Below are 115,343 nucleotides of genomic sequence, written 5' to 3'. Positions count from 1 at the left end.
ATAGAAACTTACGCCAAAGATTTGCCAGCAGGTGCAACCGACAAACGTTATGAATTATTTTTCTGTCGCGATCAGGCTTCTTTAGGTGCTACTATTGTAAAATTTCCAGGACGGGTTCTTTTTGCTCCCTACGTCGAATTTAGCACAGGATTTAATACGCCTGAATTGTTTTTGATTGCTGCGGAAGCAGCTGTTCGGACGGGTAATACGGCGGAGGCACTAAGCTTCTTGAATAAATTAAGAAATAGCCGAATAGAGAATAATAAAGCGTTAACCTCAACGGATCCAAAAATTGTTTTACAGACGGTACTTGACGAAAGACGTCGTGAAATGCCCTTTATGGCATCCGATAGGCTGATTGATTTGAAACGACTCGCTATAGCAGACAATTTTAAGAAGTCAATCCAACATCCATTGGCAGGGAAAGTTTTCGAAATGGAATCCACGGATGCCCGGATGATACTTCCGGTTCCCCCAAAGGTACTTTCGTTGAATCCGGGAATTCCCCAATACGAACGCTAAAAAATTAGATGTAGACCACTCATTCCTAATCAATTTCTATCAACATGGAAATTGATTAGGTTCTTAATAAAAAAATATGAAAAAGATACTATTGACAGCACTGGCTTTTACACAGTCGATGCTATTGCTCGCACAAGAACATATACAGTTTCAGAAGATCACTTTTGGCCAGGCAAAGGAATTGGCCAAGCAAGAAAATAAACTGATTTTCCTGGATGGATTTACCTCCTGGTGCGCTCCCTGTAAATGGATGGAAGGAAATGTGTTTTCACAACCTGAAGTCGCTCGTTATTTTAATAGCAGGTTTATCAATACTAAATTTGACTGCGAGATAGGAGAGGGTGTAGACATTGCTAAATTATACCAAATCAGAAGTTTTCCCACGTACTTATTTTTAGATGGGCAGGGGACATTGATCTATAGAACCCAGTCTCGCATGGAAGCTGATTTGTTCCTGAAACAGGCAGAGCAAGCTAATGATCCCAATTTTCAAATCCCCAACTTGCGTAAATCGTACGATTTGGGTATGCGGGAGTCTAATTTTCTAATCCGCTATATTAAAGTGATGGAGCAAACCGATAGTCAATCAGCAAATGCAGCGAAAAAGGCATTGGACAGCGTGGCTACCGATAAATTTTTGAGGAGCCCAAACGGATGGGAGACCATAAAAATGATGGCACAAAGCCTGGATGATCGTTACGGAAAATTTTTTGAGTCGAACAAATCTTATTTTAAAAGCATAGCAGTGCCGGCGGATTTTGCGAAAAAAGAGGCACAGCTGCTACGTTATGCCATGTATGGCTATATTAGAGATCATAAAGTAGATGAGTTTAATGCTGGCCTAGCCTATTTTGAAGGCCTAAAAGATCAAGAACAAAAAATAGAAGCTGCACTGTATAAAGTAGAATGGACCGCTGCACATGGTACCCATAAGGAGTTTGTTACCCTCACGAATGTCTTAAGAAAAGGCCTGCTCAAAAATGAGGACGAGAGATTGAGCTTTATTGCCCGCCGCAATGCCAATGCAAAAGGAAATATTGCAAATCCAGTTATCCTAAAACAATGCTATGTGCTGGCCAAACAGGCAGTCGAATTGAATCCCTCAAGTTATTCCAATCAAGGAACATTGGCCGATATTTGTATCGCATTGAAAAAAAAGAAAGAAGCTGTTCAAGCTGCAGAAGCTGCGCGTGGATTGGCGGAACTGGAAACTTCAAAAATTATTAAACTGGCCGATGCTCTTGTGGCACGTGCTAAAGCACTGTAATAGTCAATATGAAAAAAATAGCTACATCCATATTCTTGGTTTTAAGTTTTCTTGGGACAGTATCGGCTCAAGGTCAGCGTTTTCAATTAACAATAAAGGGAAAACAATTTCCCGAAAAATCTAAAGCATTTGTTCGCTACATCGTGGACAGAAAATTGACAATTGACTCTATTAATTTTGGATCCAATGATGTGATCTATAAGGGGGAAATTATGGAACCAACGCAAGTCATGTTATTTTATTCCAAAGATGGAGCTTCCTTCTTTAACCGCAAAGGTGGCCCGATGGAGCGTCTTACATTTTACGTAGACCCTATGGAACCCAATACGCAAATCACTGTTCAACGTCCTTTCGAGTCTTCCTTGGTGAAAGGCGGTAAACTGCAGGTAGCCTATAAGCAGTATCAAGATTATTTAAACTCCTATGAGAAAAAGCTTATGGTTCAGCAGTCTAAAAGAGCTGATTTGTATCAGGAAAAAAATCGTGACGAGAATGCGCTCAACCAAATTGCGCAAGAAATAGACAAGATCGAAACAGAACGTAAGAAGGCGCAGCGAAATTTTATCGTCAATAATCCAGACAATTACTTCAGTTTGTTGGCCTTGCAGGAAGTTGCCAGCTACGATGATAATGTAGTTACCACCGAACCTTTGTTTTTCAATTTGTCATCGAGATTAAGGCAAACAGCTATCGGAAAAAAATTGAATGCAGATATTCAACTCGCAAAAAAACTAGGAATTGGACAGCCGGCTTTAAATTTTGCACAGATAACTCCTGAAGGTAAGGAGTTAAAACTTTCAGATTTTAAAGGTAAATACGTGCTTTTGGATTTTTGGGCGTCATGGTGCGGTCCTTGTCGTGCAGAGAACCCTAATCTGGTGAAAGCCTATCAAAAATTTAAAGGATCAAAATTTGAGATACTGGGTGTTTCACTCGATAAACCTGGTAAAAAAGATAACTGGATAAAGGCAATTGAACAAGATGGGTTAACCTGGCCTCAGGTGTCTGATCTGAATGGTTGGCAAAATCAAGCGGCTCAATTGTACGGTATTCAGGCTATTCCGCAAAATTACCTCATCTCTCCCGAAGGTAAGATTGTTGGAATCAACTTAAAAGGAGTAAAGTTGATAGAGAAACTCGAAGAGCTCCTTAAATAAATTTTAAGGAGGGGTAAATCACCCCTCCTTAATTATGAACCTTTAACAGTTGCTATCGTTAGGGGTCTGTTTTCTATTATAGCACCGCTCTTTGGGGCGCTAGGGTAACGGCTTGCAGCTTATTCGCAATTTCTTTGGTGTTTCTCTGCTATTCCGGTGCTGTTTCTTCGGTGTTTCTTTGCTGTTTTTTCGCTTCTTCTTTGCTATTTCTTTGTCGTTTTATTGGTGTTTCTTTGCCTGAAAAACAAAGAAAAGGTAAGCAAAAGGTCAATAATATGCAAAGCAGTATGTACTCAGTACATCGGCATAAGTTATGCAGAATGCACGAAAAGGCAAATAGATTTTTAGCGGGATATCACTAGGAAGAAATCTGTTCCTTAAAGTCCGCTATTTTTTCCCTCAGACTATTGAGGTGTTCCGGACTGATTACGCCATTATCCTGATCAAAATTTTCGTAAAATTTGGGAAGCGAGAATGTTTCTTTAATGATAGCGCCAAACTGCGGAAAGAATTTCTGCGCTTCGGCCATCACATTTCCACCACCATAACCACCTGGTGAAGTTGTCATAAGCAACATGGGTTTATCTTGGAAAACTTTGACATTTATTCTAGATGCCCAGTCGAATACATTTTTAAACGCTACGCTATAGGAGCGATTATTCTCTGCGAGGGAGCAAATGATCATGTCACTCGAGGCTATATGATCTAGGAAAAGCTGCGCTTCCTGTGGGAACCCATTTTTTTCTAAGTCTACAGAAAAAACAGGCATGTTATAGTCATTCAGGTCGATCAAATTAATTTCGTGCCCCTCGAAGCTTTTAAGTACAAATTTGACCAATTGTTTGTTAATCGATGTGGAAGAATTACTCCCAGCGAATGCAAATATTTTCATGTTTTATCCTTTATGAATATCAGTTGCTTAAATTTAATCAATTTTTCACGAAAATAAATTTTCATTTTTTGGAATAGATTTTGAACAAATCGCTATATCAATTTGGCTATTTATGATACTGAAGGTTTAATCATATTGTTTACGAAAAAAATTGTTTGTGCTGTCTATTTTTAGGGGATTCTTCAAAAACCAATTTGAAAAAAGTGTCCATTTCTCTTCATTGTTTTCTAGCCATTTTTCGAAAGCATCTTCGTCGCCTTTCATTAATATCCAATGATTGTAAGACTCGCCGTAACCTAGATCGATGATCTTTTTTTGATAACTGAAGAGGACATTTGGAAATATTTTGTTGTGTTTACTGCTGAAGTAGTTGTTTATGAAGTTAGTTCTTATAGTGTCTAGTGTATTGATATCTATAGATTTTAAACCAAGTATTGACATCGCTAATGTTGTCTCATAAATTCCTACTCCAAAAGGCAGTTTTATTTGACTGGAATCTGCTGCTTTTGCATTGACAAATGCGTTTTTACTAAAGCTAACGGAAAGCGCTGTGTCACTTTTCAATTTTATCTGCGTTTTGTATTGATCATAAAGAAGCTCACTTATTTCAGCTGTTCTTTTGGTGTTTCGTTCTAAATTCATAAATATCTCACCGTAAATCATTCCCCAAACCTTTTCATCGGAAATACAAAATATCTTTGATGCCCAATAATAATTTGAAGAAAATTCCGGATCCACCTCTATGCCCTTTTCATAATAACCTAATGCATCTTCTAAATTTCCTTTGACACGTTGGATGGCTCCCATTTCCAAATAAAGATGACCTGATTTGGGAAATATTTTTAATCCACTCTCGTAAGTACCTACAGCTTTATCACTTTCGCCAAGCATATCGTATGCATTTCCCAATAATTGATATACTCTGTCATTGGTAATCTTTTCACTTTTAATACTTTCTAAGTACTTAATCGTCTTTTTATAGTCTTTTTTTAAATAATAGGCGTAGCCGAGCTCATAGGGGTACGTGATACTATTCGGATCGAGATTTTGAGCTTCTTTCAATAATAGGATACTCTCATCTACCTTTCCATCGTCCATGAGTTGGATGGCTTCCTTTCCTTTTGAAGAAGCTTTTTCCCGATTTGTTTCTTGACCATAGGTGATTTGTCCAGTGAGAAATAAAAAAACGACGGCAATATATCCAATTTTGTTTTTCATTTTTTTAGCAGATTAAATGATTGATTTTTATTAAAAAGATAGATCCGTTCTAAAAATAGCATACAATGGAATATCATAATACCGGCCATCTTTCTTTAAATGTTGTTTTAGCAGGGCTTCTTTTTTCATGCCTATTTTTTCCATGACTTTTCCCGAAGCTGGATTATGTGGGAAGTAGGTCGCAAAGATTTTATTGAAGTTTAGTTCTTTAAAACCAAACTCAATGATTGCTTTTGCGGCTTCCGTGACATAACCATTATTCCAGTAAGGAATAGCGATCCAGTATCCCAACTCGGCCTTATCCGAGCCTTCATCGTGCAGACCAATAGCTCCGATCAGCTTTTTATCTTTATTTCGAATAGCAAAAGTGAAGCCTTTACGATTGGCAAACGCTTCCTCGGCTAATTTAAGCCAATATTCAGCATCTTCTTTTCGGTATGGGTAGGGAATATTTGAGGTAAAGTCCGAATAAACCTTGTCTTGCAGATAGTCTACAATCTGTGGAATATCAGTCGTGTCAATGGCGTTGAGAATAAGTCGTTCTGTAACTAATTGTGGGAAATCTTTCATTTGATTAAGTCTTCAATATGGCTAAAATGAAATTATGGGTTACTTAGTTTTATAAATGTAGGGAAGTTTTATGGGATTCTTTTCTTTATATTTTTTCGGGTGTAATAGGTATAAATTCCGGTAACAGTGATTAAGATCAATGTTATCAATAAGGCTATATATAGATTGAAGAATATATGGACCAGTGTAAAGCCGATGAGTCCAATCAGGATTTCTAAAAAAGCTTCCTTTATGCGGGACGGAGGATTTGAATCTTCAAGGTATTTGGTATACTCGTCTACAATTGGTCGATCACTATCGGTCCAGTCAAAATGTAATAATTCTGCGGGGGAAACCCATAATGCTTGAACATATTTTTGAAAGGCAACTTCGCCAGAACAAAAGGTGCAGAGAATAGGATAGAGACAAGGTGCTGGACTTGTATAGTCTTGTTGCGTCATCTTTAACGGCCTTCCGACAAGAATATCTATATTAAGCTCTTCCCTGATTTTGAGCGACAAATTTGCTTTCATTGGTTTGTGGGACTCGGTAATGCGACCAGGAAATTCCCACTTTAAGGCATGCGTCACCGATGCCGGACGCTGACAAATGAGTATCTTATCGTCCTCCCTTATAATCGCACAAGTCAAATAATGCATAACGGTTTAAAGAATAGGTGTTAGGAGCCAGGTTCTTTACTTTCAATTTGATGACTCTCTAACAGCTCGATACGGCCTTCGATAATCAGCAAATAAAAGTTTTCAAAGCAATCCTGATAGATCTTTTGCTCCAATGATTTTATTTCCTCAAAGAGACGTTCTTTCGAGACCGCAGGGTAACAAAGCTCATTTTTTGATGATACTCTCGTTTCTTGGCAAGGCGTATCGTGAAGCTGTTTGTACAGGTCGCCTAGATCTGAAATGTCTTCACTGCGATGGTAGAAGGGGTGAAACCATACCCAAAAGTCTTCTTGATTTTTATAGGGATGAGGTAATAATTGAACCGACGTATTTCTAAATAGATCTCCCGGATGCTTCTTATAACGGAAATGAGTGGCTGTGGTCTTTAAACTATTCATAAAGCTAATTTGTCTGTAGGTTTACAAAAAACAATTCAAGAATAAAGATATCATCTTAAATATCGGTATTTTTTTTTAGTATTAAAAATTTACTACTGTTAACGCTAATTGGGTCGTGATAGGATACAGAATGACCACAATGACGAAGCTCCACCGATCTATTATGCTAAAAGAATAAATGGATTTAATATTATACTATTAGCCCCAGAGAATTCTGATGAGAACGGATATTGTGAATACAAATAATCCGATATAGAATATTTTTATCCCATGTTTTCTGTCATGATCAGAATAACAAAATATCCGTTCGCCATTCGGTAGGCTCTTTTTAGAACTAAACAACATATACCCGATTGCAATTCCTAAAAGACCACCTAGAAGGGCGGAAATATAGCCAAAAATAATCCAATACTTCTGTTGTGGTTCAGGTTCCCGTAGTTTCATGAGCCGCTCCTTCTTCAAAAGATCAAGCTTTTCCTGATCAATATCTTTCCCTCTTTTTAATAAAATTTCTCTGGCAAGCGCATAGTCCAATTTGTTCCATTCATCGGGTTTTTGCAGGATTTCGAAGAGTTCTTCGTATGAAAATTGATACAGGTAGTGGTCATCTCCAACCAGTGGGAGAGATTGCATTTCCTGCTCTTCTAAAATAGATTCTGCATTTGCGAAATTGGCGGGGTCTATTTGAATCTCATATTGGTGTCCTACCGTATTTCCAGAAAATGTAATATCCACAGGGGGTAGATTATCAGCCAACCGCGTTTTTACACCTCTATCCGAAAGTAGCTGATGACATTCCTGAGCTTCTTCTAAACTAGTAAACCTTTTTAATACGATATAGTTATCCATATGGTCAATTATTTTTTAAAACCTGTATTTATGACCATTCGACAGCCCAATGCCTTTGTGCAATCTTCGCTATTTGCCGTAACAGTTGCCGCAAAAATCGGACGTGAATGTGTGAAACAGTGGATTAATTATGTAGTGTTTTTTTGAATAAAGTTAATAAAGCTGGTTTGATACTTTTCAGCTTAAAGATAGTAAAATCAAATGCTATTTTATAAGAACAACAATAGAATCCCAGCTATAAGATGAAGAAAATTTGATTCATCACATTTTTGGTGGTATTCGTCACATTTTTCTGTCTTATGTTTTCATTTCAGTTAATATTGTCTTATCAAAACCAATAACATGAAATTGAAAGACGTAAGAAAAATAGAATTTTGGATGGCAACTGTCGTATTTGTCGCTGTTGTTTATGCTTTGCTTGTTGATACAAACAATCGGGATGATAGTGGTATGCATAACTATTTCATTGGTCAGAAAATAAACTACTCTTATTTTTTTAATTTTTTTGTACCCAAGTTTAGCTATTATCTGCTTCTATATTTGATGTTTCTCGCATTAAATTTTGTTCTTATTCCTGCGCTCATCAATAGAAAACGGGAGCTGTTGAATTATTCATTACTAGCCGCTCAGATCTTGATATCCGGACTGATTTTAGGTGTATGCCGGACTTATAGCCATACCTATGAACTTATGGATTTTGATAGTATTCAAAGAGGCTATAATAGCATGTTTTTTAAGTCCTTAACACAAGCAGTTCTATGGACAATCGTAATTTCTCTATACACCTGCATGCAATTTTTGATCAGCTATCTGCTTAAAAACAGGGTTGAAAACCCGGCTATACAAAAGCAGCTAAAAATGGATTTGGCCTTTGGAATTGGCTTTTGGTTTATCGGATTGTTTTTTTTGATCATATCTCACTCGCATTACCAACTTTCGGTGTTATGGACTTTGGTCGTGTTGTCTGCGGTTGGTATCGTAATCTATTCCTTATACTATTTGTTGCCAAAATTACATGAAAAAGAAAAGAAATTCCGCGACTTCTTTTGGATTATCGCTGCGGTGAGTTTGGTTTTAATTATACCATTAAGCATATTGGCCCTATTCTTCTTTAACCGGACCAGTGAAGTGATCTTTATTGTTGCGATGTTTCATTTACCCACGCAATTATTGGTTAGCGTTCCGCTTTCCTGGTTTCTCTTTAAAAAACGTCTAATGCGTCACAACGAAATTGCCTCCTTACGTACGGAGCTCGGTCAGTCGGACGCTAATCTGACTTTTCTGAAATCCCAAATAAACCCACACTTTTTATTTAATGCCTTAAACACATTGTATGGCACGGCATTACAGGAAAAAGCCGAACGGACAGGGGAGGGAATTCAGCGATTGGGCGATATGATGCGGTTTATGCTCCATGAAAATACGCAAGATAAAATCTCGTTGACGCGTGAAATAGAATACCTGAATAATTACATCGCTTTACAGACCCTGCGGACTTCGATGTCAGACAAAATTACCATTATAACGGAAATAGAGGAGCAGTTTGAAAATTATCAAATTACCCCTATGTTGCTGATCCCTTTCGTCGAGAACGCATTTAAGCATGGTATAAGCCTTCAGAAATCGTCTTATATTAAAATATCTTTGCAAGTGCGAGACCAGGTTTTGTTTTTCGATGTGAGTAATAGCATTAATCCGAAAAGTGATCGTGATCCCGAAAAACTAAAAAGTGGTGTCGGTTTGGAGAATGTACGCCAACGTCTTTCATTGCTATATCGAGATCGACATGAACTGATGATACGTGAAAATGCCAATGAATTTTTTATCCATTTAACTTTACATATTTAAAGATCGCTAGTGTTATTTAAATCTAACTAGTTCCACTATCTTTTAATCAATTATTCACCTGATTTATTGGTTCCTTAATTAATAGCAATGAAAAAAATACTTGTTTTTTTGCTTATGACCTTGTATTGTCTAAGCAGTCATGCTCAATTTAAATTGAGCGGTAAGATTTGGAATTATGATCCAAACAAGGCCTTGGAAATTAATATTCCTCTTGTTTTTGGTTTTTATAAAGAAAATTCGCAACAGATAACCGTTGCCAGCGATGGCACATTTGAGGTCGCACTGCCAATAACAGCTCGAAAATCCGCGACTCTAAATTACAGCAGTGTATTTCAAACCTTGTTATTAAGCCCCGGTAAAGATCTTATCCTGAATTTAACCGACACTACGATCGTATTTACAGACGGTAGTGCTTTGACAGAAAACAAAATTATACAGCAAATAAAACACGATGAAGTGCCTTTTTTTATGAAGGCCCCGAACGTAAATAATCTTGCTCAATGCTCTTTGGCTCAGTTGAGACAGCAAGTGTTAATTCCCTGTTTAGCGGATTGCAATCAAATCAATAAAGTGATCCAAACTAGTCCATTGTCTTCCTCACTAAAAAACTATATACGTACTGAGTTTTACGCGCAACGAATGAACCATCTGAACGATTTTGCCCGTGTCGCTGAATTGCCAAAGTCTACCGCAGATAGTTTGGTTCTAGAGCTGTTTGGAAAAGCACTTATTAATTTACAGGATGAATTTGGTGGCCCCTCTTTTTATTCTTTCCTTGACAATTACCTGCGTTATCTGGAAAAGAAGGCATTTGTTAAGATTCGGGCCGAGAAAATTGCGTCTAGTGAACCAATCCCTTATTTCGGGATAAGCTTAGACAGTGCAAATAGATTAATGAAGATCTATAGTAAAGATTATTGGCGGTTTATCGGTGCTTTAAATAATTTCTCCAAGCCTATCGTAGAAAAATACAATTTTCAACAATTGGTCAATCTATATCATGACAAGGACTTAACGCATTTAAAAGCATTGGCAGGGGCACATTGGAAGATATTTCCAAAAGATAAGCATAAGCCGCTTGTTGAAAGCTATATTGCCGATCTTGACGCTCTTTTGGTGGCGAATAAACACAACAAACAGATTCGGTTGATTGAAGATGATCAACCTATCTCATCGATCGACGACCTGATTGCTGAATTGAAAGGAAAAGTGGTCTATTTGGATGTTTGGGGAACCTGGTGTGGTCCCTGCAAGTTTGAATTGAAGTATACACCTGAACTGAAGAAAAGATACATGGATAAAGATATTGCCTTCGTTTATTTGGATATGGATGAAGACCATCGCGATCAGGACTGGAAAGACTTTATACGCGTCAACAATTTAACCGGAATCCATTTACGTAAAAATAGGAAACAGATTGAGCCCTTTTGGAAGGAATTACTGCTAAATGCAAAAGACAAAGCCGAATATTATCCGCAATATTTTATATTTGATAAAACAGGAAAATTAGTTGTGGAAAAGGCTCTTCGACCAAGTAATGGAAAACAACTGTATGACCAAATAGATCAGATTTTAAATCAATAATTGTTATGATAGCCATCGCGATAGATGATGAACCTGTGGCACTGCAGGTTATTGAACACCATATAGCTAAAGTCCCTTTTATTGAATTAAAAAGTACATTTACGGATGCGTTTATGGCGATTGATTATCTCCAGAAGGAGCAGGTGGACCTTATCTTTTTAGATATAAAAATGCCAGATATTTCAGGAATAGAGTTTCTGCGCAGTTTGAATACTTCGCCAATGGTGATTTTTACGACGGCTTATTCCGAGCATGCGCTATTGAGTTTCGAGCTCGACGCCATCGATTACTTGCTTAAACCATTTTCTATGAGCAGGTTTTTGAAAGCCTGCAACAAGGCGAGCGAATTGTATAGCCTTCGGGCAAAAAAGCTACAGCATAACAAAGACTATCTGTTCGTCAAAGATGGTTATGAACATGTTAAAGTTGAATTCGACCGTATCCTGTATATTGAAGCATCAGGCAATTACACCCAAATACATTTGAACGATAATAAATGCGTTAGTTCTAGAATTACCATTAGCGAGCTGCTGGAACTGCTCCCGAAGGGCGAATTTGTTCGTTGTCACAGAGCATTTATCGTCGCACGAAGTAAAATGATGAAGTTCGACAAAACCCAAATTTGGGTAGCAGACAGGGTTATTCCCATTGGAACGACATACACTGAATTGAAATTATATTAATTGACGCGTTTTTTGACTAATCAAGGCTGATTAGAAAGTAGGGAAGGCGGTGTGTTGTCCAAAAATCAAAGGGAGCGTATTTATGTTTTTAAAATAAATTGTATACTTTTGTAGCAACAGATCATTTGTGTTGTCAATTTTTAAAATTTAAAGTCATGTAATGCATTGTCGATATTTAGGAAGAAAGTAAACAACGGGATTTACCCGATTTGTTTACCCAATGCCTATGTCTTCAATTTTTTAGTATGGATTTAAATTTTAAAAATGGAATCAACAAAATATGGTCGTACCTATCATTTCCCATTTTCGCCAGGGACAAGCAGCGACGATCGTTTTAATCAATATTATTGGAAGGATATGCAATCTTTCCATCAACTGTTATTTACAGAAAAATTAGATGGCGAGAATAATTGCCTTTCACGGCGTGGAGTATTTGCACGATCTCATGCAGCTCCAACCACGTCGCCATGGACGGCCCAGCTTCGGGAGCATTGGTCCAGATTAAAAAACGATCTGGGTGATTTGGAGTTTTTTGGTGAAAATCTTTATGCTGTGCATTCGATCGAGTATATGCAACTTGAGCACTATTATTATGTTTTTGCTGCTCGAATTAAAGATCAGTGGCTTTCATGGGAAGAAGTTACTTTTTATGCCAGTTTATTTGATTTGCCTACTGTACCTGTTTTAAAACTCGACATGGTAAAGGATTTGACTGAGTTAGAACTTCGGCGTTTAGTCGAAAATTTGGCCATGCAGTCTTCTATATTTGGATCGGTTGATCCTAAAACTGAAGAAGCATGTACGATGGAGGGGTTAGTCTGCAGGAATGCTGATGCATATGCTGTCAGCGAATTTCAGCACAATGTTTTTAAATACGTTAGAAAAGGACATGTGCAGACCGACGAACATTGGACAAAATCATGGCGAAGAGCAAAAATGATTTGGGAAAGGAGGGATTATTCATGGAATGGACAATAGCAACAAATAAGGATTGGTCGGCTTTAGCGAAACAATTTTCTTGGGTCAGGGATATGGAACAGGTACAACAGGATCCTTTACATCATGCCGAAGGGAATGTCGCGATTCATACCCAAATGGTATTACAGCAGCTGGAAGCATTGCCTGAATATCGGAATCTGGATGAACAAAAGCAGGAGCTCCTCTGGGCTTCCGCTTTATTGCATGATGTCGAGAAGAGATCGACGACAGTTGTCGCTGCCGATGGTCGTATCAGTTCACCAAATCATGCCAAAAAAGGAGCACAGACCACACGGGAGATTTTATTTCGTGATGTGGAGACCCCTTTTGCATTACGGGAGGAAATTGTCGCATTGGTACGCTATCATGGGTTGCCATTATGGTTGATGGAAAAAGCCGATCCGATGAAGAGCGCCTTGGAAGCGTCACTATGTGTCAATATGAGTCAACTTAAGTTGTTGGCCGAAGCTGATGCTAAAGGAAGGTATTGTGGCGATTTGGATAATTTGCTCTATGCATTGGATATGTTCGAACTGTATAGTAAAGAGATTGGCTGCTGGGATGCCACGCGTTCTTTTTTGTCTGAAAATGCACGATTTACATATTTTAATGGAAACGATAGTTATGTTGGTTATGTGCCTTTTGATATATTCAAATCCACGGTGACTGTACTTTCAGGTTTGCCGGGAATGGGCAAAGATTATCAGATTTTAGCAATGAATACCGACCTCCCCGTTATTAGTCTGGACGACATCAGACGCAAGTATCGCATTGATCCGACCGATAAAAAGAGAAACGGATGGGTTGTACAGGAAGCAAAAGAGCAGGCAAAAAAATACTTACGCTGCGGACAGGATTTTATCTGGAATGCCACTAATATAACTTCCCAGATGCGAAAACAATTGATCGATCTTTTTGTCAGCTATCAAGCCTACGTGAAATTGTTGTACGTTGAAAAACCCTACAAGATTTGGCGCACGCAGAATAACGATCGGGAATATCCACTGCCAGATGTTGTATTGGATAAAATGCTTCATAATTTGGAAGTTCCGCAGTTGACAGAGGCGCATGAGGTTCACTACATTACGGAATAGATGGCGCTTTTTAGCAGGAGATTGCGGCTTTGTAGATTGGTTTTACGGATTAAGTAAATAAAGTACGAAAAGTTCGAATTTTACGTTAGTATAGTAAGGTTGTTTTCTGATAAACCGTATTGGATACCATAAATGCGAATCAGCCCGCCTATTTTAATGGCGGGCTGATTTTCTGTTAGAATTCTTTTTAGGAACACTAGTCACAATGTGCTGTCATTCCTTCAATTTTGGTGTTAACATGGACATGAGGTTGATATCGATGACATCCATTACTTGAATTTATTTTCCCAGCCTTGCTCTTCGAGCTTATTTGAAATGGTGCCGCGTGTATTTTTTATGATAAAATGAATGAGTAGCTTTGTCTGTACAAAAAAATGACAGACTGTTGGAAAAACTGAAAGAACATATAAAGAAATTTGTCGCTATCGATCCGGTCGAATTAGAAGAAATATTGCATTATTTTAAGACCCAAACGGTCGCGAAAAAAGAAAATATACTGGAAGAAGGGCAAGTGTGTAGATACCATTTTTTTGTATTGAAAGGTATTCTCCGTAAATTCTTCGTTAATGAAAAGGGAGTCGAACAAACGACTGAATTTGCCATAGAAAATTGGTGGATTACGGACAATATGGCTTTCGAACATAAGCTTGTTACGTCATTTTACATTCAGGCCGTAGAGAGCTCAGATTTAGTTTATATCAGTCAAGAAAATCAAGAAAAATTGGTAGCTGCATTTCCGATCATGGAGCGTTATTTTCGATTTGTCTACCAAAGGGCTTATGCTGCTGCGCAGATGCGGGTTAAATATCTATTCTCTAAATCTAAAGAAGAATTCTACCATGATATGCTCCGTAAATATCCGCAGTTTGTACAACGTGTTCCGCAATACCTGATTGCTTCGTATCTGGGATTTACGCCAGAATATTTAAGTGAAATCCGTAAAAAAATACTTCCCTGAATCTGCTGCTATAATTTCGTTGCAATTGAAGGCTAGTAGCATTGGTCTGAATCTGCAATGCGAAAAGGGCTAATTTGAAATTGAAGCTTGTGTTCTTTTGCATAGTCTTGTGCTAATTTTTCGAATTTTTCCATTGCCTTTTCCTCAGAAGCAGCAAAACAGTGCAGGTTTAATTCCAAGGGTTTCTCTGAGGTGGCCGGATCGATACGCAATTGTTCAACTTCGGAGAGGACAACAGCAAAAGAAGTTTTACAGATCTCTACTTCTAAATGCGGCCCTATTAATTGAGATGATATGCTATAATAAGAATCATTATTTTGGATTTCTTCCTGAAAGGGGTCTAAATAGGTCGTAACAATAGATCGATAACCATATTTAGCATTACCAAAGAAGTGATCAATATATTCCTGTGCTTTTTCATATGTTGAGAAGACACCTTCCAGATTGGTGAATAAATCTGGATCTTCTTTTACTTCTTTTGAAACTACTGTATATACCTTAATGGGGTTGGTTGTCATATTTTGTATGCTACTGTTTGTACATTAAGTAAAAGTAAGTTTTTCTGCAAAAAAACTAATTTAGACTTTTATCTATGAGCGATTCTAAGATAAAATCCTCGTTTTAAAATAAAAAATTTCCTTTGTTAACTTGTAGCCTGTTTAGAGCAGGTGTTTGTGCTTTAAAGTTGTATATAATTTTCGTATTCTCCAAATTTTTTACTGATTGTTTTTATTTACTTTTCTAAAATAATACGAATTGCGTACACGACCCTGTCGTTGAGCCCTTTTTATGACCATCGTATCATCAAGTTCCTCCTACAAATAACGTGAGCCTATGTTGAGGCTAACTTTTTTAGTTGTTTTCACTGTGAAGTTACCTAGATTATACGGCCTAGGTGGGGCAATGTTAAAAGTAAGCTAATGAGAAGGGCGGGCATGTAGAATTGGAGATTAATCTAATTACTTCTAATGCCCAATGATGGAGACCTGTTTTGGCTAACTCATCAACGATATGGTTTTGTCCCAAACTTCGATCCTTTCATTTGGCCTGACGTAAATAATGAATGTGACTTTTGTTTCCCTGACCATAAAAAAAATTCTAGGTCATGACGGTTTTGTATTTAGTAAAGTTTGTATTATTTATTTCGTTAAATTTAATTTATTTTAAATTTGTTTTAATTTAAAATATAGTGAAATTATAGTTTAAAAAGATGTCATTTTTTATCAAAACTATGCTCTTTTGTCTCAATTTATTTTTAAATTTTATTTGTGTTAAAGCCTATGAAGGGCTTTTTGTTTGCTATATATTGTTTTTTAGCCAGAGGGCTGAACTATCCTCTTTATTTTGTTGGGATGCCGTGATTTGATTTTTATAGGCATTCAAACGTTTTCGTAAATAAATGAATTAAAAAGGTTTGATTGTATTTTATTAATTAATACTATTGTTTTGTGTTGATTAAATAATAACCAATTGATATGAACGACTAAAAGGTCTTGTTTTTAGCCTTTTTATAGTTTTATTTATTAATAACCAATAAATCTTAATCTATGAGAAAATTTAATCATTTAATTTTCGTTAGTTTTTCTTTTTTGTGTATGCTATTGCTGTCGACAGGAACCGTTCATTCACAAGGAACTGGAAAAGAATTAACGGGCGTCGTCAAAACTAATGATGGGCGTTTTTTGGAAAAAGTCACCGTTTTGGTGAAGGGAACTTCAACAGGTACTGTAACAGATAGCTACGGTCGCTTTAGTGTAAAATTGCAGCATAATTCTGCTAAGGTTACTTTAAGTTTTACCCATACAGGGTACTTGTCCAAAGAACTTGAGGTAGAAGTGGGTAAGGAAATAGAGATCACCCTTTCTGAATCTACAGAGAATCTAGATGAAGTTGTCGTTATTGGCTACGGAACCGCCAAGCGGAAAGATGTGACCGGCGCAATCGTTTCTGTTCAGACCGAAAAGCTTGAGAAGGAGGCGCCCAGGTCAGTTCAGGATCTCCTGCGGGGAAATGCAGCTGGATTGGTGATTGGACAGGGAAATTCGGCAAAGGGGGATGCAAGCTTACAGGTAAGGGGAAAGGGAACATTGAAAGCTGGTAGTAGCCCCTTAAATGTTGTGGATGGTGTTATTTTTGACGGAACATTTGCTGATATTAATCCCAATGATATTCAGTCAATAGATATTTTAAAAGATGCCAGTGCAACTGCTGTATACGGTGCAAAAGCTGCCAACGGCGTTATCTTAATTACGACAAAAAGAGGTAAAAAGGGAAAACCGTCCATTACTTTCAATGGAAATTTTGGTATGGTGGAAAGTGCAGGTATGCCTGCAGTGATGAATGCTGGTGAGTTTTTGAAATATCGCTATGACTTTGAAGTAGGTCGTCGGACAGCCGACTATCTTAAAGCTCACCCCGAAATGTTCGTGGACCCAAGATTGCTCAATGGAACCAATCAATTGGACTGGTATAATTACGATCAAAAGACCCCCGTTACAAATGTAACAGAGGATCAGTTGATCAGGTCTTGGCTTTCTCGATTAGAGCTTAAGACGCCGGAGATTGAAAATTACATGAACAATAAGATTACGGATTGGCAGGATTTGGTTTTTCAAAAGGGGATCCAGCAGGATTATGCTGTTGCTGTATCGAATAGTAATGAGAACACTAACTACTATTTTTCCTTAAACCATGTTGATCGGGAGGGAGTAGTGGTTGGAAGTCGGTTTAAAAATTTCAGAACACGACTAAATCTCGAAACTAGAATTACATCCTATCTAAAAGTCGGGGCGAATACAAATTTCGCCGTTCGAAATGAGGGCTTTCTAAAATCCGATTGGAAACAATCAGCAGTGATTTCTCCCTTCGGATCTAATAATCTTGATGATCCTTCTAGTATTTATCAAAGACTGCCGACAGGCGATGTCACTCCCGTAAACCCATTCTTTGACAATCAATTTAGAGATCGAAAAAATAATTATAATACATTGAATTCCAGTTTGTACGGTGTGATTACTTTGCCATTTGGGATAGAATTGCAATCCAATTTTACCCCTTCATTTATCTGGCACGAGTATTATAACCATGATTCTTCAAAAAATCCCGAGTGGAAGGCAAAAGGTGGAAGTAGCGAACGCTCATTTGAAAAAACATACAATTGGCAGTTAGATAATGTATTGCGTTGGAAGCGGCGTTTTGATGTACATAATTTTGAAGTAACATTGCTTCAAAATGCAGAGAAAGGGCAGTTTTGGCGAACCAAGGCCACAGCTTCTCAGTTTGTACCTTCTGATATTCTGGGCTGGCATCGATTACAGGCCGGTACAATTCCATTGAACGAAAGCGAAGACAAATATCAAACCGGAGATGCCTTAATGGCTCGCTTGTTTTATTCGTTTAAAGATCGCTATATGCTGACTGCTTCTGTACGACGCGACGGATATTCAGCCTTTGGCGCTCAAAATCCAAGGGCAACCTTTCCAGCCCTGGCTTTTGCCTGGGATTTTACAGCGGAAGGTTTTATGAAAAATACCAAATCTTGGTTGGATTATGGTAAGCTGCGACTTTCTTGGGGAAGAAATGGTAATCGTGATATTGAGCTTTACGAAGCGCTTTCCGACATGACCTCTGGATTACATCCCTATATTGATGCGAGTGGAAACCTCTATCTTTCGTCTCAGTTATACGTAAATAGAATGGCCAATTTGGGCTTGAAATGGGAGAGTAAAAGTTCGTATAATGCCGGTTTGGACTTTTCAGTCCTCCATGGCCGTCTCAGTGGTGCACTGGATTTTTATACGGCAACAACCCAGGATTTATTGGTAGATCGCGCATTGCCAGAAATTATCGGATTTAGCAGTGTTGCTGCCAATCTTGGTGAGCTCTCCAATAAAGGTTTTGATATTACCTTAAATAGTAACATCATGAATAGGGGCGATTTTAGTTGGAATGCGACGGCGATCTTTATGTTGAATCGGAGAAAAATTGTGAAGTTGTATGGCGATATGGTGGATGTAAAAGATAGTGAAGGAAATGTCGTCGGCCAAAAGGAAGCGGACGATGTTAAAAATAGATGGTTTATTGGACAGGATCCCGACCGGATATGGGCCTACCAACGAAATGGAATCTGGCAACTAGGGGAAGAGGAAATGGCTGCAAAATATGGTAACCAACCTGGCGATTTTAAATATGTAGATCAAAATGGAGATGGGGTCTTAACGGATGCCGACCGTGTATTTCAGGGGTATACAACACCGCGTTTTAGGTGGTCGTTTCGAAATGAATTGCGTTATAAAGAGCTGAGTTTTTCATTTTTAATTTATTCCAATTGGGGGCATTATGGAGATTTTAATCAGGCTGCAAACAACAGTAATTTTGCAGATCGGAGTACCGACTATGCACTACAGCGTTGGACGCCAGAAAATCCGATCAACGATTACGCGCGTATAGGATCAAAAAATAATGGTACAAACTACGTCAACATGTCCTTTATGCGTTTGGACAACATGGTGCTTTCTTACAGTCTGCCAAAATTTATCTTGCAATCGTTAAGAATTCAGCAGCTTCGTATTTCAGCTTCGATTAGAAATGTAGCATACTTGACAAAAGATTTTAAATTTGGAGACCCCGAAAGAAGCTGGAAAAGCGATGCATTGGCAGATGTTGGCGACCCAGCCCCCCGCACATATAATTTAAGTTTAAACTTTACCCTTTAATCACTAGATCATGAAGTTGAAAAAAAATATATTATATAGTTTATGTATTGGTTCAATGGCTGTTTTTACATTTTCGTGCAGTAAGGATTGGCTTAAACCAAAACCCCTGTCTTTCTATGAACCAGATGTTGCGCTAGCCGATGCGCAAGGGATGTACTCCGCTTTAACGGCCTGTGAAAGAAATATGCGACATGAGTTTTTTGGCGATGCTGCGCCCATTCTGACCGAGATTATCCAATCTGAAGTAGCCGTAGAGGGGACAACAGATAAAGCTGGTCCACAAATGGATATGGATATTGCACTGCTCCCCGATGCAGATCTCAATCACAACGATAGAACTAAAGTGGGGTGGTATTGGTACGAAGGATTTAAGGGAATAAAATATGCCAATCTTATTATTTCAAGAATAGATGCCGGAACTTTTAAAGACGAAAATGAAAAAAACGCGATTTTAGGAGCAGCTTATTTTCAACGTGCCTACCGTTATTTCAAATTAGTGCATCAGTTTGGTGATGTGCCCTTCATTGATAAAGAAATAAATGAACCGAAATATGATTTCTATAGCTACGATCGTTGGAGTATTCTCGAGAAATTACGAAAAGACCTGGAATTTGCCTATCAATGGGTGCCCGAAAGAGTAGACCGTGGACGTACCTCCAAATCTGCCTGCGGTGTATTGTTGATGAAGGTCTGTATGGCTTTGGCAGATTTTGATCGGGCAATCGCCATCGGCAAAGAAATTGTTGCTATTCATCCACTTATGAAAAGTAGATTTACGGTGAATAAAAGTAGACCAAATACCAATCTGATGTTTGACCTTCATAGTGTTGAAGCAAAATTAGATGGTGCCAATACCGAAGGTTTAATGTATGTAGTTTCTTATCCTGGAGTTGATGGCTCTGATCGTATCAGAACAATGCGTAATGGCGTTCCTTTTTGGAACAACGGCGGTATAAAAACACCAGACGGAAAAACGGGGGCAGGATTATCATTGGCAGCGGATGAAACTGATCTTTCATTGGACTTAAATAAGAACTATGGTCGTGGTATAGGACGATTGCGTCCAACCTGGTATTTTACAAATCAGATTTGGAGGCCTGGCAAAGAGGATAATGACTTGCGGGGGATCTTTAACCGGGATAGTTGGCGAAAGATGGAAGATTTGAAGTACAATGAGCCCAACTTAAAAAAGACGGGCAATCCCTGGTATGGAAAAAATCTGGTTAAACCGGTGGGAATGAGTGTGGAGGATTCCATTCGGCTATGGTTCTCTTGGCCGCATTACAAATTATTTGTGCCGGATCCATTGCAGACACAATGGGAAGGCGGGGAGACCCCGTGGTATATTTACCGTTCTGCAGAAGTCTATTTATTGTTGGCCGAAAGTTACTATTGGAAAAATGATCTTGGTCAGGCTGCCATTGCCATTAACGAAGTCCGTCAACGCGCCGGTGCATCACAGCTAACAGCAGATGAAATCAATATCGGTGAGCTATTAGATGAGCGCGCACGTGAGTTGTATTACGAAGAAAACAGACATATTGAGCTCGTAAGGATTGCCTATACCTATGCAAAGACCCGAAAACCATGCGAAATTTTTGGTGGTCGTGTCTATGATTTAAAACAGATTAGCGGCCCAGGCGGAACGAATGCGAACATTAAACAAACTGGAGTTAATTTCTGGTACGATAGAGTGGTTGCTAAAAGTAATTTCTATAATAAAGGGGTAAAACATAAGTGGGCCGAATATAAAATTAGTGTGCACCATATCTTATGGCCTGTGCCCGCTAATGCGATTAATACCAATATTAAAGGTGTTATCAATCAAAATATAGGTTACCCAGGTGCAGAGAAAAATAAAACGCCGCTATTGGTTGAAGGTAAGTAACAAGTGTTTTCAAACGTTTTCGTAAATAAATCAGATCATTTGATTCATTTCACTTATATTAATTGATATTATTGTTTCGCTGAGTCAAATGATTAATGACTGCTTAGTAAATGATATGTATCAGGCTTGAATGTGGAGAAGCTGTGGATTGATAATTTTCAATAAATTGGCCAGACACACGTTGTAAGTTACAAACCAATGATGAATAAATAAACCGGGTCAATAGACTCAAGATTAAATTTTACAATGAAAAGAAATACACTATTTAAATCTGTTTTGATGGCTGCTATGGTCGGCAATGCTGTTATGTCGTATGCCCAGACAGATAAGAGTAATGAGAAAGGTTGGACGAACCTTTTTGATGGAAAAACGCTAAATGGCTGGAAGTCTGTCGGCGGAAAAGCACCTTATTCTATAGAGGGCGATGCTATCGTAGGTCGAATGACAAAAGGTACACCCAATTCTTTTTTGATCACTGAAAAAGAATATGGTGATTTCATATTGGAGCTGGATGTTAAACTTGAAGGCAATGAAACAAACTCAGGTATTCAGACACGGAGCCATCTTGATCCAAAGGCTAATGATGGACGCGGACGTGTATATGGAAGGCAAGTAGAAATAGACCCCTCTGCCCGTGCTTGGACAGGTGGAATCTATGATGAGGCGCGTCGTGGATGGATTTATCCACTCGATTTAAATGAAAATGCTAAAAAAGCCTATAAAGTAGAGGAATTCAATCATATTCGAATTGAAGCCATTGGTGATGAGCTGCGCACTTGGATCAATGATATTCCTGTTGCTTATGTCGTTGATACGATCGATAGATCTGGCTTTATCGGGTTGCAGGTGCATGGTATTCCACCTAAACTGGATGGAAAGAAAGTGTACTTTAAGAATATTAAAATAAAAACAACCGACCTCAAATCAAAAGGTTTTCCAAAAGATCTTTATATCGTGAACTTGAAGCCAAACGACTTGGCTGACGCTGAAAAGAAGAAAGGTGTTAAGCTTTTGTTCGACGGTAAAACCAATAAGGGCTGGCGGAGTATACATGGCGATAAATTTCCGGAACGCGGTTGGGAAGTTAAGGATGGCCAAATGACTGTGCTAAAATCTGACGGTGGTGAATCGACCAATGGTGGCGATATCGTCACAAAAGATAAATACGCGGTGTTCGATCTTTCATTTGAATTTAAGCTTAGTCCGGGAGCCAATAGTGGTGTTAAGTATTTTGTGACTTTAAAAGAAAAATCAAAAGGATCGGCTATTGGTTTGGAATATCAAGTGCTGGATGATGCTTTACATCCTGACGCGAAGTTGGGACGTGACGGAAATCGTACCTTGGCATCGCTTTACGATCTCATTACATCCAATCGTGATGATCGCGCGCGTAGACCGATCGGCGAGTGGAATAGAGGTCGAGTTGTGGTCACAGCAGATAACAAAGTTGAACACTATTTAAATGGCATTAAGATGTTGTCTTATGAGCGGGGATCCAAAGCGTTTAAAGATTTAGTTCAGATCAGTAAATACAAAGATTGGGAAAACTTTGGCGAAGCGAAGGAAGGTTTTATTCTTCTCCAGGACCATGGTGATCGTGTTTCATTTCGCAGCATAAAAATTAATACACCGAATTAAGCCTATCTCTTATGAATCATTATTTATCGCGCAGAAGCTTTGTTAAACAGTCCGTTATCGCTGCAGGAGCGGTTATGCTGTCCAATAGTGTATTGGGGAATGTCAATTTGGCCAAACCAAATGAACGTGTCAACTTAGCCTGTGTAGGCTTGGGAAACAGGGCTGCCGACATCATTAAAGAACTCTATAAAACAGGACTCTGTAATATTGTTGCGCTATGTGATGTCGATCTTGGTGCGAAACATACGCAGGAAATTTTGGGTTTGTTTCCCGATGCACCGAAGTTTAAGGATTTTAGGGTAATGTTTGACAAAATGGGAAATCAGATTGATGCTGTAAGTGTCGGAACTCCTGATTTTTCGCATTTTGCCATAACGATGCTTGCACTGGATTTAGGTAAACATGTCTACGTGGAAAAACCAATGGCGAGAACATTCCTTGAAGTCGAACTAATGGCAAATAAAGCTCGGAAAAACCCTAAGCTTGCTACCCAAATGGGAAATCAAGGGCACTCCGAAGCAAATTACTTTCAGTTTAAAGCCTGGAAGGATGCCGGCATTATTAAGGATGTGACACGCATCGATGCGCACATGAATATGCCGCGTAGATGGCATGGCTGGGATGTAAATATAAAGGGTTTTCCTGCCGCAGAAATGATCCCCGAAACATTAGATTGGGATCTTTGGCAAATGCAGACTATTGGCCATAATTATAATAAGGATTTTGTGAATGGTCAATGGCGCTGTTGGTATGATTTTGGAATGGGGGCTCTGGGCGATTGGGGGGCACATATATTGGATACAGCACATGAATTTTTAGATTTGGGGCTGCCTACAGAAGTGTCTGCTGTGAAGCTTGATGGGCATAATTCCTATTTTTTCCCCATGTCTTCAACCTTGAAATTTCATTTCCCAAAAAGGAAAAAGATGCCAGCAGTCGATATCAATTGGTATGATGGATTGGATAATTTGCCACCTATACCCGAAGGCTATGGTGTATCTGGATTGGATCCCAATATTCCTGCACCTAGTACAGGGAAATTGGAACCCGCCAAACTAAATCCTGGGAAAATTATCTACAGCAAGGATTTGATATTTAAAGGTGGCTCCCATGCCAGTACCTTGCAGATTATTCCAGCAACGAAAGCCAAGGAAATGGAGTCTCGGTTACCGGAAGTGCCAAAATCACCGTCAAACCACTTTGCTAATTTCTTGAAAGGTTGTAAAGGCGAAGAAAAAACCCGCTCGGCTTTTGAAATTGCAGGTCCTCTGAGCCAAGTATTTTGCTTGGGTGTAATTGCACAACGCTTAAACAGTAAGTTGATATTGAATACGCAGACAAAAGAAGTGACCAATGATAAGTTTGCCAACGCACTCTTAGCCGGACCTCCACCAGCAAGAGGTTGGGAGCAATATTATAAGATGTAAAGGCCATTAAATGGGTATCTAAAAGAAAGGGCAATGTGAACATTGCCCTTTTTATGTTTGAAATGAAAAGCCTTTATAACCTATCCTGCTTTTAATGGGAAGATGGACGTACTTTTTCTCGATTCGGTGATATGATAAAGGATGATGGAAGATTATATTTTTGCAGTCATTTATAAAAAAAGGTTTTCAAACGGGGAGAATGAAAACCTTAAATAACCAATTATAAACCTAAATTATGATGATACAAATGTAAGTGTATTTACTACACTATGCAAATTTATTTTAAAAAATAATTGAATCGACTTTAAACAAGCTATAGGAAGTAGCTATTTTTATAGGAGTAAACTGTATTTTTGACGAAACGGACTGCTATCTGCATTCTTTTTAAACGCTGTAGCTTTATGGATTTTAAAAAGCATCCGCGTAGACTTTTAGCTATTTTAAAAGCATGGAAAATTTAGAAGTATGGATGCGTGGACCTATTGAAGGGGTTCCCGCTCTTCTCCAACCCGTTGCGCATGCACTTTTGCAAGTTGAAGAAGATGTTTTGAAGTATACCGCACAAATATCCTCAGCGCAGCTTTGGACAAAACCGGGTGGCAACGCCAGTATAGGTTTTCACCTGCAACATATTCGTGGAGTAATCGATCGCATGTTTACTTATGCCGAAAATAAATCCTTAACGGATAAACAATTTGACGACCTCCGTCAGGAAGGTCTAGAAAATAGTGCTTTAAGCGTGATATCGCTTGTAGAAAACTTACATCGGCAGATTCAGCAATCTTTGCAAAAACTGGCGTTAATTGATCCGGACACCCTGACTGAAGTGCGTTTTTTGGGTAGAAAACGGATCCCTACGACGTTGATTGGTTTGTTGTTCCACGCTGCAGAGCATGCACAGCGTCATGTCGGCCAATTACTGGTAACAGCACGATGTATGAACTAAAAACAACCTTTCGTTCTGTCAGCTAAAGTCTAAGATTTTTGAACCTGTTGTAACTTCTCTCCCCATTTCCCTAGTTCTCGAATAATTGGTTTGAGTTCATATCCCAGTGCAGTCAGCTCATAAAGTACACGTGCCGGGACTTCTGCATATACAGTACGTTTAATAATGTTATCATCTTCTAGCTTGCGCAATTGTAAGGTGAGCATACGTTCAGTGATACCCGGTAAACATTTTTTGATTTCAGAATAACGTAGCGCGCCATTGATGAGATAGCAGCATATGGCTAGAGCCCATTGACCACCAATCACATTAGCGGCAAAAACTTCGGGGCAATTATGCTCAAGTTGCTTTTTATTTGAAAAGTTAGTGGAGCTCGTCTTGATTTTAGTCATACGCACATTTTTTATAGTACCTAACATTGGGTTACAGATAAGCCAAAATAGGAATTATGTCGCTATTTTTAAATCATAGTCCTGTCGTTTATTAAAACTGCCGCTACGAATCGGCTAAATGTGGTGACTTGTGCATATATAGATACATAATAAAATGAAAACATTAATAGTCGTTATTCACCCCAATTTTGCTGCTTCCGTCGTAAATAAAAGTTGGGTTAAGGCCTTGGAAAATCAACCTGAGTTGTATGACATCCATCAATTGTACCAAGTCTATGCTGATGGTAAAATTGATGTCTTGGCCGAGCAGCAGATGATAGAGAAATATGATAAAATTGTCTTTCAATTTCCCTTTTATTGGTTTAATTGTCCGCCGTTTTTCAAGCAATGGCTGGATGAAGTGCTTACTTATGGATGGGCTTATGGTAAGAACAGTGGCTACAAATTGGAAGGAAAGAAAATTGCATTAGCAATTTCTGCTGGGATAGACGAGCAGGAGTATAGGGAGACAGGAAAGTATAAATATAGCATGGATCAATTAACAAGTCCTTTTGAAATTACTTTTGATTATGTTAAAGCGGATTATCAAAAACCTTTCGTCTTTTATGGAATTGAAAAAGAGTCATCTACCGCATGGGTAGAAGAGGGCGTGACGCGCTATCTCCGTTTTTTGGAGCAACTCTAGTTAATAAATATCAGGGCTTGTTTATTGTTGCTTAGCTTTTGTGATATACGAATCAATCCAAAGAAATAGGCTTATCAAGAAAGCATCTTTCTCAAGATGCTTTCTCTTTGTTGTTTTACCGTGTTGTATAACCACCATTGGCAAAAATGGTCTGCCCCGTTATCCACCAACCATCGGTGACCAAGAATTCCACCAAAGGCGCAATGTCTTTTATATCGGTTAGCCCACCTAATGCTGAAGCAGATTTATGGTAAGCAACAGCGTCTTCGCTTTCCTGTCCATAGAAAAATGGCGTATCCATTGGCCCCGGGGCTACAGCAGTAACCGAAATTCCCCGTTCTCCAAATTCTTTTGAAGCAGCTCGCGTAAAATGCTCTACTGGAGCTTTCAGTCCTTCATAAGTAGAGTATAATCCCGTATAGGCCGCCAATAATGAGGTAACAATCGTACAGATTTTGCCATTCGCATTCAGTTTTTTACCCGCCTCCCGAATAAAGAAATAAGCAACTTTTGAATTGATGTCACTCATGCTGTCATATTCTTCGACCGTGGTATCCACAATTGGCTTTTTCAATACTTTACCGACCGTATTAATGGCGATATCTACGCCACCAAACTGCTCAATTGCGACATCAAAAAGTTTCGTGATATGCTCAATTTTTGTCAGGTCCGCCTGCACTAATATTGCTTCTGCCCCCGCGGATTTGACAGCTTCCAGAGTTTGTTCAGCGTCTGCTTTGGTATTTTCACTATTGTAATGGATCACCAGCTTTGCCCCTTGAGCCGCAAAATCCCGACTTAATAATCCGCCAAGGTTTTTTGCACCACCAGCGATAAGGACAACTTTTCCTTTTACATCATTTCTTGCCATAATAATTTAAATTTTGATTATAGCAAATCTCACAAATGTTAAGGAACCTCTTATGGTGAACTTTTCGCTTTTTTCAATTGACGAAATTGTGATGGCGACATGCCTTCATATTTTTTAAAAAATTTGGTGAAGTTGGACGGGTCGTATGTCAGCATCTGTGCAATTTTCGCAATGGTCAGATCGCTATTAATGAGTAGGTCTTTGATACAAGCTAATATTTTTTGTACATAAAAATAGCAGGGGTGATTTCCGGAAGTTTCCTGTATAATCTTGATAAGATGCTTTTGTGAAACACAGAGTATGTTGGCGATATCCTGAAGCTCCATCATATCTATGCTGTCTCCACGAACCAATTCCGCTAAATGACGATCTAAAAAGTTAAAATATTGAATAGTAATCTCTTCACTTCTTTTTCTATTGGAGAGCAATGCTGTGTTCATTTTAATTCCTTTCCGAATTGTTAGGTTAAATATAAACAAATAATACTGGACGTAATATTTTTTACCTGAATAATCGAGAATTCCGCATAATGGACTCGTCAACGTTATAGACAAAGATTTTTATCCTCGACACTGCTCTTGATCACCCGAACGATTAATTTGTAAATTCGTATACTTGTAGAATTCTAAGAGAAATTCGTAATTTTTATAATCCCGCATAAAAATAAACTGAGTATATGCAGATACTTTTAGTAGAAGACGATCGCCGTATTAGCAGCTTTGTTGTTAAAGGTCTAGAAGAGATGGGCCACAAGGTCATTTTGGTTGAATCTGCGGAAGCGGCACGTGAATGGATCAATGCGGATTCATTGGACATTGTCGTACTTGATATTATGTTGCCCGGAATAGATGGTATACAATTTACGAAGATGATCCGATATCGAAAAAATCATATTCCAATATTGATTTTAAGTGCCTTAGGAGAAGTTGAAGATAAAGTCGAGGCCTTGGAAAGTGGTGCTGATGATTTTCTTGTCAAACCCTTTTCCTTTAAGGAATTGGTTAGCCGTATCAAAGCCTTGGTACGCCGCGACAATTATAAAAACGTACCAAAGGATAGCTGCGTAGAAATTCATGATTTAAAAGTGGATCTTGAACGGTATGAAGTCCATAAGAATGGTAAAAATATCGATCTATCACCTAAAGAATTTAAACTGTTGAAGTATCTGATCGAAAATCGCAATAAAACCCTTTCAAGAACAGCGATCTTACAGGCCGTCTGGGGAATTGATTTTGATAATAATACCAATGTTGTCGATGTATACGTTTCTTATTTAAGAGGTAAGATTGATGCGGGGAGTGATACCTCCATTATCAAAACGGTGAAAGGGGTAGGTTATATGCTCACAACGGACTGACCATGAATTTAAAGATTCGACTCACACTCTTTTCTACCTTGGTATTCACCATCATTTTTGGGCTTGCAACGCTAGTCATCTACTGGATATTTTATAATTCTTCTGAACGACATCTGATAAGCTCGCTGGAAAAAAATGCGAAGATAGCCGGTATTTATTACCTTGAAGCGGACGAACAGAGCCCGCTAAAGCACATGGAATCCAAAAATCAATATGAAAGTCTGGTCAAGCGCGCGATGGTAGCCGTTTATAACGCAGCGGGGAAGGTGAGTTATGGTGGTATGCGGTTTGATAATCAAATTAATACAGATTTGCTGAACCAGCTGAAAACAGACAAAACGGTTTATTTTAAAACAGCCGATAGCTTTTATTTTGGTTTGTATTATCCCGATAATCAGGGCGATTTCTTTGTGTTTGTCAAAGAGTCCAGCGCAGATTTTGATCATCAGTTGAACCGTTTACTCATTACGCTTGTCTTTGTTTTTCTCATTGCATTGATTAGTATTGCCTTGTTGTCGGTCTGGCTGAGTAAGTATGCTTATCTGCCCATTCGTAAAGTGATCCAAGAAATTCAGCATAAAGATTTAAGTACCATTCAGGAGCCCTTGACCGCCATAAAAACCAAGGATGAACTCCAGGATCTGATTGAAAGTTATAATGCACTCCTACGTCGGATCAGTGAAAATATGATTATCAGAAAGAACTTTGTAAGTTATGTTTCCCACGAGTTCCGAACGCCTTTAGCGGGTATCCTGGGCTCAATGGAGGTCTTCGGCGCAAAAGTTAGAACGGAGGAAGAATACCGTGAACTGGCCGAAACCATTACCGAGCATGTGAATTTTCTGAATCAGCTTATTGGTAATTTTCTATTACTGACCGAAGATCAGGCCCTGAAACGTTCCCTGGAAACCTTTCGTATCGATGAGATCGTGTGGGACCTTGTACCTAAATTTTCGAGATCATTTGCCGTACCCTTGAAAGTCGATATAGAGGTCGACGAACCACAATACTTTAATTTTCGGGGCAACAAGATGCTCATCTCCCTTTCGATCTCTAATTTAATCGAAAACGCACTGAAATACGCAAATGGGCAAGAAGTGCTTATCCGAATGACCAGTGCAGATGGCAGACTGTCTTTGCAAATTATAGATCATGGCATCGGTATCCCAAAGGCCGAACTGGAGTCTGTGAAACAGACCTTTTATCGTGGATCAAATGTCGGTCAGGTGAAGGGCAGCGGCATAGGCCTCTCATTTGCACAGATCGTTTTTAAGGATCAGGGGGTCGACTTTGATATTCGTTCGAACGAGCTGGGAACTACCGTATCACTGCTATTCCCTAAATTCTAATCCTTTTCTAATCTCTTCTAATTAAACTTTAATTTAACCTAAAGTTGCCTGTAATCTCTGTCCGTTAGTTTTGTGGAAATTCAAAATTAAGTGAGAAAGCTACGTATTACATTATTTTTACTTCTTGGCCTGAGTAGCAAACTATTTTCGCAGGAAGCGGTTGAAAGCCGTTTACGAAAATCGGAGATTGAACAGGTGTTCCTTGCGCATAACCTGAGCTTAATGGCACAACGTTTTCATATACAACAGGCTGATGCAGCAGTACTTCAGGCAAAGCTCTGGCCCAATCCAACGATCTCAATCTCAGAGGTCAATCTTTGGAAAAATTCCAGCAGCGAATCCTTTCCTGCGCTGATCGGTCATTATGGTAAATATCAGCAGCTGGCTGTTGAGCTGGAACAGACGATCGAAATGGCCGGGAAACGGAAAAAAAGGGTGCAATTGCAGCTTTTGGAAAAAGAGAATGCCCGGCTTCAATTTGAAGAATTATTGCGGAATTTGAAATATGATCTCCGGAGCCAATGCCTCGAACTACAGATCTTACAGGAAAAAGAACAATTATACAGTAGTCAGGTCGATATTTTTCAGACCCTAGCGAAGTCCTTTCAAAATCAATGGAAAGAAGGCAATGTGAGTGAAATGGACTATCTCAGGATTGAAAGTGAGTCGATTGCATTTGGGAATAAACTCAACGAAATCCAGCAGGAAAAAATTGCAAAAATGAATACAGTTGCGAGCTATCTAGGAGATAAGGGGACTGCACTTTACATTTCGGATACGATAGGTATGCCACTTTTTCTCCTGGGGACGAAACAGGAATGGAAAATGATGGCCCTGGAAAGCCGTAGCGACTATAAAATCATCCACAATACCTGGAAGAAAAGTAATGCGCAGTTGGAAATCGAAAAAGCAGAACGTACACCAGATCTCAAAGTATCAATGAATTATGACCGGGGCGGAAATATCATGCGCGATTTTATAGGCCTGGGTGTTGCTATGGATCTTCCTTTATTTAATCGAAACCAGGGCAATATCAAAGTTGCTCAACTGGAACTTGAGAAAAACAAAGTTGAAATCGCACAATTTCGTATCGATATAGAACGAGAGATCGACTTCCTTTCGGCGCGTTTGAGCAATCTCGAATCGAGCTTGAAAACGATGGATACAGGCTTTGATCGTAAACTGGATGTCGCGCTTGAACGCTATGTCCGCAATTTTCAAGAACGACGGTTGACCATCGTTGAATTTATAGACTTTATCAATAATTACATGGAAAACAAAGAATCAATATTGGAGCGCAGGGCAAAATACCTTCAGTATAAGGAAGAATTGACGTATTTAATCGGAAAGGACATTGTCTAATGAAAGGGAACTTTTTAATGCCACTGACACTCCTGCCCATATGTTTATTGTGGAGCTGTCAATCAACGAAAAATGAAGAGCAGGTTACGCCGCCAACTAAAGGTTTTTGCCTTAGCGCAGATTTCAAAAACCAAATTAAAATTGATTCGATTCAGAAGCGGGCGGTATTTGAACAGATCGCTTTAAATGGGGTCATTCAATACGATCAGGATGAGCTTGCTGCACTAAAGAGCCCGATACCCGGTATCGTGCAGTCTGTCTCCGTCAAGATGGGTGATTATGTGGAGAAGGGACAGATTCTCGTATCGCTTAAAGGGACCTCGGTCAATGATTTAGGAAAGGAGATGCGTGAGCTGGAGAATAGCAAGCGCTTGGTGGAGAGTAAATTGGCAAGTCTTCGCAGTCTACTGAAAGATGGTATGGCTTCCCAACGGGAACTAGAAGAGATGGAAAGCGAATTGAAAGCCACACAAATCGGAATACGTCATGTAAAGGCCAATATGAACCTGCTCAATGGATCATCAGAAAATGGTCTATTTTACATCCGTGCACCCAAAGCGGGTTATATAGTTGATAAAAAGGTGAGCCCTGGTATGACAGTGGGTGATGATGCCGAATTACTTTCAGTAAGTAAACTGAATGAAGTATGGGTTTCGGTCAATATTTATGCAAATAATTTACCTTTTGTGAAAAATGGTGCGCCTGTCAAAATCACCACGTTAGCCTATAAAGGGGAATCTTTTGATGGCTATATTGATCAGGTAGCCAATTTCTTCGATCCTGAAGAACGTGTCGTCAAGGCGCGTGTAAAGTTGTTGAACAAAGACCTGAGGTTAAAGCCGGGCATGAGTGTGGATGTATTGGTGGAAAAAGCTGTTTCAGGACAAGAACAGCAGATGCTGGCTATTCCCAAAGATGCCATCATTCTGCATAATAACCAGAATTTCGTGGTGCTGTACAAAAATGACTGTGATCTGTCCGTAAAGCCTGTGGATATTGTTGCTGAGAATGAAACCTATGCTTTTGTCAAAACAGGAATAGCCGAGGGAGATCAGGTGCTGACAGAAAATGAGCTGATTGTATTTGATGAATTGATAAATAGATAGGATGAAGAAAGTTGTACAAAATATTGTTTCGTTTTCATTGAAACACTCCTTGGTCGTCCTATTTTTTACGTTGGCATTATTATTCGGCGGGGTATACGCCTACCTGCATACACCGATTGAAGCTTTCCCCGACGTCACCAATACACGGGTCAGGATTATCACACAATGGCCGGGACGTAGTGCTGAAGAAATCGAGAAGTTCGTCACATTACCGGTAACCAAAGAGATGAATACCATCCCAAAGAAAACGGATGTTCGTTCGATCTCCTTGTTTGGCTTATCCGTTGTAACGATCCAATTTGAGGATGGTGTAGAGGACTTTTATGCCCAGCAGTATGCGGGTAATAAGATGCGTTCCATCGATTTGCCGGACGGCGCGGAAAGCTCCATCGAACCACCTTCGGGTGCTACCGGAGAAATTTTTCGCTATGTGGTGAAGAGCAATCTTCCGATTAAAGAAGTCTCTGCCATTCAAGATTGGGTGATCGAAAGGGAACTTGTGGGGGTGCCAGGTGTGGCGGACGTCGTGAGTTTTGGGGGGGAGGAAAAGATCTATGAAATAAAGATCAACCCAACAGAGCTGGCGAATTATAACTTGTCGCCACTGGACGTATATGAAGCCGTATCGCGTTCGAATATCAACGTCGGTGGCGATGTGATCCAAAAAGGAAATCAAGCCTATGTCGTTCGTGGGGTAGGTTTATTGGATAAGATCGACGATATTGGTAATATTTTGATCAAGGTGGTCGGCAATACACCGATTTTAGTCAAACATGTAGCCGAAATAGAACTGGGCGCAAAGCCACGACTTGGCCAAGTGGGACTCAATCAGGAAGATGATCTTGTACAGGGAATAGTCATTATGCTGCGGGGAGAAAATCCTTCGGCTGTCGTCACAAGGCTAAAGGCAAAAATCGAAGAGCTAAACCAACGTATTTTACCCGAAAATGTCAAGATCGAACCCGTTATAGATCGTACTAAACTGGTGAATAATACCGTGCATACGGTTTCCAAAAACCTGATAGAAGGGGTTATTCTGGTTTCGATTATTGTCTTTATCTTTTTGAATAACTGGAAGACAACCTTTATCGTGGCATCAGTGATTCCATTGGCCTTCCTGTTTGCCATCATATTATTGAAAATACAAGGTTTGCCGGCCAATCTGATTTCAATGGGGGCGTTGGACTTTGGACTCTTGCTCGAAGGAACATTGGTAATCGTCGAGACTGTTTTTGTCTCTTTGGAAAAAGAGGCCCATCGGCTTGGGACGGAACGCTTTAATAAAATCTCCAAGCTAGGGATCATTAAGAAAAGTGCGGGTTCCGTAGCGGGGTATATCTTTTTTGCGCTATTGATTTTAATTGTCGCACTGACTCCTATTTTCTCTTTTCAAAAGGTGGAAGGAAAAATGTTCTCACCATTAGCCTTTACGCTCGGTTACGCCTTATTGGGATCCTTGATCCTAAGTTTGACCTATGTGCCCGCGATGTGTAAATACTTATTAAAAAAGAACATCAAAGATGATGAAAATAAGATCACTAAAGTCAGCCGTAATGCCATTTTTAAAGGTTTTAAAAAGGCTTTTGACCATCCAAAATGGACATTGTCTATTTTTATGGTTGTCTTGTTCGTCTGTATGTTCCGGTTTAGCCATTATGGTTCCGAGTTTCTTCCAAAATTGAATGAGGGTGCAATCTATGTTCGCGCAACCTTACCCAATAGTGTCAACCTGGAAGAATCGGTGAAGCTGACCAAAACAATGAAAACAAAACTGATGAATCAGTTTGACGAGATCGACTTTATAATGACACAGACAGGCCGTCCCAATGATGGCACGGATCCAACAGGCTTTTTTAATATTGAATTTAATATTGAATTGAAGCCCGAGGGGGAGTGGAAACGTAAACTTTCCAAAGAGAAATTGATCAGTCAGATGCGGGATAGCCTGCAGACTTTTCCTGGAATCAACTTTGGCTTTAGCCAGCCGATTCAGGATAATGTGGAGGAGTATGTGGCCGGGGTAAAAAGTCCACTAGTTATCAAAATCTTTGGTGAAAACTTACAAGATTTAGAGAATAAGGCCAATAAGTTTGCAGAGTCACTAAAAAAGGTCAATGGCATTACGGATGTCAATGTTTTTAAAAATATAGGTTTGCCAGAACTCCGCATTCAACTGCATGATTCAAAAATGGCTAAATATGGCGTTTCAACCAAAGATGTGCAGTCCGTGATCGAAATGACTATCGGGGGGCAATCTGTGACACATTTCTACGAAAATGAGCGGATCTTTGATGTTCGCCTGCGCTTCCAAAAATCATACCGCGACAACCCCGAGAAGATCGGAAATATCATTATTCCGACGATGAATGATCAGAAAGTACCCCTACGGGAGATCGCAACAATAGATTATCATACCGGGCCGGCATTTATTTACAGAGAAGGGAATTCCCGCTATATTGGTGTTGGCTTCAATATTGAAGGTCGAGATTTGGGAAGCACAATTGCCGATGCGAAAAAACAGATAGAAAGAGATGTGAAACTGTCCAAATCCTATAAGGTCGTCTGGGCTGGTGAATTCGAAAGCAAGGAACGGGCAACAAAACAACTGATGAATGTTGTGCCAATTTCGTTGATTTTGATCTTACTCTTGCTGTATGCCAATTTTGGTAATGGCAAAGATACGCTGATTTCTTCACTGACCCTCGCCTTTGCTTTTATTGGTGGATTCATTTCCTTGTGGATTACTGGAACGACATTTGGAATTTCGGCCGGTATCGGATTTATTATTCTCTTTGGCGTAGCCACGATTGATGGTATTGTCTTAATCGGGATTATGAAAGAAAATCTGTTGAATAAAATGCGCTTGAAACCTGCTATTTATGAAGCTGTCAAAAGCCGGATCAGACCCATCTTAATGATTGCATTAATGGGGGCGATGGGCTTATTGCCAGCTGCACTTTCAAACGGTATGGGGTCTGAAATTCAAAAACCCCTGGCGATTATGATTGTTGGTGGATTGATTATTTGTATGATTCTCTCGTTTTCAGTACTACCTATTGTTTTTTACTTCGCTTATAAGAAGGAGAACCGCGATTAGTTACCCATTTTTAATTATTATATACGATACAAAGGTTGCCTGTCCGACAGTGCAACCTTTGTTATTTTTAACATGCAGCTGTACGTTTCGTAATAGCGATCCAAAGTTGAAGCGAATAGCGATATATCGTTTACATGCTATTTTGTGTAAATCTTGTTATAAATGTTGAATTTACATTTAAGTTCCTTAAATTAAGCCTCAACATAAAAAGCACTTCGTTGAAGTTTTGCCGAGATAAGTTATAAAGCTGTATTTAAAATTAGAAAAAACATTCTTTTGAATCCTCGTGAGTTGTATTTACGAGAAAAGGTCAATATTAGGTCAGTGTTGATTAATTCATAAGAAGACTGAACGTACTATTCCAGATAGATTTGTGATAAAGAAATATTAAAATAATACGCTATGGCACAATTTAAATGGGAAGGAATATATCCTGCAATGTTATCACCATTTGATGAAAATGGAAATTTGGATTTTGATATGTTTGGTAAAAACATTGAAGCACAATTGGATGGAGGTGTTCACGGTTTGATTATCGCTGGATCATTGGGGGAAGCAAGTGTTTTGACTACAGAAGAAAAGTATGATTTATTGACCTATGCGTTGAAACTTGTTGGTGGTCGTGTACCCGTATTGCTAAATATTGCAGAAAATACAACTGCTGCTGCGATCAAAGTGGCGCAGACCAGTGAGGAATTGGGAGCCGATGGTTTGATGTTATTGCCACCAATGCGCTATAGAGCCGATGATAGAGAAGCTGTCGCTTATTTTCGTGCTGTTGCACAAAGTACCAAACTGCCAATTTTAATCTATAATAACCCTGTTGACTATAGTACTTATGTATCGTTGGATATGTTTGAGGAACTCTTATTGGAACCAAATATCCAGGCAGTGAAAGAATCTACACGAGATTTAACCAATATCACGCGTTTGAAAAATCGTTTTGGTGATCGATTAAAGATTATGGCCGGTGTAGATACCTTGGGGCTCGAGTCTTTAATGTTAGGGGCTGATGGGTTAGTCGCTGGATTGGTGGACGCATTCCCAAGAGAAACAGTGGTTATGTATAATCTTGTGAAAGCTGGTGAATATAAAAAAGCGGTAGAAATATACCGTTGGTTTATGCCTTTGTTGGAATTGGATATTCATCCTAAATTGGTCCAATACATTAAATTGGCCGCTACAGCTGAAGGAATTTCAACACCTTATACACGCGCGCCAAGATTACCGTTGATCGGTGAGGAAGAACAACGTGTGAAAAAAATTATTGCAGATTCAATCGCAACGAGACCACAATTATAGGAATGCTTCTGAACTCTCTGGATGAGAGTTCAGGAAATTTTCTTTTTAGAACCAAGTAAAAATACGCGAAAAGGACCTTCTTATTATATTGAGTAACCGCAAGGAATGAAAATATAGGGAAGGTTTTTATTGATTTTTGAAGATACTATTTACCATAAAAACAAAAGGAATGGATAGAAACGAAAATGAGATTGATTACGTCGTAAAACAGGCGGAGGCTGGATTTCAGTTTCTTCAACAAACGGATGTCATCGAACGAGCGGAATTGATGTATGCCATTGCCGCTGAAATTGAGGAATTGGGCGAAATATTGATTGAAACGGCTCATCTGGAAACGGCACTACCTTTGGGAAGACTGCAGGGTGAAAAGGCGAGAACAGTCAATCAATGGCGTCGATATGCCGATGCCGTTCGTACTGGTTTATACAGTGAAGCTCGGATAGATCGGGATCCAAATGGCCAATTTGATTTAAGGAAATATAATAAAGGACTTGGTCCAGTGGTCGTCTTTGGCGCGAGTAATTTTCCTTTCGCCTTTTCAACTGCTGGCGGAGATACTGCAAGTGCCATTGGTGCCGGCTGTTCAGTCATCGTAAAGGCTCATCCTGCGCATCTTAAAACCTCCCAATTAATGGCTGACGCCATTGATCGTGCGGTTTCAAAACAGGGCGTTCCGACTGGTGTTTTTAATCATGTGCTGTCAGATTCATTTGCTGTTGGGCAACAGTTGGTTAGCCATAAACAGGTAAAGGCTGTGGCATTCACAGGTTCATTTCGTGGCGGAAAAGCCTTGTTTGATTTAGGGCAGTCGAGACCTGAACCTATTCCGGTATTTGCTGAAATGGGAAGCGTAAATCCTGTTTTTATTTTGCAAGACTACCTCGCTAATCATCTGGAAGCATTTGCAAAGCAGTATATTGGATCATTACTCCTCGGTGTAGGGCAGTTTTGTACTAATCCGGGTGTATTGGTAGGCTTGGCGGGCGAACCGTTCGATCGGCTCAAACTGGCCCTAAAGAGCGAACTAAAATCTGCTGCTACAGGGAAAATGTTACATGCGGGTATTCTGGATAGCTACAATCGCCTAAAAGGCGAAATGGTTCAATCGGAAGGGATCAGCGTATTGGGGGAAGGCGAAGGTAATACACCACATGATTTTGCCCGGGCTGTAGTTGTCGAAACTGAAGCCAGTCAGGTTTTAAACAATCCCAACTTGCTGGAAGAGGTTTTTGGACCTTTTGGGCTGATTGTATCCTGTAACGACCAAAATGAGATGAATCTTGTCATGCAACAGCTTGATGGGCAGATTACCCTGACTTTCGCTGCCACGGCGCAGGACATGCATGAATGCCCGGCTCTTTTTGCAATGGCTCAGGACAAATGCGGAAGACTGCTGTTCCAAGGTATGCCAACAGGCGTAGAGGTTCAGTATGCCATGCAGCATGGCGGACCTTATCCAGCAACCACAGATGCTCGTTTTACTTCAGTAGGGCCAGATGCGGTAAAACGGTTCGTCCGACCTTTTAGCTTCCAGAATTGGCCGAATGAGTTTTTACCTAAAGAGCTAAAAGACGGAAACCCATTACAAATTGATCGTCTGGTCAATCAACAATGGACGAAAGCATAATATAGATAAATGACCATATAAACAACAAGGACTCAGAAATGAAGAAGACTTTTTTTTGTATTGATTCGCATACCTGTGGTTGTCCCGTACGATTGGTTGCAGGGGGAACCCCATTGCTAGCGGGTAATTCCATGATGGAGCGCAGATTGCATTTTATACGTGAGTACGACTGGATTCGCAAAGGATTGATGTTTGAACCAAGGGGACATGACATGATGAGTGGAAGTATGCTTTATCCACCATTTGATCCGCAAAACGATATCGGCGTTCTTTATATTGAGACCAGTGGTTGTCTGCCTATGTGCGGACACGGAACGATCGGTACCGTAACGATTGCCATCGAGGAGGGACTCGTTCAACCTAAAATTCCCGGAAAATTAAGGTTGGAAACTCCGGCAGGACTTGTACATATCGATTATGTTCAAGAGGGTCCTAAGGTGAAAAGCGTAAAGCTTACTAACGTCAAGTCTTTTTTATATGCTGAAGGGCTAACGGTAGACTGTCCAGATTTAGGAATTATCAGCGTCGATGTTGCCTACGGTGGCAATTTCTATGGTATTATTGATCCCCAGGCTAATTTTGACGATATCAGTTCTTATTCTGCGAGCCAATTGATCCATTATGGGAAAATAATTCGTCAACTGCTCAACGAAAAATATGCTTTTGTTCATCCCGAAGATGCGAATATTCATGGGTTGACACATATCCAATGGACAGGTAATCCAACGCTTCCCAACTCGTCCGGACGCAACGCCGTACTGGTTGGCGATAATGCCTTGGATCGTTCTCCTTGTGGTACAGGTACTTCGGCGCGTATGGCGCAGTGGTACGCGAAAGGGAAGCTTAAAAAAGGAACGGAATTTATACATGAAAGTTATATTGGTTCACAATTTACCGGCAAAATTGAAGCGGAAACAACCGTGGATGGTAAGCCTGCTATTGTGCCGTCCATCGAAGGCTGGGCACGGATAACAGGATATAATACCATTTTTTTGGATGATGAAGATCCTTATTTTGGCGGTTTTCAGGTGATTTAATACATTAATAAGAAAAGAGCAACGTGAAAGAAAATAATAGAGGTACAGTTGTTGTAATAGGTGCTGGAATTGCTGGTCTTGCTTCGGCCTATTACCTGGTGAGAGATGGTTGGGATGTGAAAATCCTGGAAAAAAATACTTTGGACAATAATTGTTCTTATGGCAATGCAGGCATGATCGTCCCCAGTCATTTTACGCCCTTGGCAGCCCCCGGGATAGTCGCGCAAGGAATAAAGTGGATGTTCAATAGTAAAAGCCCCTTTTATGTACGGCCTTCGCTCAATCCGCGGTTGATCAATTGGGGTCTGAAATTCCTAAAACATGCCAACCGCGCGCATGTGGAGCAACATGCTTCCGCCATACGTGACCTGAATCTCTATAGCAGCCGCTTGTATGACGAACTGGCCCAAGAAGATAATTTTGATTTTGAACTGAAGCAGAATGGTATCCTGATGATGTATAAATCGAAAGAAATGCAACATGAGGATATTGAGCTGGCGCATCGTGCACAGGACCTCGGACTCGATGTCGATATCCTCGAAGGAAATACCGTTCAAGAACTGGAACCTAATCTGAAGCTAGATGTATTGGGTGCTATACTTTATCGCTGCGATGGAAAACTATATCCACCCAAGTTAATGCAGCAATTGATTCAATACCTGAAAGCTGCAGGTGTTGCTTTTTTCGAAGATACTGAAGTCTATAAATTTATGACGGCCGGAAATAAGATTAAAGAGGCAGTCAGCAATAAAGGAAGTTTTCAGGCTGATGCTTTTGTGTTAACCGGTGGTGCTTATTTGCCCCAGTTGACGTCGAAGTTGCAGGTAAATACACCACTTATGCCCGGAAAGGGATATTCTTTTATGTATCAGCCCCAGGGTGAGCAGAGCTTGAATCATGCGGCATTATTACTGGAAGCTCGTGTTGCTGTAACCCCCATGAATGGCCAGATCAGATTCAGTGGTACGATGGAATTGGGACCTGCAAATGATAAAATTTATGAAAATCGTGTTCGTGGCATAGTAGAGTCTATTCCCAAATATTACCCGGAGCTACAAGTCGATTATCCAAAGGAAAAAATATGGTATGGTTATAGGCCCTGCTCGCCCGATGGATTGCCTTATTTGGGACGATTGGAAAAATTTGACAATGTCCTGGTTGCCGGTGGAGGTGGGATGATGGGCTTGAGTTTAGGTCCAGCATACGGGAAAATCATTGCAGATTTATTGGCCGGACAAAAAATACAGGCTGATATTGATGGGTTTAGGCCCGATCGTTTTGATCGATAAAATTATGATATAAACCAATACCTGAATTATGAATCGTTCTTTTTCTTTTAAAGCTCCCAAAACACTGTTTTATGGACTACTCTTTCTATTCCCGGTATCCACACATGCACAAAAGATGAAATTATACGAGCATACCACCCCCATAGAACCTTATATCGTGCAATATGGGCATGATGTTGAGGCGATCAACTATTTCTATGGTCCAATGCCCAAAGGCTGGGGCAATCAACGGGCTGCGGCTTCACCCGAACAGCTGGCACGTCTTCAACGTTTGGATAACGAATATTTGAACAAATTGGACAAATTTCCCTATGAAGAACTTGAAACATCTGGGCAGGTGGATTTTATCTTACTGAAGCGCAAACTAAAAAGTGATCTCCTTTCATTGAAAGAAGATGAGTCGAATTACAACAGGTTATCCCTGTATCTACCTTTCGCACAACGAATATTTGCACTCGAAAAGGAACGTCGTAGAGGAAAGCGTTTGGCCGGAGAAGATGTCGCGAAAGAGCTGACGCGGGTTGTCGATGAAATCGATCGATCGATAACCGCTTTGCAAGAAAAGACCAATATTCCTGATGCAGATGTGAACTTTTTGGTTGGCCTATTAAATTCTTTGGATTTAAGGATAACAAGCACCTTCGATTTCTATAATGGATACGACCCTGAATTTACCTGGTGGGTACCCGCCATATTTCAACAGGTGAAAAGTAAATTGTCGGATTATAAGGAGAAATTAGCCGCAAAAAGCGACCGGAAAGTTTTTGATGATGGTAGCCAGATTGCGGGTGTGCCGATTGGCGAAAAAGAAATAAACCGAAGACTCAAAGCTGAAATGATCAGTTATACAGCTGCCGATCTGCTAAAATTGGCTGATCAAGAGTTTAAATGGTGTGAAGCAGAGTTATTGAAAGCGAGTCGTGAAATGGGGTTTGGAGACGACTGGCGGGCAGCACAGGAGCAGGTTAAAAACTCCTACGTTCCCATTGGGAAACAGCCGGAACTCATCCTGAAATTGTATAACGATGCACAGCAGTTTATTCAAAAAAATAAACTCATGGATATTCCTGAACTGGCAGATGAAACTTGGGGAATGATCATGATGACCCCAGAACGTCAGCGTGTCAACCCTTTTTTTACGGGTGGTCGGGAAATTAGTATATCATATCCAACCAACACGATGGATCAACAGGCAAAATTGATGAGTATGCGTGGTAATAATCCTTATTTCTCCCGCGGTACTGTGCAGCATGAATTGATCCCCGGTCATCATTTGCAATATTTTATGAATAGGCGCTACAAGCCTTATCGCGAGGAAGCGTTTAATACACCCTTTTGGACAGAAGGATGGACACTTTATTGGGAATTATTATTGTATAGTAAAGGATTTGCCAAAACTCCCGAAGAGCGTATAGGAATGTTATTTTGGCGTATGCACCGCTGTGCGCGAATAACCTTTAGTATTAAATTTCATTTGGGTGAATGGACGCCGCAGCAATGCATAGATTACTTGGTAAACAGGGTGGGATTTGAGTCTGCTAATGCCCATGGTGAAGTAAAGAGGTCTTTTGAAGGTTCATATGATCCCTTATACCAGTTGGCTTATCTGGTCGGCGGATTACAACTGATGCGGATCAAAGAGGAGGTGGTTGATCAGGGTAAAATGTCATTTGCTGATTTTCATGATCGTGTGATTAAAGAAAATTACCTGCCCATGGAAATGCTAAGAGCGATTATCAAAGGCGAGCAATTAAAACCAGACCATGAGACAAATTGGAAATTCTATCATTTTAACAACTAGGTGTTTATGAGTGAGTCAAAACAAACTTTTCAAAAGTCGCTGGGATTGCTCGATGCAACGATGCTTGTTGTTGGAAGTATGATTGGTTCTGGAATTTTCATCGTTTCTGCAGATATCGCACGCAATACCGGTTCTGCGGGTTGGATGATGGTTGTCTGGCTAATCTGTGGATTTATGACTTTAACAGCAGCATTGAGTTATGGTGAACTCAGCGCGATGTTTCCCAAGGCCGGTGGCCAATATATTTATCTTCGGGAGGCTTATGGTCCCGTATTGAGTTTTGTATTTGGCTGGACATTTTTTGCTGTGATACAAACCGCGACAATCGCCGCCGTCGGCGTTGCGTTTGCTAAATTCACTGCCTACCTTTTCCCCTTTATGGACGAAGATGTCTATCTGCTTGAATGGTCAGATTACCGCGTCTCGGCAGCACAGGTGCTGGCCATTGCGGTCATTATGGTATTAACCTACATTAATTCAAGGGGTGTAAATAGCGGAAAGCGTGTGCAGACATCCATTACATTGATCAAAATTGGGAGCCTGTTGCTTTTGTTGCTCTTTGGCTTCCTGGCTTTGAAACATGAAGTTTGGGCTTTGAACTGGGACAATATTTCGCTTTGGTCCATGCGCCGCTTAAATGTGGATGGAACCTACACATCTTATGATGGGTTTTCAGCAATGGGTGCTTTTTCTGCGGCTATGGTCGGAGCCCTCTTCAGTAGCGATTCTTGGCACTCATCCTCAGCTGTAGCGGGCGAAATTAAGAATCCGCAACGCAATATCGGATTGAGTCTGGCATTAGGGACTTTGCTGGTCACCGTCATCTATCTGTTGACCAATTTAATGTATACGGGCATATTGCCTTTGGAAGCTATGGTCAACGCACCAAAGGATCGGGTAGCGATGAGTGTGGCACAAGAAGTATTCGGCCCTTTTGGGATCACGATTATAGCCATTATGATCATGATTAGTACCTTCGGTTGCAATAATGGAATTATCCTGGCCGGTGCGAGGGTGTATTATTCCATGGCTAAAGATGGTTTGTTTTTTAAAAGGGCAGGCAAGCTGAATGCACATGCGGTACCCGCCTGGGCCCTCTGGATACAGTGTCTTGCTGCGTCAATATGGTGTTTGAGCGGAAAATATGGTGACTTATTGGATATGATTACCTGTGTGGTCGTGATCTTTTATGTCCTTGCAATTGCAGGTATTATTCGCCTCCGTATCACGCGTCCAGATTTGAACAGACCCTATAAAGCATTTGGATATCCTTTTCTTCCCATTCTTTATATTCTGATGGGGCTAGCCTTTATCGGCTTGATGGTTATTTTTAAGCCAAATTATACCTGGCCAGGAATTATCATTGCACTCTTGGGTATCCCTATCTATTATTTAATTAATCCTAAGCGAAGAAAGTATGAAGCTTCTTAGTACAGTGGTTTTGTTGTTGTCTGCGCAGTTTCTGTTTGGTCAAGGAACTTTGGTAGATTATACACGTGCACAAAACTTAAAAAAACAATTGACCAACAGAATCGAAAATCTGCCGGGTCAGTTTTATTGGAATGATCGGGGGGATCTGTTTTGGTATGATCGAAATACGGCGCAGGGAAAAGAGTACATTTTGGTCAATCCCCAGGCAAAAACAAAAGAACAGCTGTTTGATCTGACGAAGGTATTTTCCTTGGTGGATGAAAAGCTGGGACGAAAAGTCGAAAATCGTGTTATTTCCAATGATCAGATAAAATTGATGGACCAGGATCAGGTTTCGCTCGATATCGCGGGATACTTTTGGATTTGGAACCGCCGTTCCGCGCAATTGAGCCAGGGCGCTGCAAGTGGAAGTAAAGAGCGCAATCCGCGATATTGGGGGCAGCGTGAACAAGGAAATACCTATCGGGAAGTTGAATCTCCAGATAAAATACATGTTGCTTTTATCCGCAACAATAATGTTTTCTTAGCAAAGAAGGGAAACTTAAATCAGGCGCGACAAATTACGTTTGATGGTAATACGTCAAACTACTATAGCAATGATATTCAATGGGCACCGGATAGCCGGAAATTGGCTACAGTAAAAACACAAAAAATAGAGATCAGACAACTGACGCTTATTGAATCTTCCCCTAAAGATCAATTACAGCCAAAGATTCAGACACGAGATTATGTCAAACCTGGTGACGAATTAGCGCAAAAACTACCCGTTTTATATGATCTCGAAAAAGATAAACTGTGGGTATTTGATGCGGAGCTTATACCGAATCAATTTTATCTTTCGGAATTATCCTGGCGAGATGACAGTAGAGCATTTACCTTCGAGTATAACAAACGCGGGCATCAGGTCTATGGTGTCATGCAAATGGATGCCAATAGCGGTATGTCCAGTTATTTGATCCGAGAACAAAATAAGACCTTTATCGATTATAGCGGTAAGAAATATCGGGAGGATCTAGCCGATGGAAAGGAAATTGTGTGGGCTTCTGAGCGTGACGGATGGAACCACCTGTATCTTTATGATGGATCTACCGGAAAAGTGAAAAATCAAATCACAAAGGGAAATTGGGTGGTTCGGAAAGTTGTACATGTCGACGCTGACAAACGAACGGTCATTTTTGAAGGCAGTGGTATGAATGCAGAGGAAGATCCCTATTTGATCCATTATTATTCAATCGGTTTAGATGGAAAGGGCTTAAAACTGCTGACGGAAGAAAATGCAAATCATCAAGCTTTTTTCAATAAAGACTATTCCTTGTTTGTGGATACCTATTCCCGAGTTGATCAGCCGCCAATTTCAGTATTGCGCGACAACCATGGTCGTCTTATCATGGAACTGGAGAAAACAAACAGCAGCTTGCTCGAAGCGGTAGGCTGGCGTGCTCCAGAAGTCTTTAAAGCCAAGGGACGGGATGGTGCAACGGATATCTGGGGTATTATTATTCGACCGACCAATTTTGATCCTGCAAAAAGTTATCCTGTCATCGAATATATTTACGCGGGACCGCATAGCTCTTTCGTGCCCAAATCATTCTACAGCAACCCGAGTGGGATGTATGAATTGGCGGAATTGGGCTTTATCGTGGTGCAGATCGATGGAATGGGGACGTCAAATCGTTCAAAGGCTTTTCATGATATCTGTTGGAAAAATCTGAAAGATGCGGGCTTTCCCGATCGGATCGCCTGGATGCGGGCCGCTTCGAAACAATACAAATACATGGATATCGGTAGAGTAGGGATCTATGGAACGTCGGCTGGCGGTCAAAGCTCGACGGGCGCGCTGTTATTCCATCCGGAGTTTTACAAAGTTGGTGTTTCCTCCTGTGGTTGCCACGATAACCGAATGGATAAAATATGGTGGAACGAGCAATGGATGGGCTGGCCTGTAGGGCCTGAATATGCGGCCAGCTCCAATATTGAAAATGCCGCTAAGCTGGAAGGAAATCTTTTGTTGATTGTTGGAGAACTGGATGATAATGTGGATCCTTCATCCACTTTCCAATTGGTTGATGCCTTGATCAAAGCGCGTAAGAACCATGATTTTATTATGGTTCCTGGGATGGGACATTCTTCTGGGGGAGATTATGGTGAACGAAAAAGGAGGGACTATTTTGTTAGACATCTACTTGGCGTAGACCCGCCTGTATGGAGTCAGTATTGATCGTTAGTAGGCTAATGATCCTATAATGAATGATCCAGTAATGTAGGTTTATTGCCTATTTTTTCTGAAAGTACCTGATCTTATTGGACAGAAGGAACCTTCAGTTTGCTTTCATTGCTTTTGGTGTTCGCGAAGTCATGAAGGGGCCAATTGGGAATACTTATGAAGCGATAAGAGTGGTTCAATAAATACAATGCCCCAGAAAGTGACTTACTTTCCGGGGCGTTGCATTTATTTTATGTCTGTAACCTTGAATCCGTTTTATTCGACCAATACGCCGATATAATAGTTGAACGTATCGATATCAATATTATCTTTCGTTAAACCGGCTATTTTAATCGGTCTGAAACGTTGATCCAACTGGATAAGTTCTCTTTTTTGACCTTTTACCCCAATATGTATAGGCATATGGAAGCCTTTGACTTCACTGATCCATCGGCCCAAGACTCTCCCCGAAGGATCTTGTTTGATTTCCAGTGTAGGAATGGCGGTATGCTGTACATACTGTTCAAATACTTTTAACAGGTCTAAACCGGATTGCTGATTTACGTAGTTGACAATATCAGTATAATCGACTTGCTGATGATAAAACCTGCTATTTAGTCCCCGGAGAATATTTCGCCATTTTTCATCGTTGTCAATCATTGTACGGATCATGTTGAGCATGACACCGCCTTTGGGATACATATCGCCAGATCCTTCTTTATTGACGTGGTAGGGACCCTGTATGGGGCTGTCATTTTGGATTCCAGTTCGGATACCATGCGCGTAAGCCTGGCTGGCTTCTTTGCCATAGAAATAGTCGATAAATAAACCTTCAGAATAATTCGTGAAGCTTTCATGGATCCACATATCGGCCAGATCGGCCGAGGTAATATTGTTGCCAAACCATTCGTGGCCAGATTCGTGGACCACAATAAAATCCCATTTATGTCCCCAGCCAGTTCCCGACGCATCGCCGCCGCGATAGCCATTTTGGTAATGGTTTCCATAAGCGATGGCACTCTGGTGTTCCATGCCTGTATGGTAGGTTTCAACGAGTTTATAGCCATCTTCATAGAACGGATATGGACCAAACCAATGTTCAAAAGCCTCTAAGGTCTGATTGGCATTTTTTTGAAGATGGGCTTTCTTTTCTGCTGTATCATTTTCGCGCAAGATATAGTAATCAACATCCAAAGGCCCTTTTTCACCCTTATATTTTTCCTTAAAATGAACATAATCGCCAATATTGATGGCGACATTGTAGTTGTTGATCGGATTGGAGACTTTCCAATGGTACTTGGTATAGCCATCCTTCATTTTTTCTACTTTGACCAGGCGGCCATTGGACACATTCATCACCTCCTTGGGAACGGCAATGGAAATGAGCATACTGTCCACTTCATCGGATTGATGATCTTTGTTTGGCCACCAGACACTCGCGCCCATACCCTGGCATGCGGTTGCTACCCACGGTTTGCCCTTGCTGTCTTTTTTCCAGTCAAAGCCACCATCCCATGGAGCTTTAACCGCCTCTGTCGGATGACCTTCATAAAACACGGTAAATTCATCCTGTGTCCCTTTCCTGATCGCAGTAGGAAATTCGACAAAGACAGCGTTGTGTTCTCTGGTAAAGGAAAGTTCTTTCCCTTTATAAATGACTTTATTGACTTTAAGATTTGCAAAAAGATCAAATTGCAGGCGGTTAAAATCAGTCGTGGCCTTGAAACGGAAAAGGTTTGAACCTGAAATATATTTATTGTCTATATCCACCTTAACATCCAGATGATAGTATTGGATGTCGTAGCAGGTGCGTAGTGGTGTTAGGTATCCGCGCAGTGAATCCGCTCTGGTGAATTCATTTTTTTCTTTCATCAGCTGCGCTGCCGATTGCTGTATACCTGCGCTCAATAGACCGCAGGTACCCAATGCATATAATAGTATTCTTTTCATTTTTTGATAAAAATTATTCAGTCTATCTTCCTCCCGGAGGGCAATGTAATTTGAGATAGTTTGTAAATAATGTCCTTAAATGCTCATGTGTGCCCTGTCCCTCGCTAATGGAATGGCTGCGGTTCGGATAAGACATCAACTGGAACTGCACGTTATTTTTGATCAGCTCATTGATCAGGACTTCTGCATTTTGATAGTGCACATTGTCGTCGCCGGTTCCATGGATGTAGAGTAGGTTGCCTTTGATATTTTTTGCATATTTCAGTGGCGAGCCGTTTTCAAAATCTGCCAGATTTTCTTGCGGGAGGCCCATATAGCGTTCCTGATATACATTGTCGTAAAGTAACTGATTGGCTACCGCTGCAATGGCAATACCGGTTTTATAGATCTGCGGATATTGCCCAAGCAGATTAAGCGTGCTTGATCCGCCACCGCTCCAGCCCCAAACGGCCACGCGTGAATTGTCGACAAACGGCCATTTCAGTATTTCTTGCGTTGCTAGAGCCTGGTCGCGAATATTGAGCTTTCCGATATTGCGGTAGATGCTTTTTCGCCAAGAACTGCCTTTAGGAGCAGGCGTTCCGCGATTATCCAACGAAATATAAATATAACCGTCCTGCGCCATATTTCCCTTATAGAGACTGTTGTAACCTGCTCCAAAATTGTCTATGACAGTTTGTGATGCGGGTTCGCCGTAGACCATAAAGACAACAGGATACTTTTTATTGGGATCAAAATCCAGGGGCTTTACCATCCAACCATCTAATTCAATACCGTCGGTAGTTTTAACTTTAAAAAACTCCGCAATGCCGTCGCTGACTTTCTTTTCACGTTTCAGTTCAAAGTCTACGCGTATTTTGTGAGTCGGTAATTCAATAACGGCATTGTGCTGTAATGTTGTCCGGTTGCTAAAGTTGAAGATGGCAATTTTACCGTCTTTTGAAATATCATAATCGCAGGTTCCCTCATAGGAGGCTGGAGTCAGTCGTTTTGGAACGCCGCCTTTTGTAGACACACTATAGAGGTATTTTTGTGTCGCATTGCTTGGAGAGGCTGTAAAATAAATAGTTTCATTTTTCGGATCGAAAAAATCAAGGTTGATCATATCATAATCGGCTTTCATGATCAGTTTTTCATTGCCCGCTAGATCGATCTGGTAAATTTTTCGCCAACCGTCTTTTTCGGATACCCAGATGAAGGCCTTTCCACCTTGAACCCAGTCCCATCCGGAAGGATCATTGTTGTTCCACCGTGCTTTGATATCAATCCACGAGTCGCTTTGCTCCTGATGTATGTTCTGCGCTTTATTATCGGAGAGTGCAATAGTGTAGATCTTGCTCTCATTCTGTTTTCTATTGAGCTGCTCCAGAATAAGTTGTTTGCTATCAAGGCACCACTCCATACGTGGGATGTAATGCTGGTTGGGATCTCCCGGGATATTGATCTGTGTGTTCTTGCTATTTGCAAGTTCATAAGTCCATATGGAGCAGGCACTCGGTGATTGTCCAACTTTAGGATACTCTACGGGAATGGTGTAGGAGTAGAGGCTATCGGTATTGTTGATCATTAGAAAATTGCGGATGTTGCGGGCGTCAAGTTTCCAATAAGCAAGGGAAGTGCCATCTGGAGACCAACGGAAACCATCTTTACAGCCAAATTCTTCCTCATACACCCAGTCGAATGTGCCATTGATTAAACGGTCTGTTCCATCGTTGGTAACGGCAACGATGCTACCATTGTTGAGATCCTCTAGGTAGATATTATGGTCAGCTTTGTTCACGTATGCTACTTTATCCGCTTGCGGATTGAACTTCGCAAACATCAGTTGTGAGGCCGGGAATTTCTTGCCCAGCTGTTGCAATTGATTGGTCTTCTTGTTGTAAACCCAATAGTCACCGCGCGTATTCTCTCGCCATACTCTTTTGCTATTGGTATAGATCAAAATAAGCTCCTTATTTTTGGAGATGGAAAAATTTTCGACTTTTAAGGCTGCCGTTGCGCCTTTCGGAATAAGTAATTGTTGCGAAAGGAAGACTGTTCGCATTCCATTTATCGGATTTACCGTTTCTATTCCCTTGTCGGAAAATTCATAATACTGGTCACCCTGATCTGTCCACAATCGCTGTGCAACAAGTAAATTTGGGGCATAAAAAACCAGTAGAAGAATAAGGAGGACTAACTGTTTAATTCTGTTCATTTGTTTATCTGTTTACGTGTATCTGTCCCTTAAATGGGATTAACGACACTTTTAGGGTTTTATCATGAGTTTATTTAGTCAATAGGGTTGTCTTTGAGCTGATAGATTTCCTGGATTTCACGTTCAAGGTATTGTCCGAGACGTCGGTAACCATTCTGCTCGATCAGGTAATTGTCTTCAATACGAACCCCACCAAAATCGAGGTGTTTATTTAAGAAATCATAGTTGACAAATTCTTTGTGTAAATTTTGTTGCTCCCAAAGCTGCGTTAATTCCGGAATAATATAGATGCCGGGTTCAATGGTTAGCACATTGCCCGCTTCCAGCTTCTTACCTAGCCGCAGCGATTTAATGCCAAAAGTTTGGGTGTCTTTCGGTTCCGCTTCGGTATATCCAACATATTGTTCACCGAGATCCTCCATATCATGCACATCAAGACCGAGCATATGGCCGAGTCCACACTGAAAGAAAAGCGCATGGGCATGATTCGCGACGGCATCTTGCGCATTACCTTTCATAAATCCTGTTTGTATAAGTCCGTCGACAAGCGCTTCACAAGCTTTTAGATGAATTTCTTTAAAGTGGATTCCGGAGGTCAGCAGCTGTTCTGCCGTCTTAAACGCATGTAAGACGATTTGGTACATTTCCTCTTGTAGCGCAGTGAAGCGTTTTCCTACGGGAAAGGTCCTGGTCAAGTCTGAAGCATAGCCCATAGCGGTCTCGACGCCCGAATCATTGAGCAGGAGGTCACCTGCATAAAGTTGGTGAAATTGCATATGATTGTGTAATATTTCACCCCGTTTTGTAACTATCGGCGGATAGGAGAAGGACGTTCCCTGATCTTGCGCAAAATGCTGCATGGCATTACTGATTTGATATTCGTAACAATCAGGTTTTGTCATACGCATAGCGATACGATGCATCTCAACGGCAATATCTACCGCTTTCTCCAGTTCGAGGATTTCTTCTGCCGATTTAATGCTTCTTTGTGCGACGACTGCTTTAATCAAAGCCACAGAGGGGGTGAGCTGATTTGCAGTACGGCCGGTTAGCTGCTCAATTAATAATTTATTATGCGACTGATAAGGAGGAAGATAGTGAATATGCTCCTGCCTTCCTTTGCTAAGATAGTCGAAAAGTTGATTGAAAGGCAGGATTTTGCTGATACCTGACAGGTCGGCTTTTTCAGCTAAAGTCTGCTGTTGACCCATCCACACAATATCGTCGATTGTCATTTCGTCGCCGAATAATATGGTCTCGTTTTTTTCAGTATCCAATACGGCCGCCAAACGTGGACTTTTGATACCGATATAATATAAAAAGCTGCTGTCTTGACGAAATGGATAGGTATTGTGCTCAAAATTGATCGGATTTTCAATGTTACCTAGCAAAAGAATTTTGCCAGTTGTGAACTTTGATAACAGATTATTTCGGCGATTAAGATATATTTCTTTTTTGAACATAAGTTATAGAAATTAAAGGACGTAATGTTTTTTGCTAAAATCATGAATTGTTCCACTTCGGCTCGAAGCAGGATTGTCTATCTAAGGGACTATTGCCCAATACGAATATCGTAAAATTTGTGCGCTTCAAAATGAATAATTTAACAGGTCTATCTTGGATCAATGGCGATTGTCATTGTTACAAAATAATGTAATCGCTTTTTTTATATTAAAAAGAATCAAAAATGAAATTTAATAAAGTTCAGTCTTTCCCTTGAATAATAATTATCACAATTTATCAATGTCTAATTGTATTTTAACCCATTTTTTTACTAATCATCTATTTTTGTTGCGAATTCTCTATTTTGTTTGGGATATAATTAAAGGATTATTAAATATTGTCGAATTCTAAACATATTTTAGTATAGTATTTTTATGTTTTATTCGAAAGTAGTGTTGTTGCTTTGGAGTTGTTATATTTATGTTAACTAAGCAGTAACATAAACTAAACAAACCTATGAAAACGCTCCAATTTAATGTGCCGACCATGCGAGGACAAAGCTTGACAATACAAGAAGATGTATTAGAAACTTTTTATCCTCATTTTCATCGACATCAAGAAGCTCAATTAATGTGGATAAAAAAAGGTAAGGGAGTTTTGATTGTGGAAGACACCTTACATCCTTTTAAGGAAAATGATATTTTCTTTTTGGGAGCGAATCAACCCCATGTATTTAAGTCTGCCTCCCAGGACGGATTCTCGAATGAATCTCGCTCCGTTTCCATTTTTTTCGATCCAAATGGAAAGCTTAAATCGCTTTTTTCCCTGGAGGAATTTGAATCGTTGAATCAGTTTATTTATAACAACTCAAGAGGGTTTAAGGTTCCCGATTCATATTTTCCCCAAATAGCAGAACGGGTCTGTTTATTAAAATCTGCGGACCAAATGGATAAGTTAATGCACTTTTTCTATTTATTAAGAGCATTGGCAAATATTTCACGCGAGGCGGAAGCACTTTGTAACGAACGGGTGGAAGTTGCCTTTGATACGATGCACGGATCAAATCGCATTAATATCATCTGCAATTATATTAAGGAGCACTATAAAGACGAAATTACGCTGGAAGATGTTGCTGACCATGCAAATCTTACTCCACAGGCATTTTGTCGATATTTTAAAAAGCATTGTGGTGTAACTTTTGTTACCTACCTCAATAGAATAAGAGTCAAGGAAGTGTGTAATCAATTAAATGAAGATCACTTAGACAGTGTTTCATTTATTGCCTATAACTGCGGATTTAATAGCATTACCAATTTTAATCGGGTTTTTAAACAAATCGTAGGCTGCAATCCAAAAGAGTATGTGCAGCAATATAAACAAACGCTTTACTCTGTGATTTAGAATACAGTACCGAAATCAAGATTTAGGCTTGCCGCTAAAGTACAACAAGGCAACTATCGATTTAAAACTCGTAAAATGAAAGAACAGGTTTGCAGTGAGGCAACTTCCGTTGCCTCGCTGTTTTTTATAGCCCTTAAATAGCATCCTTTAATTGCTATTTTACCACATTTTAAATTCCAATGTACGTGTAAGACAGTTAGAATGTCCTCTCTTTCGTACTGACTAATTGGGGATCCCGTTCTAGACACTGCAGACCTTTTGCGGATAACTTAGCGGGGGCAACTCCAAAACCAAGCATAGGAATACCAAAGGGTTCCTGTCTTTTTTCGTCTTAATTTTTTTCGAATCAACTGTGGATCAAGTAGGAATTATATTATAGTTTTAGACAGTGCTTGTTCAGTGCTCGTTCAGTGATGACTCAGTGGAAACTGAATAACGAGTGACGAATCACTGTCTAAAAATTGATTGAAAATTGTGATTAGCTATAAGTTGATATGCAGATGTAATGCTAATTCTATACCCATTCGACTCCTGGAAATAAACCTAAAGACCTTCAAACAGGAATAACGATTCAAAAAGCAGATCTATACGTGCAATTGATGAAAAAAAATAGGCGAAAAAAAAAGGTTTTCAAACGGGGAGAATGAAAACCTTAAATAACCAATTATAAACCTAAATTATGATGCTACAAAGATAGTGTGTTTATTACACTTTGTCAAGATTTATTTCAAAAAAATTAAATCTTTTTGAAGACGATACTCGAATTGTGTCCTCCAAAGCCAAAGGCATTGCTCATTGCGGTCTGAACTGTTTTTTCCAGGGGCTGATTGACGACAATATGAATTCCTTCGGGAATATCGGGATCGATATTTTCAATATTAATTGTTGCAGGAATTACATTATTGTTGATGGATTTTATGGCAATGATTGCTTCGATAGCGCCGGCAGCTCCTAGTAAGTGGCCTGTCATTGATTTGGTAGAACTGACCCAAAGATTGCCTGAGTTGCCAAAAGCCCGTTGCACGGCTTTAAGTTCGGCAATATCACCAACAGGCGTTGAAGTCGCGTGGAGATTTAAATAGTCAAGCTGGCTCGCATTGATTTTTGCTTCGTCCAAAGCTAATGACATGGCTTTGGCTGCCGCTATCCCTTCGGGATGGGGCGAGGTCATATGGTAAGCATCGGCGGTCATTGAAGCTCCAACAAGCTCCGCGTAAATTTTTGCGCCTCTTTTCTTGGCATGTTCATATTCTTCCAAGATGAGTGCTCCGGCACCTTCTCCCATGACAAAACCATCACGATCACGGTCAAAGGGTCTGCTTGCAGTCTGTGGACTATCATGTCGGCTCGACATGGCTTTCATGGCAGAAAAGCCGCCAACTGAAGCCGGGGTGATGGGGGCTTCTGAACCGCCACTGATGAAGACTTTGGCTTTGCCGAGCCTAATGTAATTAAAGGCGTCCATAAAGGCCGTATTGGATGTGGCACAAGCTGATACGGTGGTGTAATTGATTCCTTTTAAGCCATACTTCATTGAAATCATGCCTGAAGCCATATTCACAATAAGTCTAGGAACAAAGAAAGGACTGAATCTCGGTTTATAATCTCCCGTTACGTAAGCCTCAACTTCGTTTTCGAAAGTTTCCATTCCACCCTGACCAACACCCCAAATTACACCGATATCAAATGGATCCATGGTATCGAGATCTAGTCCCGAATCTTCCACCGCCTGCGCTGCACTGTACAAAGCATATTGCGTAAAGAGATCACTTCGTTTAATCTCATTTCTATCTAAGTATTTTTCGGGTTGAAAATGCTTAATTTCACTTGCAATCTGTGTTCGAAACAACGAGGCATCAAAACGGCTAATAAGCGTTGTGTGGTTCTCGCCCCGTAAAATGTTGTCCCAAAATATGTCTATATTTTCTCCCAGCGGGTTAATCGTTCCCATGCCAGTTATTACTACTCTTTTCATCTCTTTTTTTTTGATATAAATCTATTAATATACCAATTGGTATTTGTTTTTGTAAAAAAAATTACGCCTTGATCTCCCGATCCACCATATCCTTCATTTTATCCAATACAATGGCAAGATCTTTTGCTCGGCCGGAAATCTTGGAAAGCAGGATTCCGCCTTCAACCATAGCCATAAACGTAATGGCATAATTTTCGGTAGAAATATGCTGTTTAAATTCGCCGCTGGCAACTCCTTCTTCAAGGATTAGAATTAACCGCTGTTTCCAAAGGTCAAAAGAGCGTTTGACTTTAGGTGTTAGAAAAGACAGCGAGTCATCGGCCTCTACAGCCGCGTTCATCATAGGACAGCCTCCTGAAGCTGCGATATTTTTGAAATTTTCCTTGTAGAAATCTAGAAAAGACAAGAGTTTCTTTAACGCTGTTTTTTGCTGTATAATCTGCTGATTAACGGCTTCGGAGATTTTTTTGCTCTGATAGGTATACACATGAGTAGCCAGGTCATCTTTGTCCTTGAAATTACCATAGATACTTCCTTTTGTTAATCCTGTCGCTGTCGTGATGTCCGAGAGCGAAGTCGCAAAATAGCCTTTCTTATTAAAAATGGGCGCAGTTTTTTCAATGATATATTGCCGTGTCTGTTCTGCTTTTGACATGTTATTCCTGTTCTTTTAATGCAAATATAAAAAATACTTTTTGGTATATTAGTAATTTGTGCAGGAATGTCTTAGAAATTGGTTTTATTTCGCCTTTGAAATGCGATAGGTACAGCGAGGCGCGTTTTCGATGATGTATTCTGTTCTACAGATGCGATAGGCCGGACCGATGAGTTGCTGGAAATTATTCAGTTCTGACCGGCAAAATCCCTGACATTCGGTCGCTGCGGCACATATGGGGCAGTGATTTTCAATGAGAAGATAATCGTCGGCTTCTTTCCTCCATTCAGCCATATAGCCTTCCTCTGTTCTTTTTGCGGCTATAATTTCAAGTTTTTTTTCGATGGATTCAATACCTGATAGCGCTTCAGTATATTTCTGATATACCTTAGACTCCCGGTCACTAATCAGTAGATCCAGCGCATTCTCGCCAAGCACCTGTTTGATCGACTGCAACAATTGTACTGTAATGTCGGCATGACTATCTGGGAATCTTGCCATACCCTGTGGCGACAGACTGTAATAAGTCGAGGGGCGGCCTATACCTTCGCTACGGGCATTGGATACGATCAGGTTTTGATTCGCGAGGTTCAATAAATGTTTACGGGCGCCTTCTTTTGTTATCGCCAACGCTGTTGCAATCACAGCTGCTGTGGCTTCTCGGCGCATTTTTAATAACATCAATATTCGATCAGCTGGACTTTTCTGCATTTGACAATAAAAAAGTTGTTTTATGTACTACCAACAAAGATAGCATTTTTATTTTTTGTTCTAAAAAGTGTTTCAGATACAGGTTTAGTCTTTTCGAATTTAGTTTTATGACTTTAATAAAACAACCGTTTAGTTGTTTTATTAAAATTGATTCTCTAGTTTTGACTTATCATAAAAAACAATAAAACTATGCACAAATTTCAATTACCCCAGTTATCATATGCCTATGCGGCGCTTGAACCCTATTTTGATCGCGAGACCATGACGATTCATCATCAAAAGCATCATCAAGCTTATGTCGACAATCTAAATAAGGCATTGGAAGGATCGGAAAGCGAAGCTGACACGCTATTGGATATACTCACAAACATAAGTACATATAGCCCAGCAGTCCGCAATAATGGCGGCGGTCACTTTAACCATACGTTATTTTGGGAAATCTTATCGCCCAATCCAAAAACGGTACCTACAGGGAAGTTAGCAGATGAGATAAATGCAGCCTTTGGTTCTTTAGAAGAGCTCAAAGCCAATATCAAAAATGCGGGGCTTGGGCAGTTCGGTTCGGGTTGGTCCTGGCTTTATGTTAAGCATTCCGGTGCCTTAGCTGTCGTCGCAACAGCCAATCAGGATAATCCGCTGATGGATACACAATCGATCGGCAGGGGTTTTCCTATTTTGGGTGTCGATGTTTGGGAGCATGCCTATTATTTGAAATATCAGAATAAAAGGGCCGATTATTTAGATGCATTTTGGTCGCTTTTGGATTGGTCTGTTGTTGAACAAAAATACGATGCCGTGATTGCAGGCTTGGTTTGATATGTTTATAAATAAAGTTGAAAACACGGGTATATTGGCTTTAGATCTGATTGATTTTAAGTCCAATCTCGCCATCCAAAGTTTTGACATCAAAACATTGTTGTATCGGGAAGCAATCGTGAAAGAAAAGGAATTCCGAGAAGCGTTGACCGCGGTGGACTGGTCTGCTTTCCGAAATCAGGCGGTTGCTATCAACTGTTCTGTCGACGCAATTATCCCGCCTTGGGTCTATATGACCCTGGCGGAAAAACTTCATCCTGTTGCAGCGTATTACGATTTTAAGACGGTAGAGGCTTTGGAAATAGATTTGTGGATACAGGCTTTGCAAGCAATGGATCTATCGCATTTTCAGCAGCAAAAGGTTGTCATACGGGCCCGTCCGAATATCCCGGCGTCACTTTATATGTTGGCGACGGAACGTTTGATTCCTATTGTGCAGACCTTGATGTATGGTGAGGTTGGTATGCCAAAAGTTATTTTTAAAAAAGGGAAAGTATAATGAAAGCATTAATATTCAATGGTGCCTTGGAAAGAAGGCAAGAATCGACATCGGGAAAACTGTCACACTATGTTTCCGACCAACTAAACCAACGAGGTATTGAAAATACGATTTTTAACCTGGCTGATAGCGGAATACCCTTATTTGATTTGAGTCTCAATCGGGTGCCCAATGCCGTCAAGATTATGAATACTCAGTTTCTAGAAGCAGATGTACATTTTTGGTTGTCTCCGCTTTATCATGGAAGTATTCCCGGTGTGATGAAAAATTGTTTGGATTGGCTTGAAGTCAGTGCTAAAAATAAACCGGCTTATCTGACGGATAAACATATCGGACTGGTGTGTTGGGCCGATGGTGTACACGCTCTACAGGGTATTAATGCAATGGATGCTATCGCGAAGTCGCTCCGCGCCTGGACATTGCCTTTTAGTGTGCCTATGATGAAATCTATGCTTTTTGAGCCGGATAATCCACATGTGGTATCTTCAGCTTACCAATGTAAGCTTGACTTGCTGATCGATATTGCTACCAAAAAGAGCAGCGAATATCATTGATAAAAAGCCTCTCGATCGCTCGAGAGGCTTTTTTATCAACGGAAGATGTTTTAGCCTATATTTAAATAGACTGGCCAAATCCTGTATGGAAAATTAATTTCAAAAAAGTAGAAGAATATCTTTAGCAATTCATCGCGGAGATATATCTTTGTTTTTTGGATCCGCTAATTGACTATGCGGTTTTCCGACCCACGTTTTCTACTGTCGACTTTGACGAAGCCGGATCGACCGCAAATTTAGACGTAGGGAGAAGTCTTGAACCACCATCAGACTTTCTTGTTGCATATTATGAAACCATTGGCTGAAAAGGCCCCATTTAGTTTAATTGTTTAAATGATTAAGAAATTGAATTAATAATGTTTCAGTTGAAAGAGTTAACGAAGATAATTGCCTTTTTTATAGTATACTTTACTGTGCATCTTGTAACTGCACAGAGTTTTCTGCCATTGGATGAAAATAGATATCGATCTGATGCGGAAAGGTTATTGCTGTCGAGTTCGGATGACAGTGTGAAGGCAATGCAGTATTTTTATTTGGCAGATTACTATCGATTTAGGGATACGACCAAATTTTGGGATCATATGCGGGAGGGGGAGCGTTTCGCCAAACCATTCCGGAGTTTACAGGCGATGGGGGCACTCTACAAAAGCTTTTATTATGGACAATTTCTGGATAGTAAAAATGCCGGAGTTGAAGCCCAACGATGTGTAGACCTCCTTGGAAATGCGCAAAAACCTTTTCAGCAGGGCCTTTTGGCCAAAGCTTGGTATAATCTGGGCTTGATTCGATTTCCTAAAAAAGGATTTGCTGATTTTCTGGATATCCTAAACGGGAAGTGCCTGCCTTATGCCAAAGCACATGACCCCATCATGGAAGGTAGTATAAATACGATGATCGGCATGACCTTTATGTCGTCCAATCAGCTTGCAAAAGCTGATGAATATCATCAATTGGCTATAAAACAGCTCGAGCAGCAACCGCCGAGTACAGCACTTGTGGTGGCTTATCTCAATACAGTCAGCAATTATTGCTATCAGGTGAAATCTAAAGAAGCAAGAGTGCTACTGGATAAAGTCAAACAGCTCTTGAAAGATTATCCAAATTCTTCGCAATTACCCAATTACTATTACAATGAGGCGCTTTATTTTACCACAAAGCAACAGACTGATGAAGCCCTTCGCCTGCTGGATATCGGGTTGGATTGGTCGGTGAAAATGAACAATTGGAAATTATTCCAGATGATGCGGTTCAGAAAGTTTAATGTGTATCTCCTGCAGAAAAAGTATGCTGATGCTAAACTGCAGTTGGAGGAAATCGTAAAAAATGGATTATTAACGCGAGATCTTTACAACAGTAAAATTGTGTACAGTCAACTGGCGGCTGTAAATGAGCTGATGGGTAATTATCAGGATGCGCTGAAAATGTCCAATAAGGCAAATCAGCTATCCGACAGTATTCAGAAGGTCCAATTGTTGGAGAAAATGAATGAGATGGAAGCAAAATATAAAACCGTAGAAAAAGAAAAAGAGATTCTGAATCTGCGCGCAGAAAAGGAACGCAACCAATTTCGGATTTTCCTCGTTTTGGGTATTGCCGTTTTGCTTTTCTTTATTGTGCTATTTGTTACTTTTTCCTATCGAAAACAACGGAAGCTTAATACACAGATACAGTTCAATCACGAAATCGCATTGGACAAAATGGAAAAGGAAAAGCAGTTGCAAATTTCGGAATCGATGCTAAAAGGAGAGGAGCAGGAGCGTCAGCGTATTGCCCAAGATCTGCACGATAGCATAGGTGGCATGTTGACAGGTTTAAAATTTAAGATTGCTGGCGATGTGGCAAAGAGTACGCTCTTGACAGATGAAGTGCCGCAGAAGTTGAACGATATTTTAGGTGAAGTAAGACGGATATCCCATAACCTGATGCCCGAATCGCTGCGTCAGTTTGGATTGATAGCAGCATTGGAGCAAATGTGTATGGCGATGAAAAATAGTAACGTTTCGATCCAGTTTGAGAACTACGAGCCTGAATTGAATGTGGACTTTCAAAAGGGGTTGGCCCTGTATCGAATTGTTCAAGAAGCTATTTCAAATGCACTAAAGTATGCAAATGCAGATTCAATTATCGTTCAGGTAAGTAAATCGGACGAAGTACTCCATATCCTCGTTGAGGATAATGGCAAAGGCTTTGATTCTGCTGTGTTAAATTATGGATTGGGTTTAAATAATATGGTCAACAGGGTGAAATGGATCAATGGATCAATTGATATTCAGAGTAAGCTTGGATCTGGAACGCAGATCGAAATTGGTGTAACGGTTTAAATAAGCGGAGTCATGAAGATAATTGCAGTGTTAGACGATCATCCCTTATTGTTGGAAGGTGTCGCTTCTTTTCTCAATAATCAGGATGGGTATCTCGTATACCCCTTTTTGGAAGAGATTGCGTTAATTGAATTTTTAAAGGTCACGGGGGCCGATCTCATCCTGATGGATATGCAGCTGTTAAAGACAAATGGGGTGGATGTCTGTACACAGGTGAGGAAACTGTTTCCGATGATTCCCATTGTTGCATTGAGCAATTTAGCCGATGGAAACCTCATTTTTCAGTTTATGCAGGCTGGTGGAAAGGGCTATATCTTAAAGGATGTTACCAACGAAGAATTCCTGCGCTGCGTAGAGCTCGGGCTCGATGGGAAAGAGGCCGTTTGTGATCGGGCAAAAGAACTTTATCGTGGTGCAATTTCGACGATCAGCGGTCTACCTCGGCTTACACAGCGTGAAAAAGAGATTTTGACGTTGATCTCCAAGGGACTTACGACGAACCAAATTGCTGAACAGTTGTTTTTAAGTCCAGTTACGGTTGAAACGCATCGGCGCAATCTCCTGACTAAATTCAAAGTTAAAAATATGATTGAGCTCGTACAGCTGGCAATGAAACATAAGTTGTTGGGACTCGAATAGAGACCGCTCTTAATGTTCGCCGTAACCCACGTCATCTAGCTTACCTTTGAAGACCCTAAATTGGATGATAAAATAGGCAATCACCAGAATTGCGGCAAACATAAACCAGCCTAAACCTACGGAAAGACCATATTCATGCGCCGCCGCATTTTGAATCGTCAAGGAGGGGTTTACGTCATTCGTTGAAGGCAATACTATCGGGAACATGGAAGCAACGGTCGTCGCAAAGCTTCCTAGGATGAACAGCGATGAAAATAGGAAGCCAATACCATCTTTTTTAAAGGTTTTGATCCAAAATTGTCCAAGTAATCCAACGGCAGCTATCACAGGGAATATCCATAGCCAATAATGATTTTGAAGATTGTTAAGGGAGATGGGTTTCACATAATGCCATACATAGGCCGATAGTATGACGAGAATAAGCAAGACAAAGTTGAGCTTAAAAACAATGTTCTTTAGTCTCGTGTTCAATGTACTGGATGTTTTCAGAATGACCCAGCCTGCGCCGTGGATGGTTAATGTAACGACGGCAACTAAACCTAATATGATAGTGAACCAGTCTATGATGCCTTGATGTTGGGCTAATGGGTCAAATGTCGGGTTCCAAAGTGCCAAGAAGAAATAGTGCGGCTCTTGGGTAGATACACCATTCTCTACCATACCCAGGTTTACTCCGCGAACGACATTGCCCAGCGCGGCGCCAAAGAAAAGTGCCAGCAACAGGCTTGCTAGGCCGAAAGCCTTATCCCATAAAGCTTCCCAAAGACGATGATGAACCTGACCTCTGAGTTCAAGACTTATTGCTCTAAAAATAAGTAACCAAAGTACAAGCATTAGGGGAAGGTAGAAACCACTGAAGGAGGAGGCGTAGAGTGTGGGGAAAGCAAAAAATAGGACACCACCAGAAGCGATGAGCCAGACTTCATTGGCATCCCAAAACGGCCCAATTGAGTTGGTAACAGCTTTTTTCTCCTGTTCGGTTTTAGCAAAGAATAGATGGACAATTCCCGCTCCAAAATCGTACCCATCGAGTACGATATAAATTCCCAGCATAAAAGTTAATACGATAAACCAGAATATTTCCATAGCTAATTAGGTTAATGCAACTGTCGTTTCAGGACCTTTTCTAATGATCTTCAAGACTAACATCAGAAATAACAAGCCCAAAAGAATGTATAAACCGACAAAGCCGAGAAAGGTAAATAATGTATTTCCGGAAGATACGGTAGGGGATACACCGTCTACCATTCGCATGAGATTATAAACAAGCCAAGGTTGCCGCCCCAATTCAGCTGTATACCAACCTGCAGTATTCGCGATGTATGGAAATGGAATCATAAACATGATGATCCACAATAACCATTTGGTTTGATACAATTTGTTCCGCCAAAGCAGTAGCGCTCCAAGAACCATAATGCCGATGAATATGGTACCCAGCCCTACCATGATGTGATAGCTGTAATACAGTCCGGGTACGTTGGTTGGATGTAAGGACTGGTCAAATTCATTTAATCCTTTGATTTCTGCATCCCAGCGCTGGTAGGTGAGGAAGCTCAAGACATTCGGCACCGCTATTTTATTGTCCAGCTTTTTGTTTTCCATGTCGGGTTGGCCGACCAGGATAATCTCGGATCCGCCTTGCTCCGTTTTGAAAATGCCCTCCATGCCAGCAAAGGCTGCGGGCTGATATTTGACTACGTTTTTGGCGGCAAGGTCTCCCGTAGGAAATGCCAACATAACCGATGAAATGGCGCCGAGGATGACGCCACTTTTAACGAATATCTTTCCAAACTTACTATGCCGGTCACTTAGGAGATAGAAAGCTCCAATAGAGGCCACAAAAAAGGAACTGGTCACCAACGAAGCGGCTTGATTATGTAAATAAGATGGCCATAACCATGGATTATTAAATAATGCACTAAAATTGTTCAGTACAAATTTGCCATTTTCAAGAATCTCATACCCAACAGGGTGCTGCATCCAGGAATGTGTGGCGATAATTAGGAAACCACTGGCCCAAGATCCAATAAAGACCATGAGTCCGGATAAAAAATGGAGCTTATGCCCCAGCAACTTCTCTCCAAAAAGAAACATCCCCAGAAATGATGACTCCAGGAAAAAGGAAAACATACCTTCCATGGCTAAGGTCTGTCCGATAATACCACCCGTAAGTTCAGAAAATTTAGCCCAGTTGGTACCAAATTGAAACTCCATGGGGATACCTGTTACAACGCCCATGGTGAAGTTAAGCGCAAAGATTTTCATCCAAAATTTGGATGCATGGTTGTAATCTTCGTTTTGTGTCCGTAGAAATTTCCATTTGAAATAGACGATCATGAGGGATAAACCCATGGTCAATTGAGGGAATAAATAATGGAATGTAATCGTAAATGCGAACTGAAGTCGATTATAGAGAATCATATCTTCCATGTAGCCGAAGTTTTGGTTAAAAGACAGCTAAATATAACCTTTTATTTGCGTATATATCCATGAAACCGTTTTATTTTTTGATAAAATAACGGGCCTTTTATTGTTTTCTGTACGCATTGTAAAATCTGAACCTCAATAGCAGATATCAATCAGCATAATCTCTTTTTTATCTTATCTTCGCCCGAATTTAAAACGGACTTGAACGGTAGAAAAGAGCATTAGGGAAATGAAGAAAGTGCTGATTTTGATGGGTATTCTATTGATACCTATATTTTTTATTGTATTGAATAATACGGGGCGGGGTACAATAGCTAAAGATAATATTGTGTTTCGAGATAAATTATCTGATTACAATTTATTCAAAGGCAAAATTGCTGATCTTGTTCCAAACGACCAGGGAATTTCCTATGAATTAGCCTCCACCTTATTTACGGACTATACCGATAAAAAGCGCGTCATCTTTCTTCCCAGGGGAAAAAAAATGATCGCCTCAGATGATGGTTTGCCCAGCTTCCCCGACGGTACCCTAATTGCCAAAACATTTTTTTATCCGCAAAAAGATGCGGCCGGAGATGTACGACAGCAATTGCTTGAAACACGGCTGTTGATTTATAAAGACGGACAGTGGAATGCAGCAACCTATCAATGGAATGCAGCCCAAGATGAAGCTTTGTTGTTGATGGACAGTGCTTCCGTGCATGTTTCGTTTTTGGACAGCAAAGGTGACGAGCGACAAACAAATTATATTATTCCTTCACGAAACGATTGTATGGCATGCCATCGACAAGGAAATCAGCTGTTTCCGATAGGTCCAAAGATCAGAAATCTGAACCGGATAATCGGTCACGATGGTGACAGCATTCAGCAACTGGTGCAGTTGACCAAACAGGGGGCTCTCGATCTGAAGTCCTTCAAAAGCTTCACGAATTTACCGAGTTATGATGACCTTGCGCAATCAACTGCAAGTCGTGCGCGAGCTTATTTGGAAATCAACTGTGCCCATTGTCACAATCCGAAAGGGACAGCCTACATGACCATGCTGGATCTTCGTTATGAAAGCCCCATGCATGAAACTGGAATTTGGTTGAAACAAGCGAAGATTATTGGACGGATGTCTACATTGGGAGAGATGCATATGCCTCAAAAGGGAACCACCGTACTGCATGATGAAGGCATCCTGCTGATTAAAACCTATCTAAAAACTTTAAAATAAGCGTTCATTGCTTATCCTTAATCGGTAACCTTTTAGGGCTACCAGTCTGCTTATATAGTCCCTCTGCAGGTCTCGTATATTTATTTTAAGAAAATCTATAGAATTAGTAGATTATATTAAATTTACTCCTATATTTGTGAAAAGATAACAGATCGCTGTTGAAAATATGCATTACTTTTCAGCGTGGCGTATTAACACATTATTATGGAACATATCAATATTAGTAAAAGCACATTTTTCGTAAGTATTACTGCAAAGTCTCTGAAGGCTAAATCCCCTGATGTAAGAAAGATGCGAATGTGTCATATAGGATAATTTCCCTTATCTTTTCTCAAACTGACAGCAGGGGAGGCGCTCGCTTCCCCTCATGTCTTCAAAATAAAAACAAGTTTTCGATTGGCGTTGGCACTTGTTCGTATTCACCATTAATACTTTATCTATGAAAAATCTTAGGGTACTCCGGTATTCTACCTTGTCGCTATGTTTATTGTTATCTGGCGTTGGGCATCAGGTATATGCGCAAACAGATGTTAAACCGATTGTCAATGCTTCCTTATCAGGCTATGTATATGATAGTCAACGTAAGCAGCCTATTGAAGGCGTAACCATTCAACTCGAAGCTGTAACGCATGTTGTTACAACAGATCAAAAAGGTTTTTTTCAAATTGTAACGGGACAAAAATTACCATTTTCCATTACGCTCTCGCGCATTGGTTATAAGAAAAAAACCTTGTTAGTTTCCGAATCTCCCACGAAAATTGAATTGGAGCCAGTTACCCAGGATCTCGATGAAGTGGTCGTTGTTGGTTATGGAACACAAAAGAAAATCTCGTTGACCAATTCTATTTCCAGTATTGAAGGTGATAAACTGACGAAAAGGCCAGTTTCAAATACGCAGCAGGCTTTACAGGGCTTACTACCGGGGGTAACTGTTCAAGACCTTGGTGGAAAACCAGGGCAATCGGCTGCCAATATTCGAATTAGAGGATTGACGACATTTAATACCAATTCGAGCAGCACCAGTGGATATGATCTCAGCAAGAATAATGCTTTGGTCATTGTGGACGGCATTGAACAACCCTGGTCAAAGTTAAACCCCAATGATATCGCTTCAATTTCAGTCCTGAAGGATGCGGCTTCCACGGCGATATATGGATCACGTGCGACCAACGGTGTAATTATTGTAACTACCAAAAGTGCAAAATCTGGACATGTTGTGATTGATTATAATGGCTACTACGCCTTACAAAAATCAATCAACACCCCAAAGCAGATGGACGCCGTATCCTACCTCCAATTGCAACAGGACGCCTACCGTAACGCGGGGCTGGCGGTGCCGGCGCGATTTACTGACGAATCAATAACGGCTTATCGGACTGCGACCGATCGCGAAAAATATCCTTTACCGAATACATGGTTTGATACACTGTTGAAAACAGCTCCTCAACAAGACCATGCCTTGTCATTCGCTGGTGGAAATGACATTCTACGTTCTAGATTGGCGGTTCGTTATAATAAACAGGATGGTATTATTGATCATTATGGCGCTGAACTGGCGGATATTAGGCTAAACAACGATTATAAAGCAAGCTCTTGGCTTAATTTTACAGGAAGTATAAACTACCGATATAGCAAAGCTGCTGAGCCTGGACGTGATCCAATCAATAACTTTCTCCATGGCTCGATGTGGGTGGTGCCTAAATATGATGATGGTACTTACGGATTAAGTACGCAAGGCAATAATCCTTTAATGTTGATTGAGAAAAGTGGTTTTAAAAAGGTTAATGAAAACTACTTAAGCTCCATCGTTAAAACCGACATTCAATTGTGGAGAAATTTGTTATTTACGTCCCAATTTGGTGTAAGAGTGAACCTAAATAATACCAAAACCTTTTTGAACGCTTTTGACAATAAGGACCGAAATACAGGTATTGTAAAAAGTTTTCCGATCAATTCATTAAACGAAATTCGTGATAATAGCAGCGAGTATACATGGAACAATCTGTTGACCTATCAATTGGCGGCTGGGCCAAATCATATTAAGACACTTGTTGGCTATTCACAGATTCACAATTATCAAAATTACTTAACGGCTTATCGCGAAAGATTCTACAATAATGATATCACCTCTATCGGACAAGGAGCTGATGATGCGACCAAAAACAATAATGGATATGATGTGCAGTATGGCTTGCGCTCGTTTTTTGGTCGGGTAAATTACGATTGGGATGGCAAGTATCTGCTCGAAGTGAATGGGCGTTATGATGGTTCATCCCGTTTTACGGGCGACAAGCAGTATGGTTTTTTCCCTTCGGCATCAGCAGGATGGCTCTTATCCAAGGAAAACTTTTGGGAACCTATTCGAAATTCGTTGAACGAATTCAAATTGCGTGCTTCCTGGGGCAAGACAGGAAACCAATCGGTAGATTTGTATAGTTATTATTCTGCCCTCATTGCGGCAGGATATGATTTTGGGGGTAAATCTGTACAGGGGTATCGACTGGACAGTTATGCCAATCAGCAATTGGGCTGGGAGTCTACGATGCAGTATGATTTGGGCTTGGATGCCGCTTTCCTAAACAATCGCTTGACTTTTACCCTGGATTACTATAAAAAGGTAACTGACGATATTCTACTAAATCTGGATATTCCTGCCGTTTTGGGATTAAAGCCTTCACCCCAAAATGCGGGAACAGTACTGAATCGCGGTTGGGAATTCAGCGCAAATTATCAGAAAAGACCAAGTGCGCCTGGGGCTTTTGCTTACCAGCTGAATGGAAATTTAAGTATCAACCATAATGAAGTAACCGATCTAAAAGGTACTGGACCCTACATTGCCGGATCGGATATTGACCCAAGGTATATTATTGCTAAAGGACTTCCGATCAACACACTTTGGGGATATAAGACCGATGGTCTCTTTCAGTCTGCGGAGGAAATTCAAGCTTATGGCGCTACGTATGCTACAAATACGAAGCCCGGAGATGTGAAATATGTGGATTTGAACGGCGACGGGGTGATCAATGCAAATGATATGGCCGCTATTGGCAACTCTTTCCCCAAATATACCTTCGGAATAAATGGGAGTTTCACCTTTAAGAATTTTGATCTTGATCTGCTCTTTCAAGGTGCAGCAAAAGTCGATACCCGATTGTCAGGAGCATTGGCTGAGATGGGAAATCAGGAAGGCTTTACACACGAAATATTTACAAACAATTATTGGACACCAACACATACGGATGCACGCTTTCCGCGCGTGGTCAAATATGATTTGCGTAATGTCGCAACCTCGGACCGTTTAGTGGTTAACGGTTCTTACCTGCGGTTGAAAAACATACAGGTTGGATATACAGTGCCACTACATGCTATCGGAAAGACAGCAATCAACAAACTTCGGGTATACCTATCCGCGACGAATTTATGGACAATTTCAAAATTGAATGAATGGAACCTGGATCCTGAAGCGGAATCTGGACGAGCGGTATATTATCCGCAAACCGGCCTTTATACACTGGGCGTCAATTTGACGCTGTAGTGTGATTGTTAATAATATATAATTGAAAACGAATGAAATTTTACAACTATCTATATCAAAAAAGAAACCTGATTTTCAGTTTCGGACTGTTTTCGCTTATGCTGATTAGCTGTGATAAGAATCTGTTAGATGCTGTACCTACCGACCGCCTGTCGGAAAATATATTTTGGAAGAGCCAAGCCGATGCGGAGCTTGCCGTAAATGCCCTCTACAACGACCTCGATGGAGCAGAAATCTTCTATTCAGATGCATTGACGGATATAGCCCATGTCAATCAGCCTTTCGCTGTGGATGCCTATGTTGAACTTGGTACCTATGATGCTTCAAGTTCCCGCTTATATAACACCTGGAGCGGTGCCTATAAAGGAATCGGTGCGGCTAATTACTTTTTAGCGAATGTTGGTAAAATCGAGGGCAACAAAGATGAAACACTGATTGCTCGATATATTGGCGAAGCGCGCGTGTTAAGAGCCTATCAATATATCAAATTGGCCTATTTATTCGGTGCGGTTCCCCTAGTAAAGGTACCATTGACATTACAGGAAGGAAGAGAAGTACAACAAGCGACGCTATCTGAAATCTATGATTTTATCGATACCGAATTGGAACTGGCTGCTGCGAATTTACCTGATAGCTATACGAGCAACGATATCGGGCGTATAACCCGTTGGGCAGCATTGGGCCTGAAAGCTCGGTCAGATTTATATGCAGGACGTTTTGCTGCAGCAGCAAAGGCCGCAAAAACGATTATCGATGGCAAACGATTCGAGCTCTATCCTTCCTACGCAAATCTGTTTACGTATGTGGCTGAAAATAACAAAGAGGTGTTGTTGGATAAGCAATTTCTGGAGAATATATACACCCAAAGTGTCTTTAACCTCTTGGCCCCCTATAGCCAGCAAAATGGCCAGAGTACCTATGTTCCTACCAAAGCCTTGGTCGATAGTTATACCACATCCAAAGGGGATGTGATTACGGATGCCAATAGTGGTTATGATCCCAAAAATCCCTATAAAAATCGTGACCCGAGGCTTGCTTTTTCAATTTTTTTGGATGGCGATCCACTTCCAAATGGAGCAATTTTTCATCCAGCACCAAATAGTGGGACTGCCGATGCTGTGGGGAGCACCTATATTGCTTCTACAACAGGTTTCAATATAAAGAAGTATATCGATAAAAAGGATTTGGCAAACCCTTCTAAAAGTGGCTTGAATATTATACTATTACGTTATGCTGAGATATTATTGACCTATGCGGAAGCAAAAATTGAGCTCGGCGAAATTGATGGCAGTGTTTACGATGCCATCAACCAAATTAGAAATTCACGAACGGATGTAAAACTTCCAATAACAAGTAATCAAGCAAATCAGGAGCAACTTCGCCAGTTGGTTCGTCGCGAGCGTACGGTGGAACTGGCATTTGAGGGGTTGCATCTCGCGGATATAAGACGATGGAAAACTGCTGAAAAGGTTGTTCCTGGTAAAGTGTATGGCATCACCTATCAAAATAATAACGGAGAGGCAGTTGTCGTTGAAGCAGCCTCTGAAAGCCGTGTTTTTGATGCGAAAAAGCATTATCTCTGGCCCATTCCACAACGGGAAATTAACCTCAATCCGAATTTAAAACAGAATCCAAATTGGTAAAAATTGTTATCTTGTGGCACGAATCCAATTAACTCATACAACTATGATGCGATACACTAAATTTATGACCGCTATGGCTTTATTTTTACTGGTGGCTTTTGCCAATGCCCAGAAAAAAAAGCCTAATATTATCTTAATTTTGACCGATGATCTCGGATATAGCGACATTGGCTGTTATGGAAGTCCGAATATTTCAACCCCCTTTTTGGATTCGATCGCCAGTAAAGGCGTGAGAGCAACAAACTTTATGGTTTCTACGCCCTCGTGTACACCTTCAAGAGCTTCTTTATTAACCGGGAGATATGCTTCACGTTATAATCTTCCAGCACCAATCGGTCCAGGCTCAGATTTAGGCTTGCCTGATGAGGAGGAAACGATTGCCGAATTATTAAAAAAGGTAGGCTATCGGACAGCATTGGTCGGAAAATGGCATTTAGGAGATAAACAAACTTACCATCATCCTAATCAGCAAGGCTTCGATTCTTTTTATGGCATGCTGTATAGCCACGATTACCGCGATCCTTATGTAAAGACCGACTCTGTCATTAAGATCTTCCGGAATCGGAAACCTGAAGTCGTGGCACCCGACGATTCGGATCTGAGCGCACTTTATCACAAAGAAACAGTGAAGTTTATCGAAGATCAAGATAAAGATCATCCATTCTTTTTATACTATGCGCATAATTTTCCGCATCTTCCTTTGGCATTTGCCAACAAAAAGAACCGATTTGCAGATCAGCAAAATGTAGGCCCTCTGGGTGCGGTGATGCAGGAGCTGGATCATAATTTTTCGGAGCTCTGGAAAACGGTTGAGCGAAAAGGCCTGGCCGATAACACCATTTTAATTTTTTCAAGTGATAATGGTCCCTGGATAGCTTATCCATCGCGAATGTCTGATGATCACGCTACAAAGAACTGGCATGTGGGTACTGCAGGTGTCTTCAAAGGGTCGAAAGCCGAAACAACAGAAGGTGGCGTCCGTGTACCGTTCATTATTTATGGAAAAGGTTATGCCCAAGAAGGGAAAGTTCTTCGACAGGCAATTAGTAACTTGGATGTGTTGCCGACGATCGCCAAATGGACCGGTGCATCATTGCCGAAGAAATCCATCGATGGCCAAGCGATCGATTCTTTGTTGAATGGCAAATCGGAAGATTTAAAAACAGCACACAGACCAATATTTTTGGTGAATTATGGACATGTTGAGGCGGTTCGGTCAGGTGACTGGAAGTATCGTCGGATAGCAGGCGGAGTGAATCAGATTTCGGGTAAACCCTATGATGCTATTGAAGAACTACATAACATTGCCTGGGATCCGAGTGAAAGAACCAATATTTTAACGGAATATCCAGAAAAAGCGGCGGAATTGCGTTTATTGTTTGAAAGCTTTGATGGGAATATGAAGTAGCTAGAAATAGCAATGACTAAACATAGACATCGTTAAACATAGACAAGGCGGCACTTATTTTCGAAGTGTCGCCTTGTTTTTTTATAGAGATGCAATAGATTTAAAGCAATTCAAACTCTTTTTCTTTGACATCACGGCTGTTGGGACCAATGTAGACTTTGAAAGTTCCTGGTTCGGCAACGTAATTCAGATTGTTGTCAAAAAATTTGAGATCATTTACTTTGATGTTAAAGTTTACCGTTTTTTGCTCTCCTTTTTTGAGGAATATTTTTTGAAAGCCTTTTAATTCTTTTACAGGACGCGTGACAGAACCAACAACATCCTGGATATAGAGCTGCACGGTTTCTTCCGCATCATAGTTTCCTGTATTGCGGATGTCGATACTTGCTTGTAGCGTACCTTTATCGTCAATTGTGTTGCGGTCAAGACGAATTTCACCATAGGTAAACGTCGTATAACTTAATCCATAACCAAAAGGGTAGAGTGGGGAATTGCTTACATCGAGATAATTTGATTTGAATTTTTCAAAATCGCCTGAGTTTCCGTAGGGTCTACCGGTGTTTTTATGCGCATAATAGATCGGAATCTGACCAACATTGCGTGGGAAGGTGGCGGTAATCTTACCTGAAGGAACGACGTCCCCAAATAAGACATCGGCTACTGCTTTTCCTGTTTCCGTTCCGCCAAACCACACATTTAATATGGCTGGTACGTGAGCATCTTCCCAAGTAAGCGTAAGTGGTCTACCCGTAAATAACACCAATACAACTGGTTTTCCTGTTGCCAGTAATGCTTTTAATAGGTTCTGTTGATTTTTCGGGATGTCCAATTCGGAGCGACTGGAGCTTTCACCCGACATTTCTGATGATTCACCAAGGGCAGCCACGACCACATCGGATTGTTGAGCAACTTTTACAGCGTCTGCGATGATCTCCTCTTCTTTTCGGGAATCGCGTGTTATGGTACGGCCAAACATGGTTGCATGCTTTTGGTAAATTGGATCTTCCAACAGATTGCTGCCCAGGTGTGTGAGGATATTGACTTGATTACCCAACACGGCTTTCATTCCCTCCACTAAAGAGGCTGTTTTGTCCAATTCAGCACTGACACTCCACGTTCCGGGCATATTTGGACCTGAATTGGCTAATGGACCAATGACAGCAATTGTACCTGTTTTTTTTAATGGAAGTGCTTGGTTTTCATTTTTCAGCAAGACAAAAGACTTTGCTGCAATTTCCCGGGATTTGGCATGATTGGCAGCCGATCCGATTACAGTTTTTGCCCGTTTTTCGTCACAATAGCGGTAGGGATCGTCAAATAAGCCTAATTTATACTTGGCTTCCAAAACAAACCGGCAGGCCCTATCGATGTCTGCTATTTTGACCTTGCCCGCATCTAAAGATTTTTTTAATGTCGTCAGAAACCCTTCACCGACCATATCCATATCAACGCCAGCATTCAGGCTTAAGGCCGAGACCTGTTGGAGGTCACCGAGGCCATGTGCTGTTAATTCGTTTACAGCAGTGTAATCAGTTACGACTAATCCTTTAAAACCCCATTGCTTACGTAAGACATCCGTCATTAACCATTTATTTGCCGAGGCAGGGACACCATTGATATCGTTAAAAGAAGTCATGATACTTCCTGCTCCCGCATCTATCGCTGCTTTATAAGGAGGTAGATATTCGTTGTACATGCGGTGAAGGCTCATATCCGTGCTGTTGTAATCACGACCACCTTCGGCGGCACCATATAAGGCGAAATGTTTGACACAGGCCATCATGGTGTTATGTGCTGCCAGGTTATCCCCTTGGAAGCCATGGACGATGGCTTCTGCAACCCGCGAGCTTAGATAGGTATCTTCACCCGCACCTTCGGAAATACGGCCCCAGCGTGGATCGCGCGAGATATCGACCATGGGCGAAAATGCCCAATTAATTCCATCAGCGGTAGCTTCTTCGGCGGCAATACGTGCCGATTGTTGAATCAAGTTCATATCCCAGGTAGCAGCAAGACCTAAGGGAATTGGGAATACCGTACGATAACCGTGAATGACATCCATCCCAAAAATGATGGGTATTTTTAAGCGGGATTGCTTGACGGCTATTTCTTGCGTTTTGCGAATTTTCGCTGGTGTGCTCATGCTGAAAATACCACCGATTTGGCCGTTTCTAATTTTGGTATCCACATCGGTGGATACAGTGGTTCCAGTTGTCGCTTCGCCACCGGTTACCAAATTAAGTTGTCCAATCTTTTCTTCGACAGTCATCTTAGCCATAAGCTGAGCAATGAATGTGTCCATTTTCGGATTGGATTGCGCTGGACTTGTATGCCAGGCGAGCAATGCAAGAAGGAAAGTACCTACTACTTTTTTCATCGTATTATTTTTTTTGTGCGCGTGGATTTTGCTTTCCGCGCAATAGGGTAAGTTTATGTCAAGTGCTCAAGATGATCCCTGAGTTTTCTTGATCAGATGTCCTGTTATTTTCGTGGAAGGAACCATTTTCAACGTGTGACGGATTGAAAATGATTCCATAGGCCACTACTTTAAATAAGGACTGGTAAAACCGAGTTTCTTTAGTCCTTGTTGAATTTCTGGAGCCTGCATAAATAGGTCCCAGATTTTTCCGGTTCTGTAGTTTTCGATCATGACAATAATAGGCCCCTGATCGATGGCTAAATAACGTTGTGGATACCAATTTGCCGTTTCACTGTAGGCATCATAGTAGCCATATTTACCCCAGATTTTATTGCCGAGCTGATTGTTTAAGTATTGTGCAAACTGTATGCTTTCATGTGGGGCGTAGGGCATAGACGATAAAGCCGCTGTAGGGGAGATCACACCAGGATCGTTGTCTGGATGATGTGCATCGTAACCGTTGATGGAATAGCTGGCCGTCCAGCCCCAACCTTTCGTTGAACCATAGCCTTTGTACCCTTTTGGGTTCAGATCGGCGTATGCCAAATTGATCTTAACATGATTGCTTGTCGCTTCCCAATAGTCTGCATATTGGTCTTTTAATCCTTTGGGGCTCAATCCTAGATAGGAGTAATGTTCCCAGAAGAGCGGGCCCACTTCACCTTCTTTGGCATTGTGCTTCAGCACGAGTGGAATATCATATTTTTTAGCGGAGCTTTTAATTGCACCAGATCTTGCCCATCCCTCATGATACACCTGGGGTGCAATCGGATAAGTAGGGGAAGAGGCTGCCAAAATATAGGTAATAAGACACTCGTCATATCCTCTGACGGGATGATTTTGCTGGAAGTTAAATTTAGGGCTCCAATGCCAATAAATAACATTTTGTCCGTTTGTATAGTGATTCCAATTGATTTCTTTCCATAGCTTGTCTGCTTTTTGAGCGATCAGTTTGGCGGAATCACCTTTATCTTTTAGATACTCCCGGATAGCAATTAATCCCTGCGCTAAGAAAGCCGTTTCGACAATGTCGCCACCGTTATCTTTTTCACTGAACGGTTTCGCTGTACCCAGTTCTCCATCGTACCAGTGTGCCCAAGCTCCTTTAAACCGTTCGATTTTGCCTAGATAATCCATGATGTGATTCAACTTTTGAATGCCTTGTTCCTGGCTGATAAAACCACGTTCCATCGCGACAATCATACCCATGAGTCCGAAGCCACTACCACCTATGGTCACGACATTACGATCATTTTGGGTGTATACACCATCCATATGGATGCGTTCTCTAGCGAGACCAGAAGTAGGTTCGGCACCCTCCCAAAAATATTGAAATGTATGTTGCTGAATAGTGGTCAATAGCGAATCTTCATTGATCTTGCTTCCGCTGGTTGAATCAATTTTTGAGGGACTGTCTGGACTGCTATTAGCAGTGTTTTGGCACGAACTGCTGAGAATAAGCGCCAAAGCTATACCGCTAAGTGCTGGATATGCTATTCGTTTTCTCATGGATATGTTGTTTAATTCTTGAAAAAATGTTCAAACGACCTATGGTCGTTTGAACTACGTTATTTTGTGTAAATGATTACCAACCGGTATTTTGAGGCATTTCTGGTGTTTGGATACGTTGATTCTCCGGAATTGGAAAAAGCAACATTTTATCCTGGAAAGTTTTTCCATTGGCAGCCATGGCTGTTTTTGCCTGTTTTGTACGCACCAAATCAAACCAACGGTCGTGTTCAAATGCCAATTCAAGACGTCTTTCTTTCCAGATCAATTGACGGAGCTGCGCTTGGTCGGTTGTTGTTACGTTGGCTAATTTTACACGTGTGCGCACGGTATTCAATGCATTCAGCGCTTCACTGCTATTGCCAACCTCATTTGCGGCTTCGGCCAGGATAAGATAAATTTCACCCAGACGGAGGTAACGTACGTTTTTATCACCGTCAGCGGCACCTCCATTTGCTGAGGAATACGCTTTTTCATTATACATTGGGTTTTCTACACCATTGTCAATCAGACGGCCATCATAGAGGGTTTCACCTCTGAAAATAATTGTAGCATCCCGGCGGATATTATCTTTTTCGGCATTGAATGCATCCAATAGATTTTGACTTGGGATATTAAAACCCCAGCCTAAGTTGACCGCTCCTCCACGAGGTGCCTGTACTTGACTATATTGTTGGATACCATGTGCGATAGAGGTGCCCCTTGCTTGAAATTCAAATAATGATTCGGGACCATTTTCCCCTGCCAAACGCCAAATTGTTGCGTAATCCGGTTCGAGACTATATCCTCCAGATGTGATGACAGTTTTCGCCATGTCGGCAGCTTGTTGCCATTTGCTTTGATACAAATAGACTTTCGACAATAACCCTTGTGCGGCACCTTTGGTCGCTCTACCTAAATCTTTTGCAGCATAAGCAGATTTGAGTGGAAGATTGTTGATAGCAAATTGTAAATCCGCTTCAATATAGGCGTAAACTTCAGCTGCGGGTTCTCTTTTTATTAAATCACGTTCTTGGATAGGAACATCGCCCCATCCGCGGACAAGATAGAAATAGTTCAATGCACGCAGAAAACGAGCTTCGGCAATCAATCTGTTTTTATAAGCTTCGTCTGTCAGTCCAAATTTTTCTGTGTATGCAATAGCTTGTGTAGCCCGCCCTATGGATTTATACCAACGTGTCCACATGGAAAGAAAGGAACCCGTTGTTGAAGTGTAAGTCAACTCGTCTAAACTTAACTTGTCACCACCGGCATCTGTCGCTGAACTACCTTTATCCGCATTATCGGAAAGCATGTCCGTGATACCGATGTAAGAGAAAGAATAATCCCAATCAGTAAACATTCCATATACACCATTGACAAATTGCTCGGGTGTGTAGATTTCTTCACTGTCTTCGGCTTCAACATATTCTTTAGAAGGTACATCTAAGAAGTTGTTGTCTTTACAGCCTTGCAATGCAATGCCCCCACTAAGAAGAATTGCTATATAAAGTTTGTTAATTTTCATTGTCTTCAAAACTAAGGTGATTAAAATTGCATGTTAAGTCCAAATAAGAAATTACGTGTCGTTGGATAAGCTGAAAGCTCAATACCAGAAGTTAAATTTGGACTACCGTCGCCGGCAAGTTCAGGAGAGAAACCACTATAATTCGTAAATATAAATGGATTCTGAGCAGTAACATATAATCTTAATTTAGATCTCGAGCTATATAAGTTATTGAAAGTGTATCCTACAGTGATATTATTGATACGGAAATAAGCGCCCGATTCGAGGAAATAACTCGAAGCCCAATATGCTCTTTCTGCACCGGGATGTTCATTGGTTGAACCTGCGCCAGTCCAGCGATTTTCAAAAGTTGATAACGCGATGTTCTCACCTGCATTGGAACGAACGCTATTTAAACCATTGTAAACCTTATTGCCTGCGACACCATATCCGGAAACATTAAAATCAATAGCTTTATAATTAACACCAACATTGATACCATATGTTGAAGTCGGTAAAAATGATCCAAAGAAAACCTTGTCGCGGGAATCGATGACACCATCTTCATTTTGATCCTTGTACTTCAGATAGCCAGGTTTTGCAGCACCAAACGATGGGTAATTTTTTACATCTTCCGCATCTTGAAAGACACCATTTGCCTCAAACATCCACCAGCCATAGATCGGTTGTCCAACGCGAAGCTGTTTGGTAATCTCCCCATTATTTAAACTGCCTCCAGTAGCACGGTCATAAGCCGGGACCACTTCCGTTACTTTATTTTTATTGTATGAATAATTAACACCGAATGTATAACTGAACTCCGGACTTATACTTTTGTTCCAATTTAAGGCCACTTCCACACCTTGGTTTAATACTTTAGCACCATGCGCATAGAAGTTTTTTTCGGATGGAGAGGTGTAAGTCGGTGTGACATCAAGAATAGTATTGGTATTCAGCTTATGATAGTAGTCAATGGATCCTGAAAGCTGATTGTTTAGAAACGCAAAGTCTACGCCAGCGCCCGTTTCTCTGGTTACTTCCCAGGTTAGATTTACGGCTGGAGTGCCATATGCGCTTCCATAAACCATATTCTGTTCAGGACCAAAAACGTAGTTGTAATTTGAACTTTCTGGACTTGTTAAAATTGTGGAAACATTTAGCGGGATATCTTGGTTACCTAATTTACCCCAGTTTCCGCGCACTTTCAATAAATTAATCCAGCTGGCATCTTTCATAAAGCTTTCGTTGGTTACCGTCCAACCTAATCCCACCGATGGGAATGTACCCCAGTATTTTCCTGTATTACGGAAAACACTTGATCCATCTCTACGCAATGTTGCCGTTAAATAATATTTGCTATCGTAATTGTACTGCAAACGTCCAAAATACGAAGCTAATGCTCTTGGGGTATAAGAGGTTTGCAGCGCAACAATACCATAATTGGTTGTTCCTTTTGCAAGATTGATATTCCAGTATTGCTCTTGTTCAGGTACATTATAACCCGTTTGGCTACTCATGCTGTTTATGTCGTATTTCTCTCGCGACATCCCCACAACCGCCTCAATATGATGCTTGTCAAAATTCTTGTTAAATGTTAAGAAATTCTCGATAGACCAGCGGAATTGTTCTAGATTTTCATATTTCAAGCTGTTGTCTACATAATCAAGCGCTTTTGGATTGTTTTCCTTTAATTTGATGAAATCAGATTCATTCAATAAAGTATTAGCATTTAACCATTGATCTTTTACATTATTAAAAATCCGTTGTTTCGAATAAAATTTATTCCCGCCAATACGCGAATTGATTTTCAGATAATCTGTAATCTTAAATTCTCCCTCAAAACTTCCTTGTAAGCGTAGCGTATTTGTTCTTTCATTTTGGCGTAAAACCTCATACACTGGATTTCCAATAGAATTTAGATTTCCGATGGCTTGGCCTGGTGCGGCCTCAATGCCAGCGACACCTGTTGTTGTATTTACACGACCTAAACCGTAACGGCCATTATCAAACATAACGGGCGCAAGTGGCGACTGACGGTAAGCCGTGGTGAAAGCACTATAAGGCTTAGGTGTTGCATTTGTTAATGTAAGATTTAAATTTTGGCTGAACTTTAGGCGGTTGTTTAAAAATTTATATACGTTGTTATTGCGTATGGTATTTCTTACAAATTTGGAGCCTTCAAGAATACCATTTTCGGTATAATTGTTTGCTGATACGAAGTAATCAACTTTCTCAGTTCCACCAGAAATATTAACAGCATTATTAAATACAGAACCTGTACGTAATAATTCGTCATACCAATCTGTATTATATTTTTGATTCTCAGCTAAACGGTAAGACCCATTGGTCGAGGTGAGGTATTCATTTGCAAATATTCTAAACTGATCAGCGTTGGCCATTTTCACGCGGTTCAATACGTTTTTTATACCCGCAAAGCTTTCATAATTGATGTTTGTTGTTCCGGCTTTACCTTTCTTCGTCGTCACGATAATAACGCCATTAGCCGCCCGAAGACCGTAAATAGATGCGGAGGATGCATCTTTTAAAACATCCATAGATTCAATATCGGATGGGTTGATATTATTAATATCTGTTTGTGCAATTCCGTCGACAATATAGAGTGGATTCCGTCCTGATAATGCAGTTCCTAAGCCCCTGATAATGACATTGGGTGATGACCCCGGAGCTTCATTTGCAATAATATTGATACCTGCAGCTTTACCTTGGATGGATTGCATGGCCGACATGGCAGGTTGCTTCGTGATATCGGATGATTTCAAGGAGCTGATCGATCCGGTCAGATCTGCTTTCTTTTGTGTACCATAACCGATAACAACAACCTCTTCCAATGCTTGATTTTGATTTTCTAAGAATACATTGAGTTGCGTTTGATTACCAATGTATACCGTTTGTGTGCGATAACCCAGAAAGTTAAAGACCAGTGAGTCGGTAGGAGAGGCATTGATTTGAAATTTCCCCGTTGCGTCGGTTTTTGTAGATACTGCTTTCCCTTTGATACTAATGGTGACGCCAGGCATGGATATCATGCTTGTGCCATCTTTGACCACTCCTTGTACCGAAGTTTGTCCATAGGCAACCGATACGACCATGGATGTCAAAAATAATGCGGATAGATTCCTCATATCGTTAATTTTTGGTGTTTGTTTAAAATACGTTGGTTATTTCCCTGAAGCAAATATGTTGATGTAGTACAACTTTGCCAAAATTTAACATATTCACATCACTACTACATGAAATTTCGGCTTGCTCAGGCTACCTTTTATTGTGTTTTATATTTTTGATAATCAGTATTTTGTGTTGTTGTTTTTACTGAAATAACACGAGCTTTAGTGTGTTTTATACACTAAAGCTCGTGTGTGGTAATGATGTAGTGTCTGTGATGAAAATTTAACGTTCCATCAGGAATTCAGAAAGGTTTTTGTCTGTTGGAATGCCTAACTTTTTGCGTAGTCGATAGCGTCTAATCTCGACACCGCGTGTACTAATGTTGAGTAATGAGGCAATTTCCTTACTCGACATATTGAGCCTTAAATAGGCACATAGTTTCAGATCATTGGGGACGAGATCAGGAAACTCTTGTTTCAATTTCTTGAAAAAATTCTCATGTGATTCGTTAAAGCTTCTTTCAAAAATATGCCAGTCACGATCGTCGTTATGGGCATCATCGATAAGCTTGTTTATCTTTTTCAATTCATCCGAACTCAGCTTGTTGCCATCAGCATCTTTAAGCTGTTTGAGCTCGGCGTGTAAATTGTTCAACATCTCATTTTTGTAAACGATATTGAGTGCCGCATTGGCAAGTTCTTTATTTTTTAATTGAAGCTGATCTTCTAATTGCTGGTTTTTAAGTTTAATCCAGTCCTTTTCTTTTTGCTCTGTTTCGCGTTCCAAGGCAATCTTTTTCTCTTCTAGCCATTTTCGCCGTATTTGAAACTGACGCTTGCGCTCCCGTTGAAGATTAAACCTGTAAGCTAAATAGATGAGCGTTATCAGGACGAGTGTATAAAATAACTTCGCCCACCAAGAAAGAAACCATGGATGCCGAATGGTAAATGAAAATGTCTGGACTTCCGAAACTGACCCCATATTGTCCTTCGCCCTGATTTTAATTTGAAACTCTCCATAAGGTAGATTTGTGAAATCTTGATAGGCAGTTTCACTCCATTCGGACCAATTGTCTGAGTAACCTTCGAGATAATATTGGTATTGAAGTGGCGAAGTCGAATAATATGGACTTGAAAAGCTAATTCTAAGATTATTGTCCGATGATGATAGTTTAAACGCTGAATCTGGGATAATAGCCTGGCCTGTTGTCAAGTTGACAAGTTGCGCTATTTGCGGAAGTGGCAACCTGTATTTTTGTGATTTATCGGCATGACGGTAGATCGCAAATCCATCATCTAAACCAATGAGATAGTATTGGTTTTCAATCGGAAGAATGTTTTCATAGTTATTCATCATTCGATCCTGTAAGGGACTGAGCAGATTGGAGTCAATATGCAGTTCGCCCTTACTGTCAAAATCTACTTTAGCAATTTTAGTCTTCTGAATAAACCAGTAGCTGTTTGTATTGATCGGTATGACCTTATTTGAATTTTTATAGCTGCCTAACGCTGTGTTTAATTCATTGGCATAGCTGAATTTTTTTACAATATTGTCGAATTGGAGAAATCCGCTGTCTGTAGCAAATACAAGATTATTTTCTAAGGTATAAATCCCCGTAAATTGCCTCTTTGAAGCGATACTATCCTGTTTGGAGGAAAATAAAATCTTTGCCTGCTGGAAATTCGCATCAAGTCCGAGTAGTTGTATCTGTCCCCAATCGCCAATCCAAAAGGCATGGTTATCTTTTTGCGCCAAGAATCGAACCGGTTCTTTAACGCCTGTGAACTGCTGAACGAACGCTAGGTGTATACCATCGAACGTGAATTTCGATAAGCCTGTATAGTTCCCCTGAAGAATATTTTTTGTTCCAAAAATAGGTTTGAAAACCCATCCTCCGGTAATCTGAGAGATCTTTTCAAGCTTCCCGTTATCTAATTTGAAGGTTCCGTCATTATGTCCACAGATCAACTCATCACCAAATTGTGCTAATGTCCAAACCTGACCATTTGAATTTGGAATCTGAGAGAAATTTAATGAATTGTAATTGGTCAATCCCTTCCATTCACTTGAAAATAAGCCCTTATTAGTTCCAAGATAGATTTTTCCCTGATAGATGATCGATGTATAAACGGTACCTATTTTTCCGACAAAATCAGTGTAGAATGATAATGGGGAATTGATTTCAATACGGTCAATGCCATTATCAAGTCCCACCCAGATATTCTTCTGATTGTCCTTGACAATGCTGAGTACAGTATTGTTTTGGAGACCATTGTTTTTATTGATATGTTGAATGACCTGCCCATTTTTATTGATGATAATAACACCGTTTTGGATGGTGCCAAAAGCATATTGTCCATCGTAGAGGTATAAGCCATTGTTTATTTGTGACTGGCTTAAGAGCTGATTTGCCGGAGCAGCCCAGGGTAGGATTGTTCCATCGGCTTTCATCAGGTAGAGGCCGTTTCGCGAGGTCGCAATAAGCGAAGTCGTTGCGTCGTAAGGTAAGATGGCAAGTACATTTTTGTCTTTCAAGACATCTTTTCCTTTTACAGGAATTAATTTATCCTGTTTAAATTCATGCAGACCACTTGGTAGTTGTTCAAAAAATAATTTATTGTTGAGCTGATGCGGAAATAAAAAAGGCTCACCTTTAGCCGTTAATTGCCGTATACGATTGTTTTCCCAGATATAGGATTTCGAAAATGTATGAAAAAATACCCGTTGGTCTTCAACAATGATTTTCCAGATTTCCTCGTTTGGAAAGTAGGTTTTGTCCTGTACCAGCTTAGAGAGACTTTGATAAGTCAAGTTTCCAAAGGGTTTGGAAGTCCAATAGCCAAATTCACCTCTTCCACCGGTGTAAATCTTGCCATCTTTACCGATTGCGACACTTCGTACCGTGGAATGATTAGGAAGCGGAAAGATGCGCCAATATTGTCCGTCGAACTGCAATAGACCTTCGGTATTGGCACTATAAATACGACCATCTTTGTCGACTGCCAAAGACCAGTTTTGATTTCCAGCCTTGTATTGGTCTTTTTTGTATTGTTTGACAAAAGGCGTACCTGTGGGTATGATTGTTTGACAGTAACCCTCGGGCAGTAAAAAAAATAACATGCTGCAAAACCAAAAGATATAGACGTTCCTATATTTTTTTGTTGTCATCGACTCCCTCACTTTAAATTGATTTGTGGGCAATATATCGATTTTATTGCAAAATTGATAATCTCTAGCGTTGTAGGATGCTCTGGCAGATCGCTAGCTTATTTTGAAGATCAACCGATCGATTGTTGGAAGAAAAATTAGCAGCTGCCAAGGGGGGGGTATTTTTCTTTTTTTTTAAAAACCATTTAATTGTGTTGAAAATCAGGAATGAAGCCATTTATTCCACTAATTTGAACAAAAAATACTCCTTTTGCTGTAAACGATTTTTGATATTTGAGTTCATTTACTTCGTTAAATAACCAAATAAACCAAAACAACTATGATAACACCGATGACCAAAACGGTAGGTAAGGGGTTGCTTTTATTTTCGTTGATGAGCATGTCTGCACCGGCGGTGCTTGCCCAGTCGCAAATAAAGATATCCGGAAAAGTAAGCTCCTCAACAGGCGAGCCTCTTGCGGGGGTTACCGTACAAATAAAGGGGGTGAAAAACGGCACTGTAACCGATGGGGCCGGCAATTATCAGATTCTTGCGCGAGATATTGATGTCCTGATATTTTCGCTGGTAGGCAAAGAGAAAACCGAAGTCCAGGTCGATAAGAAAGATCACATTAATCTTGTACTGCAGGAGTCCAGTAGCCTGATTGACGAAGTGGTTGTAGTAGGCTATGGTACCCAGAAAAAAAGTAATCTAACGGGTGCTGTTGCTGCTGTCGATGGAAAGGTGCTTAACAAACGTATCGCTACAAATCCAACGCAGTTACTTCAAGGTCGCATGCCCGGACTTCGTGTTACCCAAGGATCGGGAGAAGCGGGGAATGAAAATGTGAATCTCCAGGTACGGGGATTGGGTTCCTACGGCGCCTCTTCTGCTCCACTGGTTATCGTAGATGGTATCCCCGGTAGTTTGGAAAATTTGAATCCCCAAGCAATCGAGAATATCACCGTATTGAAAGATGCCGCTTCAGCTGCTATCTATGGGGCAAGAGCAGCAAATGGAGTCATTCTTGTGACGACAAAACAGGGTAAAGCTGGAAAAACACAACTGAGCTACGATTATAATGTCGGAATTACCAAGGCCTCAGCTCTTCCAGACCTCGTATATAATTCCGTTGATTACATGACCTTGTATAATCAGGCAAATAAAAACTCGGGTGTCACAAATCCAAATGCTTCCTTTAGCCAGGAGATGATTGATGCCTACAAAAATGCAACAGATAAAAGATTATATCCCGATTTTAACTGGTTAGATGCTGTCTTTAGAACTGTCCCGGTGCAAACGCACAATTTAAGCTTAAGCGGTGGTGCCGGAGGAACAAATTACAACGTTATATTGGGCTACGTCAATCAGCCTGATATTATGATCGGGACTTCTTTTAAAAAGTATAATCTACAGCTTAACCTAGGCTCTAAAATAAATGATCGGATAAGTTTTGGTTCAAGTATCACCTTGAATTATGGGGATCGGAAATATCCTAGAAATGGTAGTGAGGATCAGTTTTTGTCTACCATTAGTCAATCACCACTTTATGGACCTGTATTACCAGATGGTAGTGGTCGTTATTCGTCTAGGGCATATCCTTTTCAATCCCCAAATAAAAACCCTGTTGCAGTTGCTGAAAATGCATTTACAAGACTGAACAATTATTTTATGCAAGGCAATATTTTTTTAAATGTGAAAATATTGGATGGACTGGATTGGAAGACGAGCGGCGGGTTGACGTATGGTTTTACAAAAAATTATACCAACAAACCTGTGATTAATCAATACATGTGGTTCGCCAAACCGGATGACCTACCCGCCAGACAACTTGATGTAGGTGGTCAGGGGCTAGAAGTAACAGACGACAACAATGTATATCCAGTCGGGTATACGCAATTGACTTACGATAAGTCTTTTGGAAATCATAACATGAAAGTACTGGCAGGAACCCAGGCAGAATATAATAAAACACAAAAATTGTTCGGAAGTAGGTTGCAATTTCCCAACAATGACCTGCTTGAGCTCGATGGTGGCGGAGCTGGACAACAATCAAATAATGGTGTCACCAATGAGTGGTCATTGAGGTCTTATTATGGTCGGTTAAACTATGACTATAAAGGCAAGTATCTACTCGAAGGGAATGCACGTTATGACGCCTCTTCACGTTTCCCTGAAAATAGAAAATGGGCGTTTTTCCCTTCATTATCTGGTGGTTGGAAAGTCTCGGATGAGAACTTTTTTGGTCCGAAATTGAAAGAAGTTGTTAATGAACTAAAGTTAAGATCCTCCATTGGAACATTGGGTAATCAAAATATTGGTAACTACCCATATCAGATTGTTTACAATTCCTCTTTTGCTTATCCTTTTGATGAAACGCTCCAACAGGGAGCTCGTCAGGTAGCCATGGCCAATGACCGGATCAAATGGGAAAGTACCAAAGTCTTGGATTTCGGTGTAGATATCGGTTTATGGAACAACAAATTGACCGCTTCTTTCGATTGGTATAACAAAGTAACATCCGATATTTTATCTGCATCTACAGCTTTCCCTTCTTATATTGGATTGACTGCACCGACCGTAAATTATGGTGAATTGCGTAACAGAGGTATAGAGCTCGGCCTTCAATACCGTGATAAAATTGGAGCGGTATCCTTGACCCTCAATGGAAATATTCAGGCCAATCGCAACAAGGTGATGAAATATGGGGCCGAACGTATCTCGGGCAATACCATTATCCGGGAAGGTTTACCTTATGGTAGTTTTTACCTTTTGGAGAACACGGGCATATTCCGTTCGAAGGAAGAGGTGGCAGCTTCTCCAGTGCAACAGATTCCGGCACAACCGGGCTATCTGAAATTTGCTGACGTTAATGGAGATAAAGTTGTGGACAATAATGATCGAATTGTCGTGCCCGGAGCGTATCCAGATTTCGATTACTCCTTTAATGCAACGGCTGTTTGGAAGAACTTTGATTTTACAGCCTTTTTCTTTGGTTCCCAGGGACAAAAAATATTTGTGAGTGAGTGGGGAATCGTGCCCTTTAGGCAAGGCGGAACGTTCACTCGCGACTGGATGAACGCTTGGACTCCAGAGAATCCGAATGCATCGCTTCCAATAGTGGGTGCTGAAAATACCCCTGCGGCAAATAATGTACGGACTGCATCGACTTTCTTTTTAAAAGATGGATCCTTCTTGCGCCTTAAAAATATTCAGGTAGGCTATGCTATTCCACAGAGCACCTTGTCCAAAGCTGGTATTTCTGGCCTTCGCATTTATTTTGCGGCGGATAACCTGCTCACATTCTCCAAGTTCCCTGGTTTAGATCCCGAACGTGGTGTTTCATCAAGCGGTGGTGCAACATCAGGACGTTATGTGACTCATCCGCAGAATAAAGTATTCGCATTTGGGGCGAGCATCACATTCTAATCGAGTGGTAACTAAAAAAAAATTACAGATGAAAAAGAGCGTAAAAAAAACATATCTATATTTAAGCTTAGCAGCCTTAGCTGCATTGGGTAGCTGTACAAAAGATTTTTTAAATAAAAATCCAACGGATAAAATTTCGGAGTCAACCTTCTGGAAAACGCAGACTGATGCTGATTTGGCACTCTCGGGCTGTTATGAATTTCTTTGCCGAGGATACAATTCGACGTCTTCATCCAATGCACGTGGTGGTTGGGGTGGAGCAAGTATGTTTTGGGATGGGCTTTCAGACGATGCTTTTGTGTCCAGTACCTCCAATAACTTCAATATTATTTCGCGATCCGGAATCACCTCGACAACGGGTGGCATGCAATCTGAGGGCTATGAGATTTCGTATCAGGCCATTGCAGCATGCAATAAATTGATTGCCAATATTGACCGTATTACAAGCATGAGCCAGCAGGACCGTGACCGATATAAAGCAGAGGCTCGTTTTATCCGCGCCCATTACTACTTTTTGTTGACCAATCTGTACGGTGATGTGCCATTGACTTTAGAACCTCTGGGCATGGACGATGCGAGTATTCGGCTCGGTAGAACACCTAAAACCAACATTATCGAAGCGATTTTGGCAGATTTAGATTATGCGAGTGAAAAACTGCCAAATACAGGGTATAAAGGACATGCTGTGCGGGGATCTGCACTGGGGTACAAAACAAAGGTGTTGTTGACGGTGAAAAAATGGGCTGAGGCAGCTGCAACAGCGAAGATTGTTATGGATGAAAACAAGTTTTCGATCTATCAGGGTGGATACCGCGATCTGTTCCGAAAGCCGGGACAAAATAATAATCCCGAAATCATGTTTTCCGCTCGATTTTTACCACCCAATATGTATAGTCCGGCAGATATGATGTATTCTTATCTGAAGACCATACAACCGCTGGGTTATCTGGTTGATTCTTATTATGCCATCGATGGAAAGGATATTAAAGAATCGACAGTTTACGATGCTAAAAATCCTTACGAAAATAGAGATCCACGGTTGAAGTCAACAATTATGTACCGCGGTGTATGGCGCGGAACTACAGCATCTTCCGCTTTTGATCCCGTTGCCGAGGGCGTGTTGGGTGGTTTTTTACCGAGAAAGTATATCAACGAATCGAAATGGCCAACAAGTTACGCGACACAAAGCGATCAGGATTGGGTATTCTTGCGCTATGCCGATATTTTATTGATGTATGCAGAAGCGAAGAATGAAAGTGCAGGGCCTGATCAAACAGCTGTGGATGCATTAAATAAGGTAAGATCTAGGGCTGATGTGAAAATGCCGCTCGTACAGTTTAGTGGTTCCTTGACAAAAAATGAATTCCGCGATATTATCCGTCATGAACGGCGGATTGAACTGGCTTTGGAAGGTCAACGTTATTTTGACTTGAAACGCTGGGGGATAATCAAAGAGGTGATGGATAAAACCAAGGATCCAGATGGCGCTTCACGGTTATTTATGGCAAGAGATACCTTATGGCCAGTCCCTCAATCTGAGGTAGATATGGCCAAAAGTTTAGGTAATGACAATTTTAAACAAACACCAGGTTTCTAAATGAAGAACTGTGAAAATTTAGGTATGAAAGCTATATATAAAATGTTGCTGGCACTTATCCTCATCGTGGGAATGAGCACGGGATTATTGTATGCGCAAGTAAATCGCTTACCAGATAGTGTACGCATGAAATGGTGGGAGGAAGCCCGGTTTGGTATGTTTATCCATTGGGGAGTATATGCACAGTTCGGCGGTGTTTATAAGGGACACGAACAGGCACGTGGTGGAGCAGAATGGATTATGAACCGATCAAAAATTCCAGTTGATGAATATCAGGCCATGGCGAAACAATTTAATCCCATCGCCTATAATCCAGACGAATGGGTACGCATGGCGAAAGATGCGGGCATGAAATATTTGATTATCACAGCCAAACACCACGATGGTTTTGCACTCTTTGAAACAAAAGCGAGTAAGTGGAATATGGTGGACGCTACGCCCTATGGCAAAGACGTCTTGAAACCTTTGGCCGATGCCTGCCGAAAATATGGACTGAAGCTTGGCTTTTATTACTCACAGGCGCAGGATTGGAATAACCCTGGTGGGTCGGCTGCTCGTAAGTTAATGCGAGAAGGCTGGCCTAATCCAGATTCAACCCGTATCGATGACTACACGCTAGCACATCATGGCCATTGGGATCCCAAACAAGAAACAGCGAGTTTTAGTGACTATATTAAAAATGTATCTGTACCTCAGGTCAAAGAATTGTTGAGTAACTATGGCGATATTGCTGTGCTATGGTGGGATACGCCAACCAATATGACCGACGAAGCCGCAAATATGCTTCAGGACCAATTGGCATTACAACCCAATATTATCACGAATGATCGATTGAAACGGCCTAATTTCCCCGGCGATACCAAAACGCCGGAGCAAAAAATTCCAGATTGGAGTGAACTCGAAGGCAAACATTGGGAAACCTGTATGACCATGAACGGTACTTGGGGCTACCGCACATCGGATCATAAATGGAAGTCTGCCGAAACCTTGATCCGCAATCTCGTTGATATTGCTTCCAAAGGTGGAAATTACCTGTTGAACGTTGGCCCAAAACCCGACGGATCCTTCCCCCAGGAGAGTATAGAACGTCTGGCTGTAATTGGCAAATGGATGAAAGTCAATAGTGAAGCGATCTACGCAACCAAGAGTAGTCCTTTACAGCCATTTGAATGGGGGCGGTGTACCCTAAAGGAAGATGGAAAGCGGACTTATTTGTATGTCTCTGTATTTGACTGGCCAAAAAATGGCCTAGTTGAACTTCCGATTGAAAATAAAGTTGTAAAAGCGAGCCTTTTAGCCAATAATCAAGTGTTAAAGGTAAAATCGAATGCCAATGGTATTCAGATTGCCGTGCCTGAGCAGGCCATTGATTCTGTTGCTACAGTGATTAAAATCGAAGTGGCTGGCAAATTTAAGCGCGAAAAAGGGCCCGGAGCAAAGAACATGAAAACTGGAGCTTTGGACGAGTAAGGCCGATAAGATGGAAAGCAGATACTAAAATAGCATAATGAAGAAAAGTAGATTGAATAAAATAGTTGCGTTGTTGTTGACTTTTGGAGTTGCTCAGCTCCACGCTCAGGAAGTTAAGCGGATTGATCATGGCTGGGATTTCTTAAAGAGCGATCTGGGTGGAATCTGGGAAGCTGTAAGGCCGGTGGGAGTCGGTAATCCCGAATCTGTTCCATTGTGGCAGCAGGTTGATCTACCGCATTGTTATAATGCGCTGGACGCTGTTGATCCAGCTATCAATTATTATCAGGGACCCAGTTGGTATAGAAAATCGCTGGAGATCGACAACCCCTATTTAAATGGTCACACTCTCCTTCATTTTGAAGGAGCCGGACAAAAGACAGCTGTTTATATCCATACCGTTAAAGTTGGGGAGCACGTTGGTGGATACGACGAATGGACTGTGGACATTACGGATGCGGTTGAAAAGTTTAAAAAAACAGCTGCTTTTAAAAAACAGTTTAAGGGTAAAATACCGCTTTCAATTCGTGTGGATAATTCGCGTGATTTAGAAATGATTCCCTCCAATCTGTCTGATTTTAACGTCTATGGCGGTATTTACAGACATCTAAACCTGAAATATGTTCCGCAGACAGCCTTGGAACGTGTATTTGTTGAGGCGTCAGTAGGGGCTGATGGCAGGCAGGGGGTAGCCAACGTCCATGGACGACTGATGCCATTTTCGGCTCAGACTAATTTTGAAGTCGAAATGCAGCTCTACGACCCCGCTGGAAAAATCGTGCAAACCCAGCAACCACAGGTTAATAAGGGCGCATTAAATCTTGAATTTGGACAATTCATGGTCAAGAAGCCACAGCTTTGGAGCCCTGATCAACCGGCTTTATACCGTTTAGTTACGACAATCAAAAGCAATGGACAAGTATTTAAGGAAGAGAGTGTCTTTGGCTTTAGACATGTAGCGTTTAAAGAAAAAGGTCCTTTTCTGCTGAACGGGAAAAGACTTTTGCTTCGCGGTACCCATCGTCATGAAGACCATGCCGGAGTTGCTGCAGCAATGACTGACGATCAGACCTTACAGGAGATGACCCTGATGAAAGAGATGGGTGTAAACTTTATACGCTTGGGACATTATCAGCAGAGTCGTAAAGTGCTTGAGGCCTGCGATAGTCTGGGTATTTTGGTTTGGGAAGAGATTCCATGGTGCAGAGGTGGATTGGGTGGAGAGGTCTATCAGCTTCAGGGAAAACGGATGTTAACCAATATGATTGAACAGCATTATAATCATCCATCGGTCATTATTTGGGGCCTCGGCAACGAAAATGATTGGCCCGGTGATTTTACGGAGTTTGATCAGGCGAAGATAAGAGCTTATATGAGTGAACTCAATGGCTTAGCTCATCAATTGGACCCAAGCCGGAAAACAGCGATACGACGTTGTGATTTCTGTAAAGATATTGTTGATGTTTATTCTCCGTCCATTTGGGCGGGTTGGTATAGAGGCGTTTATACCGACTATAAAGCAGCCTCCGAGGAAGAAATGAAAAAGGTAAAGCATTTCCTTCATGTGGAGTGGGGCGGGGATAGTCATGCAAGACGACATGCAGAGGACCCTGACCGTGCTCTAGCTAAAATCAAAGGTGATGGTACAACAGATGAACGGGCAGGCGATGCGTCGCTCATTGGTGGAGCAGCACGCGTTTCTAAAGATGGCGATTGGAGTGAAAGCTACATCTGTAATCTCATCGATTGGCACTTAAAGGAACAGGAAACCATGCCTTGGCTCACGGGAACAGCCTACTGGCCATTTAAAGATTTTTCAACTCCGGTCCGGCCAGACAATCCTGTGCCTTATGTCAATCAGAAGGGTGTTGTTGAACGGGATTTTACCAAAAAAGAATCGTACTACGTATTCCAGTCGTATTGGACCGAGAAGCCAATGTTGCATATTTATGGCCATAGCTGGCCGGTCCGTTGGGGTGAAAAAGACGAGTCGAAAATGATCAAGGTGTATTCCAATGCCAAGGAGGTTGAGCTTTTTGTCAATGGCAAAAGTCAAGGACTAAAGAAAAGAAATAGCCAAGATTTTCCAGCGGCAGGTTTGCGCTGGATGGTGAAACTGAACGAAGGAAGCAATCAGATTAAAGCTGTCGCGAAAAACGGCCGGGAAATTCTCGTGGATGAAATTGAACAGCAGTATCAGACAAAAAAGTGGGGTAAACCGGCAAAACTTCTTGTGGAAAAGATTGCCACGGAAGGCGATATGATCACTGTGCAAGCTCAAATTGTGGATAATACCAATACCCCCTGTCTCGATGCAAAGGATTGGATCTATTTTGGTTCGACCGGCGATGGTCAGTTGATCGTCGACCAAGGCACTTCTACGGGGTCGAAAAAAGTGCAGGCCTACAATGGTCGTGCATTGATTAAGCTTCGACTGCCTTCGGGAAGCGCTGTGGTATCAGGCCGGATGGAAGGATCAAAAAGTACCTTGTTAACGATAGAAAAATAACACAAGATGTTAAAAGCAACGAATCATTTGAACTTCTTTTTACTGCTCGGCCTTATGGGGTCGCTTGCGCCATGCCGTGCACAAGGCAATTCGCCGCAGCTCAAGCTTTGGTATGATCAACCGGCCTCGCTCTGGGAGGAGGCACTACCGCTAGGCAATGGCACTACAGGAGCGATGGTCTTTGGTGGGCTAAGTAAAGATAGGTTTCAAATTAATGATAATACCCTATGGTCGGGTGAACCCGATGCGGGCAATAATGCAAACGGCCCGCAGGTTTTACCCCAGGTGCGCCAAGCCATCTTTGCTGGAAAATATGAAGAGGCAGCAGTTCTTTGGAAGAAAATGCAAGGACCTTATTCTGCCCGGTATTTACCTATGGGCGATTTATGGTTGGATTTTCACCAGGACGAAAAAAAGATAAAAGATTACAAACGGGAGCTGGATCTGGAGCGAGCGATCAATCTGGTCAGTTATTCCTATCAAGGTGTTCAATACCTAAGAGAAAGTTTTGTCAGCTTTCCGGATAAAGCATTGGTTGTTCGACTGAAGGCCGACAAGAAAAAATCAATTACATTCGACCTTTCCTTAACCAGTAAGCTAAAATACAGTGTTTCAGCGCAAGGGAATAATCAGCTGACCTTGCAGGGTAAAGCACCAAGTTTTGTCGCCAATAGGGATTATGAACCCCAACAAGTTGTGTACGACAGTATTGGCGGAAAAGGGATGGCTTTTGCGATGCAGGTAAGCGTAAAGAATATCGGTGGTGTGGTAAAAAAAGAGGGGGATAAGCTTAAGATCATAGGCGCCGATGAGGTGATTTTATTTTTGACGGAAGCGACAAGCTTTAACGGTTTTGATAAGTCGCCGAGTCAGGAAGGTAAAGATGCCACGCTGCTCGCAAAAAACCGCATGCATACTGTCTCCAAAAAGAATTTTCAGACCATACTCTCCGATCATCAAAAAGATTATCAAGCACTATTCAATCGAGTAGCCTTTGAGCTGGCTGGTACCTCTGCGCATGATAAATTGCCTACAGATCAACGTATCATACAGTTTTCCAAAGGACCGGCCGATTTGGGGCTGCTGACACTGTATTATCATTTTGGACGGTACTTGTTGATTGCCAGTTCCAGACAAGGAGGGAGACCAGCTAATTTACAGGGGATCTGGAATGATCATGTGCAGCCGCCCTGGGGAAGTAATTACACGACCAATATCAATACAGAAATGAATTATTGGCTCGCGGAAAATACCAATCTTGCAGAATGTCATCAACCCTTGTTTGATTTTATGGATGAGCTGGCTATCAATGGGGCCAAAACAGCATCGATAAATTACAATATCGATAAGGGCTGGGTTGTTCATCATAATTCCGATCTATGGGCCAAAACTTCCCCTCCGGGCGGATACGATTGGGATCCCAAAGGAATGCCGCGCTGGTCGGCATGGCCTATGGCAGGAGCCTGGTTGAGCACACATCTATGGGAACACTACCGTTTTACGGGTGACAAAACGTTCTTGAAGGAGAAGGCCTACCCCTTGATGAAAGGGGCAGCCCAATTTATGTTGCAATGGCTGATTGCGGATCTCGGAAATAAATATCTCGTCACCAATCCGTCCACTTCACCTGAAAATACAATTAAAATAGCAGGTAAGGAATATCAATTGACCATGGCCTCTACCATGGACATGGCGATCATTCGGGAGCTTTTCACAGCTGTTATTCACTCCTGTGCTATACTGAACGTTGATCCTGAATTTAAATCAGCACTAGAACAAGCGAAGGAGAAGCTTTATCCCTATCAGGTGGGGCAATATGGACAATTGCAGGAATGGTTTAAAGATTGGGATGATCCAAAGGACCAGCATCGGCATATTTCCCACCTATTTGGATTATACCCGGGCAATCAGATCAGCCTTGCAGAAAACAAGGCTTTGGCTGCGGCCTCCAAGCGTTCATTGCTTTTAAGGGGCGATGTGAGTACCGGCTGGTCGATGGCCTGGAAGACAAATTGGTGGGCGAGGCTTCAGGATGGAAATCATGCCTATAAAATCCTCAAGGATGCCTTAAATTTTATTGATCCCAAATTGGACCGTGCGCAGATGAGCGGTGGCGGAGCCTATCCGAATCTATTTGATGCACATCCACCTTTTCAAATAGATGGGAATTTTGGTGCTACGGCGGGAATGACTGAAATGTTGCTGCAGAGTCATGATGGAGCCGTCCACTTGTTACCGGCCCTACCTGATGAATGGTCTGCTGGGACGATAAAAGGAATTAAGGCCAGGGGAAACTTTACCGTAGATATTGCCTGGAAAAATAACGTATTGACCGAAGCAATGATCGTGTCCAATATTGGTGGTGTTTGTCGTTTGCGTACACCTTTACCCGTTAAAGTTGTCGGTGTCGAATCAAATCCGGCAGCTGTCACAGACAATGCGCTATTATATAAACCGGAACAACTTCCGTATACGGTAGCGGATTCTTCCAAACTGCCCCTTTTAGCTGGTCCAAAAACGTTTGAAGTTCAATTTGAGACCATAAAAGGTAAACGGTACCGTATTGTTCCGCTATAAATCAAAATCCAGGAAAAATGAAATTTACATCAATTGTTCGCGTCATGGGCTGTCTCCTTGGGATCGCAATTTTCCCTTTATTCTTGAGGGCAAAAATGAAGGAAGGTGTTTTTGAGCAGGAGATCATCCAGACGCTGCGCCCTGTTATCCTAAAGCAGTCCAAGTGGGCGATGAAGCAGAAGCCAGTGACTGTGACAGCTTATAAGGCAGTTCGGAGTGCCGGGGGTATTCATGATTTTTATTCTGAAGGTGATTATTGGTGGCCCGATCCCAAAGATCCCGCTGCGCCCTATATTCAACGGGATGGGATGACTAGTCCGGCCAATTTCGTTGAACATCGTAAAGCGATGATCCGCTTCAGCCGAATTGTGGGGGCACTGGCTTCAGCCTATCGTTTGAATCCGGATAAAAAATACGTACAGCAGGCCCTTCGCCATTTAAAGGCTTGGTTCGTGGATGCAGAAACGATGATGAATCCGAATCTTCTTTATGCTCAGGCTATACAAGGGCGTTTTACAGGGCGAGGAATAGGCATTATTGATACCATTCATCTGATGGAAGTTGCACAGGGCGTAAAGATATTTGAAAACGACCCCAATTTTCCACAGGCTGCTAAGGATGCCATACATCGCTGGTTTGCAACCTATTTACGCTGGCTTACAACGCATCAATATGGAATCGATGAAATGAATGCTGCCAATAACCATGGTACCTGTTGGGTGATGCAGGTCGCTGCATTTTCGAGTTTGGTGCAAGACACGGTATTACTCAACAGATGTGCAGATCGCTATGCGCACGTGTTATTGCCGAATCAAATGGAGTCTAATGGCAGTTTTCCGAGAGAATTGCAGCGGACAAAACCTTATGGATACGCGTTGTTTAATCTGGATGCGATGACCATGATCTGCCAGATTTTGTCCAAGACCAACACCTCCCTTTGGCAGTATACATTGTCAGATGGGCGGACAATAAAAACGGGTGTTGATTTTATGGTCCCTTATATTGCAGATAAAGAAAAATGGCCGTATCCGAAAGATGTCATGTATTGGGATCAGTGGCCAATTGCGCATCCGGCACTCGTATTTTCGGCAGAAGCTTACCAGAATAAAGACTATCTGCAGCTTTGGAAAAAGCTTGATCATGCACCTGAACAAGAAGAGGTTGTTCGAAATTTGCCCATTCGCAACCCGATTATATGGCTTTGATTTTCCTGGCTCTTTATAAAATAACTTAACCATTTCACCTTAAAAACCTACAGATAACATGAATGTTAATGCGACGTCTTTGCGAAGATATACCCTCTTTTTGCGCTTTCGAAATTTAAAAAGGCCATCCATTGCCAAAGCACTATTTTTGACGGGAATTCTGTGCGCTTTTCAACACGTTGAGGCACAGAGTACCAGGCAGCTGCAAAAAGCGTGGGGCCTTGCAGATCAACAAGCTCAACTACTTTATAAAGAATTGCAGCTCTTGAAAAAAAGGGATTCATCCTTGGTTTCGCCACGTACGCTTTCCACAGATAACGAACTGGTTGCTGTGAAAAGGGCGGACTGGACCAGTGGTTTTTTTCCTGGCGTCCTATGGTTTCTCTACGAAAAGTCGGGAAAACAACAATGGAAGGATCTCGCTTCGGAAACAACAAGGTCGATCGAGGCGGAGCAATTTAATGGTAAGACCCATGATATGGGCTTTAAGATCTACTGTAGCGTTGGAAATGGTTATCGCTTAACTGCAGATCCACAGTACCGGGAGGTGCTTGTACAGGCAGCCAAAACGCTGGCAACCCGCTTCAATCCAACAGTCGGTTGTATACGTTCGTGGGACCACAATAGCCACCGCTGGGACTTTCCGGTTATCATTGATAACATGCTCAATCTAGAATTGCTGTTTGAAGCAACCAAACTCACTGGAGACTCTACTTATTATCAGATCGCGGTGAGCCACGCCAACACAACGCTAAAAAATCATTTTAGACCGGATTACAGCACTTATCATGTGATAGACTACAACCCGAAAACAGGAGCTGTGCAGCATAAAAACACCCATCAGGGCTTAAGTGACGAATCGACCTGGTCGCGGGGTGAGGCCTGGGCACTCTATGGATATACGATGTGTTACAGAGAAACCGGCGATCCGAAATATCTGCAGCAAGCCGAAAAAGTTGCGCATTGGCTGTTTACACATCCTAATATGCCGAAAGACTTGATCCCTTATTGGGATTTCGATGCACCTCATATACCAAATGAACCACGGGACGTGTCGGCAGCGACAGTCATTGCATCGGGGCTGTTGGAATTAAGCACGTATAGCAACCAAGGGAAAGATTATCGTGCAAAAGCACAGACCATATTGGCTAACTTGATAGACCATTACATGTCGCCACCAAATAAAAATCGCGGTTTTATATTATTACACAGTACGGGATCGAAACCTTCCAATACCGAAGTGGATAAACCTTTGAGTTACGCCGATTATTATTTCTTGGAAGCACTGCATCGACAAGAAGAGCTGCAGTCCGGAAAAGTGCAATCGGATCTGGTCCGGAAAAATCCTACGGGACAATTGATCTATTTTCCGGATGCACAAGGAAACGTCATCCCCGACTTTAGCCATGTGGGCTATCATCAAGGTGATCAAAAGCTGCCCAATGTTCCTGTCGTGGTTACGGTAAAACCCAGCGTAAATGGCGATGATCAGCAAATTATACAGCAGGCTATCGATGCCGTAGCAGCAAAACCACCTGATAAAAACGGTTATAGAGGTGCTGTTTTGTTAAAAAAAGGCCTGTACACTATACCTGGGAGTTTGGAAATTCATGCCAGCGGTGTCGTGTTGAGAGGTGAGGGGGATGCTGAAGGACAAACCCTGCTTAAAGCAGCAGGCCAGCACCAACGGAGCTTATTGAAAGTTTCTGGTACGGGTAATTATACAGTGGACCAGGCTAGACAACAGTTTGTTAAGCCTGGCTATGGACCTGTAGGGGCTAACTATGTTCTGGTCGATCGTCCGAAGGAATGGAGAGTGGGCGAGCAGGTCCTCCTCTCGTATGAAATGAACGATGCCTGGATTGAAGCGCTTCGAATGAACCAGATTGAAAAAAGAGAAGGGACGAAACAGTGGACAGCGCGGGAATACAAGCTAAATTTTGAACGTACTATTTTAGCCATTCGAGGTGACTCTGTATTTTTTGATAATCCCCTGGTGATGGCGATTGATCCGAGGTACGCAAAAGTGGCCGTCATTCCCTACACCTTCGACGGGCGTATAAGTGAAGTTGGGATCGAAAATATACGGTTCGAGTCTGATTTTGTAAGTGATACGGACGAAAATCACGGCTGGATTGCAATTGATATGGATAAAATAACGAATGGTTGGGTGCGCAATATCACCGCGCGTTATTTTGGCTATGCGGCGGTGAGTCTTGGTGCTTTTGCCAAACAGATTACAGTAATGAAGTCGCGGTGTCTGGATGGAAAATCTCAAATTACAGGCGGGCGGAGGTATTCGTTCAATAATGACGGTCAGCTTAATTTATTTAAAGAACTTTATACGACGGAAGGTCGTCATGATTACGTAACAGGGGCCAGGACCCTCGGTCCGAACGTTTTTAGCCTTTCTAGCGCGGAACGAACACATGCGGATATTGGTCCACATCATCGATGGGCTGTTGGAACCTTATACGATCAAATCGTAACGGATGGTGAAATTAATGTGCAGGATCGGGGTAATTGGGGGAGTGGACACGGTTGGGCTGGGGTGACACAAGTCTTATGGAATTGTACGGTCAAAAGTGCTGCAGTACAACAGCCCTGGACTTCTGGGCAAAATTTTGCCATAGGCGTAAAGGGAGAGAAAGTAGCTGGAAGATTGAAAAATAGAAACGCTGGTTATTGGGAAAATCAAAACCGGATAATGTCGATCGGCTCGCTTTATGAGCAACAATTAAAAGATCGATTAAAGTGATTCTTGTTCGTGTTTATTCAATGGAATGATTATTTTTATCATCTATTTCAATTATATACCTTATGATGCCACTACGTGTTTTTGTGCGCTGTTTTTGCTGTGCTTTAGCGTTAATTTCTGTTTTGCATGCGCAGGAAAAAAACTATCGTTTTTTACACTTGGATGTCAATGAAGGTTTGTCTCAGGGCAGCGTTTTCGCTATTGCTCAAGATTATTTGGGTTTTATGTGGATCGGTACCCGTGATGGCTTAAATAAGTACGACGCCAGAAAGTTTACGATTTACCGCAGCAATCCACAAGATAGCCTTTCCTTAGAGCACAACTTTATTCAAGCGATTACGGAAGATAACAAAAGGCGGCTTTGGATAGGGACAATGACAGGACTGAATTTATACAATCGTGCGTCAGACAATTTCATCCGTATACCCTTACCTACTGTGGAGAGTAGCAGTGGAAAAATGGATGTCAACGTTCATCAGATTTTTCAGGATTCCAAGGGCAAGATTTGGATTGCGACAAATATAGGCTTGTATAAGATTAAAGAGGGCCGGCATCTCGAAGCGGAATTGGTCTTCAATGAGATTACCGTTGAAAGAAGCCAGGGAAAAGAATACTATCGTAATTTTCGAACCGTGTATGAGGATCGCAGAAAGCGATTGTGGTTTTGTACTGATGATGCCATTGTACTCATGCAGGCCGCATCGAAAGATGGAAATAGTTTAAAGGTTCTACGGACTTACTTCAAAGAGAAATCAGTAGATAATAAAGTTAATCAACGGTTTCAGGCCGTATTGGAGGTTAGTCCAGGTGTATTCTGGGTAGGCACGAAATATAATGGGATTCGGATTATCAATGAGCATACAGGCGAAATATCCTCGTTAACTGAAGCGGGCAATCATACAGGTTTGGCCAGTCAAGATGTACGGTCCTTAAAAAAAACAGTTGATGGAAAGATTTGGATCGGAACATTCAATGGCCTATATGTTTATCAAAATGGAAAACTGCTTTTTATTCAGGCAGACGATGGAAATCCCAATAGCTTAAGCAATAATTCCATTCGTCCTATATTTCAGGATAAGAGGGGATCTATTTGGATCGGAACCTATTTTGGAGGGGTCAATATCTATGACAAGGATATTCCCAATTTTCAGAATTTTACCCATCAAGCTAAACGCAATAGCTTAAGTTACAATGTGGTGAGCGCTTTTGTTGAAAATGGAATGGGAGAACTTGTAATCGGAACTGAGGGTGGAGGATTGAATTATTTTAATCGGCGTACGAATTCGTTTTTTAGTGAACGTCACGATAAAAATAACCTGAATGGCCTAAGTCATAACAATGTGAAGTCCATCTGTCTAGATAAGGGAGGGAACTTATGGGTAGGTACCTATGACGGTGGATTGAATTTAAGACGAAAGGGGCAACAAGGCTATGAACATTTTCGTTTCGATCCCAATGTAAGTAATGGCCTGGCAAACAATAATGTCTATGCAATCTTAGAGGATCGCAATGGCGATATTTGGATTGGCACGTTCGGTGGCGGACTACAGGTGCTTCGTAAAAACCAGAAAGTGGGATCTTTCCAGACATTTGATGTTGCAGGAAAGCAATTGAGCTCCAATATGGTGCGCGCTTTGCTAGAGGATTCAAAAGGTAATCTATGGATCGGTACTTCCAATGGGTTAAATCTAAAACTAGCCGGTACCGATAAATTTGTTTCCTTTCTAAATGACAAGAAAGATTCTCTTTCAATTAGCGGAAATGATATTGTGAGTATCCATGAAGATCGAAAAGGACAGATTTGGATCGGTACCTATATGGGCGGGCTCAATCGCTATCTTCCGGAGAAGAAAGCGTTCAAAAGGTTCAATGAACGAAATGGATTGCCGATCAACAATGTTTTTGCGATGTTGAGCGATCTGAAAAACAAATTGTGGTTGAGTACAAATACAGGGATTTCTTGTTTCGACCCCCTATCGGGTCATGTACGCACCTATACGAAGACCGATGGTCTTCCTGGCAACGAATATATTCAAAATGCAGCAGCAATGTTGCGGGACGGAAAACTTGCCTTTGGAAGTTTCTCCGGCTTCACCCTATTTAATCCGGATAGTTTAAGTGTCAATAATTATATTCCCCCCATTCAGTTTACAGAGCTGAAATTATTCAATAAAACAGTTCTCCCAGGTATTGATGCTGTTATTCCCAAAGATATATCCATGATGGATGAATTGATACTTGATCACAATCAAAATGTTTTTAGTCTCGAATTCAGTGTGTTGAATTATGTCCATCCGGAGAAAAATCAATACGCGTATTATCTGAAAGGTTTTGATCAAGACTGGAATTATGTGAGCAATCCCGTGGCTACGTATACCAATTTAGACCCTGGTACCTACGAGCTTTGGGTAAAGGGGGCCAACAACGATGGGGTATGGAACGAAAAGGCAACGGTTTTGAAGATTAAAGTGCTGCCAGCACCCTGGAAGACATGGTGGGCCTATAGCGGCTATTTTCTTCTTTTTGCTGCGGCCGGTTTTTTGGTTATCCGATTTTTCCACGGCCGGAATAAATTGAAACAGGACCTTTTGATTCGGCAAATAGATTCGGAAAAACAGGAGGAGCTCCATGAAGCAAAACTGAATTTCTTTACCAATATCTCCCATGAATTCCGTACGCCATTGTCATTAATTATCGGGCCGTTAAATCAATTAAAAGGCGACCGATCGCTTTCAGCGTATGCACAGGAGCACCTTGGTTATGCGACGAGAAATGCCGATCGGTTGATGAATCTGGTCAATCAGCTGCTTGATTTCAGAAAACATGAAGGCGGAAAGATGAAATTGTTTTGCCAAAAGGTTCATCTTGCTACGTATTTGGAAAACATTCGCCAGAATTTTCACTTTATTGCCGAAAAAAATAATATTCAGTTTTTTCTGGATAATAAGGTAAGTCCTAATTACGTTGCAGGTTTCGATCCGGAACAATTTGAAAAAGTCCTTGTCAATTTGATTTATAATGCGTTTAAATTTACGGATAAGGGGGGTAAAATAAAGATACAGGTTGAGCTAGAAGTGGAAGGTGAGTTGGAGAAATTGCTTGTTTCCGTTTGGGATTCCGGGCGTGGAATCCCACCCAAAGATATTCCTTTTGTATTTGAACAATTTTATCAGGCCAATACAAAAGGCTTGTCGGCTACCAACGGTGGAATAGGTTTGGCACTTTGCCGTTCCATTGTCCAGTTGCACGGCGGGAAACTCACTGTTGAAAGCAATATGGTACAGGAAACGACAGACTACAATACGGTATTTCGGATCAGCCTGCCCCAGAGCGCTGTCGTCATCGAAGAGCTACCGGTCTTAACGGATACTCCAGGGATGATATGCGCTGACCCAGCAGATGCCGGTATGCCCTATGTGGATACTACAAAAACAGCAATTGAGCGTCCTGCGGCGGAGGAAGATAAACCCATCATACTTGTTGCCGAGGACAATGTGGAGCTACGTTGTTTTCTATGTGAAAATTTACGAAAAAAATATATTGTTTTGGAAGCCAACGATGGTATTGAGGCCCTGGAATTGGTGCAAACAAAACAGCCCGATATTATCATTTCGGATGTAACGATGCCCAACTGTGACGGAATCACACTTTTGCAGCAGATTAAAAATGATAGCAGTTCAAATCATATTCCGGTGATTCTTTTGACAGCCCGCACAGCTGATCCTTATATCACAGAGGCATTTGAAATCGGTACAGATGATTACATTACCAAGCCCTTCAGTATGCCGCACCTCATTCAGAAAATTTCTAACATCTTACAGACGCGGAAAAGGTTGGAGGAAAAATTTGTACAGCATTATCTTCTTGGAGCGCAGGGAACAGATCTGCCCGAAAGAACTCGTTTCTTGGATCAGGTGTTGAAGATTGTTGAAGAAAATCTGGGCTGCGAAGATTTTGGCGTGCTTGATCTTACAAAAGCCATCGGTGTGAGCCGCTCTGTTTTGTACCGCAAGATTAAGCAGCAAACGGGACTGAATCTGGTTGAATTTATTAATATGGTCCGTCTCAAGAAAGCAGCCTATATTTTGGTGAACGATACAGGTTTGAGTATCAGCGAGGTGGCTTATCAGGTCGGGTTCAATGATCCAAAGTATTTTAGCAAATCATTTAAGAAATTCTATAAGGAGAGTCCACGTACCTATGTTGAAAAATTCGGTGTAAAGGAAAGTAGCAATTTAGAAAAATAAGCAAGGGTTTTCGTGATTTGGTCAGCAGCAGCGAGGACAGCAGACTGAATTTTTTTTCGGTCAAAAAAAAAGGTTTTCAAACGGGGAGAATGAAAACCTTCAATAACCAATTATAAACCTAAATTATGATGCAACAAATATAGTTGTTTTTAATACTATTTTAAAAATAATTCAACTTTTAAGTATAGTTTTGTAGCTGTCCAGCTACAGGTTAATATTGCCCTGTCGCTGAAAGAACCTGCCCATAGCTTATACGCTTTTGACCAACTTATGAATAACGTATAAAGTGGTCAATCCCAACAGCGCAAATATGCCATAACCTAATCCAATCTGAAACTGCGAAGAAGGGTTTACCAAGCTTACCGTGATGTAACTGAGTGAAGAGGTCAGCAGGTAGGTAATTCCGCCAACCAATCCGCCGGCGATACCTGCCGACAATGGAAACCTCCCTAAACAGTAGCTGAAATAATTGTTAAAAATAAATCCTGCTGTACAATGTACAGCAAATGCGAAAAATGTCAATGTATAGAGATTTGACAGGTAAGGTGAAACCAAGAGCATACATACAATCAGGCTGATCTGAATGAAGTTGGCGATTCTCAACTTCGGAACCAAGGCTCTTTTAATAAGGGCTTTACCAATAAAACCACCACACATCCAAGCTAAGCCCATAATTAGCGAGGTATAACCGGTTGTGATTGCGCTATAGCCCAGCTGGTGTTCAATAAAAAAGGGACCGCTGAGGTTGTAGAACATGACAAGACCGTAGGATATACCGCACATGACTATACCGAAGGTAAAATCATTGCTTTTAAGCATCATTTTAAATTCGCCAATCAGGTAGTTGATATGGAGAGGTTTCTTCTGTTTGATTGTTTCGCCAGAAAAGATCAGTTCAAGGATGAAAAGTACAGCACTGTAAACGGCCAGAACCATAAAGTTAGAACGCCAACCAAATTGTGTCTGAAGGTAGCCGCCAATAAAAGGAGCGACAATCGGACCGATCGACCAGACGATGGTCATAATGCTGAGGTAGTGCTTGCGCTGTTCACCTTCGTAGACATCCACAAAATAGGCTCTTTTTGAGATGACCACGAATGCCGATAAGATGCCCTGTAGAATACGCATCAGGTAAATAACCCAAATATCTTGCGTGCTTGCTGTAATCCAGAAACTGACAATGAAAAGGAAAAGTGATATCAGGTTGATGCGATATCTTCCCCAAGCGTCAACCAACGCTCCTGTAAAGAACTGAGCAACACCATAGCTGATTAGAAAAAGCGAAAGGGTTAGCTGGATTTTGCTTTCATTCAAGCCAAGCTCCTGAGCCATTTGTGGCATCGACGGAAGATAAATATCGGTCGCAAGTCCCGTAATCGGAACAAGTGCAAATGCTAGTATCGTCGGGATAAAAGATTGCTGTGGTTTAGTGTTTTTTTCCATCCTGTAATTTTTTAAATTTCGCGTCTCTATGGACGTTCATGCAGCCAGCCACTTTTTTCTCTTTGACCTGCTAAATATGATGTGGACAAAAGTAGCTTCATTGCCTGTTTCGAAAGATATAGAATTCAAACAAATTATTGTGAAAATCAAACAGGCCTGTTGCGAAAAGCTAAAGGCGGTATGCCCGCATGTTTTTTGAAATAATTACTGAAGTTTGCGGGTTCCTCAAAACCCAGGGCATAAGCGATTTCATTGATATTCCAGCTGCTATGTTGGAGGAGGGCTTTTGCTTCCTGTGTGATGCGTAGTGCGATGAGTTCTTGTGTGGTTTTTCCTGTATTTTGTTTCAAAGCCCTGTTTAGCGAATTGACATGGATATTGAGCTGCTGTGCATAATCCGTTGCATTTTTAAAACGAAGCAAATTTTCGGTGTCAATCGGAAATTGGCGTTCCAGTAGCTCTAAGAAAAGATGGGAAATACGCTGATTGGCGTTTTGGTAAGGTGATATTCCCTCATTTGGCGCTAGTTTTAATGTTTCTAAAACGAGTAACTGCAACTGATTCCGGATAATTTCATATTTGAACGAAAAATCAGATAGCAGTTCCGCATTGATGCGCTGAAAAATGTGATCGAAAAGATCGACCTGTTCGTCCGTTAAGAAATAGACGGGGCTACCACTCGGATTGAAAAAATGGCTTTCGAGGATGTTGTGGTTGTAATGTTTGTCCTCCTGAATGAATTTTTGTGTAAAAAGACAGAACCATCCTTTTTGATCGGGATTGTCTGTTTCCCAAGAGTAGGGAACAAGCGGACTTGAAAATACAAGCGCTGGACGGTCAATAGGGATCCATTGATCGCCATAATGCAGTTGACCCTCGCCGATCATAAGGGATATTTTGAAATAATCTTTTCTATTGTACGGTGATTTTAAGGGACAATGCTCACGTGAAAATACGTTAAAATGAGAAATTTGTTCGGGCGAGGAGCCTATTGGGTAATTGGATTCTCGAAATACCCGTTGATAGAAATCAATTATATTTTCAGAAGTTGTCATGACGCAAAGTTATAAAAATCAAACCTTTTGTTGTGCGCGATATTCCTCCCGGTCAGTCATTGATTGGTAAAATATGAACTGGAGCAAAAAGGAAGGTCCCATCACCTCGTTAGCTATGACTAGCCCGGGTGATGAGACCTTTGAGAGGGAACCGATTATTATAAAAGGAAGCGACTATTGGGATCTAGATTTAAGAAACTCCTTGACAAATTCATCGTCGTTTAAGTCAGGGTAGTCTTTATATACACGATCAATTTCTTCTTGCTGTCCGATGGAAAGGTTTTCGTCGGGGTTCAGACACCAGATACCTTTCATCAAACCTTGTCTACGGAGCACCTCATGTAAGCCTGGTATACAGCCATGGAATGCATTTGCTGAGTCAAAAAATGCGGCATTACTGTCTGTGACAGCAATCGCTTTGCTTAGGAGATGGCTCGCATGGAGGTTATTGGGGTTCTGTTTGTATGATTTTATTTCCCGAAGGAGCTCAACGGCCTTTGCCGTCCAAACGGCCCAATGACCTAGTAAACCACCTTTAAATTCTATGGAGACGTTTTCTCCAGCTACGGGGAAATTATACACGCTCATCAGATCGTTGACAATATTGTCATCATTGCCCGTGTACATGGCAATTTGATCTCGCCGGCTGGAGTTTGCTATAGCACGCATGACGTCTAATGTCTGGTAGCGGTTGAAGGAGGCGCACTTGATCGCGACGACGTTGTCGATTTCGGCAAACTGCTGCCAAAAGGAATAAGAGAAAATACGGCCACCAACGGCGGGTTGAAGATAGAACCCAAAAACAGGAATAATAGCTGCTATTGCCCGGACTCGATCTAATATTGCATTTTCAGTCCAGCTTTGAAGTCCACCCATACTCAAAAGTCCGATATCATAACCGTATTGAAGTGCAGTTGTTGCCTCCTGTACCGCTTGTTCTGTGGCGCCGCAGATGCCCGCAATTTTGATAAATGGTCGTTGGAGCTCAGCTTTATCGACTTCTTCGCTAGCCCATCTCAACACGGTTTCAAAAAGATTGATCTCAGGGTCCCGGATTTCAAACTGGGTTGAATGTACAGCGACAGCAATTCCGCCCGCTCCACTGGCTATGTAATACTGGGTCAGGAGTCGTTGATGTGCTTCGTCAATGCTGCGGTCCTCATTGAGGGCGAGGGGGTGCGCCGGAATGACCGTCCCTTCCCAAAGCAACTGTTGTAATTTGTTGTCTAAAGTTTTCATTAGAATTTTCCTTTTCGTTCTTGAAAGTGCGTGTCTTTGTTCCATAGTTCGCCACCTTGGATCAACCATTTGGCTGTAATGTCTATCGCTTCCCGTATGGTTGTCTTCGGGTAGCCAAATAAACGATGGCATTCGGAAGCGTTGTTTAGTAAAGCAGTTCCGGCGGGCTCATTCACAAAGATGGGCCTAGTGTTGAAATGCTCAGCAAAGCGCTCTGCGATCCATCGTGTAGAAAGGATTTCGGGCCCCGTGACATTCAGTATTTTGGCCGGAGACTGACAGTGCAATAATGATCTTAAGGCAATTTCGTTGGCATCTCCCTGCCAGATGACATTGACATTTTCGGTTGTCAAATCTATTGGGAGCTGCCCTTTGACCGATTTTGCAATTTCTACGAGGACACCATAGCGAAAATCCACCGCATAATTCAATCTGTAGATCAGGGTAGGTGTACCATTTTTCTTCGAAAAATACTCGAATATGCGCTCTCTACCCAAGCAGGATTGTGCGTATTCACCGACAGGCTCAGGAGTTCTTTCCTCGGAAACGCCGCCATTGCTTATCGGCACAAAGGGCAGTACGTTACCCGAAGAAAAAGCAACAATGTTGGAGTCTCGAAAATGAGAACCTACCATTCCGGGAAGATAGGTGTTCATTGCCCAGGTGAAATCTTCATTTCCTGTGGTGCCGAACTTATGTCCTGCGAGGTAAATGACATTCGGAACCTGCGGAATCTTTTTGAGTTCTTCCTCATTCAGCAGGTCGCAGGCGATGGTCTCTATGCCTAGATCTTCCAGTTCCTGTTGGAGTTCCTTGGTTGAAAAACGCGAAACACCAATGACCTTTTTGTCTATTCCTGCAGCTTGAATAGCCCTCATGGCTAGTTTTGCCATGCTTGGCCCCATTTTTCCGCCAATACCTAGGAAAAGGATATCACCTTGTATCTTTTTTATATCTTCAATTAGATCTAATGATGGTGCAAGTATTTGCTGTTCCAATTCCGCTAAATTGTTATGGTCCATGTCTGAATTATTTGATTAAATTATAGAAATTACTAAAAGCAAGAAAAACGAGTAAGAGAAGTCCGAGGATTGCCCATAATCTTGTTAGTGGGCTGTTTCTGAGCGCACCCATAATTTCTTTGTCGTTTGCGATCAGAAAGAGGATAATGCCAATAAAGGGAACAAGAAAAATGGTGATGCTTTGGGCAAAAACAATAAGCTCCAAGGGGAGATTTCCGAAGATCAGTGCGATGGCAGACCCAAAAATCATGACCAAAGAAATAAAGAGTTTCACTTTGGGGTGATTGAGATTGTTGCCGAAGCCAAAGGTATCGCCCAGTAATGAACCGCCTAATACAGCATTGCCGATCAAGGAAGAAAAGGAGGCGCCGAAAAGACCGATAAAAAAGAGGTGTGAGGCGTAGCTTCCCAAAAGCGGTTCCAATGCACGGCCCATCTCAGCGGCAGAACTTAATCTGATGCCTTGCGGATGAAGGGTATTTGCAGCGCAGACCATCACGGCAGCACTCATGATCCCGAGTATAATGATGCCGATTCTGCTCCCGACTATCTGCCGTTCCGAAGTCTGCTTGTTGGACGACAGTTTTCTTCTTGACTGCACAAGATAACTTTGATAAAAGGCTCCCACGATCGAAAAGCAAGACGCTGTGAAAGCAATAATTAAACCCATTGATAAAGGCGGGAGGCTTGGAATAAAACCTAAGAAAAAGTCCTGTGCAGACGTCTTTGTCATTATGGCTGTGGATAAAAAAGCAAATAGCATAAGGATAATAAGTGCTAGCATCAGTTTTTCCAGTAGCGCATAGAAAGACTTGAAGAACAACAGTAAAATGCCGATGACATTAAAAACGATGATCCATATTTTGGGGTTTGTCCCCGTTGCTTCCGAAACAGAAATGGAGACCCCTGTGGCATTTCCGGATTGAAAACAGGTTGCGACAAGGAAGATTCCGAGGCCAATGATGATGGCGGTTGTTTTACCAAATTTCTGGCGAATCAAGGTAAGTAAAGATTCGTCTCTCGCAATGCCGATACGTGCCGCCATATTGGTGAAAACCATCATAAAAAAGATCGCGACGACGACAACCCATAATAGGGCGAAGCCATAATCTGCACCCATTTTTGATGTGATGGTCATTTTGCTGGGCCCGAAAACCAGGGCGGCGGTAATGATGCCGGGACCTAAGATGGATAGCCAATTTTTAAACAAAGAGGGTTTTGGCTCGAGGTTGTTTTCCATGAGATTTATCGTAATGAGGTTAAATGCTGTTGGTTGATTTTAGGTGCAGAATTTCCAAAGTGTGTACGGATATAATTGGTAATTTCAATGACCTCTTCATTTTTCAGGAATGAAAAAGATGGCATTGCGCTCTCGTAGTTGACCTTGGCTATTGTTTTGTCTTTCAGTCCGTGGAGGATAACCCGCAATAAAGGTGTTGGGTCGCCTTTGACAAGAGATGAATTGGCTAATGGGGGGAAGGTGTTTGTAAGTCCCTTTCCATCTGCTTTATGACAAGATGCACAATACGCTTCGTATAAGGCTTGACCACTTTTGGTCGGGGAGCTGACGGCGTTGGCTGCAACGGGCTTAATCATTGGCGCAACGGCTTTATCGGTAATGAGGAGTCGGTAGATCACGTCGTCATCGGGTTTTGGAAACCCCTTTTGTGGATTCCAGTCCCGGTTGCTTGAACAGAAATAAATGTCCCCATTGGGTAAGGTCAATACGGATCTTAGCCGGCCAAGTTGATCTTTGAATAGGATCTTCTCATCGACGATCTGCTGCCCATCGGCAGATAATTTTAGGATACGTAGAGACTGATTTTTTAACGTCGCAAGCAATAAGCTATGTTGCCATTCAGGGATAACGTTGGAACCGTAATAGGCCATACCAGATGGTGCAACGACTGGAGTCCACGATTTAATAGGTTCCTGTCTTGGCGAGCTTTTGGCGATAGCTTTTTCCTTTTCCGTGTCAATCATGCCTTCGATCTGTGGCCAGCCATAATTTTTTAGCGGTTGGATCAGGTTGATTTCATCTTCGATGGCATCGCCATGTTCGGAGGTGTAAATTAAGCCTTTTGCATCATGGGTAAGTCCTTGCATGTTTCGAAATCCCCAGGCATATACATAGCTGTTTTTAATTGGATTGTCTTTGGGGATGCTCCCGTCGAGATTGAGGCGTAAGATCTTGCCATTTAAGGAGGTGCTGTCTTGTGCGAAGGTATCACTTGCGGCATCACCTGTCGCCCAGTACACTTTTTTGTCCGTCGAAACAATAACTCGGGAGCCGTTGTGTCCGGTGTTTCCAGGGATCTGTAAAAGCAATTTTGGGTTTGACAACTTGCCGGCCGTATTATAATCGTAGCGATATAGGTTGGAGAAAATGAGGCTGTTCTTTTTACTGGTGTAAGAAAGGTAAAGATAAGCTTGCTGCTGTTCCGGCTGATAGAGCGCCATTCCCAAGAGTCCCAGGGTGCGCTGATGGTATACGTCGGTCAGGCTGTCCACCAAAGTAACAACTTTTGTTTTTGTATCCAGTCTTCGTATACTTCCTCCGATTTCAGAAAACAGAATTGCGTTATTGACCCGGTCATATTGTAAATCCCAGGGCACATGGAGTTTTGTAGCTTCTTTGGTTAGCGATAGTATGCTGTGCTCCAGTTGGATGTTATTTATGGGTTTACGTTCTCTTTCTGTCTCGGAAGAACAGGAAGAAAGCAGCGGGATCAGCGATACAAGCCAAATATAGGTGTGTTTTTTCATATAGGATCTACGGTTATTCCTTTGATTTATGTGGTTAGTCAAATGTAGTTGAATAAAAATAAATATACAAAAAATAAGTTAAATTGTATACAAAAATATTTTATTGGCCTAAGGTAAATACGATTTAGTTTATAATCTGGTGGGCAAAAATGTGGTATTATAGATTTGTCACGAACTTGTTAGCAGGGCTATTTTTGTAAAAAAGTGAAAAAAATATTGAATTGTATACAAAAAATATATATTATTGTATTCACTATGATAAAGTAAAGAAGAGGAATTGCGATCGCATAGGGGTCGAAAATTATTTTTCTTAAAAAATACCAATAAACTAAAGAGCTTATAAATCATTTATTTAACCACTTTAACCTGAGTATTCATGATACTAAAGCAGATTAAAATCCGGGATGTAATAAACAGGAGTTGCCTGTTGGTAGGGCTACCTTTTATTTCGATGGCTGCATTGGCAAATGTACCTTCTTCCCCTAATAATGGAAAGATTCCGATCTCGGATGTTCTAAATCCTTCGCCGGGTTTAGCTAAATTTCAGCAGCAGCTTGTCGGGCAGGTGCTGGACGCCAAAGGGCAGCCACTGTCCGGTGTGGAAGTGCGTAACCTTAAAAATGCAACTGTTACCGTTACGGATCAAGAAGGCCGTTTTAAATTAACGGGTTCGGTTTCAGATCAGATTCAATTTCGGTTAATCGGTTTTAATACAAAAGTGGTGTCGGGGAAAGACGTGCAGGCTTTGGTGCTTGATGCGAGCGAAAATGCGCTGGATGAAGTGGTTGTGGTGGGGTATGGTAAGCAGAAAAAAGGCAACTTGACTGGTGCTGTGGCCAGTGTCAATTTTGACCAATCTACTTCAAGCCGGGGGCTTTCCAATGCCTCGCAGGCCTTACAGGGTGTTATTCCTGGTTTGGCCGTAAGTCAAAACTCAGGGATGGCCGGAAATAATGCAGCGGATCTTTTGATCCGGGGCTTGGGGACGGTCAATAGTGCTGGACCGCTGATCGTGGTCGACGGAATGCCCGATGTCAATATGAACCGTGTGAATGTGAATGATATTGAAAGTGTGACCGTGCTAAAAGATGCTTCTTCCGCTGCTGTATACGGTTCCAGAGCGGCCAACGGGGTTGTATTGATTACGACAAAGTCTGGTAAAAGAAACAGTAGGACGGCTATTTCCTTTAGTGCCAACAAATCGCTGGTGAAACCTACCCGCTCTTTTGATTTTGTCAATAATTATGCAAAAGCAATGACGGCTACGCAAAGGGCCCAGGCTTATAATACCGCTGCATCTGCATTCAATTTTAAAAATGGAACGATCGACGAATGGTTGGCTTTAAGTATGATCGACCCGAGATTGTATCCAAGTACCGATTGGTGGGATGTTATTCTTCGCAATGGTCAAAGTGGGAATTATAATGTTTCCATTAATGGGGGGACTGAAAATAACAATTACTATTTGTCTGTGGGTATGCTGGATGAGAAGGGGATACAGATCAATAATGATTTTAAACGTTATAATGCTGCATTTAACTTCGAAACAAAAGTAACCAATACCATCGGTGCTGGGGTCCGGTTCTCCGGAAATTGGTCCGATTACCGGTATAACTACGAGGATGGTATGACTGCCAACTCAACAAGTGGAATGGATTTGTTTACCTCGCCAGCAGGTATATTGCCTTATGATCCTATGACCGGTTTTTATGGTGGAGCAATGTCTTACAATGAAAGTCCGCAGGCCAATAATATTTATGCGGATTACATGACGCGCAACCAGAACCACATGAATCAAAAGCAGGCTCTGGTGAATGGTTATTTAAACTGGAAGCCGTTCAAAGGGTTTGAGGCTAAAGTGGATTATGCCCTAAATTATGACACGCGTTTTCAATGGAAGGCAGATATGCCGACAAAATTGTATAACATCCGGACAGGATTGTCTATCCGGGATCTTGTGCCAACAAATGATGGGATCTATAATACAGACCGGAACAATTACAAAACACAGCTGAACTTCAAGTTGAGTTATGATCATAAGTTCGGCGCTAATCATGATTTCTCTGCTTTGGCCGTGTATTCCGAAGAATATTGGAACAATCGTGTTTTGGCGGGTAGTCGCTTAGATCGTTTGCATCCTAGTTTACATGAAATCGATGGTGCATCTGAAGATGTACAAAATGTGTCGGGATCATCATCGGCGGAAGGTTTACGTTCTTATATCGGACGATTAAATTATACAGCCTTTGGAAAGTATATGTTTGAAGGGAACTTCCGGGTAGATGGTTCTTCGCGTTTCTTGCCGGGCGATCAATATGGTTTTTTTCCTTCCGCGGCAGTGGGGTGGCGGATCTCAGATGAGGCGTTTATGTCGGCATTTAAGGATAAGATTAGCCTGAGTTCGGCCAAATTTAGAGCTTCTTATGGTTCATTGGGTAATAATAGTGGTGTAGGCTTGTATGAGCAGAAACAATCTTTGGTGTCCAGTCCCTACTATCTGATTGACAATAGTACAGGAACAGGGTCTGTTGTCAAGGGGTTGATCAATAAAAAACTGATCAACTATGACCTTACCTGGGAAAAGACACGTGTGTTTAATTTGGGCTTGGACCTTGGGTTCTTTAAAAATAAACTGACGGCCGAGTTGGATTACTACGAAAGAAAGACGATCGGTATGAACAGACCTTCGGATGTATCGATGCATCTGACGGGTTTATTTGCTGCTCCGCGACGTAATATCGGCGATATGATGAATAAAGGGCTGGAAGCAAATGTGACCTGGAATGATAGAAAAGGTGATGTGGGTTACATGCTGAACTTTAATGTGGGCTACAACAAGAACAAGCTACTGTCTTGGAATGAGCAGTTGCAAAGAGGTTCGGTATTTATTGATATGCCTTATAATTTTATCTATGCTTTCGAATCGTTGGGCATTGCGCAGTCTTGGCAGGATGTCTATAATGCAGTTCCTCAGGGGGCTTCTCCGGGAGATATTTTGTTGAAAGATGTCAATGGTGACGGCAAATTGGATGCGAATGACCGCGTGGCATATCCCGCTTACCAATTGGGTAGGCCAAAGGTAAATTACGGATTTAGAGGTTCTGTTGACTACAAAGGTTTTGATTTCTCTTTCCTGTTGCAGGCTGCTACCGGACGAAAAGAATTTTGGATGAACAAAGCGAATTCAAATTTTTTAGGGACGGCAAATCAGGCGATTACGGAAGATCAGTGGAATAATATGTGGAGCCTGGACAATCGCCATGCCGATTATCCTAAATTGCTTCCAAGTACATTGGGATCAACGAGTCCAAATGCGTACTTGAGTACATTTTGGTTGCAAAACATGTCTTATTTAAGGGTTAAAAATCTGCAGCTTGGCTATACTTTTAAGAAAGAATTATTGATGAAGCTGGGGATCCAGAAGTTACGTGTATTCGGTTCTGTAGATAATTTGGCGGTTTTGACGAGTTTTAAAGGCTTAGATCCGGAGAAAAGTACCTATACCAATGATGCCTATCCGATGACGAAGAGTTTTGTGGTTGGACTGAATGTAGACTTATAATATTTGAACTTATGAAATCGATATATAACATCGTGTTTATTTCTTCTTTGTTGCTTCTTGGTTTATCCGCGTGCCGCAAAGATTTGTTAAATCAAAATCCAACAACAACGCCAAGCTCTGAAACGTTCTGGGTGGACGAAAATGACGCGCTTGCTGCCTTAATGGCGAACTATTCGATATTTAGACCTTGTTTTGATCGTGACTATCATTTTGATGGTCATGGTGATTACCTGAAGGTGTACAATACCGGTGCGGCGCCTATTTCATTAACGGTGAATAGTCCGATGAATTATGGTTCCGGTGCGTCGGCAATGTATAGAGCATTGTATGGATCTATATTCAGTTCCAACTTTGTGATCGAAAATACCAATGCGCGCTTGCTGCCCGTAGCAAAAACTGATGCTGTAAAACAGACCTTGGAAACAATCGTGGCGGAAGCCAAATTGCTGCGTGCCATTGCCTACTTTAGACTGATTTCCTTATGGGGCGATGTACCTTATTTTTATAAATCGGCACCGGCGCCTGCAGAGGCTGATACGGTGCGTAGAATGCCTATTGCGCAGCTGAAAGATTCCATTATGGCTGATTTAAATTACGCTGTGGACAAATTGCCGAATAAGGGGGCTGCAATTGGTCGTGCCGGTAAGCCTGCCGCGTTGGCCTTCCGTGGTAAGTTTCAATTGTACTGGGGTTCGTGGAAGAAAAATGGATGGCCCGAATTGGATGGATTTGTGCAATCTGCTGCCGACGCTAAGTCGGCCTATACGGCGGCAGCTGCGGATTTTAAGCGTGTGATCAATGATTTTGGTATCAAAATGTTTAGGAATGGTGATCCGGGTTCATGGGGTGAATTGGGGAAGGCAGATGTGCTCCCAAATTATTACTACATGTTTATACCTTCTACGGGCAACTTGAGTCAAGATGAGGAAATGGTCATGGTGCTTACCCATGGCGGTGTGGGTACAAAACAGAGTGAGGAATATCAACGTGTGTGGACTGGGCCATTGGTGTCTTTAGGGCAGAACCAAGCTATTCCGCGTTATGAATTGGCCGACCGTTATCAATCTACCATTACGGGAGATTTCTTGCCCAAGATGGTTCAGCTAGATCCAGTGAAAAATCCGGCAGCACGTACAACAGCAAATTCAGCGGTGAACCCTGAGTCGTACCGTAATCGCGATTATCG

General features: G+C 41.3%; 76 protein-coding genes (2 of these 76 only partly in view). 47 read left to right on the top strand and 29 right to left on the bottom strand.

What is annotated here, in order from left to right; all coding sequences use genetic code 11:
* From BGP15_RS13505 to BGP15_RS13495, 3 genes are all read left to right on the top strand, one after another.
* Positions 1–522, top strand: the 3' portion of a protein-coding gene (locus tag BGP15_RS13505) for a RagB/SusD family nutrient uptake outer membrane protein (RefSeq protein WP_286769817.1). Its footprint begins 927 nt before the window's first position; the window shows 522 of its 1,449 coding nt (coding positions 928–1,449); the start codon falls outside the window, past its left edge; it ends in the stop codon at positions 520–522.
* A gap of 76 nt (positions 523–598) precedes the next feature.
* On the top strand, positions 599–1,789 hold the full coding sequence (locus tag BGP15_RS13500) for a thioredoxin family protein (protein WP_286769816.1): 1,191 nt from the start codon (positions 599–601) through the stop codon (positions 1,787–1,789).
* A gap of 8 nt (positions 1,790–1,797) precedes the next feature.
* Positions 1,798–2,946 (top strand): peroxiredoxin family protein, encoded by a 1,149-nt coding sequence (locus BGP15_RS13495; RefSeq protein WP_286769815.1) that lies wholly within the window; start codon positions 1,798–1,800, stop codon positions 2,944–2,946.
* A 358-nt stretch (positions 2,947–3,304) separates the two neighbouring features.
* Here BGP15_RS13495 and BGP15_RS13490 read toward each other — a convergent pair whose 3' ends face one another.
* From BGP15_RS13490 to BGP15_RS13465, 6 genes are all read right to left on the bottom strand, one after another.
* Positions 3,305–3,838 (bottom strand): NADPH-dependent FMN reductase, encoded by a 534-nt coding sequence (locus BGP15_RS13490; protein ID WP_070569402.1) that lies wholly within the window; start codon positions 3,836–3,838, stop codon positions 3,305–3,307.
* 126 nt (positions 3,839–3,964) lie between these two features.
* The gene (locus tag BGP15_RS13485; protein WP_286769814.1) at positions 3,965–5,056 is read right to left on the bottom strand and encodes a tetratricopeptide repeat protein; all 1,092 of its coding nucleotides are present in this window, start codon (positions 5,054–5,056) and stop codon (positions 3,965–3,967) included.
* Between the two features lie 30 nt (positions 5,057–5,086).
* Positions 5,087–5,626 carry a GNAT family N-acetyltransferase gene (locus BGP15_RS13480; protein ID WP_070569405.1) on the bottom strand — a complete coding sequence of 180 codons (540 nt, stop codon included), beginning with the start codon at positions 5,624–5,626 and terminating at the stop codon, positions 5,087–5,089.
* A 68-nt stretch (positions 5,627–5,694) separates the two neighbouring features.
* Positions 5,695–6,264: an NUDIX hydrolase gene (locus BGP15_RS13475; protein ID WP_286769813.1), complete on the bottom strand. Its 570-nt coding sequence runs from the start codon at positions 6,262–6,264 to the stop codon at positions 5,695–5,697.
* Between the two features lie 20 nt (positions 6,265–6,284).
* Positions 6,285–6,683, bottom strand: a complete 399-nt coding sequence (locus tag BGP15_RS13470) for a hypothetical protein (protein WP_201639436.1) — start codon at positions 6,681–6,683, stop codon at positions 6,285–6,287.
* Positions 6,684–6,881: 198 nt separating this feature from the next.
* Entirely contained in the window at positions 6,882–7,532 is a 651-nt protein-coding gene (locus BGP15_RS13465; RefSeq protein ID WP_286769812.1) for a hypothetical protein, read from the bottom strand.
* Positions 7,533–7,874: 342 nt separating this feature from the next.
* Here BGP15_RS13465 and BGP15_RS13460 point away from each other — a divergent pair, with 342 nt between their 5' ends.
* The 6 genes from BGP15_RS13460 (at position 7,875) to BGP15_RS13435 (ending at position 14,677) form a co-directional block, all read left to right on the top strand.
* The gene (locus tag BGP15_RS13460; RefSeq protein ID WP_286769811.1) at positions 7,875–9,380 is read left to right on the top strand and encodes a sensor histidine kinase; all 1,506 of its coding nucleotides are present in this window, start codon (positions 7,875–7,877) and stop codon (positions 9,378–9,380) included.
* Positions 9,381–9,467: 87 nt separating this feature from the next.
* Positions 9,468–10,964 carry a TlpA family protein disulfide reductase gene (locus BGP15_RS13455; protein WP_286769810.1) on the top strand — a complete coding sequence of 499 codons (1,497 nt, stop codon included), beginning with the start codon at positions 9,468–9,470 and terminating at the stop codon, positions 10,962–10,964.
* A gap of 5 nt (positions 10,965–10,969) precedes the next feature.
* Positions 10,970–11,647 (top strand): LytR/AlgR family response regulator transcription factor, encoded by a 678-nt coding sequence (locus tag BGP15_RS13450; protein ID WP_070569424.1) that lies wholly within the window; start codon positions 10,970–10,972, stop codon positions 11,645–11,647.
* 264 nt (positions 11,648–11,911) lie between these two features.
* Positions 11,912–12,625 carry an RNA ligase family protein gene (locus tag BGP15_RS13445; protein ID WP_115047927.1) on the top strand — a complete coding sequence of 238 codons (714 nt, stop codon included), beginning with the start codon at positions 11,912–11,914 and terminating at the stop codon, positions 12,623–12,625.
* Positions 12,568–13,719, top strand: coding sequence for an AAA family ATPase (locus tag BGP15_RS13440; protein WP_286769809.1), 1,152 nt, complete (start codon positions 12,568–12,570; stop codon positions 13,717–13,719). The genes BGP15_RS13445 and BGP15_RS13440 overlap by 58 nt, the downstream gene beginning before the upstream one ends.
* A 385-nt stretch (positions 13,720–14,104) precedes the next feature.
* Positions 14,105–14,677 carry a Crp/Fnr family transcriptional regulator gene (locus BGP15_RS13435; RefSeq protein WP_286769808.1) on the top strand — a complete coding sequence of 191 codons (573 nt, stop codon included), beginning with the start codon at positions 14,105–14,107 and terminating at the stop codon, positions 14,675–14,677.
* Between the two features lie 32 nt (positions 14,678–14,709).
* On the opposite strand, the gene BGP15_RS13430 is transcribed toward BGP15_RS13435, so the two are convergent.
* Entirely contained in the window at positions 14,710–15,195 is a 486-nt protein-coding gene (locus BGP15_RS13430) for a hypothetical protein (protein WP_070569433.1), read from the bottom strand.
* 1,029 nt (positions 15,196–16,224) lie between these two features.
* Between BGP15_RS13430 and BGP15_RS13425 the strand changes: the two genes are divergently transcribed.
* The 5 genes from BGP15_RS13425 to BGP15_RS13405 all read left to right on the top strand — a co-directional run bounded on the left by BGP15_RS13425 (position 16,225) and on the right by BGP15_RS13405 (position 25,291).
* Entirely contained in the window at positions 16,225–19,392 is a 3,168-nt protein-coding gene (locus BGP15_RS13425) for a SusC/RagA family TonB-linked outer membrane protein (RefSeq protein ID WP_286769807.1), read from the top strand.
* A gap of 10 nt (positions 19,393–19,402) precedes the next feature.
* A complete protein-coding gene (locus BGP15_RS13420) occupies positions 19,403–21,280 on the top strand; it encodes a RagB/SusD family nutrient uptake outer membrane protein (protein ID WP_286769806.1) in 1,878 nt (625 codons plus the stop codon).
* A gap of 246 nt (positions 21,281–21,526) precedes the next feature.
* Positions 21,527–22,918 carry a 3-keto-disaccharide hydrolase gene (locus tag BGP15_RS13415; protein WP_084823277.1) on the top strand — a complete coding sequence of 464 codons (1,392 nt, stop codon included), beginning with the start codon at positions 21,527–21,529 and terminating at the stop codon, positions 22,916–22,918.
* Positions 22,919–22,929: 11 nt separating this feature from the next.
* A complete protein-coding gene (locus BGP15_RS13410) occupies positions 22,930–24,345 on the top strand; it encodes a Gfo/Idh/MocA family protein (RefSeq protein WP_286769805.1) in 1,416 nt (471 codons plus the stop codon).
* 469 nt (positions 24,346–24,814) lie between these two features.
* Positions 24,815–25,291: a DinB family protein gene (locus BGP15_RS13405; RefSeq protein WP_254667764.1), complete on the top strand. Its 477-nt coding sequence runs from the start codon at positions 24,815–24,817 to the stop codon at positions 25,289–25,291.
* 29 nt (positions 25,292–25,320) lie between these two features.
* Here BGP15_RS13405 and BGP15_RS13400 read toward each other — a convergent pair whose 3' ends face one another.
* Positions 25,321–25,683 carry a winged helix-turn-helix transcriptional regulator gene (locus tag BGP15_RS13400; RefSeq protein WP_046676349.1) on the bottom strand — a complete coding sequence of 121 codons (363 nt, stop codon included), beginning with the start codon at positions 25,681–25,683 and terminating at the stop codon, positions 25,321–25,323.
* Positions 25,684–25,837: 154 nt separating this feature from the next.
* Here BGP15_RS13400 and BGP15_RS13395 point away from each other — a divergent pair, with 154 nt between their 5' ends.
* On the top strand, positions 25,838–26,368 hold the full coding sequence (locus tag BGP15_RS13395) for an NAD(P)H-dependent oxidoreductase (RefSeq protein WP_286769804.1): 531 nt from the start codon (positions 25,838–25,840) through the stop codon (positions 26,366–26,368).
* A gap of 115 nt (positions 26,369–26,483) precedes the next feature.
* On the opposite strand, the gene BGP15_RS13390 is transcribed toward BGP15_RS13395, so the two are convergent.
* Positions 26,484–27,239: an SDR family oxidoreductase gene (locus tag BGP15_RS13390; RefSeq protein WP_070569450.1), complete on the bottom strand. Its 756-nt coding sequence runs from the start codon at positions 27,237–27,239 to the stop codon at positions 26,484–26,486.
* Between the two features lie 50 nt (positions 27,240–27,289).
* Positions 27,290–27,679 (bottom strand): helix-turn-helix domain-containing protein, encoded by a 390-nt coding sequence (locus BGP15_RS13385; protein ID WP_046675721.1) that lies wholly within the window; start codon positions 27,677–27,679, stop codon positions 27,290–27,292.
* A 236-nt stretch (positions 27,680–27,915) separates the two neighbouring features.
* Between BGP15_RS13385 and BGP15_RS13380 the strand changes: the two genes are divergently transcribed.
* From BGP15_RS13380 to BGP15_RS13325, 12 genes are all read left to right on the top strand, one after another.
* Positions 27,916–28,596, top strand: a complete 681-nt coding sequence (locus tag BGP15_RS13380) for a response regulator transcription factor (RefSeq protein WP_046675722.1) — start codon at positions 27,916–27,918, stop codon at positions 28,594–28,596.
* A gap of 2 nt (positions 28,597–28,598) precedes the next feature.
* On the top strand, positions 28,599–29,945 hold the full coding sequence (locus tag BGP15_RS13375; protein ID WP_286769803.1) for a sensor histidine kinase: 1,347 nt from the start codon (positions 28,599–28,601) through the stop codon (positions 29,943–29,945).
* Between the two features lie 90 nt (positions 29,946–30,035).
* Positions 30,036–31,307: a TolC family protein gene (locus BGP15_RS13370; RefSeq protein ID WP_286769802.1), complete on the top strand. Its 1,272-nt coding sequence runs from the start codon at positions 30,036–30,038 to the stop codon at positions 31,305–31,307.
* The gene (locus BGP15_RS13365) at positions 31,307–32,413 is read left to right on the top strand and encodes an efflux RND transporter periplasmic adaptor subunit (RefSeq protein WP_286769801.1); all 1,107 of its coding nucleotides are present in this window, start codon (positions 31,307–31,309) and stop codon (positions 32,411–32,413) included. The genes BGP15_RS13370 and BGP15_RS13365 overlap by 1 nt, the downstream gene beginning before the upstream one ends.
* 1 nt (position 32,414) lies before the next feature.
* On the top strand, positions 32,415–35,510 hold the full coding sequence (locus BGP15_RS13360; RefSeq protein WP_286769800.1) for an efflux RND transporter permease subunit: 3,096 nt from the start codon (positions 32,415–32,417) through the stop codon (positions 35,508–35,510).
* Positions 35,511–35,912: 402 nt separating this feature from the next.
* The gene (locus tag BGP15_RS13355) at positions 35,913–36,812 is read left to right on the top strand and encodes a dihydrodipicolinate synthase family protein (protein ID WP_286769799.1); all 900 of its coding nucleotides are present in this window, start codon (positions 35,913–35,915) and stop codon (positions 36,810–36,812) included.
* A 169-nt stretch (positions 36,813–36,981) separates the two neighbouring features.
* Entirely contained in the window at positions 36,982–38,439 is a 1,458-nt protein-coding gene (locus tag BGP15_RS13350) for an aldehyde dehydrogenase (NADP(+)) (RefSeq protein ID WP_286769798.1), read from the top strand.
* A gap of 38 nt (positions 38,440–38,477) precedes the next feature.
* On the top strand, positions 38,478–39,476 hold the full coding sequence (locus tag BGP15_RS13345) for a 4-hydroxyproline epimerase (protein ID WP_046675727.1): 999 nt from the start codon (positions 38,478–38,480) through the stop codon (positions 39,474–39,476).
* A 23-nt stretch (positions 39,477–39,499) separates the two neighbouring features.
* Entirely contained in the window at positions 39,500–40,765 is a 1,266-nt protein-coding gene (locus BGP15_RS13340) for an NAD(P)/FAD-dependent oxidoreductase (RefSeq protein ID WP_286769797.1), read from the top strand.
* 28 nt (positions 40,766–40,793) lie between these two features.
* Positions 40,794–42,566: a DUF885 family protein gene (locus BGP15_RS13335; RefSeq protein ID WP_286769796.1), complete on the top strand. Its 1,773-nt coding sequence runs from the start codon at positions 40,794–40,796 to the stop codon at positions 42,564–42,566.
* A 6-nt stretch (positions 42,567–42,572) separates the two neighbouring features.
* The gene (locus BGP15_RS13330; protein WP_286769795.1) at positions 42,573–43,997 is read left to right on the top strand and encodes an APC family permease; all 1,425 of its coding nucleotides are present in this window, start codon (positions 42,573–42,575) and stop codon (positions 43,995–43,997) included.
* A complete protein-coding gene (locus BGP15_RS13325; RefSeq protein WP_286769794.1) occupies positions 43,984–46,215 on the top strand; it encodes a S9 family peptidase in 2,232 nt (743 codons plus the stop codon). The genes BGP15_RS13330 and BGP15_RS13325 overlap by 14 nt, the downstream gene beginning before the upstream one ends.
* 261 nt (positions 46,216–46,476) lie before the next feature.
* Here the strand turns inward: BGP15_RS13325 and BGP15_RS13320 are convergent, their stop codons facing one another.
* The 3 genes from BGP15_RS13320 to BGP15_RS13310 form a co-directional block, all read right to left on the bottom strand.
* A complete protein-coding gene (locus BGP15_RS13320) occupies positions 46,477–48,150 on the bottom strand; it encodes a M1 family metallopeptidase (RefSeq protein ID WP_286769793.1) in 1,674 nt (557 codons plus the stop codon).
* Between the two features lie 22 nt (positions 48,151–48,172).
* Complete coding sequence (locus tag BGP15_RS13315; RefSeq protein ID WP_286769792.1) at positions 48,173–50,347, bottom strand: S9 family peptidase; 2,175 nt, start codon at positions 50,345–50,347, stop codon at positions 48,173–48,175.
* A 74-nt stretch (positions 50,348–50,421) separates the two neighbouring features.
* Positions 50,422–51,810: an aminopeptidase P family protein gene (locus BGP15_RS13310; protein ID WP_286769791.1), complete on the bottom strand. Its 1,389-nt coding sequence runs from the start codon at positions 51,808–51,810 to the stop codon at positions 50,422–50,424.
* A gap of 496 nt (positions 51,811–52,306) precedes the next feature.
* Here BGP15_RS13310 and BGP15_RS13305 point away from each other — a divergent pair, with 496 nt between their 5' ends.
* The gene (locus BGP15_RS13305) at positions 52,307–53,191 is read left to right on the top strand and encodes an AraC family transcriptional regulator (RefSeq protein ID WP_286769790.1); all 885 of its coding nucleotides are present in this window, start codon (positions 52,307–52,309) and stop codon (positions 53,189–53,191) included.
* Between the two features lie 736 nt (positions 53,192–53,927).
* On the opposite strand, the gene fabF is transcribed toward BGP15_RS13305, so the two are convergent.
* The 3 genes from fabF to BGP15_RS13290 all read right to left on the bottom strand — a co-directional run bounded on the left by fabF (position 53,928) and on the right by BGP15_RS13290 (position 56,532).
* Positions 53,928–55,166 (bottom strand): beta-ketoacyl-ACP synthase II, encoded by a 1,239-nt coding sequence (fabF, locus tag BGP15_RS13300; protein WP_286769789.1) that lies wholly within the window; start codon positions 55,164–55,166, stop codon positions 53,928–53,930.
* A 61-nt stretch (positions 55,167–55,227) separates the two neighbouring features.
* Complete coding sequence (locus BGP15_RS13295; protein WP_286769788.1) at positions 55,228–55,821, bottom strand: TetR/AcrR family transcriptional regulator; 594 nt, start codon at positions 55,819–55,821, stop codon at positions 55,228–55,230.
* Positions 55,822–55,905: 84 nt separating this feature from the next.
* Entirely contained in the window at positions 55,906–56,532 is a 627-nt protein-coding gene (locus BGP15_RS13290) for a helix-turn-helix transcriptional regulator (protein ID WP_286769787.1), read from the bottom strand.
* A gap of 189 nt (positions 56,533–56,721) precedes the next feature.
* Here BGP15_RS13290 and BGP15_RS13285 point away from each other — a divergent pair, with 189 nt between their 5' ends.
* From BGP15_RS13285 to BGP15_RS13265, 5 genes are all read left to right on the top strand, one after another.
* On the top strand, positions 56,722–57,348 hold the full coding sequence (locus BGP15_RS13285) for a superoxide dismutase (RefSeq protein WP_070569497.1): 627 nt from the start codon (positions 56,722–56,724) through the stop codon (positions 57,346–57,348).
* Between the two features lies 1 nt (position 57,349).
* Positions 57,350–57,847 (top strand): DUF2480 family protein, encoded by a 498-nt coding sequence (locus tag BGP15_RS13280; protein WP_112374155.1) that lies wholly within the window; start codon positions 57,350–57,352, stop codon positions 57,845–57,847.
* Positions 57,847–58,401, top strand: coding sequence for an NADPH-dependent FMN reductase (locus tag BGP15_RS13275; RefSeq protein ID WP_286769786.1), 555 nt, complete (start codon positions 57,847–57,849; stop codon positions 58,399–58,401). Before BGP15_RS13280 ends, BGP15_RS13275 begins: the two co-directional genes overlap by 1 nt.
* 365 nt (positions 58,402–58,766) lie before the next feature.
* On the top strand, positions 58,767–60,722 hold the full coding sequence (locus BGP15_RS13270) for a sensor histidine kinase (protein WP_286769785.1): 1,956 nt from the start codon (positions 58,767–58,769) through the stop codon (positions 60,720–60,722).
* Between the two features lie 12 nt (positions 60,723–60,734).
* Positions 60,735–61,361, top strand: coding sequence for a response regulator transcription factor (locus BGP15_RS13265; RefSeq protein ID WP_286769784.1), 627 nt, complete (start codon positions 60,735–60,737; stop codon positions 61,359–61,361).
* Positions 61,362–61,370: 9 nt separating this feature from the next.
* Here the strand turns inward: BGP15_RS13265 and cydB are convergent, their stop codons facing one another.
* Together cydB and BGP15_RS13255 are read right to left on the bottom strand one after the other, a co-directional pair.
* Entirely contained in the window at positions 61,371–62,447 is a 1,077-nt protein-coding gene (cydB, locus tag BGP15_RS13260; protein WP_115047975.1) for a cytochrome d ubiquinol oxidase subunit II, read from the bottom strand.
* 6 nt (positions 62,448–62,453) lie between these two features.
* The gene (locus BGP15_RS13255; RefSeq protein WP_286769783.1) at positions 62,454–63,791 is read right to left on the bottom strand and encodes a cytochrome ubiquinol oxidase subunit I; all 1,338 of its coding nucleotides are present in this window, start codon (positions 63,789–63,791) and stop codon (positions 62,454–62,456) included.
* A gap of 226 nt (positions 63,792–64,017) precedes the next feature.
* Between BGP15_RS13255 and BGP15_RS13250 the strand changes: the two genes are divergently transcribed.
* The 4 genes from BGP15_RS13250 (at position 64,018) to BGP15_RS13235 (ending at position 71,590) form a co-directional block, all read left to right on the top strand.
* Complete coding sequence (locus BGP15_RS13250) at positions 64,018–65,004, top strand: hypothetical protein (protein WP_286769782.1); 987 nt, start codon at positions 64,018–64,020, stop codon at positions 65,002–65,004.
* 439 nt (positions 65,005–65,443) lie between these two features.
* Positions 65,444–68,539 (top strand): SusC/RagA family TonB-linked outer membrane protein, encoded by a 3,096-nt coding sequence (locus tag BGP15_RS13245; RefSeq protein ID WP_286769781.1) that lies wholly within the window; start codon positions 65,444–65,446, stop codon positions 68,537–68,539.
* 32 nt (positions 68,540–68,571) lie between these two features.
* Positions 68,572–70,182, top strand: a complete 1,611-nt coding sequence (locus BGP15_RS13240) for a RagB/SusD family nutrient uptake outer membrane protein (protein WP_286769780.1) — start codon at positions 68,572–68,574, stop codon at positions 70,180–70,182.
* Between the two features lie 73 nt (positions 70,183–70,255).
* Positions 70,256–71,590 (top strand): sulfatase-like hydrolase/transferase, encoded by a 1,335-nt coding sequence (locus tag BGP15_RS13235; RefSeq protein WP_286769779.1) that lies wholly within the window; start codon positions 70,256–70,258, stop codon positions 71,588–71,590.
* Between the two features lie 100 nt (positions 71,591–71,690).
* Here BGP15_RS13235 and bglX read toward each other — a convergent pair whose 3' ends face one another.
* The 5 genes from bglX to BGP15_RS13210 all read right to left on the bottom strand — a co-directional run bounded on the left by bglX (position 71,691) and on the right by BGP15_RS13210 (position 83,250).
* Positions 71,691–73,967, bottom strand: a complete 2,277-nt coding sequence (bglX, locus tag BGP15_RS13230) for a beta-glucosidase BglX (protein ID WP_286769778.1) — start codon at positions 73,965–73,967, stop codon at positions 71,691–71,693.
* Positions 73,968–74,132: 165 nt separating this feature from the next.
* Positions 74,133–75,518 (bottom strand): glucoamylase family protein, encoded by a 1,386-nt coding sequence (locus BGP15_RS13225; RefSeq protein WP_112374161.1) that lies wholly within the window; start codon positions 75,516–75,518, stop codon positions 74,133–74,135.
* Positions 75,519–75,594: 76 nt separating this feature from the next.
* Positions 75,595–77,025, bottom strand: coding sequence for a RagB/SusD family nutrient uptake outer membrane protein (locus BGP15_RS13220; RefSeq protein WP_286769777.1), 1,431 nt, complete (start codon positions 77,023–77,025; stop codon positions 75,595–75,597).
* A 20-nt stretch (positions 77,026–77,045) separates the two neighbouring features.
* The gene (locus BGP15_RS13215; RefSeq protein ID WP_286769776.1) at positions 77,046–80,147 is read right to left on the bottom strand and encodes a SusC/RagA family TonB-linked outer membrane protein; all 3,102 of its coding nucleotides are present in this window, start codon (positions 80,145–80,147) and stop codon (positions 77,046–77,048) included.
* A 265-nt stretch (positions 80,148–80,412) separates the two neighbouring features.
* A complete protein-coding gene (locus BGP15_RS13210) occupies positions 80,413–83,250 on the bottom strand; it encodes a helix-turn-helix and ligand-binding sensor domain-containing protein (protein ID WP_286769775.1) in 2,838 nt (945 codons plus the stop codon).
* Positions 83,251–83,617: 367 nt separating this feature from the next.
* Between BGP15_RS13210 and BGP15_RS13205 the strand changes: the two genes are divergently transcribed.
* The 8 genes from BGP15_RS13205 to BGP15_RS13170 all read left to right on the top strand — a co-directional run bounded on the left by BGP15_RS13205 (position 83,618) and on the right by BGP15_RS13170 (position 103,070).
* Positions 83,618–86,707 (top strand): SusC/RagA family TonB-linked outer membrane protein, encoded by a 3,090-nt coding sequence (locus BGP15_RS13205; RefSeq protein WP_286769774.1) that lies wholly within the window; start codon positions 83,618–83,620, stop codon positions 86,705–86,707.
* A gap of 28 nt (positions 86,708–86,735) precedes the next feature.
* The gene (locus BGP15_RS13200; RefSeq protein ID WP_070569550.1) at positions 86,736–88,304 is read left to right on the top strand and encodes a RagB/SusD family nutrient uptake outer membrane protein; all 1,569 of its coding nucleotides are present in this window, start codon (positions 86,736–86,738) and stop codon (positions 88,302–88,304) included.
* A 24-nt stretch (positions 88,305–88,328) separates the two neighbouring features.
* On the top strand, positions 88,329–89,774 hold the full coding sequence (locus BGP15_RS13195; RefSeq protein ID WP_286769772.1) for an alpha-L-fucosidase: 1,446 nt from the start codon (positions 88,329–88,331) through the stop codon (positions 89,772–89,774).
* 37 nt (positions 89,775–89,811) lie between these two features.
* Positions 89,812–92,283, top strand: a complete 2,472-nt coding sequence (locus tag BGP15_RS13190; RefSeq protein ID WP_286769771.1) for a glycoside hydrolase family 2 TIM barrel-domain containing protein — start codon at positions 89,812–89,814, stop codon at positions 92,281–92,283.
* Between the two features lie 6 nt (positions 92,284–92,289).
* Positions 92,290–94,860: a glycoside hydrolase family 95 protein gene (locus BGP15_RS13185; protein ID WP_286769770.1), complete on the top strand. Its 2,571-nt coding sequence runs from the start codon at positions 92,290–92,292 to the stop codon at positions 94,858–94,860.
* A gap of 17 nt (positions 94,861–94,877) precedes the next feature.
* The gene (locus BGP15_RS13180) at positions 94,878–96,065 is read left to right on the top strand and encodes an alginate lyase family protein (protein WP_286769769.1); all 1,188 of its coding nucleotides are present in this window, start codon (positions 94,878–94,880) and stop codon (positions 96,063–96,065) included.
* Positions 96,066–96,123: 58 nt separating this feature from the next.
* Complete coding sequence (locus BGP15_RS26960; protein ID WP_070569559.1) at positions 96,124–98,823, top strand: glycoside hydrolase family 88 protein; 2,700 nt, start codon at positions 96,124–96,126, stop codon at positions 98,821–98,823.
* Positions 98,824–98,885: 62 nt separating this feature from the next.
* On the top strand, positions 98,886–103,070 hold the full coding sequence (locus BGP15_RS13170) for a hybrid sensor histidine kinase/response regulator transcription factor (protein ID WP_286769768.1): 4,185 nt from the start codon (positions 98,886–98,888) through the stop codon (positions 103,068–103,070).
* A 249-nt stretch (positions 103,071–103,319) separates the two neighbouring features.
* Here BGP15_RS13170 and BGP15_RS13165 read toward each other — a convergent pair whose 3' ends face one another.
* The 6 genes from BGP15_RS13165 to BGP15_RS13140 all read right to left on the bottom strand — a co-directional run bounded on the left by BGP15_RS13165 (position 103,320) and on the right by BGP15_RS13140 (position 110,595).
* Entirely contained in the window at positions 103,320–104,513 is a 1,194-nt protein-coding gene (locus tag BGP15_RS13165) for an MFS transporter (RefSeq protein WP_115048005.1), read from the bottom strand.
* Positions 104,514–104,659: 146 nt separating this feature from the next.
* Complete coding sequence (locus BGP15_RS13160; RefSeq protein WP_286769767.1) at positions 104,660–105,568, bottom strand: helix-turn-helix domain-containing protein; 909 nt, start codon at positions 105,566–105,568, stop codon at positions 104,660–104,662.
* A 174-nt stretch (positions 105,569–105,742) separates the two neighbouring features.
* A complete protein-coding gene (locus tag BGP15_RS13155; RefSeq protein ID WP_286769766.1) occupies positions 105,743–106,807 on the bottom strand; it encodes a dihydrodipicolinate synthase family protein in 1,065 nt (354 codons plus the stop codon).
* A complete protein-coding gene (locus BGP15_RS13150; RefSeq protein ID WP_286769765.1) occupies positions 106,807–107,829 on the bottom strand; it encodes an NAD-dependent epimerase/dehydratase family protein in 1,023 nt (340 codons plus the stop codon). The genes BGP15_RS13155 and BGP15_RS13150 overlap by 1 nt, the downstream gene beginning before the upstream one ends.
* 7 nt (positions 107,830–107,836) lie before the next feature.
* Entirely contained in the window at positions 107,837–109,069 is a 1,233-nt protein-coding gene (locus BGP15_RS13145) for an Nramp family divalent metal transporter (protein WP_286769764.1), read from the bottom strand.
* Positions 109,070–109,074: 5 nt separating this feature from the next.
* Entirely contained in the window at positions 109,075–110,595 is a 1,521-nt protein-coding gene (locus BGP15_RS13140) for a PQQ-dependent sugar dehydrogenase (protein WP_286769763.1), read from the bottom strand.
* A gap of 376 nt (positions 110,596–110,971) precedes the next feature.
* On the opposite strand from BGP15_RS13140, the gene BGP15_RS13135 reads away from it, so the two are divergent.
* Both BGP15_RS13135 and BGP15_RS13130 read left to right on the top strand, forming a co-directional pair.
* On the top strand, positions 110,972–114,157 hold the full coding sequence (locus tag BGP15_RS13135; protein ID WP_286769762.1) for a SusC/RagA family TonB-linked outer membrane protein: 3,186 nt from the start codon (positions 110,972–110,974) through the stop codon (positions 114,155–114,157).
* Positions 114,158–114,168: 11 nt separating this feature from the next.
* Positions 114,169–115,343: the 5' portion of a RagB/SusD family nutrient uptake outer membrane protein gene (locus BGP15_RS13130; RefSeq protein WP_046675762.1), read on the top strand. The gene runs 658 nt beyond the window's last position; only the first 1,175 of its 1,833 coding nucleotides appear in the window; the start codon lies at positions 114,169–114,171; its stop codon lies off the right edge, out of view.

This window comes from Sphingobacterium sp. 40-24, from assembly GCF_001899705.1.
Taxonomy (GTDB): Bacteria; Bacteroidota; Bacteroidia; order Sphingobacteriales; family Sphingobacteriaceae; genus Sphingobacterium; species Sphingobacterium multivorum.
The sequence above is the reverse complement of the archived record's forward strand: the minus strand, read 5'-3'. Positions and strand labels throughout refer to the sequence as shown.

Bases quoted from the DNA above. Each gene is read 5' to 3' on its own strand.
- BGP15_RS13150 (WP_286769765.1), bottom strand. From the start codon at position 107,829: ATGGACCATAACAATTTAGCGGAATTGGAACAGCAAATACTTGCACCA.
- BGP15_RS13465 (WP_286769812.1), bottom strand. From the start codon at position 7,532: ATGGATAACTATATCGTATTAAAAAGGTTTACTAGTTTAGAAGAAGCT.
- BGP15_RS13400 (WP_046676349.1), bottom strand. From the start codon at position 25,683: ATGACTAAAATCAAGACGAGCTCCACTAACTTTTCAAATAAAAAGCAA.
- BGP15_RS13360 (WP_286769800.1), top strand. From the start codon at position 32,415: ATGAAGAAAGTTGTACAAAATATTGTTTCGTTTTCATTGAAACACTCC.
- BGP15_RS13405 (WP_254667764.1), top strand. From the start codon at position 24,815: ATGCGTGGACCTATTGAAGGGGTTCCCGCTCTTCTCCAACCCGTTGCG.
- BGP15_RS13235 (WP_286769779.1), top strand. From the start codon at position 70,256: ATGGCTTTATTTTTACTGGTGGCTTTTGCCAATGCCCAGAAAAAAAAG.
- BGP15_RS13455 (WP_286769810.1), top strand. From the start codon at position 9,468: ATGAAAAAAATACTTGTTTTTTTGCTTATGACCTTGTATTGTCTAAGC.
- BGP15_RS13355 (WP_286769799.1), top strand. From the start codon at position 35,913: ATGGCACAATTTAAATGGGAAGGAATATATCCTGCAATGTTATCACCA.
- BGP15_RS13380 (WP_046675722.1), top strand. From the start codon at position 27,916: ATGCAGATACTTTTAGTAGAAGACGATCGCCGTATTAGCAGCTTTGTT.
- BGP15_RS13250 (WP_286769782.1), top strand. From the start codon at position 64,018: ATGAAGAAAGTGCTGATTTTGATGGGTATTCTATTGATACCTATATTT.
- BGP15_RS13255 (WP_286769783.1), bottom strand. From the start codon at position 63,791: ATGGAAGATATGATTCTCTATAATCGACTTCAGTTCGCATTTACGATT.
- BGP15_RS13180 (WP_286769769.1), top strand. From the start codon at position 94,878: ATGAAATTTACATCAATTGTTCGCGTCATGGGCTGTCTCCTTGGGATC.
- BGP15_RS13475 (WP_286769813.1), bottom strand. From the start codon at position 6,264: ATGCATTATTTGACTTGTGCGATTATAAGGGAGGACGATAAGATACTC.
- BGP15_RS13490 (WP_070569402.1), bottom strand. From the start codon at position 3,838: ATGAAAATATTTGCATTCGCTGGGAGTAATTCTTCCACATCGATTAAC.
- BGP15_RS13320 (WP_286769793.1), bottom strand. From the start codon at position 48,150: ATGAAAAGAATACTATTATATGCATTGGGTACCTGCGGTCTATTGAGC.
- cydB (WP_115047975.1), bottom strand. From the start codon at position 62,447: ATGGAAATATTCTGGTTTATCGTATTAACTTTTATGCTGGGAATTTAT.
- BGP15_RS13410 (WP_286769805.1), top strand. From the start codon at position 22,930: ATGAATCATTATTTATCGCGCAGAAGCTTTGTTAAACAGTCCGTTATC.
- BGP15_RS13385 (WP_046675721.1), bottom strand. From the start codon at position 27,679: ATGAACACAGCATTGCTCTCCAATAGAAAAAGAAGTGAAGAGATTACT.
- BGP15_RS13390 (WP_070569450.1), bottom strand. From the start codon at position 27,239: ATGGCAAGAAATGATGTAAAAGGAAAAGTTGTCCTTATCGCTGGTGGT.
- BGP15_RS13345 (WP_046675727.1), top strand. From the start codon at position 38,478: ATGAAGAAGACTTTTTTTTGTATTGATTCGCATACCTGTGGTTGTCCC.
- BGP15_RS13210 (WP_286769775.1), bottom strand. From the start codon at position 83,250: ATGTTATTTTTTTTACTGCCCGAGGGTTACTGTCAAACAATCATACCC.
- BGP15_RS13440 (WP_286769809.1), top strand. From the start codon at position 12,568: ATGGCGAAGAGCAAAAATGATTTGGGAAAGGAGGGATTATTCATGGAA.
- BGP15_RS13145 (WP_286769764.1), bottom strand. From the start codon at position 109,069: ATGGAAAACAACCTCGAGCCAAAACCCTCTTTGTTTAAAAATTGGCTA.
- BGP15_RS13495 (WP_286769815.1), top strand. From the start codon at position 1,798: ATGAAAAAAATAGCTACATCCATATTCTTGGTTTTAAGTTTTCTTGGG.
- BGP15_RS26960 (WP_070569559.1), top strand. From the start codon at position 96,124: ATGAATGTTAATGCGACGTCTTTGCGAAGATATACCCTCTTTTTGCGC.
- BGP15_RS13425 (WP_286769807.1), top strand. From the start codon at position 16,225: ATGAGAAAATTTAATCATTTAATTTTCGTTAGTTTTTCTTTTTTGTGT.
- BGP15_RS13190 (WP_286769771.1), top strand. From the start codon at position 89,812: ATGAAGAAAAGTAGATTGAATAAAATAGTTGCGTTGTTGTTGACTTTT.
- BGP15_RS13220 (WP_286769777.1), bottom strand. From the start codon at position 77,025: ATGAAAATTAACAAACTTTATATAGCAATTCTTCTTAGTGGGGGCATT.
- BGP15_RS13225 (WP_112374161.1), bottom strand. From the start codon at position 75,518: ATGAGAAAACGAATAGCATATCCAGCACTTAGCGGTATAGCTTTGGCG.
- BGP15_RS13205 (WP_286769774.1), top strand. From the start codon at position 83,618: ATGATAACACCGATGACCAAAACGGTAGGTAAGGGGTTGCTTTTATTT.
- BGP15_RS13135 (WP_286769762.1), top strand. From the start codon at position 110,972: ATGATACTAAAGCAGATTAAAATCCGGGATGTAATAAACAGGAGTTGC.
- BGP15_RS13265 (WP_286769784.1), top strand. From the start codon at position 60,735: ATGAAGATAATTGCAGTGTTAGACGATCATCCCTTATTGTTGGAAGGT.
- BGP15_RS13395 (WP_286769804.1), top strand. From the start codon at position 25,838: ATGAAAACATTAATAGTCGTTATTCACCCCAATTTTGCTGCTTCCGTC.
- BGP15_RS13275 (WP_286769786.1), top strand. From the start codon at position 57,847: ATGAAAGCATTAATATTCAATGGTGCCTTGGAAAGAAGGCAAGAATCG.
- BGP15_RS13200 (WP_070569550.1), top strand. From the start codon at position 86,736: ATGAAAAAGAGCGTAAAAAAAACATATCTATATTTAAGCTTAGCAGCC.
- BGP15_RS13195 (WP_286769772.1), top strand. From the start codon at position 88,329: ATGAAAGCTATATATAAAATGTTGCTGGCACTTATCCTCATCGTGGGA.
- BGP15_RS13160 (WP_286769767.1), bottom strand. From the start codon at position 105,568: ATGACAACTTCTGAAAATATAATTGATTTCTATCAACGGGTATTTCGA.
- BGP15_RS13375 (WP_286769803.1), top strand. From the start codon at position 28,599: ATGAATTTAAAGATTCGACTCACACTCTTTTCTACCTTGGTATTCACC.
- BGP15_RS13305 (WP_286769790.1), top strand. From the start codon at position 52,307: ATGAAAACGCTCCAATTTAATGTGCCGACCATGCGAGGACAAAGCTTG.
- BGP15_RS13330 (WP_286769795.1), top strand. From the start codon at position 42,573: ATGAGTGAGTCAAAACAAACTTTTCAAAAGTCGCTGGGATTGCTCGAT.
- BGP15_RS13170 (WP_286769768.1), top strand. From the start codon at position 98,886: ATGATGCCACTACGTGTTTTTGTGCGCTGTTTTTGCTGTGCTTTAGCG.
- BGP15_RS13290 (WP_286769787.1), bottom strand. From the start codon at position 56,532: ATGCAGAAAAGTCCAGCTGATCGAATATTGATGTTATTAAAAATGCGC.
- BGP15_RS13420 (WP_286769806.1), top strand. From the start codon at position 19,403: ATGAAGTTGAAAAAAAATATATTATATAGTTTATGTATTGGTTCAATG.
- BGP15_RS13430 (WP_070569433.1), bottom strand. From the start codon at position 15,195: ATGACAACCAACCCCATTAAGGTATATACAGTAGTTTCAAAAGAAGTA.
- BGP15_RS13295 (WP_286769788.1), bottom strand. From the start codon at position 55,821: ATGTCAAAAGCAGAACAGACACGGCAATATATCATTGAAAAAACTGCG.
- BGP15_RS13280 (WP_112374155.1), top strand. From the start codon at position 57,350: ATGTTTATAAATAAAGTTGAAAACACGGGTATATTGGCTTTAGATCTG.
- BGP15_RS13335 (WP_286769796.1), top strand. From the start codon at position 40,794: ATGAATCGTTCTTTTTCTTTTAAAGCTCCCAAAACACTGTTTTATGGA.
- BGP15_RS13445 (WP_115047927.1), top strand. From the start codon at position 11,912: ATGGAATCAACAAAATATGGTCGTACCTATCATTTCCCATTTTCGCCA.
- BGP15_RS13450 (WP_070569424.1), top strand. From the start codon at position 10,970: ATGATAGCCATCGCGATAGATGATGAACCTGTGGCACTGCAGGTTATT.
- BGP15_RS13240 (WP_286769780.1), top strand. From the start codon at position 68,572: ATGAAATTTTACAACTATCTATATCAAAAAAGAAACCTGATTTTCAGT.
- BGP15_RS13310 (WP_286769791.1), bottom strand. From the start codon at position 51,810: ATGTTCAAAAAAGAAATATATCTTAATCGCCGAAATAATCTGTTATCA.
- BGP15_RS13155 (WP_286769766.1), bottom strand. From the start codon at position 106,807: ATGAAAACTTTAGACAACAAATTACAACAGTTGCTTTGGGAAGGGACG.
- bglX (WP_286769778.1), bottom strand. From the start codon at position 73,967: ATGAAAAAAGTAGTAGGTACTTTCCTTCTTGCATTGCTCGCCTGGCAT.
- BGP15_RS13215 (WP_286769776.1), bottom strand. From the start codon at position 80,147: ATGAGGAATCTATCCGCATTATTTTTGACATCCATGGTCGTATCGGTT.
- BGP15_RS13285 (WP_070569497.1), top strand. From the start codon at position 56,722: ATGCACAAATTTCAATTACCCCAGTTATCATATGCCTATGCGGCGCTT.
- BGP15_RS13460 (WP_286769811.1), top strand. From the start codon at position 7,875: ATGAAATTGAAAGACGTAAGAAAAATAGAATTTTGGATGGCAACTGTC.
- BGP15_RS13365 (WP_286769801.1), top strand. From the start codon at position 31,307: ATGAAAGGGAACTTTTTAATGCCACTGACACTCCTGCCCATATGTTTA.
- BGP15_RS13350 (WP_286769798.1), top strand. From the start codon at position 36,982: ATGGATAGAAACGAAAATGAGATTGATTACGTCGTAAAACAGGCGGAG.
- BGP15_RS13185 (WP_286769770.1), top strand. From the start codon at position 92,290: ATGTTAAAAGCAACGAATCATTTGAACTTCTTTTTACTGCTCGGCCTT.
- fabF (WP_286769789.1), bottom strand. From the start codon at position 55,166: ATGAAAAGAGTAGTAATAACTGGCATGGGAACGATTAACCCGCTGGGA.
- BGP15_RS13480 (WP_070569405.1), bottom strand. From the start codon at position 5,626: ATGAAAGATTTCCCACAATTAGTTACAGAACGACTTATTCTCAACGCC.
- BGP15_RS13485 (WP_286769814.1), bottom strand. From the start codon at position 5,056: ATGAAAAACAAAATTGGATATATTGCCGTCGTTTTTTTATTTCTCACT.
- BGP15_RS13415 (WP_084823277.1), top strand. From the start codon at position 21,527: ATGAAAAGAAATACACTATTTAAATCTGTTTTGATGGCTGCTATGGTC.
- BGP15_RS13470 (WP_201639436.1), bottom strand. From the start codon at position 6,683: ATGAATAGTTTAAAGACCACAGCCACTCATTTCCGTTATAAGAAGCAT.
- BGP15_RS13165 (WP_115048005.1), bottom strand. From the start codon at position 104,513: ATGGAAAAAAACACTAAACCACAGCAATCTTTTATCCCGACGATACTA.
- BGP15_RS13140 (WP_286769763.1), bottom strand. From the start codon at position 110,595: ATGAAAAAACACACCTATATTTGGCTTGTATCGCTGATCCCGCTGCTT.
- BGP15_RS13315 (WP_286769792.1), bottom strand. From the start codon at position 50,347: ATGAACAGAATTAAACAGTTAGTCCTCCTTATTCTTCTACTGGTTTTT.
- BGP15_RS13245 (WP_286769781.1), top strand. From the start codon at position 65,444: ATGAAAAATCTTAGGGTACTCCGGTATTCTACCTTGTCGCTATGTTTA.
- BGP15_RS13500 (WP_286769816.1), top strand. From the start codon at position 599: ATGAAAAAGATACTATTGACAGCACTGGCTTTTACACAGTCGATGCTA.
- BGP15_RS13325 (WP_286769794.1), top strand. From the start codon at position 43,984: ATGAAGCTTCTTAGTACAGTGGTTTTGTTGTTGTCTGCGCAGTTTCTG.